Here is a 96,962-nt window from a genome sequence, read left to right on the forward strand (position 1 = left end):
TTAAATCGTTTTGAAGCTCTCTTAGGCTTTGTTCTGATTGCTCATCTATATCTGAATTTGATGCTGAAATTACAGCATCTATTATAGCATCTTGCTGCGTTGTAAAAGTGGATGCATCAACATTCTCTAACTTGGCAATAGGAAAGCTCTTGTGATATCCCCATATGATATAAGTCTTTGCGCCATCAGCCTTTGAGAATTCCGTAGGATTACCTTTACTATCATAATTGGTAAAAATGATTCTATCCTCTAGGGTTCCGCCACTTTTACTGGAGCGAATCTTCTCTGTAAGTACATGATCATTTCCAAAGTTCTTGTAAAGAGTCTTTGTTGTGTTTAATAATTGCTCATTCACATTAGGGTGTTGTATATAGTTATTGCTCTCTACAACCTTATTAATTTTATTCTGATTGATAAGTAACTGCTCATCTGGTGTTGGATTACTGAGTTCTGTTACATATATATTTTCTGTTTTACGAATTGTTCCATTACTTGCCGTAGTTTCTGTGACTTTTGGTTGAATCAAGGCATTGTAAGTAGTACTTACTGTATTAGAAACATTATCAGTATCTATATAATCTGTTGAAGTCTGCTCTGAAGCAAGAAAACGTGTATAAACCTCTCCATAAGTTTCAATATAGAAATAATCTGATAATTCATTTTGAGCAATGGAAATACTTCCTCCTTCAAAAGATATTTTTCGAGCTACTTTTAATCCCAATGGATATCCAAGAGTCAGTGAATATCCTGAACCACTTAATATATCTCTATACTGATTATACGTCGTTGAATTATCTTTTACTTTATCATAATTTGTAGTAACAATACCTTCTGGAGTGTCGTAGTTAAATACCTCAAATGCTCCTAATCGTCCAATTGTAATATCCTTTGATTGTGGAGTAAATGGATAGCTCAAGTTTGTATTGATAATGGGTGTTTCAAAAGTACTATATTCATATCCTCCTTTATAATGAGGATGATTAATCGTTATAAAACGTGATGGTCGATTCCCATTGGCTAATGTAACAATGTAACTACCATCATCATTATTATTAGTAGGTAAGTCATTTACATAGTCATAATTATTTTCAACTGATTCGGATACTAATTCTAATCCAATACCTTCTTTTACTTTTCCATAATAAACAGGAACACCACTATTGAAGTTTACACTGGTAAAGCTTTTGTAATTATAGATGATACGATCTAGATTATATACCGCATGTGTATTTCCAAAAGCACTACATACTTTTCTAACCTTGGTGTAATAGTAATAATTTCCTTGGTTAAAATCCTGAGCATCTTCATATTCGAATGTACGTTTGATACAGCCCTCAGCTGATCCATCATTAGGACATGTCACAATTTCTCTAACGCGAAGTCCTCCAATAGTCACATATTCAGCCTCACTGACATTTGGACTTCCAGCAGCATTAGTATCCTTGTAGAACTTTATCTCTAGTTTAATGGAAGAATTCCCATCAGGATTTGCGCCCCATGTTTTAAGCCTAAAATTATATGTACCTGCTTTTATCTTGATAACACCTCCTGTATCTCCTCTAAACCAAGAAAGATCAGTAGCATTATCTTGTCCATCTCCAATGTCTTCCATATAATAATTCGCATAATATGGAAAACTGGTAACATCTGCATTTGGATTAAGATCTGCTTGCTGACGTAGATAAGTAGCCTGATCAATATAATTTCTATCAGATGATCCTGGAGCTTGCATTTGCAACTCTACATACATACCTACATAAGTTTTGATATCATGAGAAATCTCAGCATAAGTATCCTCGGTAAAGGTATAACTGAAGGTTTCTTCTTTTGTTTGATTTTGATCTCCTTCCATCTCTAATAAAATACGTCTATTAAAAGCTGGTATTTGAGTAGTTCCTGTGTTGTTGCTTGCATTTTCTTTGAGTATCTCATTTTGCTCATAGTAAAACGAGGATGTACCTCCACTAGGGTAAGTTACCTTTGATAAAGCACCTGCAAGTGTGTAACGCATTATTGAGCTTTTATTTGGAGCATTAGGTCTACCTGGAACACTGGTAATAACGCTATTACTTATTTCGCCATTGTAATATCCCCACCAGTCCATAGCTGTTGGGATAGTTTGACTATCAACAACATAATCAGGCAAGGAATTGATATTATAATAATCAAAACTATACATACGCTCATTATTTTTCCTAATTTCAGTTAACAAATCTCGATTGGCATGGTCATAGTTTAATTCATAATCATGAATAAGGTTATTTTGCTTATCCTTGATCTCTACTTTCGTATAGAGCTCGTAAAAATCATGGTCAGTTTTAGTAAAATCAATACTCCCATTATCAAAGATGATCTTGCTTAAAATTTTTTGATCAGTAACGGTTTTACTGTAAGATTGACTACCGCCCCAATTACTATCAGAGCATGGAGCGCCTGGAGGAATTAAAGTAGTATTAGCATATGAAGTTCCCATAAAAGAATAACTCACTACTTGATCTTTATTGAGATAATTAAAAAATATGTCTGAAGTGTTAGAGATTTCAATTCTTGTAATAAACCAACTGGAGGTGTAGCTGTGACCATTGCCAAAATTTCCATTAACATCATCATACTCTCCCAAACTAGAACTAGTCTCCTTTGTTGAAAAATAGTATTTAATACCATTATCATCAGTTACAATAATTTCGTCTAAAGAAAAGTCTACTAAATAGTTATGTTTAGATAATAAATAGACGTTGCTATTTTCTCCTACTTTAAAAGAGAAACTAATACCTCCAACTGAAACATGATAAACATCTGGCTCGGTATCGTATAATCCATTGGCGATTGCCTCCATGTTACTAACACTAATTTCTGTCCCATTTGCAAAATAGGGCTGTAGTATAGTCTGACGAATATTATTTACTCCATAATAACCATATGGATTTTCATCAGGAATTCCTCGCACCTCTCTACTAATTGCACCTGCTGCTGCAAGTGTCCATCCCAATCCAGTGCGTGACGGCCCTTCCTCTAGAATCATCCCACCATAATTGTAGCGAAGATTAATAGGTAGATTAAATCCATTTTGTTCAACAGTGTATATAGGAACCACCAAATTGGCTTGTCCAGAGCTAAGATTCGTAGGAATCTTACTATGTTTATACAAACTTGCTGCGGTAGGCGATACAGGAAAGACTTCTGGTATCTGGAATGCATCACTTGATTCGTTCTGTGCTCCCATTTTTACTATAAAAAGCAATAGAAAAACCCATGTAAAAGTGTATTTCATAAAGTTTTGATTTTAATTATTTACTAGTTTTTATTTTTTGAAGATGTATGTTGTTACACTGCCATTTTAAAAGGCGTATTTGATTTTTGATTATGTATCATTTTAGAGATCGCGCGATTCTTGCGGTGACTTACAGGCAAGACTATATCTCCTTTTAGATGAACCAAACGATAGCGTGGCTCATACAGTTTTAAATGAGATAAATTGATAAGGTACGAACGATGGATACGTGAAAAATTCATATCCAAAAATAGCTCTTGGTAGTAGCCAATAGCTTTACAACTAATCACTTTTGATCCATCTATTAGATATATCCATGAGTAACATTCACTGGCTTCCATATAGAGAATTTGTGATTTTTTTAGATATTCTCCTTGATTTTTTGTGCCTACCAAAAGATAATTTTCATTGTTTTGGAGAGCTTTTTTTATATTCTTTTTGTCTTTTATCACAATCATTTAGTACGAGTTTTAAGAGATATGAATTCTTTGGGGTACAACTTGGTTGGTGGTTTTATTTACAAAGTAAATTCTATTTTCTTTATCAGTAGAAAAAAATATATAAGCGTAATAAGATGTGTTTTTTACTTTTTTACGTAGCTGATTAACGATATGATTTTTTGTATTTATTAAGGTTGTATTTATTATGTTTAATTCCTTTTTATGGTGCAAACATCATTAAATACATGTGCTTTTTGTAGATATTTTCATTATGAATCCTGTCTTTGCAGTAATTCATGGCATTTTACTGTTCAGAAATCAAGGGCAAATGTAATCGCTTCACTTTGCTTTTTAAAAAGAGGGCAGCAGGACAATTCCGTTTTTTTATAGGAATGTCTCAAAGAATGATACAGTATTATATGACAGATAAAAAAGATTTACATATGGATAATCTTAAATTGCTTTTCATCAACGCTCATAACTAGTTTTTCGAATTAAGTAATAACGCTTGGCTATAATTTGATAGTTCAGAAGAAATATCTGAAATATCTTTATAACCCACCTCATCTTCACAACATTGACTGGTATGGATATCAAAATAACCATCCGCAGTAAGTTTTTTTGATTCTACCTTGTGTACTTTTTTTAAAGTCTTACTCTAAAGCTGCATTACATGCCGCTAGTTTTACAGCTTTTGATGATTATTTAAATTCTGGTTTTCTTGTTTCTTTATGCTATGGATATTTACTTTTTGTTGCATATAAATTTTAGAACAATACCCATCAATACTTTAAATTTTATAGCTATAATTCATGAAAGTCAAAGCAAATTTAGAACAGGTTGTGGAAAAATACGCAATGAAGTATCAAGAATAAATAGAGGAAATCACTATAGAAATAAACAAAACGTTTTTTGAAAAGTCGAACCTCAATTCTTACATCGATAAAAGGTTAGAACTAGTTTGTAACATTCATAAAATGGTTATTCATAAAAGCAAAAACTACAAAATCTATTATTTTCAAGTAGAATCTAGTGTACTAAAGAAAATGATAAGTATCGAACCACAAGGGTTCATGGTGTGTTAGAATTAATGAATATATTATCAGTAATTTTTGAGACAAAAAAAGGAAATCAAAAAAGTAGACTTGTCCCATTCCTTGAGTACTAAGTAAGTCTTGTCATCCAAAAAATCCAATAAAAGACGATTCATCCTTAAAAAATTACAATTCGGTAGTTTCTTTTTTTCTAGACCTATAGTTTATTGGATATTTGAACCATCAATCAAAAACAATCAAATCAATCAAAAAATGATCAGTATCGCATTCATCATCATCGAATATGTTTTTTCAATCATTTGAGGATTCAAATTCAATCAAAAAAAGTCAAATCATCAAAAAACCAACACAATGAAAAAAGTCGTATTAATTTTAAGTTTAGTTTTCTTAGCAAACATTGCTACTGCGCAAACAAAGTATGAAAAAGGAATGGAAAAAGCCTTTTCATTATGGAAAGAAAATAAAAGTGTAGAAGCCGCTAATTTATTTGAGCGCATCGCTGAAGCAACACCTAATGAATGGTTGCCATCGTATTATGCTGCACAAATCAACATTATCAATGGGTTTGCAATCAAAGACAAAAGTACGTTAGCACAACAACTAGAAAAAGCACAAGCTCAAATTGATAAAGCTTCAAGTATTTCGCCAAAGAACCCAGAAATCATGATTCTACAAGCAATGTTATACACTGTTTGGGTTGCTTACGATGGTGCTACGTACGGAATGAAATATGCACCTAAAGTGAGTGAAATCTATGCAAAAGCATTGGCGATTGATAACAATAATCCTAGAGTAGTATTGAACAAGGCAGAATGGGATATGGGAAGTGCGCGTTATTTTGGACAGGATACAGCGCCGTTTTGCAAAGAAATTGAAAGAGCAAAAACATTGTTCGAAACTGAAAAGAAGAACGATGACTACAGTCCGCGTTGGGGAAAAGAACGCGCGATTCAAATGCTAGAAGAATGTAAAAAATAAAAAGACGTTCAAAAATCCTTAGTATATTTGAAAGTAGTCAACTAAAAGCACTGTAATGAAAGAGTTTATCAAAGTTGTAGTTATCGGACTTATTATCTCAATTGTATTAATGGGAATAGAACTTGTATTTAGATATATGGGTGGAAATTCGATAGGATTTAATAAAAAATTACTGATTGTCTTTGGCTATTATTGCCTGTATTCAATACCAATCAGTTTAGTAAACTCATACTTTTTTGATTACTTAAATACAAGTGTCGCATGGACTAAAAAATTAAAAAACTACCGTTTATTAATAGGAGTAGTTGGGTCGGTTGTCATTACCATTTTTACTGTTTTTCTAGCTCGAATGGTACAAGAAATATTGATTGAAGGAGAAACATATACTGTATTTATTCAAACAGAGAGCATTGAATTTTACTTTAGAGCGTTACTGATTACAGTTGTATTTTCCATCTTTTTTCACGCAATATACTTTTACAAAGAATTGCAAAAAAAGAAAGTTACCGAACAAAAAATCATTGCAGGAACGGCCTCTGCACAGTTTGATGCTTTAAAAAATCAGCTAGATCCGCATTTTTTGTTCAATAGCTTAAATGTACTCAGTTCTTTAATAGATGAAAATCCGCGTCAAGCGCAGAAGTTTACATCAGGACTCTCCAAAGTATATCGCTATGTACTAGAACAGAAAAACAAAGAATTGGTTACGGTTGATGAAGAATTGAAATTTGCCAAAACGTATATGAGTTTACTAAAAATGCGTTTTGAAGATAGTATTGTTTTTGAAGCTCCAGAAACAGCAAGCAATCCTGAAAGTAAAGTAGTGCCATTGTCATTACAATTACTATTAGAGAACGCTGTAAAACACAATATGGTAACGCCTTCAAAACCGTTACATATTAAAATTTATGAAGATCGTGGAAATTTAATCATTGAAAACAATCTTCAAGAAAAACAAATTGTAAAAAAGAGTAGTGCCGTAGGTTTGAATAATATCCGACAACGATATGATTTACTCACACAACGCCAAGTTTATATTAACAAAACAACATCGGACTTTCAAGTAGCAATTCCGATGCTAACAAAACAAAGAGAAGTCATGAAGAATAGAAGAGTAACACAGTCAGATCAAAGCTTGGACGATAAATATATTCAAGCCAGAAAACATGTAGAAAAGTTAAAAGATTTTTATTATAATTTATTATCATACTGTTTAGTAATTCCGTTTTTAATATTTATCAATTTAAGGTTCAGTCCACAATTCCACTGGTTTTGGTTTCCAATGTTCGGTTGGGGAATAGGATTAGCATTTCACGCCATGAGTGTTTACTTAGAAGGAGGACGTTTCGGTAGAAACTGGGAAGAACGTAAGATTCGAGAATTTATGGAACAAGAAGAACGTAAAAACTGGAACTAATGGATAGTAGAGATCAAGAGCAACAAGATAAATATGCACGGGCTCAAAAAAAAGTAGATAATATCAAAGGATTTTATACACACTTGCTCGTATATATTTGTGTAAATCTATTTATCAGTATCAAAAAAATAGTAAGAAATCTTGATAACGGAGAAACGTTTCAAGAAGCTTTTTTTGACTTTGGAACCTATGTCGTTTGGATAGCTTGGGGAATTGGAATCGCATTTCACGCATTCAATGTATTTGTAGATAACGGAATGTTAGGAAGAAACTGGGAAGAGCTTAAGATTAGAGAATATATGAAACAAGAAGAACGTAGAAAATGGAGCTAATAAAAACAAATAATCAAGATCAAGAAAAAGCGGAAAGATATCTACGTGCTCAAAAAAAAGTAGAAAGCATAAGAGATTTTTATATACACTTAATCGTCTATGTCGGCATAAATTTATTTATTAGCTACAAAGTAATAGCTGACAATGTAGAAGATGGAGAAACATTACAAGAAGCATTTGCTGATGAAGGAGTATACGCAGTTTGGTTATTTTGGGGAATTGGAATCGCATTTAATGCATTCAATGTATTTATAGATAAAGGAATGTTAGGGAGAAACTGGGAAGAGCGTAAAATCAGAGAATATATGAAGGGTGATGAAGGTAAAGAATACAACTAATGAGAAAAGATATGGCAAATAAAACGGAAGCCTATGCAATGGCGGAAATAAAAGTGAAATCGCTACGTAGTTTTTATATACATACTTGTATCTATGTAATAATAAATTTGCTTGTTTCGTCTCGAATAGTTTGGGAATCTATGGAACAAGGATTATCGTTTAAACAAGCACTTGTTAATGGAGATGTATATACCTTATGGATTATTTGGGGATTTGTATTTCTAATTCATGCAATGAATGTATTTTCCTTAATAAGCATTTTTGGATACCAATGGGAAAAGCGAAAAATAAAACAGTATATGGATGAGGAAACTCCTACATACAACTCATAAAAAATAAGTTATGGAAAGATTACCATCAAATACATATAACAAAGATTATACAAAGGAAGAAGCATACATGCGTGCTCGAAAAAAGGTTGAAAAACTAAAAGGATTTTATGGACACCTTGCTTCGTATGTCATCGTCAATGTTTTTATATTAGCGATGATTGGATTGAACCTAGATGAAGGAGAAACATTCTGGAAATTTGGACATTTTTCAACAGCATTTTTCTGGGGAATTGGAGTTGTATTTCATGCACTAGGCGTTTTTGGAAAAGATTTTCTATTAGGAAGACAATGGGAAGAACGTAAAATTCAAGAATACATGTCCGAAGACAGAAAAAAATGGGAGTAAATTTCTGAGTATGAACTGTGAAAAACAAATAAACCAACACTTTAACTTTGCTCAGTGTAATCGTTTAGGAGTTTACAACAGGAAATGATAGTTTCAAAATAAATTGACCAGCAACTAGTAATAAAAACAGACAACCAACCAATGAAAGTAATCATCATCGAAGACGAAAAGCCATCAGCAAGAAGACTCAATCGAATGTTAGAGCGAGAAGATATGAAGGTAGAAGTTATGTTGCACTCTGTAGCAGAATCTATCGAATGGTTTCAAAACAACGAACATCCTGATTTGATATTTTTAGATATTCAATTGTCTGACGGATTGTCCTTTGAAATTTTTGAAGTCATTGATATTACATCTGCTATCATATTTACAACGGCGTATGACGAATATGCACTACAAGCTTTTAAACTAAATAGTATCGATTACTTACTAAAGCCAATTGATGAAGACGAATTGGTGACTGCCGTAGAAAAATACAAAATGCGCGCACCAAAAACACAAAACGTACAACTCAACTTTGACGATATCAAGAAACTATTAGTCAATCCAATTGAACGTACCTATAAAAAACGCTATACGGTAAAAGTTGGACAACACTTAAAAATGATTCCTGTTGATGAAATAGAATGTTTTTACAGTGAAAACAAAGGAACGTATGCGCATACCTTAGAAGGGAGAAACTATCTATTAGAAACATCGTTAGAAAACTTAGAAGACGAATTGTCTCCAGAAATTTTCTATCGCGTAAGTAGAAAGTTTTATGTTAACATCAATGCAATCAAAGACATTGTAAGTTATACAAACTCTCGTTTACAAATAAAACTACACAACTACAATGAACAAGAAATCATTGTAAGTCGCGAACGTGTAAAAGACTTTAAAAATTGGCTTAATTAACTTTGGAAATTATAAATGTAAAATGCTAAATTTTAAATGTAAAAGTTAGCCATCAAAGAAAAGTACAAAACGTCACTTCAAGCGGTTTTCCGAAATGAAGTGAAGAAAATTTTACACAGAAGTACTCTGAAAAGTATAAATGTAAATGTATTTTCAAACAAACGAATTAACAAAAAACAAACAAACATTACAGAAGTTTAAAAGTTTATAAATTCAACAGTTTGTATTCTGATGTAGAAACCAGCGTAAACAATCCAAAACGCATCACATCAAATAAGAGAAGAAAAAGAGCGTTCTTACTAAACGAAATTGTAGTGAAGCGCTCTCTTTTTAGTTTATAAATTAAATGTAAATACAAAACCAAGCGTATTAATTCTAGAGATTCTCTGCGGGTCTGCAAAAATCTTTTTATTTGTGTCAATACTGAGTCGATTAAAATCTCCTTGAGAACTAAACATTATACCTAGACTCATTCTTGAATTGATATGATATGACATCCCAATAGCAAACTGTAAACCGATGCTCCAGCCACTATAAATATCATTTACGTTGCCGCCGTTATAAAAGATAAATTCATCTCTATGAATGACTTGTCCATAAGGACCAACATTCGCAAGCAAACGTACTTTAGGAACTACATTATAATTCACACTAAAAAGCAATGGAAATTTAAGATATGCACGTTCATGGTAAAAAGGTCCATGCGTATAATAAAAACCATTTCCTGTTAACTCAACAAGTCCAATTCCAGTTGAAATTCCGAAATGCTTTCCAATTCTATATTGTACTAAGAATTCACCAATATTAGCATCTAAATTATAATTTGGCTGCCATTTACCATCTGCAACGGCATACCCAATCCCGCCATATGCCATAAAGCTAAATCTAGAATTTGGTTCACGATTTTCATCTTGATCATGATCATTTTGTGCATTAAGCGTTGTAAAAGAAAAAATAAGGGTTAAAAGTGTAAGTAAACTGAGTTTTTTCATCTGATATATTTTGTGTTTGATGAGTCTAAACTAGATGCAAAAGTTGAAAAACAAAAGAATGCCCGCCCGTAATTGAACAATATAGGGCAGGCAATTCTTTAAAAAATCCGCGTTATAGTTCTATTTTGAACTCATAGCAGGAAAAGACTTTTTCAAACACAAAACATGGCTATAAATTAATTGTAAATAACAAACCGGCAGTGTTTATACTTTTAATCTTTTGATTATTGTTGAGATTCACATCAGATGCAGTATCAAATCGGTTAAAGTCTCCCTGTGTATTGAACATCAAACCAAGGCTAAATTTTTCATTGAAGTTATACGACATTCCAATGCCAGATTGTAACCCAAAATTCCAACCTTCATAAATATCGCCTACTGTTGTATTTCCTGCGAAACTAAAATCATCTTTAATGATAGTCTGTGCATAAAAACCTATGTTGGCAACCAAACGCACTTTAGGTGCTATATTATAATTCCCGCTCAATAACAACGGAATTTTAAGCGTTCCGCGTTCATGATAAAAGTTTTGTCCAGCATTATTGAAACCAGTTCCCGTAAGTTGGTTAAAACCAATTCCTGTGGCAATTCCGTAACGTTTACCAATGCGGTAATTCAATAAAATATCAAATGTACTAGCATCTAGGTTATAGTTTGGTTGATTGTCATTATCAACAACAGCATATCCAACACCTCCGTAACCAATGATACTAAATTTAGAATCAGATAGTTGATAATCGGTATAAGTATTGTCTTTTTGATCTTGAGCAGTCAAAAAATGAAACGAGAAAAGGAATGTAAACAGTAAAGTAATTTTCAATGTATTCATAAGTTAAAGTTTTAATTTTCAACTGAAAACTAATTAGAAAATGTAAAACTTTATAAAAATGATTCTCGTGATTTATAAATTTTAACGAAAGATTCACGAATTGCTTCTTTTTTTAGTTAAACTTTAACAAAACCTTCTATGTAATAAATTGAAAATACACTGAATTTGAATTACTAAGACATCTGGTTCATTCACTTAAATAATATGTATAACTACTCAATTATTTTCTTTTTGTTTTGATAATCAATCATTTTTGAGTTGTAATTGATCCGGAATAATACAAAAGGAGCATGCCGAAAAGCCTATAAGAGAGTAAGCATTTAATCAAATCAAATCAATTATGAATTTAGTAGGAATATACAAAAACGAAGATGTTGTTGCAGTACGAGTAATTACTACATAAATGATACAACAGGACAAGTTAGTGGTAACTTTACTTTGGGAAATGTTAGCATTCTAGTATCTCTTAGTTATTACTTTATTTTAAGTTCTAACGGTGGCGGAACAACAATTTTATTCCGTGGTGCTGAAAATGATCCGAATTACTATACAGTTGCATCCGGATTTGGAAACGATACTGTTTCCAGTATTGGAATTCGATTAGCAGTCGGAGTTACATTCGAAAACATAGTGTTTCCTTTTTCAGGATTATTTTTGAAGCAATAGTTGCTCAATATATACCAATGTTAAAAGCATTCTTTGCACTTATAAGGATGCTTTTTTACAGTAAATAGCGACATATTTATTAAATTTTATAAAACTATAAATACAACACATTACTTTCTTTACTAAAATGTATTAGATATAGAAAAGCGTTACAGATAAAGTGAATCTGTTATTTTCTTAGCTGATTCTTTAAATATTAACTCATTTTACCAAAATTTTTACTTAGTTTTGACTTGTGACTCAAAAAACGAACATACTTAGAATGCGTAGTTTACTACTGTTAGCTATCTTTATTTTACTAAAGATGGGCGTTTCGCATTCTATGTCTCATGCATTTTCACATGAAGATGTTGCCGATTGTGATGATTGTTTTTTGATATTAGAATCCAGTGAAAAGCATCATTTTGATGTTTCTACAGATACTTTTGAAGAAACTTCTTCTTTTGTATTGCCTTTTCATAAACCTGTGATACTGTTGTATCAAAATCCGATTGCTACAGTTTATCACTCTTCTCAATTCTTGAATAGACCACCACCAGTTGTGGTATAAATAGAATACTTTTTTATATCGTACATTAGAAATACGACATGCCATCTTGTAAGTACAATACAAGCATTTTTTGTATGTAGTTAGTACTAAATATTGTGATACATTACTTTTTCTTCTGTATATAATCATCAATCATAACAGGCTTTCTTGTATTGCAAAAGCATACGATAGAGACGAAATTACTCAATACCAAAATTTATGATACGTATCAACAATCTCACCAAAACATATGGTGATTTCACTGCGTTAGATGCACTTTCGTTACATGTAAACGAAGGTGAAATTTATTGTCTTTTAGGAGCAAATGGAGCAGGAAAAACAACCACTATCAATCTTCTTTTAGGCTTTATAAAGCCAACTTCAGGTAGCGCTTATATCAATGATATAAATGTGGTTGAACAACCAAAATTGACCAAACAACATCTTGCGTATATTCCAGAAAATTTGATGCTTTATCCTAGCTTAACTGCCATAGAAAACCTTGACTATTTTTCAGGAATTGCAAATAAAAAGTTTAAAAAAGGAGAGCTCGAAAGCTTTTTAGAGGAAGCAGGATTGCAAACTTCAGCATTTAATAAATCGGTAGCAAAATACTCCAAAGGAATGCGTCAAAAAGTAGGGATTGCCATTGCATTAGCCAAGGATGCCAAAGTACTGCTTTTGGATGAACCTACTTCTGGCTTAGATCCTAAAGCAAGTAATGAATTTGGACAATTATTGCAAAAACTAAGAGGAAAAGGAGTAGCAACTTTAATGGCTACACATGATTTATTTAGAGCAAAAGAAGTAGCAACTACTATTGGTGTCATGAAAGACGGACAATTAAAGCAACAATGGTCTGTTGATGAGCTTTCGCTTAAGGAATTAGAAGATAGTTATTTAGAAACGATGTCTTATAATACGCTACAATCATGATACTCCATACGTTTAAAAAGGAAACCAAAGAATTATGGCGAGATGGACGTGTTAGAATCGCTTTCTTCATAGTATTGCTTCTAACAACTATCGCAGTATTCATCAGTACTAATCATTACAAAAATGTAAACGAACAGTATGTAGAAGCAAGTGCGAATGAGCGTGAAGTTTGGGACAACCAAGGAGAAAAAAATCCGCATTCGGCAGCTCATTATGGAACGTATGCTTTTAAACCAAAATATCCCTTATCCTTAATTGATCAAGGAGTAGATAAGTACACAGGAACGTCTATTTTCTTAGAAGCACACAATAGAAATGAAGCACAATTCATTGCTGCTTCTGATCAAACAGGATTGGCGCGTTTTGGCGATTTAACACCAGATTTTATTCTATTATTCATGATTCCTCTATTGTTGATTTTAATCGCATACAATAGTATTACGAAAGAAAAAGAAAGAGGAACTTTGACACTTTTAAATAGTCAAGGAGCCATTGGTTGGAAGATTGTTTTAGGAAAATGGATTGCTATCTTTTTTCCAGTAAGTATCCTGCTATTCGTACTCTTCATAAGTACAGGTTTGTTATTATCTAATTTACCAGATTTTGGTGTGTTTAGTTGGTCATCACTATTTGCATTATTTGTTACGTACATGATTTATTATGCCATTTTTATCAATTTGGTATTGATCATTTCTGCATCTGTAAAAAAATCGGGAATAGCTTTAGTATTGTCACTAAGTGTTTGGATTTTAATCTGTTTGGTTCTGCCAAAAATGGCCAGTAATCTAGCGGAATATAAATATCCATATCCAACACGACAAGAATTTGCAGCCAATGTTGCCAAAGACAAAAAACTTGGTTTAGACGGACATAATCCTTGGAGCAAAGCTGCTAAAGAATTAGAAGAACAAACCTTAAAAGAATATGGAGTAGACAGTTTAAGTCAGTTGCCATTTAATTATGATGCTTATCGCATGCAAAAGGGAGAAGAACACGAAGCTGAAATCTTTTTCAAACATTACAATTATTTAAAAACGCAGTATTCTAATCAAAATGGAATTTATCAAACACTAGCAACAGTGTCTCCATATTTACCCACACGATTTTTAAGTATGGCAATTGCTAAAACAGATTACAATACGCACTGGGATTTTTCAGATGCCGCTGAAAACTATCGAATTGAAACTCAAAAATTCCTCAACGATCATTTTGCAAAAGAATCAAAATTAGGCGAATGGGGTTTTAAAGCAGACGCAGGTTTTTGGAAACAATTACCAAAATTTAACTATGAACCGCCATCATTATCAGAAATCATGAAAACCAATACTTCAAGTATTATAATCATGCTCGTTTGGTTTATAGGTTCTTTTACATTGTTGTTTTTCACTACTAAATCACTTTAAAATGTTACGATATAATTTTAAATATGAATGGCTTTTGTTAATCCGAAATCGATGGATTCAATTGCTTAGTATTCTTTTGTTTTTATTGTTTGGATTTGCTGTGTATAATGGAAATCAAAAAGTAGAAGCACGTCAAGCCAATATAGAAACCGCTGTAAACGAACTTAAAACTCAAGAAGCCGAAACGTTAAGTGTATTAGACTCTCTTGAAAAAGGACACAAAGTCAGCGTATCTAGATGGAGATTGCCTTCACGACCAGTTGTGATAGGTAATTCTTTATCAAGAGTTGTAAATATGCCTGCAAAATCTACTGCATTTATTGCTACAGGGCAATCAGATTTATTTTCACACTATGTAGAGCCAACTGTTACAGGTGATGATCTTTCATTGAGTTACACAGAAATGACAAGTCCAGTACAACTACTTTTTGGAAGTTTTGATTTGGCATTTGTAATTATATATCTATTACCATTATTGATCATTGCTTTTTCATTTAATGTATTGGCCTCCGAACGAGAAAGTGGTACTTTAAAACTACTAGCTTCTCAACCAATTCGCATTCGTACTTGGGTATTACAAAAATTAGGTTTGCGTTTTTTCTGGTTGGTATTATGTATATGTATTACGCTTATTATTGTATTTGCGATTTTCTCCTTTCATTTTGCGGCAAATTGGACCTCACTACTTGTGTTGCTTGCATACATTATTGTATATGCATTGTTTTGGTTTGTATTGGCATTTGCGACCAATATTTGGATTCACAGTTCTGCCAAAAACGCTATAGCATTGATAGGTTTTTGGGTATTGTTTGTATTATTATCACCATCTATATTGAATCAATTGAGTAATTCTTTATATCCAATGCCTTCACGTACTTTAATGCTTAATCAAGTACGTACGTTAAAAGCAGAAGCAACCAAGAAACAAGATGAAATTTTAGATAGTTATTTAAGAGATCATCCTGAATATGCTATTAACGATAGTACACAAACCAGAAACTTTTATCATAGATATATGGCAACACAGAATCTGATAAAAGAAGAATTGCGTCCCGTAGTAGAAAAATTTGAAACACAATTAGAAAGCCAACATCAATGGGCACACACTTTTAGTTGGTTGTCTCCTGCATTGACAGTGCAAAATGCGCTGAACGATTTGGCAGGGACCTCAGAAAAAGACTATCAAGAATTTAGACATCAGAGTTTGGCGTTTGCTCAAGAGTGGCGCAATTTTTTCCTGCCGTTTATGTTCAACAATCAGGAATTTAAAAAGAGCGATTATAAAAACCTTCCTGCTTTTGAATTCACATATAAAAAGGACGCAACTCATTTGCGTATTTTAGGATTGCTAGGGATGAGTTTATTAATTATACTCTTTGTTTTTGTTTTGAAACCAAAAAATAAGCAAGTAAATATTGTAGCGTGAAAGTAACATTTATTTACATAGTATGTATGCTATTGTTTGTGAGTTTTTTACAAGCACAAGAAGTTAGTGATACTAACTTTCCACCACCTGATATTCCTGTAGAAATTAAGGCTGCAAAAATTACAGGGAAAATCAGCTTAGATGGTCGATTGGATGAACTTGAATTAGTTGAAGATCAGTTTTTTAACAATTACTTAGAGGTTAAGCCTTTACAAAGAGAAGCATTTCAATATCCAAAGACGGTTTGTATGCTTTTTGATGAAAACAACGTGTGCGTAGGTGTATTTTCAAAAGATGCTAAAAGAAAAGATGGTACACGTAAACATGAGCTCAGGAAACATTTTAATACAATTAAAAATGATGTGTTTGGCATACAAATAGACGCTCTAAATACGAAGCAATACACAGTATTTTTTCAAACAACACCAAGTAAATATTTAGCTTTGGAAAGCTTCGATAATCGTATCTCTCATACCAATTGGAATGCTATTTGGGGAGTGTATGCCTACACAGAAGCACTCAAGGGTATTATGCAGAATTTGCTAATGAGTTGGGAGTATCCGCCATTATCATTCATATATTTTGCATTAATGACAAACAAAAAAATCAATTTAATCCTGTACAACAAACAAGACATTTTAGGAGTAAAATAACATTTTTGAAATAATTTTGAAAAGTAAGTATCGTTTGATTAGCCATTACACGATCAGTAGCCATTGTGCTTCCTCTTTTGGAAGTGCAATGGTTTACATTAAAGAATAGGCTAGTGGATAGTTACCTACATTCTTCGCATTTACCAATCAATAATATTTGAGAAAAATTAATGGTTCTATTCGGAACCTCAGGAATTTTCATTTCTACAGAAAGACAATCTACCTTTCCACATTCCTGACATTGAAAGTGCGGGTGTATATCTGAATGATGAGAAGAAGTACAACCACTTTTACATGTTGCATACCATTTAATTCCATCCTTGTCCATAAACGAATGTACAATGCCATCATTTTCCAAACGTTCAAGAATTCGGTAAACAGTGGTTTTATTCATCTGCTCTTTTAAGAACTCAACAAGCTGTACTACAGAAATAGCTTCTTCATTTTTTGCAAAGATATCAAGTAAGATCTGAACTGATTTTGTTTTTCGTATAACTCCCATGTCAACAAAATTACTGCAACTTTGTTGCATTCACAAAAAAACAATTACATTTGCCACTTAGTTGCGTTAATGATATGGTTTTATATAAAGAAAAATCCAATACTATAGGAATATTTGCTAGTAGTCTTTGTCTAGTACATTGCTTAACTACGCCATTACTTTTTATTGCACAATCGCAAATGATTTGTTGTGATGGCGCTAGTGTTCCACTTTGGTGGAAAGGAATAGATATATTTTTCTTGATAATTTCTTTTTTTGCGATTTATTGGTCGGCAGCATCAACAAGTAAGAAGTGGATGAAATACGCTTTGTGGGGCATGTGGTTGTTTTTGAGTTTTATTATTATAAATGAAAAAATGCAATGGTTTTCTATTCCAGAATATTTCATTTATTTTCCATCTTTAGGATTAGTATTTCTTCATTTTTATAATAGAAAATTCTGCCAGTGTAAAGAAGACAGTTGTTGCGTTAGTAGTAAGGCAGCGTAGTTTATAATTTCAATTATTTTTTAGAAATGATTAATTGTCGTCTAATTCCACTTACAAAAAATCTAATTCCATCAAAATATAAATTAGTGGAAGAAAATGTTTACTTGGATTTGAATGACGGCGATGGTTTTTTTATGTATAGAATTGGAATTTCGGTTGATCATACAGGTAAAAAAGTATCTATCCAAGAGTTAGAGCAATTGGTTGAACCTCATTTTTTATATATTGAAAAAGAACTACGACTTCATATTGATTCCATACAATACTACATTTTGGGTGGCGAATTAGAAGATATTCAAAAATTTAAGTCTATGATAAAATAGACCAAACGTACTTGTTGTTTTGAAAGAAACACAGCAGCCATTGAAAATAAAAAACATTCATAATTTTGATATTACTTAAGATTCTTCTAGTTTTAGATAAACCGTATTATCTCATTACATGAAACATTTTTTTACCTTACTATTCTTTACTGTAACTCTGACTTTAGTAGGACAAGAAAACAATTCTGATTTTAAAAATCTAGTACAACTTGGCGATATATACTCGAAAAATGTAAATGCTACAGGAGAAGATTTTAAAAATGCTGTTGATGCATTGCGAACGCCAGGTCTAAACCATATTATTGATGCACTTATTGCCGTTGGAGAAGCAGATGAAAAGTTATTGACCAAAAAATTTTTATCTAAACCTTCAGCACAAGAATTGAAGTATTGGTATGTAATACGCGAAATTCACTATAATAATCTACCAGAAAGTGCAGAGGACAAATCGAGCGAGCAAGTTGCAGAAGAAACGCTTCAAAAAGAAGTAGACAGTAGATGGTTGCTAGACAATTATTATTATCGAATTCAAAGTGGAATTGCTAAGTTATTTAACGAGAAAGATTTGAGCACGTATGACTTTAATCTGGATGATTATGGATTGGAAAATGATATTGAAAAAGCAATTTTGTACTTATCTGTTTCGAATGCATTGACACAGCGATTTATAGTGTTGAACATGATAGAAAATTATGATAAATTGTTAGAGTTTGCCGAAAAATTACCAACATTTAATGAAAAGCCATATTATGAGTATACAGCTTTTAATTTTGATGATTTTGAATGGATTGGTTATGACAAAAAAGAATCTTTTAAAAAATCACATTTAGAAACACACTATTCTGCATTATATGGACATTTTGTAGCATTTGCCAAAAAACAAAAAGGAGATGAATTGCGAAATTTATACTTCAATTCTATTTTTTCTATGCCAGATTATTTTAAATACGCTGGTGAACTAGAAGAAAGTTTACAGCAGTTGTACAGTCAATCTAAACAGTAGAAATTTACTATTCTTCGTCAAATTCCTGAGCTTCTTCTTCCTCTAAGCGATTATCGTCAAATCCAGAAGGTAGTATGTTTGGGATATATTTAATTACAATTGGTAACAGTAACATTCCGCCAGGCAACATAAAAATTGCCAAACTCGGAATACTTTTAAAAATATCCAATAATTGATCTTTGACACGTTTTTGTTCTTCGTCAGAGAGTGATCGTGTGGTAGATTGTGTTAGTAAAACCATCAACTCTTTACTTTCATACATTTCTGTAGCCAAACGCTTTTTGTTTCGGTTGATGAGTTTTTTTACCATATTACTTGAGTTCTCATAAAAACTCTGAATCATGTTGCGCGATTTCAACAAAGCAACTTCATCTTTATGTTCTTCGTAAAAATCAGCAATATCAGCCGCAGCTTTCATGAGTACATCATTTGTTACTTGCAAATCGTTCCCTAAACGGTTAAGAAACGCATGTTCTTCATCATCAATAATTTTATCGGTCCAAAAGGTCATACACACCAAATCAATGATATAGTATTTTGTGAGCAAATTGGAAACCTTTTTAATCACATCATCATACTGCAAACGCTCTCGGTGATCGTATCGAAAAGAAGATTCAAAAAGCTTGATCAAACTTTTATCGTATTTCGTTTTTTCTGTCTTTAAATCTAAGGCTGCAAAAATGATGGTTTCAATCGTAGCTTCTAAATCGCGTAAGTATTGATCTGTGACTTCGCCAGTTTGTAAATATTTTTCATACGCTAGAACATCAACAAAAAGTAATGTATTGGTAATTAAATAATTGAAGTTTTTGGTAATGACATTATCATCAATGGCAATTCGCTTATTAATCATACTCTCTAGCAGATCATACGATTTCTTTTTACCAAGGAATAATTCCTGAAAAAATGAACTTTTAAAATCATCTACGATATTATAAAAATCCGTGACAGTATCTACAAATTTACGTTCCGAATTGTAGCATTTATGAATATAATGAAAAGAAAGAATCATATTCACTTTGCACAATTCTTCATGTGTAAGATCGGTAGTTGGTACACTATTAAATATGGCTTTTAAGTTAGTTCCATAAATAAAACCAGAATCTTTGAGTTCATTATACAAAGCATCAAGTGAACAACTAACAGGCGTAGTATCGCTAGATTGATATTCGGCTAATAATTTTTTAATCCAGCCTTTTGCAGATGGGTTCATGATCTATTTAGGTTATATACAAAATAAAGCTACTTTGAAGGAAGTAGCTTTATTTTGTATATTATTTTATTTTATTACTTCTTACTTTATAATTCCTCCACAACTTACACGTGCACCAGCAGCACCAGATGGTTGTGATTTTCCATCATCTACACCAGCATGTACTATGATAGATTTTCCGATAATATTTTTTGTGTCATCATTACAGCCAATACACCATTCGTCTGTTGAGAATTCAATAGTCGCAGATCCGTTTTCTTCTGTTTCAAAGTTTCCAATATCTCCTTTGTGGTATCCAGTTTTAGCACCCCATCTTCCGTGTGGTTGCCCAGTAGGATTCCAATGTCCACCGGCAGATTTTCCATCGGCAGAAGAACAATCTGCTTTTTCATGAATATGAATTGCATGTACACCAGGAGTTAAACCATCCATAATAGCAACCATTTTTACTTTACCATCTTCAGTTTCAGTAAAACTTACTGTCCCAGAAACTTTACTATCATTTTTGGCTTGTAAATCAAATTTAACTTCTTTGCCTCCAGATGAACAACTTGCTGCAATAAACAACACTCCAGTCAGCATCATGAATATTCCTTTTCTCATTATTTTTGATTTTGTGTTAGTATTCAAAATTTCCACAACAAGGTAAGCAGTAATTAAAACAAAAACAAACGAAATAAATTTCTTAATCTTTAAACTCTTCCTTCTTTTTAAGATATTTATCTAAAAATGAGAGAATTTGACTGTTCGCTTTTATTTGATTTTCTTTTTTGACAAATCCGTGTCCTTCGTCTTCAAACAACACATATTCTACAGGAACACCGTTTTTCTTTACACCAGCTACAATCTCATCTGATTCTACTTGCAATACTCTTGGATCTTTTGCTCCTTGTAACACCATCAATGGTTTTGTTACTTTATCTGTATGGAAAAGAGGAGAGATTCGTTTCAATCGAACAGAGTCAGCTGTATGCGGATTTCCTAGTTCTAAATATAAGGCATCTTTAAAAGATTCCCACCAAGGCGGAATGCTTTTTAGTGTACGAAGCCAATTGGTAACTCCAAAAATATTTACGCCGACATTAAACTCTTCTGGCGTGTATGTTAATGCTGCCATAGTCATATAACCACCATACGAACCACCAATAATTCCAATTTTTTCACCATCAATTTCTGCTTGTTTGGTTAGCCAGTTTTTACCTTCTACACAATCTTGTAAATCACCTTCTCCATGATTTTGATCGTCCATTTTAAAGAAGGTTTTTCCATAACCGCTACTACCGCGATTATTCACAGCTAAAATTGCATATCCATGATTTACTAAGTATTGAATTAACGAACTAAATGATTGACGCGATTGTCCTCCTGGACCACCATGAACCCAAACTAATGCAGGAACTTTAGCATTTGCAGAAGCTTGTTTTGGTAAATAATAAATAGCAGGAATTTCAGTACCATCAAAAGATTTGTAGCGAATTACTTCTGCAGTAACCATGTCTTCTTTGTTTACCTCTTTGTTTAATGTATTGGTAAGTTGTATCAAGTTTTTAGATTCTAAATCATACACGAATAAGTTAGAAGGTGTGTTAGATCCGCCAACAAAAAGACGCATTTTGCTATCGTCTCTTGAAAACCCAACATTGGTAATGCTTTGATTTTTAAAATCAGGAAGTTCTAATTTTTTTCCTGTAGCAACTTCTGTTACTTCAATGGCATTTTTTGCATCTTCGTTGATGTAGGTTACTCTATATGTTCCTTTGTTGGTAATATAACTTCCGTTGATACTCCATGATTTTTCTGATACTTTTTCATGAGTTCCGTCAGTCATATTATATTTCATCAAATACGCAAATTCAGCATCGGCATCTGTTGTATAATACAATGAAGTATTATCACCTGAAAATTCTTGTGGAGAGTTTGCGCTTAGACTTGTATTGACTTTGGTCAATTTTTTTGAATCTATGTTGTAAATAAATAAGTCACTATCGTTTGTATTGATGGCTTTGATAAAGGCTAAATGTTTTTTATCCTCAGAAATACCACCAATAGAATATCCGTCATTGTTTTCATAGATAAGCTTTGAGGCAAAGTTAGCGGCATCCATTTCATATAAATCCATATAACGATTATCGCGTTCGTTCGATTGATAGAAGAAACTTTTTTTGTCTTTTGACCAACCAAAGAAAGAAGCTCTTGCACCTTTTTTTGGTGTTAATTCTTTGGAAGTTCCATCTGTATTTTTAACGAAAAGATGGAAAATTTCATCCCCATTGTTATCCATCCTATAAAGAATACGTTCATCTTCAGGGAAGAAGGAAATAGAAAATACAGAAGCACTATCAGATTGTGTAATTGTTGTGTATTCACCACCTTTTGCCGGAATTGTATACATATTAAAAATTCCTGAACGATTACTGGTAACTAATAGTTTTGATTTGTCTGGAGAAAAACTCCCGCCTAATACACTTTCATTATCCATAATTTGCTCAATAGTGTACTGTTTGACTGATTGAGCAGTGTCTTTTTTTTCTGTTGGCTTTGGGTCATCTTTACATGAAATAAAGAGAACGCAGAGTAAGCTGAGTAAACTTAGTTTTTTCATCTGTTTAAATTTTTTTGATTTCCGAATGTTCAAAAAAATTGAATACATTCAGGAACTCACATTAACTTTAATTATATATTTATAAGAATTTGGAAATAATAAAAATTAATGTTCGTTTCATAAGGTTAGTTGTTTTTTAATTGAAAAGATTTAGTTTCTTTAAATGGTTTGATATCTATTTGCTCCATTTTGTTTCTATATGCGTTCCATTCATCTGTAAAGAATGCATTTGTTTTATCTAATGCATCTTTTAGCGCGTCTTCTGCATGTTGTATTAATTGACGTTCCGTACTGGTCAATCCAGTTTTGCGAGTACCTGTGTACCAACCTGCAGTACCCATACGCTGCATGACATTTACTTCTGGGTTTCTTGTAATTCCTTGTCGTTTGTCTACTTTTCCAAGATACAAAGCAATTACCTCATCAATTCGTTTGATGACATTTTTAGATTCTTTGATAGCTTCTTTGTGCTTTTTCTTGTCTAATTTGCTCAATGTTTTTTGATAGGTTGTGGCGGCATTTTTACTTTCTACCAATTGCTTTACGGCATCGGCAGCAGTCTGTGTCATGCTTTCTAGTTTTTTCCCAGCAGCATAGGTTTCATCAATGTTTTTCTGTGAAATATTTAAACGGGGATCGCTTGCCACTTTAATTGTCGTTTCTGAAGCTTGATCACCATAGGTCATTTTTAACTGATAGGTTCCAGGTTTTACTCGCATTCCACCACGTTCACGTGTAGATTTACGAATGGTTCTTGAAGGTCTATCTGGACCTTTTTCGTTCATTCCCCAATACATTCTGTGAATTCCGTTTTCTTTCGGAGCTTTCGTTTTTAACGTACGAATTAATTTTCCATTATTAAAAACTTCTAGTTTGATAGAATCCCACTTTACTTTCTTTTCTTTCTTCATGCTATCCTCAACAGCATCTTTTTTGTCTTTCATATCTTTTTTATCCTTTTTCGGCATTTCTTTCTTTTTGATATAATATGAAATCATGGCGCCGCCTCTTTTGTTTTCTCCATTATACATAGCATCTGCACCAAATCGACTTCCTGTAGGTTGTTGGTATGCTGCTTGGTAGGCAGTTGGCGGTTCAAATAATTGTATGTTTTTAGATAAAATACTTTGATCACCGGCAATAGCTCGTAACGGACGAATATCATCTAAAACCCATGCAGCTCTACCAAATGTTCCAATCACTAAATCGTGTTCACGTTGTTGAATTACTAAGTCTTTTGTAGAAACTGTTGGGAATCCTGCTGTCCATTTTTGCCATTTTTTTCCAGCATCTAACGAAATGTATAATCCGTCATCTGTTCCTAAAAACAATAGATTTCTATTCACTGGATCTTCTACAATAGATAATGTATAGCTTTTTACATCGGAAGCATCGACAATACGCTCCCAAGTTTTACCGTAGTTGGTTGTTCTGTAGGCATAAGGCTCATAATTGAATCTTCTGTAATCATTAGCCACTAGTAGTGCTTCTCCTTGTTTTTTATTTGAAGCTTTTATTTGCACAATCCAGCTTCCTTGTGGCAATCCTTTGATGTTTTTGGTAACTTCTGTCCATTCTTGTCCGCCATTTCTAGTAATATGTACACGTCCATCATCAGTTGCTGCCCACAACATATTTCTCTCTAACGTAGAAGGTTCAATAACTAATACGGTACAATGATTTTCTGCACCTGTAGCATCCATGGTTAATCCACCACTTTCTGCTTGTTTTAATTTTTCAGGATTGTTTGTAGATAAATCTGGAGAAATTACTTCCCATGTCAAACCTTTGTCTGTGCTTTTATGAACAAACTGACTACCAAAATATAGTGTATTATTATCAAAAGGATCAATATTGATGGCTGCATTCCAATTGAAACGCAGTTTTACTTTTGCATCTGGATGTGTTGGTCGTACGGTGTAATTATTACCAGTCATCCAATCATAACGCGATACAAAACCTTGCTGACTCATAGACCAACCATAACGCGAATCGTCTTTATCAGGAACAACATCAAATCCGTCACCAAACGAAATCTCTTGCCAATACGAATTGCGGATTCCTTGTGCACGCCAAACATACGCAGGTCCACGCCATGAACCATTATCTTGCATTCCTCCATACACATTGTAAGGATATTCATTGTCGACATTAATATGATAAAACTGTGCTACTGGTAGATTTCCGATAAAGCGCCACGTTTGTCCACGATCTTTAGTAATATTCATTCCTCCATCATTTCCATCAATCATGAACTTTCCATTTGTTGGATGGATCCACCATGCATGATGATCTGGATGCACACCATTGCTTACACCATAAGCAGGCATCAATTGTTTGAAGCTTTTTCCTCCATCTTCAGAAACATTTACATAGGTGAAAATTGTGTATAATCTATTTTCGTTTTGTGGATCTACATATATTTCTGAATAGTAAAATGGACGATTTCCAATTCCAGATTTATCATTTACTTTTTTCCACTTTAACCCTCCATCTGTACTTTTATAAAGTGCGTTCTTTTTTGCTTCTACCAAAGCGTAAATAATATTTGGACTGCTTGGTGCAATGGCAATTCCTATTCGTCCCAAATCACCTTTTGGCAAACCATCTTTATCACTTAATTTTTTCCAGGTTTTTCCTCCGTCATGAGTAATGTGTAAGCCAGAGCCCTTACCTCCAGATTTAAAAAACCATGGATCACGCTTGTGTTCCCACATGGCAGCAATTAACTTATTTGGGTTTGTTGGGTCCATCACTAAATCAGCTGCTCCCGTTTTGTTATTAGCGAATAGAATTTGTTTCCAAGTTTCACCACCATCGGTTGTTTTGTAAATTCCTCGTTCTGGATGTTCTCCCCAAGGAGAACCAATCGCTGCAACATAGACAATATCCGGATTTGTAGGATCAATAATTACACGGTGAATATGACGTGTTTTTTCTAATCCCATAAGTTTCCAGTTTTTTCCACCGTCTAAGGATTTGTAGATTCCGTAGCCACCATTGAGACTATTTCTAGGATTTCCTTCTCCCGTTCCGACCCAAATCACACTTGGATTAGATTGTTGAATGGCAACTGCTCCGACTGAAGCTGTTACTTCTTTATCAAAAATTGGCTTCCATTTAATTCCACCAGATGTAGATTTCCAGAGTCCACCAGAAGCAGTTCCAATATACATTACATCGGGATTATTGGTGATAACATCAATAGCAGTGACACGACCGCTCATTCCGCCAGGGCCAATATTTCTGGGTTTCATATTTTTTACTGTTTCCATAGAAAATTCCTGAGCAGAAATATTCCAAACCGAAAAAGTAAGTAGGAGTAAGATTAGTTTTTTCATTTTAGGTTGTTTTTGGTTTTTGTTTGCTTTTTAGTTGATGGTTATTGTTTGTTTGTTTGTTTGTTTGTTTGTTGATTTGTTATTTGTCAATTAGCTCATTTGATGAAATGTCATTTTGAGTGTTCTAGACTTAATATTTTATTACGTAAAACCACTCGAAGTGACGTTTTTATATTCTTCTTTGATGGCTAACTTTTACATTTAAAATTTAGCGTTCAAAAAATTACTGATGTCCTAAATGGCAACCGCAACCAGGACGCATAAAACTATTTGTTTCCTCGTGCCAAGGAAATGCCGCATTATATTTAGTGTTTTCCCAATAGAATTTTGTGCGTTCTTTAGGTTCATTGCCTATTTCATTCATGGTTTCTGTATCGTATAAACGACCATTAATCATGGTATGGGTAATGCTTTCTGTATTTCGAATATTTTCTAACGGATTTTTATCCATAATGACCAAGTCTGCCAATTTTCCAACTTTTAGCGAACCAATATCCTTTCCTGCGCCAATGTATTCTGCCGGATTTATGGTTGCTGTTTTTAATGCTTCCATTGGAGACATGCCGCCTTGTTCCATCATCCACAATTCCCAATGTGCACCAATACCTTGTATTTGTCCATGAGCTCCAATGTTCACTTTTACACCTTTGTCCGCCAAAGATTTTACAGTTTTAGATACCAAAATATGTCCATTTTGATATTCTTCATCTGGTAACATAGTACGATGTCTGGAACGTGCATCTATAATTCCTCTGGGTGTATATTTTAAAAGCTTTTCATTTTCCCAAACATTTGTATGTTGATACCAATAGTATTCACCATTTACTCCTCCGTAATTTACAATTAGAGTTGGCGTATAGCCTGTTTTGCTAGTTCCCCATAATTCTAATACATCTTTGTAAACAGGGGCAATTGGAATATTGTGTTCTACACCTGTATGTCCATCCATAATCATGGTCATATTGTGATAAAATGTAGAACCTCCTTCTGGAACCACAAAAATTCCTTCTTCGCGTGCCGCTTGTAATACTTGCTGGCGTTGTTCACGACGTGGTTGATTGTAACTCTTTACCGATAACGCACCAAATGCTTTTGTTCTTCTAATGGAAGATCGGGCGTCTTCTAAGTTGTTGATGACTGCTTTGAAATCACCATCGGCTCCGTATAGGATAAATCCAGTAGAGTAGAGGCGTGGACCCACTAGCGAACCATTTTTCACCAATTCTGATAAAGCGAAAACAGTTTCTGTATTCGCAGAAGGATCGTGTGCAGTTGTTACACCAAAAGCCAAGTTTGCATAAAATTGCCAGTGTTTTTGAGTTGTTAAACCATAACGGAAAGCGCCAATATGCGCATGTGCATCTACCATTCCTGGCATGATTGTTTTTCCTTTCATATTGTATACTTTTGCACTATTTGGAATACGAATTTTTCCTGTTTCTCCTAGTGCATTGATACGATTTCCTTGAATAACAATTGTTCCGTTTTCAATAACTTTTTCATCTTCCATCGTGATGATACGCGCATTTTTGAATACAATTTGACCATCTGGTTTGTCTGTCTTTAAAAGTAAATTGATTTTAGTCCCTTTTGTAGTAATTTCAGGTGTTTTTTCAGGAGAACCTTTTAGAAAAGTGAATTTGTCTTTGATTTCATTTGAAAAGTATTCATCGCCTAACGTCCACATGACTTTTTTACTGTCTGGCGACCAATGTAAGTTTACACCAGCATCTTTGGCAATCTGTGCTACAGGAAATGCTTTCGTTTTGTTATCTAAGTTCACCTTTTGCCCCGTTGTAATCATTGGTGCAACGTAGGCTTTGTGCAACTGTGAAAATGCAACCCATTTATTGTCTGGACTTGGCACAATTCTGTTTGCATATTTTGAAGTGAAATGTGTACGTTTGTCTTGTCCTTGCAGATTTACACTGATTAATGACTTTGTCAAACTTCCAAAATAGGTTCCTCCAGTTTGTAAAAAGATGCGTTTCCCATCAGCTGAAAAGATAGGATATTCTCCTTGAGTAGTTACTAATTTCGCATCGCTACCATCTACTTTCATCGTGTAGATTCCAGCATTTTTAGAGAAGGTAAATCCTTGATCGTTGTTTCCACGTTCTTTTCGGTACACAATATGTTTTCCATCTGGAGAAAAAGTAGGTGTTCGGAAGCTTCCTTTTTTAGAAGATAATTGTGTAGAGTTTCCACCATTTACAGCAATTTTTCTTACTGAACCTAAGTTAGTATCATTCCAAGTTACATATACAATTTCTTTTCCATCAGGAGAAAAACTAGGTTCAGACTCAAAATCAGTTCCTTTTGTTAATCGTTTTGGTCTTCCGTTAGGTAATTTTTTCTTCCATAAGTATCCAACAGCATTAAATACTAAGGTTTTTCCATCTGGAGAAGTTACTGCTTGTCTGATGACTTTTGCATTAAAGCTATCTGGAGCTACACGTGTATTGAATGAAATAGCGTCTGCAATTTTGAGTGTAGCATTTACTGTAAAAGGAATGTTGGTCACTTTTAAAGTTGAGATGTCAATTTTGTTGATTTTCCCACCAGCCCAAAACACAATTTCTTGATTGTTTGGCACCCAGCTAAAGTTTGGATACACACCAAATATAGCCCACGCTTCTTGTTGATCTTTATCCAACGCATCATATAAAGGCCATTCTTCTCCTGTTTCTAAATCGTGTAAGTATAAAACAGATTTTGTACGAACTCTTTTTATAAAAGCTAATTTTTTTCCATCTCTTGAAATTTGTGGACGTGAAGCTCCTCCTGGTCCACCTGTTACTTGTGTTATTTTCCCTGTTTGGAAATCGTAACGTTTGACAACATAAATCTGCTTGTTTGGATCTTTATTGTATTGAAATGATCCGCCAGGATATACATCTTCACTGTAGTATAAGTAACGACCATCTGGTGATACTGAAGGTTCGTTGACATCTTGTTGTTCATTTTTCTTTTTGGTTAATTGTAACCCAGAACCACCTGTAATATGATATTGCCACATTTCTCCAGCACCAAGTGAACGTTGTGATGTAAAATGTTTACGTGCTATAAACGAATTACCATCAGGCATCCAAGTAGAATTGTTGAGCAAGCGAAAACTTTCTTTGGTAATCTGTTTGGCATCGGAACCATCGGCATTCATTATCCAAATATTATCGCCGCCACCAGCATCACTGGTAAATAAAATTTTAGAACCATCCGGGCTGAAATGTGGTTGTATTTCAAAAGGAATTCCAGTTCGTAAAGTTTTGGCAGTTCCACCAGAAATTGGGATTGAATAAATATCTCCCATCATATCAAATACAATGGTTTTCCCGTCGGGACTTACATCCAAGTTCATCCAAGTTCCTTCGTTGGTTGTGAATGAATGATCTTTATAATTGAAACCTCCTTTGGGATTAGAAACATCCCATCTATCAGTGTTTTTTTTGTCTTGTGCAAACAATGTGCACACAAAGAGAAGTCCGTAGAGGACTAAAAAATTGGTTCTCAACATTTGGCTATTAGTTTAAACTCCTAAATTAGCCAATATCATGATAATATTTCTTAAAAGAGTGTTAAGGTGTTTTCCTAAAGTCTTAAAAATAAAATATCGAGAAGGAAATGTTATATAACTTGTGTTTTCTTTTTTCGCAATTTCCAAAACCAGTAGTTCATATACGCTGTTCCAAATATACTTGGTACTAACCAACCTGCAACTCCTGGGATGAATTGATTCACAACTACAAACGCTGTTACTGCAGCAATATAACCGCCCATCATTTTTCCAATATGTAGCTTTAGCCAATGCTTGCGTAAGGTTTTAATGTTTCGCAATAGGAAAAGATCACGAATGGAGAATACAATACCAACACTCCCAAAAATAGTTAATACTGTATTGAGTTTTCCGGTGGTAAAAATGGGATACACAATCATGCTAATTCCTGTGAGTAACATAGCAATGGCAATTATTTTATCAGCTAAAACTTTTGGATTTGGTTTTTTGAATTGCAATGCACGATATCCTGAAATGATAAAGTATGAACTGAATATTCCGACGGTAAATAGAAATGCATTTTCATGTTTTGGAAGTACCGCAATAACTAGTGCAGATAATGCTGAACACAACATAGAATAGTAAAAGATAATTCCAGATTTTTTGTGAGCATTATTTCCCTTTTTAGTAAGAATAGCGATAAATCCAGCAATAAAAGCGATACTTCCTAAAATGGCATGTATGTAGATAAGATAAGTAGCAAAGGTTTCCATCGGGTTGTTTTTTGTCAAATCTACATAGTTTTTTGTGTCGTAAAAAAACTTTAAGACCGAACTGCTGAATTCTACTACTGAATTGTAGTTTTACGTATAAACATCAGTTATTTTAGGGTGTTTTTACCCTTAAAAACTTATCAGAAACGAACTACTTTTATACTTTACCAATTATAGCTAGTTATGAAAATTAAAAATAAAGCTTTTGTGAGATGGAGTATAGCAATCATAGTATGTTGTTTGTTTTCATCTTGTTATACTGTTCGGTTAAAGAATGTGTATGGAGATCCTGAACCAGATCCAATCAGTGACAGAACAGATTATTATAGAATGATGAAAGTCCGTGAAATTGATACTGTAATTACCGTTTCAGTGATCGATAAAGATTTTGCCATGTTACTTGATAAATGTGGATCAAGTGGAATTCATACTGTAGAATATCGAAATACATTTGGAGGAATCTTATTAAGTGCTGTGACTTTTGGTCGAAAACGAGAGTGCGTGTTAAATATGTATGTATGAAATCTAACAACTAAGAAGTTATGGCAAAAACAACACCGTATGCAAAAAGTACTTGGGATACCTTACATAATAATGGTCCTTTTCCGTTGAAAACTTTATATGTAACGGAACTAGCAGGTTCTGCACATATGTTTTCAAAATACGATCGCTATAACGATGCTGCTAAAGAAATTCAACGACTCATCCGTGAAGCTGCCGACAAAAATGAAGGGTTTCGCGCATATGGATCTAGTTGGTCATTATCGCATGTTGCACATCAAAAAGACAATATGCATTACAATGGGTTTATGAGCATTCATATTCTAATTTCACAAGAATTGACACATGAAAACTCCTCATACGTCAATAAAAATCTGTTCTTTTTTGAATGCAGAAATACCATCAAACGAATTTCAGAAGTATTAGGTTCACACGGAAAATCATTGAAAACGAGTGGTGCAAGTAATGGACAAACCATTGCTGGTTGTATTTCAACAGGCGTTCATGGTTCAGCCTTAAATGTTGGTTCTATTCAAGATTATGTGGTTGGATTAAATATTATTATTGGTGATAAATCTACAGATATTGTGTATTTGGAGCGACATACCAAGCCTGCACTGAATGATGATTTTGCAAAAAAAATAAATGCAAGAGTCATTCGAAATGATCATTTGTTTAATGCTGCATTAGTAGGTTTGGGCGCGTTCGGATTTATACATGGTGTCGTAATTGAAGCCGAAGATCGTTTTTTACCAAAGCGTTATGTAAAGAAAATCAAGAAAGAATTGGCGATGGAATTGGCCGATACGATTGATTTTAAAAACTCGACATTTAAAATCGATGGAGAAGTAGATGAAAATGATAAGCCATTACGACCGTATCACTACAAAGTATTCATCAATCCGTATACAAATGAAGATGATTATGTCGTAGAAGTGATGTATAAAAAACCGTATCAAATTCCGTATCCAGATCCGTTTCCAATCATAAAAAAATCATTGTATAAAGACTTGATTTATTTATTGATTAAAATGTCTGAAAAGTATCCAAAAGCAATTCCGTGGTTTATCAAACGATTGCAAAAAAGCATTTTACCAGAAGTGAATGAGGAAACTTTAGGAACATTATATGAAACCTTTTGGGATGCGCCGTATCAAGGACCTGCATTTGCTTGTTCAATAGCAATTGATCATACGAATTCTTCAAAAGCATATAAGGTTTTAGAAGAAATGACACAAAAAGAAGGCCCAATTCCAGGAGTTTTTGCCATGCGATTTGTAAAACAAACAGATACTACACTCGGATTTACCAAGTTTCCAACTACCTGTATGTTGGAAATTGATGAAGTATTATGGGAGAAGTCGCGGAAAATTATGAGTTTGACAGAATATTCAAAACGAATGATAGAAGTGTTGCAAAAAAATAACATTCCGTTTACCATTCATTGGGGAAAAAATTCTGATTGGAAGTTTCCGAATTTGGTAAAAATTATGTTTGGAGATAAGGTAAGAGAATGGAAAAGTTATCGTAGCGGATTGCTATCAACGGAAATGCAAAAAGTATTTTCAAATGGCTTTTTAGAAGATACAGATTTACACACACCAAACGTGACCAATGAAGAGGATTTGATTGTTTCACTGTAAAGACAGAAACTTTTTTTAATGGAGTTGTGTAGGCTGACAGAATTTAATAATTTAGAAACACATTAATACGACTGATTTTGAGTTACTCAGCTACCTTTTTCGAAACGCATTCAGTACAAGCACCAAGCATTGATGCTGAAGAGATTGCGAAGTTTTCAGCAGCTGGATTGAATGTGTCAGATTATTATTTGCCTTATCAAAATTACAGTGTGCTGCAGAATCCGTTTCGAAAATTCCCGTACTATTCGGCAGTAAATGTTGATGGAAAACGATTCCATAAGCTTAAAAGAGATAGTATTTTTGATGGAAGTGAACGTTGGGCAAAAGACGAACGCATTCCTGAAGAAGCACAATGGGGAAATGCTTTATATAGTGCCAAAAATTACGATTTTGATAGAGGTCATTTGGCAAAACGTGAATATGTACAATGGGGAATTGATGAAGAAGCTGCACGTATGGCTGCACGATCCACATTTTTTTATACCAATGCGGCTCCGCAAGTAAGCAAATTGAATAGAGGCGTTTGGAAACGTATTGAAAATTATATTTTACACCATGAAGTGATTAAAAACAGTATGAAAATCTGTTTGTTCAGTGGTCCAGTATTTCGTGAAGACGATCCTGAATTTTTGCAAAAAGTAAATGATCAAACGGTACGATTACCGTATTTATTTTGGAAAGTAGTGTATTATGTAAAAGATGGAGAATTGTATAGAGCAGGTTTTTTGACGAGTCAACGCAGGCAAATGCAAAAAAAACGCATCATTAAGCCTGTAAGTCGCTCTGAAGAAAGTGTGCGATCAACACATTTCAATACTTTTAAAGATGCAGAAACCTATCAGGTAAACGTGTCTTTTGTAGAGCAAATTGGTCAGTTGTCCTTTGAAGCTGCCACAGAAACGTTTCAAAGCGACGATCCTGAACGAATTATCCTTTCGCGTGTCAATGTTCGTAATGATAGTAACGAAAGTGCACAAATGGAAGAAATAGTCACAAATATGAATTTAAAATTATAATATCATTTCAAATACAGTTAACATATTATTCATTAAAGCCAATCCAATTGATAGTGATGCACTGCGATTAGATGTGGAAGAAAATGCTATACGCGATGTTTTAGCCAGTAGTGATGACAAAACTAAATTCGAATTCGAATCGAGAGGCGCTGTCACCAAAGATCTTTTGATTGATCATTTACTGAAGATAAAACCAAACATTTTACATATTTCTGGACATGGAAATACCGATGAACAATTACTTTTAGAAGATATTGAAGGTTACAAAGAAGAAGTTTCTATTCAACGCTTATCTGATGTATTATCAGGTTTTACAAATCATATCAATTGTGTGTTTTTAAACACTTGTCATAGTTTGGCTGGAATCAACGATTTCAATAAAAATATTGCATATATCATCGGAATGAAAAACGAAATCCCCGATGATGTTGCCATTAGTTTTTCTAGAAATTTTTACAATGCATTGTTTAATGGTAGAACAATTAAAGATGCGTTTAAAATTGCTTTATCGCGAATTGCTATGACCGATCAAGGCGATGAAAATATTCCAAAATTAATAGTCAATAAGGAAGCACTGATTGAAGATGAAAGACTTTTGGAAAAAGAAGAAGAAGCCGAAGATGCTTTAATCAATACGATAGTTTCTGAAGAAGAAATTGCAATTGCTAAAAACGGTTACAAAAAAAGCATCAGTTTTCATTATCGATTGATCATTCTAGCTGTTACTTTTGGAATAGGACTTTTTGTGTTTTTATATTTTAAAGGAAATAGCGATTTGACTTCTTCTCTTTTAGGACTCATTCCAAGTGCCCTTGGGAGTTATCCTTTTTTAGAAATTCAGAAGCGGAAAAATAGAATCACGCTGATTAAAGTATTTGAAATAAAACGAAAACGCTTGTTGAATGCCTTAGCACAACTTTCACCACATGAACGTAGAGAATTAAACGACGAATTTAAGCGATTAATAATTATTTAAAAAAGACTGAGAAGTATATGAAGACTTATAAATCAATAGAAGAAACTATTGCTGATGTTCGCAAAAAGGACAAGCGTTACAATTATATAATCTTAGTCATTACCTTGATTATGATTACTGTCATCGCTACGATTGTGATTATCAATTATGAAACTAAGGCAAAGAAAAGTGCGGCTCTAATTGCGCAAAATGAAGATACAATTGAGGAAAATAAAATCATGATTGCGAAGTTGAAAACCAAAGAGATTGAAAATAGACAATTACGTGAACAAGATTCAATTCGTACAGATTCTATCAAGCGTTTGGTAAAGACTTTACGTCAAGAATTATCAATCATCCGAAAAGAATTGGCAAAAGGGAATGGATTTAGCAGTAATCAAGCAGTTGTAATAGCAAATTTGAATGAAGCACAAGATAGATTGAATCAAATCACTAATAATATCAGCGATAATACGATTGTTCGTTATTACAAACGAAAAGCGGATGGTGATCGTATTGTAAATATGATTCAAAATATGAAAGACCCAAGTTTTCGATTGAATGTAAAGGATGTACCGAATGATAATGGTTACATCAAAATAAACACTTTATGGTTTGGTACAGATGTAAATAGAGTAGAAGTCGCAAAATTATTAGAAGCTTTAAAGAAGATTAATGTACGTATTAACAATGTAAAGGAGTTTGATAATCCCAAAACAAAAGAGTGGAAAAAGGCAGCGATAGAAATAGGTTATGAACCATTAAATACAGTAACAAATATCAAACTTACGGAGAGTCAAGTTGCCAATTTACGTGTGAATAATAATAATATCAAATACAATGTTCGGTTTTATTCCTATAAACCCAATCAAAGAATAAAAAGCCAATTGGCAACAATTATCAAAAAAGAAAATTACAACCTAAAAGTATATCCAGATTGGAAAAAACAATATAGTTTCTTTGCCAAGGTTCCTACCGTTTTTTATTATGATAGAAATACAAAAGACATTGCCGAAAAGTTAGCAGCAACATTGTCTAATTATGTGAAAGGTGTAAACTTTAAAGTCCAATTTGGAAGCGGTTACGGAATTAAACAAAGTGAAAAGAAGAATACGTTTATTATTCATTACACGCAGTAGTATTTAGTTCTATTTTAGGAGTTTCTGAATTTTTATATACCTCTTATCAGGTAGGTATTATATTTTTCTATTGCAGCATTTTTTTATAATATTCTGCAGAACTTTTTCCATATTTAGCTTCTATTTTATCCAACTCTTGTATTAATAATGCATCTAATTCCTCTATTTGAAAAGAATGCATCATTTTAAAAATGTCTTCATAAAACATTGGAATAATCTCTTTTCTTTTTAAATAATTTTTAAGTGCTGAGATAAGCTGTTTTTCATAATCTGTTTTGTGATGTTTAAAAATATAGTTGATCGCTTCTATGTTTTCTTTATGGAAAGCTTGTTTTTCAATTAAAGGCAAATATGCTGAATCAAAAATTCTGTTCTTAAAAACAGTCCTGATTAATAACCAATCTACATTATCGGTAGCAAGAACTAAACTATCTAACTTTAATAATTGTGCATCCTTTTGAAATGTAACTTTTTCATCTTCAGTAGAAAGGTGTAGTTCATTCCAATATTTAAAATAGATCTCAGAATAAACTAAATCAGAACCTATAATACATCCTTTCATTGTTTGTACCTTTTTATCGGTCTTTAAGAAATGTTCAAAGACATCAATAAATTTAGGACTTTCTTTATCAATCAATCCAAAAGTAGCATAGGTTGCTACAACATTGTTTGTATCTTTTGTTAGTTGATATAACTCTTTTATAGATGCTATTTGTACTAAGTTTTTATAATTTTTATATTGAGAACTTGGAGTTCCTGCATATGAAATGTGACTGCTTTGGACTTCATTGAAATTAGCAATACTATCTTTTAAGTCTAGCACACTTTTATTAGTAATGACAAATGATTTCTCTCCTTCCTGTTTGTTTTTGTTTGATTGACAAGAAAAAAAGATAAGTATACTGAGAAATAAGAAAGCTCTTGTAATATTCATGTTTTACTTAGATTTTAATATTCTATGAAAAGAAAGAATGTACTTAGTCTCTTAAATTTAGTTTAAAAGCTTCATTTTTATTTTTTTAATAGCTCTTTGTTTTGCTAGATGAAATTAGTGAATTACCTCTTCAAGGTAAAGTGATTGATAAATTCTTTTGCCGTTCCTTAGCCATAGGACGTGTCCAACCAGCAGTAGGAATAATTTCAAAATTCATTGTCTTAGATAGCAAAAAAATAACATCTGTATATTCAGGAAAACGCATTACACGTGGTTCCGATATGCTATCATCTCTTTTGAATCCTTCCAAAGCAGCTTCAAAACGATCGGGTGGAATTTCGGCTAAAATGATATCAGGTTGTATTTCTTGAATAAGCTTGGTTAATTTTTCAATAGAATATGTAGCTTTTGTCAAATGACTACTGTGAATAGTTCCTAAAACTAGAACTTCGTTTTTGTGATGCTTTTCTTTAGAACATGCTGTAATCAAGTAAAAGCAGAGTATTACAATTCCTATGTCAGTAGTTTTTTCATTGTAGCTTATCTAAAGGTTTTCGATGGAAAAACGATCAAACTTTCATGCCCATTTTTACCAACGGTAGCAATTCCGAAGTAGTAATTATCAATGACAATGCCTTTTAAAGTATATTCTGTAACATCACCAACAAAACGGGAATGTTGCCATTGTGGAGCTGTCGTATCTCTCCAGTAAATTTTATAACCGATTACATTCTCATCTTCTGTTTTTTTCCAACGAAATTTAGCACTAGGTTCTACAATTCCACCAATTTTCACCTCTTGTGGCGGTAATGGTGACCAAGCCAAACTTGCCAAATTAATGGCGTTTACGGCAGTTAATTTTTTTGCGTAATCAAAATTAACACCTTCAATAACATCGCCATATTTGATACCGTTTTCTTCACGAATATCTTGGTGTTGGCGATTATAATTTTCGTGTGCTTCCATAATTCGAATTCCAGCAAAACCTAGGTCGTTAAACGGTCTGTGATGCCCGCCGCGCCCAAATCTATCCAAGCGATAAATCATCATTGGATTCATTTCTGGCATGTATATTTTTGTTTGCTTGTGAACATATCGGGCTAATTGTCTTGAAATTCCATCTACTTCACCACCATAAAAACGGCGCGCTCTTCGTTGACGTTCTGTTTCATTGGCAGGAACTGGTTCTGAGAAAATTCGGAACGAACGATTATCAATTACACCATCAACACCTTCAATATTTCCGATCATATCATTATTGAGAACTCCGATAATATCCCAACCTTTTTCTTTTGCATATTTAGCCAAACCTTGTCCTCCAAACAAGCCTTGTTCTTCACCAGATAAGCCTACATAAACAATACTATTTTCAAATTTATATTTCGATAAAACACGAGCAGCTTCGATAGCTCCAGCCATACCAGAAGCGTTGTCATTTGCTCCAGGCGCATCTGTTGTATAATCCATGGTGTCACTAGCACGTGAGTCAATATCACCACTCATGATGATGTAACGATTTGGATATTTTGTTCCTTTTTGAACTGCAATCACATTTACAACCCATGCATCTTTTGGAACACGACGATTCCCTTCTTTTGTCACAAAATCTTTTTGATAAAAGACATCTAAGCAGTTATTGCAATTGTTTGAGATGTTGTCAAATTCTTTCTTTATCCAACGTCTGGCAGCACCAATTCCGCGGGTTTCAGAAATCGTGTCACTAAAAGTATTTCGTGTGCCAAAATTTGCCAGTGTTCTAATATCATTTTCGATGCGATCTGCAGAAACTGCATCAATGATATCATATAAACGTTGATCGGTTTGCGACATTAAAAATGTTACAGAAAAAAGGAGGATAGAGGAGATAATTTTTTTCATAGCTAGCATTATAAGTTTGCGTTTTTAATTTGTTGTTTTTGTATAATGAAAAGGAACCACTGTTGTGCTACCATCTTTTTGACCAATGGCAACATAAACAATCATTGTATTTTTATCGACAGATTCAAAAGTCATACCTTCAAAAATGGCTTTGTTTTTTGTGACTTTTATCAATGGGAAATCAACTGTTTCATCTTTCGTTTCCCAACCTTTCAATTCATTGCTAAAGTGCTTAAGACGTAATAGAAGGCTATTATTTACTTCTGAAATGGTTTCAATCTCGTAAAAATTGACTTTTCCATCTACAATTAATTTAAAAGTTGCCACCATAGAACCGCCAGAAGGCTCACTCCAGTTTTCTTCGGTAATTCCGCCAAAAGCTTCGCCTTTCCAATTCCCAGAAATCCAACGAATATTTTCCAAAGTTGGTTCAAGTTCAGTTTCTGGGATGGCCGCAATAGCCAATTTTGTATTAGAAGCATTTACCGTAACTCGTGTGATTTTATCAAAATTTTCCTTGTCGAATAGTTTAATAATTTTCCATTCAGTATCAGTTGAAGGGTTTAAGCGATATAATGCTTTTCCTTTTGCCATTAAGATAGAACCATTCGCAAGCCAACACATATCTTCAACTTTTGGAACTGTATTTGCAATTTTTTTAGTTTCATAAGTCTTTACATCTAGCGAACGAATTTCCCAAGCATCATTCTTTTTACTGATATAACTTACCAAATTTGTATTGGGAATGTTATGAAGAGATCGTCCAATATTGGTGTCGGCTGTATAATGAGTATTGTTTTTAAAGTTAGAGACAACAAGTCTATGAGGTTCACCTAAGACAAAAGAAACTAATACATTTCTAGCGTTCCACACATGATACCCAATTTTTAAGTTTTTTAGCAACGCTTTGCTTTTTCCTTTTCTGTAATAATATAAATATTGCAAACCAGTGGTGTCTAGTCTGATTGAAGAAATGTACTTGCTTTTAGGAACTTGTGTTGGCGAATATTCACTTCCTTGCTTCGTGTCACTCAACCATTTTTTTGCGCCTGTGATACTATTGTATTGTAGAATATCGGTTTGTTTGTTCCGCGTTGACGCGAATAGAATTGTATGATCATTTTGAAAGGAAGGTTGATTGTCATAGCCTTCATTATTCGAAATATTTTGTCCGTTAGTAAGCTGAATTTGATTGTTTTCTGTTGATAAATCGAAAAGGTATACTTCGGTATCTGGTTGACAAAAAACGGCAAGCGGAATCGTAATTACCAGCAAGTGTAGTAATTTTTTCATGGGAGGTTTGATTGATTAATTGATTTAAAGTTACACAATTTTAAAAAGAAGCTGTGTACGAGTGTCGTTTTTTAACAAAAAGGATGTCTTTTGGTATAAAAAGTTTAAGTAGTGTATTGAAAAGAATACGGAAGTATAAGATAGATACAATTTATCTATAAAACATACTAAAATACATTTCACTATGTACTGGGTATCCGTAACTCGTTGCTGCTTCCCATTTTTGATTGAGAACAAATTCTTTGAGTTGCTTTGTAAATAACTTTTTGTATTTGTTATTTGCTTCATCTTGAAATTCGGTATAAACCTCTAGATCTTTGATACTGCCATCTTTAAGGAGAATAAAATCGGCACTAGTAAATGAAAAATACTCACCACTTTTGAACTTATAATCTTCGGGATACACAAAAGAATCTTCGTATGCTTTATTCAGTGATATCAGCCTTTCTGATTGCTTAGTGTTACGATCACAATCAAAATAATCATATACTTTATCTGGATGTTTTAAAATATATAGTTTTTCAGCTTCTACTTTTATAGAATCAATAAAACAAACTCCAAATTTATCAATTATGAGCTCATTCATTTTTATTTCATAACAATACTCTTCAAACTGATCTGAAAATCCAATACAAGATGTTAAAACAGATTTAGTTTTGATATTAAAGGGTTTGAAAAGTGTAGCCCATTCGTCAAAGCCTTTATTTCGATTTCCAAGTCCTGAAAATTGATGATACGTATACTTTCCTTGTTTCACATCTTTTAAGGCACGTTGTGTTGCATTGATGCAAACAGTATCAATGATTTCTATTTCGTTTAGTTGGTATTTTTTTGCAAGAACATAATATTCACTATAATCATGAGCAATGATCTTATTTATTTTTGGTTGCTCTGAGCAGGCAACTAATAAAGAAAGAGAAAGTAAAGTGAAAATCAGTTTTCTAATTGCCAATATAGTTGAAGGTTAGTTTACAAACAAAACGCCAAAATTGAATATTTCGTATATCAATTTTGACGTTTTTGTTTGATGTATATAGTGTTATTTTCGTAACCCGAAACCTTTAGGAGCTTTTAAAGGACTGGAATCATGCATATTGATGTAAATAGAAACTGTGTCTTTTGATCCTTGCCAAGTTACACGATAATTGTCTAGCATAGCATGGTCCCCAAACATTGCATTTTCACTAGGTACAGGGCAGCAACTTCCAGCTCTAAAATAAGAGATCTCTTCTCCATTAGGACCTGTCAATGCATTCAAATAACGTTGTTCATTCAATGGACCTTCAGAGTCTTTTACTCCACCAACTTCTACAGCATTTTCTGGAGAATAACCATAGGTTTTATCACTAGAAATTTCAGTGATTACGAAAGTGTATTGATCTCGTAAAGTTTGTTTAAAGTTTTTACTTTTAGCTTTTTTGATGCTGGCTGTTTTTTTACTAGGAGTTAAAGCAGATTTCTTTGTTCCACAAGCTACAATTAGTGTAAAAGCTACAAATAAAAGTCCTAATTTTTTCATGTAAATCGGTTTTTAATAGTTAGTGTACGGTTTCCAAGCTACTAATTTTATAGCGGAAAACAAATTTTGACAGCTAGTATTGAGTGAATCTTGTGTTCCTTTTAGAGAACAACTATTATGAGTTAGAAAATTTTAACACATCAGTACATTGTAAATAATTAACTAACTTTAGTACATGTCTATTTTACAGCTTATTTCATTATATACGATGGCAGGTGTCTATATTTTTGCAGGAATTTGTCATTTTTGGAAACCGAAATTTTTTTTAAGCATTACTCCAAAATGGGTTCCAAAACCTGCCATGGTAAATATTGTGGTTGGTATTGTAGAAATTATTTTAGGAATCGGAGTATTGTTCGAAACTACACGAATCTATGCTGCTATTGGAATTATGATAATACTCATTCTCATATTTCCTGCAAATGTGTATCATTTTCAAAAAGCAAAACGTAAAGGAAAGTTCGTTATTTCAACACTGATTCGTTTACCAATACAGGCTTTATTATTGTATTGGGCATATACATTTGTATGATGTTTTTGTGTCCTAAAAGCATAAAAAAATAAATTTAATTAGGGTTTTGATCATTAGTGTAGAAAATGTTAAAATGGGTTATAGTTTTAGTTTAATTGTTTTAATTCTTCTTCAACAGAAGATAAAGATTACAATTAGAAAAAAGTTTCCACATTACAGGATAGTTTACTGGTTTACTTTAGATTGATTCTCTCTTTTTAGAACTTTATTTTAAAAAATTATTGATGATACACAAACCAAACTGCTACAAATTCTTCTAAGCAAAGTTCTCCATCAAAATTGAATAAGATATCTCCTCTAAAATTGAATCGCCCTTTGTATACTTTGCCATCTTCAATGGTTGCGATAATATCAAAAGAAGAAATAGAATTACCATTATAAATTACGCCATCACGAATATTGAATAGGATGTCACCTTGAAAAAAAGAATTCCCTCGGTACACTTTTCCATCTCTAACATTGGCAATGATGTCTTTGATAAAGGTGAAGTTTCCTTTGTATATCTTAGAATCTTTAACGTTTGCTATAATATCCAGCCTGAAGTTTGAATTACCATTATACACTTTTCCATCTTCTACCGTACAAATAATATCATTTGTAAAATTGGAGTTTCTATTGTACACAAAAGTTTGTGCGGTTGCTAAGAAGCATACAAAACATAGCAATATAGAGAGAATGTGTTTTTTCATGGAATGAAGATAGGGAATTATGTTATTCTTGAATAGGTTAGTACTAGTTTTTTATTGTATGAAACTATGAAAATGCTCACTTTTATTGCCTATTTGTTCGTTATTTATAAATGACGAGCATGGATACTTTTTCTTATTCTTAATACCGAATACTTTACAAACATTAATTTTAAAACTTTATATTATGAAACAGAAAAAAATGAAATTATCGCTTAACAAAAAAGTAATTTCAAGCATCAAAATACAAACCATAAACGGAGGTGGTTTTTTATGTTTTTGAAATACGCATCCGAATGGTTTGTCTTGTTATGCATGTCTTTCAGATGAACAAGATTGTCATTCAGAAAACCCTCTTTGCGATTGTGGGACATCCAGAAATTGCTAATATAGATAGTTTGCATTAGATTCAGAAATTAAGAGACTATCAAACATATAATAACTTTAACTAAAGTTATTATATGTTCTTAAAAGAACCTTCGTATACCTTATAATTGTCAACATATAAAATAAACCACTTTTTTACTATTGAATGCTAATGTATGTTATCATAAAACGCGCACATACATACACTTCAAATACGCGCCTTCTTTGAAACCAATGGGATGATCAATATCGTGCAATGTTTTTTCTAAAATGGTGAAGTTCGCATTGTTTCTATGAAGTGTTTCTTCCACCAAATCAAAAAACATATCAGAAGTAACACGTGAACTGCAAGAAGCTAAGATCAAAATTCCTTTTCGCTTGACTAGTTGTAAGCCTAATTGTGTGAGTTTTTTGTAACCTGCAATAGCTTTGTCCACTTCTGCGGCACTTTTGGCAAACGATGGTGGATCAATCACAACAATATCAAATTTCGTATTGACACGTGCTAGTTTGTTCAATTCATCAAATGCATCGCCTACAATTACTTTATGTGTTCCCGAATATGTATTAAGTTTTGCATTGCTTTTTGCAATTTCTAAGGCTGGTGCGCTAATATCCAAACTTGTCACTTCTTTGGCATCACCAACTAGCGCATGTACTGAAAATCCACCTGCATACGAGAATACATCTAAAACGGTTTTGTTTTTGGAAAGTTCTCCAACCTTTTTTCTATTGGCTCTATGATCTAAGAAATACCCGGTTTTGTGTCCGTGAATGACATTAGCAGAGAAGTTGACACCGTGTTCTTTAAAAACGATGACTTCATTGGTAAGTGTGCCATCTAAAACTTGTCCATCCGTTAAATCAAATTCATTTTTTTCTTTTGCTACATTTCGGCTCAGCCTCAATACCGTTGTTTCTGCTTTGCTGATTTTGATCAATTCAGGTAAAATATCTTTTAAATAGTAAAACCAATAGGAAGCATACAATTTAACTACCAAAACATTGTCATACACATCTGCAACTAAGGAAGGCAAACCATCATTCTCACCATAAATAAGACGATAACTATTCGTATCAGTTTGTAGTAACGGAATTCGTTTCTGATACGCTTCCTGAATCTTATTTGCAAACCATGTTGTATTGATGGTTGCAGGTTTGTTGGCTTGTAAAATTTTTATCCGAATAGGAGAGTTGGGATCGTAAAATCCACAGGCTAAAAACTTATTCTTTCGGTTGTCAAAAATAACTGCTAAATCTCCAGATTTCCCTTCTTTATTTTGCTTTACAATACTGTTTTCAAAAATCCATGGATGTCCTTTTTTAACCAAAGTTTCCGCAGAAGGTTTTAGTTTTATGGCAATTTTGTGTGTAGGTATGTCTGGAAATGTGATCAATGTTTCTTAATTAAGATTGATGGCAAAAATACGGTTTTTAAGAGTATTATAAGTTGTAAAAAAGAAGACTTTATCCTTGAGAATTATCTAAATGCACATTCATGATTATAATTTTTCAGACATCTTTATATTCTTCTTCTAAAGTAGTTAAGTATTTTGTTATTTCTTGATGATTGGTAAGATCTACTTTTAATTTTAAGTACCAGTCAACCAAAATCATTTGATATTTATGTCCAATAGCATGTAGTGCTTTACATATTTTAGTAATACTATGGTTTTCATATTCTAGTAACTCAACCCAAATATGTTCTATATACATATCTTTTATGGTAAAGAAAATAGCAAAATCATTAGCTCCATAACCAGCATATTCCGTAATTTTTTTTGCATAGTGCCTACCAAAAGTATCATCGATTTCAATAAGATCAAATTTTTATAAATCGTTTTGAAGTAATACTTGAGAAAATTGAGAAACAGGTATTAATAAGTCTGCTGAGTTGTAAGGTTTATCCCCAATAGGTCTTTTCGTAAAATGACGATGGGCAACAGCTTTCCAACCATTCATTTCTTGAATTTCTAAATCTGCCATGGCTTCAAATTCATTTAGTACAAATTGTTTGTTTTTATCAACCATCAATTCGGTTTCTAAAAACTCTGAAGCTGAAAAGAGTGAATGATTTTTTTGAAAACTGTTCTATTTATAGGCACTTTATTTACAAACAAATATCTGTTTATCTGAAGTATCTGAAAAGGCTTCTTCTTCAAAAGAACCAAATTTATGAAGAATCTTAAAATCATTCCATTGTAAATACGCGTCTAATTCTTGCGGAAAAAACATACGCATGTCTAAGTTTTGAATAGAATCAAATTTTCCATTGATAAAGTAGTGCCATTCTATACGATTGATCTGTGTTTTAGATTGATACTGCATAATTTCCTTTATCAAAATTTCTCTGTCATCGTCTGTTTTATAGTGAGCAATTTCTTTGAGCTCTTTGCCACTTTGTGCGATAAATTGAATGTTTGGATTGAAGCAATCGAATATAAAAACTCCATCTTTTTTAAGATGTTTTTTGACAGTTTGTAATGTTTGAAACAAATCGTCATTCGTATATAAATGATGTATGGAATTGAATGGAATAAAGATAAGGTCGTACTGTTGAGGTAAGTCTAGTGCACGCATATCAGCTTCTATAAACTCAATGTTTAAATTAGCTTCAGCTGCTTTTATAGTTGCTTTTTCCAACATAGAAGCGGTAATATCTACACCTGTAATATCAAAACCTTCTTTTGCTAGTGGAATGGTGAGTCTGCCTGTTCCACAACACAATTCTAAAATACGTGCGTCTTTATTTTTGGACAACCAACGTTTGTAAAATGGCAAATCGTTCATATTGGTGTTCATGCTATCATAGATACTTGCGTCATAGATGAGGTTGCCGACGTTATAGGTATTTTTCATATAAATTGAAACTTATTCGATAAGTTTTGCATAGTCTTCTTTTACGTCTGCATCAATTACAACACCAACTTGCCCTCCGTAGAGACGATCATTTCGATCTTTTTTAGGTCCAGAAATCCAAAACTCGTCTCCGCTTTCCACATCAAAAAAATTAGCTTTAAAGCCACTTCCTTTAAGGCTTCTAAATTTACGTCCTCTGTAATAGAGTGTTTTCCCTGATTTTGAAAAATATACTCTACCAATTCTAGCGCTTCCTTCAATATCTGTAGATTTATCTTCGATGTACATAATTCGAGATCGCTCTAGTTTGAATTCTTTTGGTAATTCTTCGTCCAAGGAGATTTCGGATATATTATATTCTGAGTTCATTTTGGTATTTTTAAGTCAATTCTATTTCATTGCGTATTGTCAATACGCGTTCATTCTTTCCAAAGGTAAATTATTTCGTATAATCTTACAATTTTATTTTAGAGTGAAGTTTCTTATTCCTCCTTTGTTTACAAAACAATACCATGCCAATATAATCAACACTTATGTGTTAATTTTTTACGCTTAGATTATTACGAAATTATATGGTTAGTTTCTTTTTCAACTTTGTTGAGTTATCAGAAATAAATAATTCGATTGAGTAGCTATATGTATTTATCTCTGATTATAAAGGCGGAAATCTGAAAAGTCTGTGTTAAACAGAGTAGGAAAACTAAAAAAATAATTAATGAAAGCAATACATCATGTTCAAACTGAAATTACAGAAGATTCTTTTCCTATTCCAGGGAATGGGGTAACATTTAGCAAAGTTGATAATAATATACCAGGTTATATTAAGGCTACATTTACTAGAGCTTTTAAAAGTATTCCTGCAACATTCGCAAATGGAATTGATTCAGGTAAAGTAGCCGGATTTAAAAATATAGTAATTACTTTTGGAGAAGTCTCTACTACTGAAGCTGTATTTTAGATATCACAAATAAATAATCAGAATACGTTGACTAGTTTTTCCTTTTTTGCAATTGGAACTGGTGTAACAGAACAATATATAACAAAATGCCATCTCATTGAGATGGCGTTTTAATTTTTTTTGATTGTTTCTTTTGTTATTGACTTCGTCGAATCTTTGCCTTCCTGCGAAGGCAAGAATCTGTTTTTAGTTTGTTTGTGAGCACGAGTTCGAAAACTTGTGCTAGCGTGGGGTTTTAAGAAGAAAAAGTAGTTGTTTATGAGCAAAAAATAAAAACTTTTACTTTGCACTTTATTTTTTACAACTATGTTAGTGGACAAGTTGTAGACGTTGTAACTGGTCTTACTAATCCTTATTCAATACTAACAAAACAAAACACGCTTTACATTGCAGAAAGTAATGGTAATAAAATTTCTAAAATTGATATTACCTTAAGTGTTGACGAAGTTCAAAAAGAAAAGGTAAAGTTATTTCCTAATTCATCATCTCGATATCTTAATGTTTCTGGGTTTGCTAAAAATGAAAAATTTAGAATAATAAGCCTTACTGGAAAATTAATTTTAGTAGGAACACTTTTAGAAGACAATAAAATCGATCTTACAGGAATAAATTCTGGTGTGTATTTTATCAAATTCAGTAACGGAACAGTAAAAAAGTTTGTGAAACAATAAGAATATAATGAAATATTTATAGTAAAGTTTAAGAACATTAAAAGTAATTATACAAAAAAGCCATCTCAGCGAGATGACTTTTAACAAACAACTAAATTCTAAAACCTAAATAGTGTGTTTAGAATTATCTTTAATATTTTAGAAACAATATGCGTTTTCTGCGTTCATTTTGTCTGCAATTGTGTTGCGTAAGGCAACTACATTTGGCAGGTTTGTATACTTTGTGAAACGCTTTAATCCCATTAACATCATACGTTGCTCATCACCTTCAGCGAAAGAAATAATTCCTTCTTTAGCTTTGGTTGTGATTTTTTCAATCGCGTTGAATAGATTTAAACGTGTCATAGCAATTTGAACTTCTTGAGAATCTTCACCGAAACGCTTTGCATTCTTCTCTGTACGTAAGATAGCTGATTCAACCATGTAGATTTCAATTAAGATATCAGCAGCAGCCATTAACAATTGTTGGTGCTCTTCTAATTGTGGACCAAACTTCTGAACAGCTGATCCAGCAACCATTAAGAATACTTTCTTCAATTTCGCTACCATTTCTTTTTCTTCTGAGAATAATTCAGAGTAATCTGGCGTATCGAATGAAGGAATTCCCATTAATTCATCCGCTACTTTCATAGCAGGCTCTAATAGGTTTACATGCCCTTTCATAGCTTTCTTAACCAACATTCCAACTGCTAACATTCTGTTGATTTCATTTGTACCTTCATAGATGCGAGAAATACGCGCATCTCTCCAAGCTGATTCCATTGGTGTATCTGCAGAGAATCCCATTCCTCCAAAGATTTGGATACCTTCGTCTGTTACATTTTGGATATCTTCTGAGATTTTTACTTTTAAGATAGAACACTCAATTGCGTATTCTTCTACACCTTTTAATTCAGCTTCTTGGTGTGTATTTCCTTCTGATTCACGAATTGCAATACGATCTTCAATGTTTTTGGCAGCACGGTAACATGCAGATTCACCAACGTAACAAGAAGTTGCCATTTCGGCTAATTTTGCTTTGATAGCTCCAAAGTTAGCAATAGGAGTTTTGAACTGAATACGTTCGTTTGCATATTTTGTAGCTTCTGTAATCACACGACGTTGTGCATCTAAACAAGCAGCAGCTAATTTGATACGTCCAACATTTAATGCATTCATTGCAATTTTGAAACCATTTCCTCTTTCAGAAAGCATGTTTTCTACAGGAACTTTTGTTTCGTTAAAGAATACCTGACGGGTAGAAGAGGAGTGAATACCTAATTTGTGTTCTTCTTCTCCTAAGGTCATTCCGTTAGGATTGTCTTTGTCATATTCTACAATAAATCCTGTGATATTTTTGTCATCTTCAATACGCGCGAATACAATAAATGTTTCAGCAAAACCTGCATTTGAAATCCACATTTTTTGTCCAGAAATCAAGTAGTGCGTTCCATCTTCAGATAAAACCGCTTTTGTTTTTCCAGAGTTTGCATCCGATCCAGCTCCTGGCTCTGTCAAACAGTAAGCTCCAAATTTTTCACCCATCGCTAGTGTAGGAACATATTTTTGCTTTTGCTCTTCCGTTCCGTATAAGGTAATTGGCATGGTTCCAATTCCTGTATGCGCTCCAAAAGCTGTGGCAATAGATCCAGTGGCACCAGAGATATAATCACATACTAACATCGTAGAAACAAATCCCATTCCCATTCCGTCATACTTTTCAGGAACTGCAATTCCTAAAAATCCAAGTTCACCTGCCTTACGCATCACTTCTTCTGTCAATGCATAATCTTTCTTTTCAAAACGTTCTTTATTTGGCCAAACTTCACGATCAACGAACTCTTTTACAGATTCTTTCATCATGATTTGCTCCTCAGAAAAATCTTCAGGAGTAAATACGTCTTCACATTTTGTTTCTTTTACTAGGAACTGTCCTCCGCGTAAGATGTCTTTGTTTATTGCTTCTGTGCTCATGTGTTTAATATTTTAAATGTTGGATGTTCAATTTTGAATTATTTTAAATTCTGTTGGCTTGTTTTAACAATCTTCGTGATAATGTTAATTAACTGTTCAACTTCTTTCAACGGTATGTCAACACTTATGTTTGTTATATTTGATTTATGTAATAATTGTAGCCAATATTTGGTTTCTCTTGCTTCTTTTGATGCGCTTGATATTTTGTGTGCGAAATCTTTTTTTTGAGAATGCAGCAGAAGATTTTTGAACATTTGCTCCGATACTTGTACCACTTCTCAGTAGTTGTTTCGAAATGAGAAATTCATTATCTGCCTGTAATTCTTTATAGAGTTGAATAATTTTTAATGCGAATTCAAAGCTTTTCTCAGCAATTTTGCTTTCTTTTTTGATAGCCACAATTCAACATTCAAAATTCAACATCTAACATTAGTTCAAAAACTCATAGATCCCCGCTGCACCTTGACCTGTACCTACGCACATGGTTACCATTCCGTATTTCCCTTGCATGTTTTGCTTGCGCATTTCGTCAAATAACTGCACTGATAATTTTCCTCCTGTACAGCCTAATGGATGTCCTAAAGCGATGGCACCACCATTTACATTGATGATGTCTGGGTTAAGACCTAATTCTCTGATTACAGCTATTGATTGTGATGCAAATGCTTCATTTAACTCAATTAAAGAGATTTGATCCTGTGTCAGTCCAGCTTGCTTTAATGCTTTTGGTATAGCAGCAACTGGTCCAATTCCCATGATACGTGGTGGAACTCCAGCAGCAGCATAACTTACCATACGTGCTACAGGCTCAAGATTTAATTCTTTTACCATATCTTCACTCATGACCATTACAAAAGCAGCACCGTCACTTGTTTGCGATGAGTTACCAGCTGTTACACTTCCGCCTTGAGCGAATACGGGACGAAGTTTAGCCAATGCAGCAATGCTTGTTCCTTTACGAGGTCCTTCATCTTTTGTAACAGTGTATTTTTTACTTGCTTTCTTACCGTTTTCGTTAATATATGTTTGTTCGACATCAATTGGTACAATTTGATCTTGGAAACGATCTTCAGCCAATGCTTTTAAAGCTTTCATATGAGATTTGTAGGCAAATTCATCTTGATCTTCACGAGAAACTTTAAATTGATCTGCCACAGCTTCTGCAGTATTTCCCATTCCCCAATAATAATCTTCATGACCTGCATTTACAATGTCATAGTTTAATTCGGTTTTGAATCCTGTCATTGGTACAGAACTCATGCTTTCTGTTCCTCCAGCAATGATACAATCGGCCATTCCTGATTGGATTTTAGCGACTGCCATTCCGATGGTTTCTAATCCTGATGAACAGAAACGGTTTACCGTTACTCCAGGAACATCTTCTACTTTTAATCCCATTAAAGAGATTAAACGTGCCATGTTTAATCCTTGTGAACCTTCTGGCATTGCATTTCCTACAATAACATCGTCAATTCGTTTTACGTCAAATTCAGGTAACTGCTTGATCATATACTGAATCGTTTCGGCAGCTAACTCGTCCGCTCTTTTGAATCGGAAAACCCCTTTTTTAGATTTCCCAACTGCGGTTCTATATCCTTTTACTATATATGCTGTTTTCATTTTGTCTTTGATTTTTAGAGTATTAGATTTTTAGATATGTTAGATTCCAAAATATTAATAAGTTATCTAACTGTCTAAGAATACTAGTTTCTCAACGGTTTCCCTGTTTTTAACATGTGTTGAATACGTTCTAAGGTTTTACGCTCAGTACATAAACTTAAGAATGCTTCACGCTCAAGATCTAATAAGTAATCTTCACTTACTAAAGAAGGTTCAGATAAATCACCACCAGCCATTACATAGGCAAGTTTGTTAGCAATTTTCTTATCGTGTTCAGAGATGTATCTACTTGCTTCCATGGCGTCTGTTCCTACTAAGAACATACCTAAAGCTTGTTTTCCAAGAACTTTTACATCTTTTCTGCGAGCTGGTTGTGTATATCCAGATTCCGCCATTAATTTCGCATGTGCTTTTGCCGTTGCGATTTGACGATCTTTGTTTACCACAACAATGTCTTTTCCTTTTTGTAAAACACCCATGTCAAATGCTTCATATGCAGAAGTAGCTACTTTTGCCATTCCAATAGTTAGGAAGTATTCTTGTAGTACGTTTAATTCTACATCACCTTTTCTAAACGTATCCGAAGCTCTCATCGCCATTTCTTTAGAACCTCCACCGCCAGGAATTACTCCGACACCAAATTCTACTAAACCAATATACGTTTCAGCAGCTGCAACCACTTTATCAGCATGCATTGAAAGCTCACATCCACCACCAAGTGTCATTCCGTGAGGCGCAACCACTACAGGAATAGAAGAGTAGCGTGCACGCATCATTGTGTTTTGGAACATCTTGATAGCCATATTTAACTCATCATATTCTTGCTCTACAGCCATCATGAAAATCATACCGATGTTTGCACCAACAGAGAAATTCGCCGCTTGGTTACCAATTACTAATCCTTGGAAATCTTTTTCAGCCAAATCAATAGCTTTGTTGATTCCTTGTAACACGCCACCACCAATTGTATTCATTTTAGATTGGAATTCTAAGTTGATGATTCCGTCTCCTAAGTCTTCAATAACTGCTTCACTGTTTTTCCAAACTTCATTTGACTTACGGATGTTATCTAAAATGATGAATGCATCTTGACCAGGTTTCTTTGTTTGTGCTTTTGCAGGAATGTCGTAGTAATACGTAGCGCCATCTTTTACGGTGTAGAAGCTCTTTTCTCCTGCAGCAACCATTTCTGTTACCCAAGAAGCAGGTTCTAAACCTTCCGCTTTCATCAATTCAATACCTTTTTCGATTCCTACAGCATCCCAAATTTCGAAAGGACCATTTTCCCATCCGAAACCTGCTTTCATAGCATCATCAATTCGGTATAATTCATCAGAGATTTCAGGAATTCTATTTTGTACATATGCAAACATTGCTGCAAAGTTTTTACGGTAGAATTCTCCTGCTTTATCTTTTCCGCCAACTAATACTTTAAAGCGATCAATTGGTTTGTCGATTGTTTTTGTTAATTCAAGAGTAGCAAATTTTGCTCTTTTCTTCTCACGATATTCCATCGTGTCTAAGTCTAATGAAAGGATTTCTTTTTTTCCTTCTGAATTGACTGTTTTTTTATAGAAACCTTGCTTTGTTTTGCTACCTAACCATTTGTTTTCCATCATTTTTTCGATGAAACCTGGCAACTTAAATAAGTCGTGTGCTTCGTCATCTGGACAGTTGTTGTAGATTCCGTTAGCAACGTGTACTAAAGTATCTAATCCTACCACATCAACTGTACGGAACGTAGCTGATTTTGGACGACCAATTACAGGACCAGTTAATTTATCTACTTCTTCTATGGTTAATCCAAGTTCTTTTACTTGGTGGAATAGACTTTGAATACCGAAGATTCCAATTCTGTTTCCAATAAAAGCTGGTGTATCTTTTGCTAATACAGACGTTTTTCCAAGGAATTTTTCTCCATACATCATTAAGAAGTCTGTTACTTCTTGCTTACAGTTTGGACCTGGAACAACTTCGAATAATTTTAAGTAACGAGGCGGATTGAAGAAGTGTGTTACCGCGAAGTGTTGTTGAAAATCTTCGCTACGTCCTTCGTTCATAAATTGAATAGGAATACCAGAGGTATTAGACGTAATTAACGTACCTGGTTTTCTGTGCTTTTCAACTTGCTCAAATACTTTTTGTTTGATGTCTAAACGTTCTACTACAACCTCAATAATCCAGTCGACATCTTTTATTTTATGAATATCATCTGTTAAATTTCCAGTAGAAATTCGGTTTGCAAATTTCTGTGAATAAATAGGAGATGGTTTTGATTTAAGAGACGCTTTCAGATTGTCGTTTACCAATCTATTACGTACAATTTTATCTTCAAGCGTTAAACCTTTCGCTTGTTCTTTTTCGTTAAGTTCAAAAGGCACTATGTCTAATAGTAAAACCTCGACTCCGATATTGGCAAAATGACAGGCAATTCCAGAACCCATAATTCCAGAACCGATTACTGCTATTTTGTTAATTGGTCGCTTCATCTTTTTTTCAATTTTTAAATTGTTAGGCAAAATTTACTTTGTAATGAATAAGTAGATTTTTAGTATGCTTTTTTGGTTATTATTTATTTTCTGTAGTTGCTTCTATTTCATCATCAGTATATATCTTCTTGTTACTGATGAGTTCTAGAATGACTTCTGAGACTTCATAGAAGTGTTTGAGTTTTTCTTCTTCAATATTAGCGCGAATTGCGTCGTTAAAGCGTAATACGGTGGTTCGAGAAACATCTCTCATTTCTTTTCCGAAATCAGTTAAACATATTAATACGCTCCGTCCATCTTTAGGATTCTTTTTTCTGTAGATAAGTCCTTTTTCTTCCATACCTTTTAGGGTACGTGATAGGCTAGTGGCTTCCATACCCATTTTTGGGCCTAGCGCAGTAGATGGTGTTCCTTCTTCTTGATCAATACTAAGTAATGTGAAACCTGTTGCCATTGTGCTGCCGTATTTTCCTGCCTCCTCATTGTACATTTTGGAGATGGCTTGCCATGTAGCTCGCATTACATGATCTATTGTTTTTTCTTTCATATAGTTGTTTGTGCTTCAAATATATGAAAAAAATACTATGCATGCATAGTAAAATGAAAAATAATTTTATGAATTTGTCAAAAAATTAATACTTGTAGTAATAGAATGATAGAAAATACCCGTAAAATCGAGAATTTTAGATATTTATTGATATACCATAAATTAAAAAACCGTCCAATTTTACTTGAACGGTTTAAGGTATTTATGCTCTGTCGTATATTTTATCGCAATAATCTTTATAGATTTCTTTGATGACTTTTCGTTTCATTTTCATTGTTGGTGTAAGTTCACCACCGTCTATAGACCATACTTTTGGTATGAGTTCAAAACGTTTGATTCGTTCCCACTTTCCAAAGTTACTATTTGCTTCATCTACTTCTTGTTGAATACGGGCAATGATTTCTTCTGAAGCGCAGATTTCTGCTTCTGTAGCTCCGATGCTTTTCTCTTTTCGTTCAATCCAATCTTTAATGAATTCGAAGTTTGGTTGAATTAAGGCAGCTGGCATTTTTTCTCCTTCACCAATAACCATAATTTGTTCTATGAAACGCGATTGTTTGAATCGGTTTTCTAATAAGGCAGGAATTACATACTTTCCACCAGAGGTTTTGAACATATCTTTTTTACGGTCAGTGATTTTTAAGAAACCATCTGCACTTACTTCTCCAATATCTCCTGTGTGGAAATATCCGTCTGAGATGACACTGGCAGTTTTTTCTGGATCTTTATAATATCCTTGCATTACGTTTGGACCTTTTACAAGGATTTCCCCATCTTCTGCAATTTTTACCTCTACATTATCAATAACACGTCCTACAGTTCCGACTCTAAATCCACCATTTCGTTGATCATTTACAGATACTACTGGTGAAGTTTCTGTTAAACCGTATCCTTCCATAATCGGAATTCCAGCAGCAGCAAATACACGTGTTAAACGTGCTTGTAGTGGAGCACTTCCAGAGACCATTAACTTTAAGTTTCCTCCCAAACCTGCTTGCCATTTGCTAAAGATCAATTTACGAGCAATCTTAAGTTTGAATTCATATAAAGCTCCATTTTTTCCGTATGGTTCATATTTTAATCCAAGCTCAATAGCCCAGAAGAATAATTTCTTTTTGATTCCTGTTAAATCAGCTCCTTTTGCATAGATTTTATCATATACTTTTTCATAGAGACGTGGTACAGCAGTCATTACATGAGGTTGTACTTCTTTTAAGTTGTCACTGATTTTTTCAATAGATTCTGCAAAAAAGATTTCAATTCCACAGTATTGATATAAGTAAAGGATCATACGCTCAAATACGTGACAAACTGGTAAGAAACTCAATGCTCTTGCTTGTCCGTTATGAAGCGGCACACGTTTTTGACTATCCAATACGTTAGACACAAGATTGCTATGTGCTAACATTACACCTTTAGGTCTTCCTGTAGTTCCAGAAGTATATATTAAGGTTGCTAAATCTTCAGGAGTTACTGCATCTTTTCGTGCTTGCAATTCATCATCGTTGCTAGTATCTTCTCCTAATTTTAAAACTTCTCCCCAATTGGTTTCACCATTGATTTTATCAAAAGTATAAACGCCTTTTAATTTGGTATTTCCTTTAATCGCATTTAGCTTCTCAAGAATTTCTTCATCGGAAACAAAACAATAAATGGCTTCAGAATGATTTAAAATATATTCATAATCTTCTTTAGAAATAGTTGGGTAAATTGGAACATTTTGTGCACCTATTTGCAAGATTCCAATGTCCATGACATTCCATTCGGTTCTATTATTTGTAGATATGACCGCTATTTTATCATTTGGCTTAACACCCAGACGCAACAAACCTCTACTAGTTGCATTGGCTTGATCTACGTATTCTTGTGTTGAAATAGAAACCCATTTTCCTTCGTAAAAGGTGGTAAGGGATTTTGCTAAGGGATAATTTGCTAACTGATAATAAGGGAAATCAAATAATCGGGTTACATTCGTCATTCTCTGATTTGGTTTTTTGTATGAATTTGCAAAATATGAAAATTGTTAACGAATTTCAAAGTGAATCATCAAAAAAGATAAAGTTTTTTTAACAGATTCGGATAAATAGTACTTAAAATAAGAATTTTTTAAACCATAATTTTATTGTAATAAATTGTGTTTTCATATTTTTCTGAATAATTTATCAATAATACAGATCAATCAATTTTTCGAAATTGAAGGATTTCTTTTCCACTGGAATCATATAAAAATAATCTTGACTGTTCTATTTTATATTTTTTAACTTTGTTAAGATTGTCATTAAATATATTTGCTAGAGACATATCTGGACACATTTTACGAGTCCCTAAAATATTTCCAAATGTAATATCTGTTTCAGAAACTTTTTCAATTATTGCTTTGATTCTATTGCAGCTATCTGTTCCTTGTAGGGACATTTTTGAAATTGATATTTCAATAGTAGGACGTTTTACAGTATCGTCAATTTGTTTTTTATTGACATGGCTAAGTACCCAAATATCGTGTAAGCGCAGTCTGCGGTCTTGCTCCTTAGTGTGAATCTTTACAAGATTGTATTTGAGAGCGGATGCATCAGCATGGATATCCTTTGTTGGAAGAGAATCTACGGTTACTTCAATAGTATATATAAAACCTGGTTCAAAAGTAAATCCTTCAATTTTTTGATAAAAATTTTCCCAGTTTCCCTCTTTACTGCGTTTTATTTGTAAACATTGCATTTGACTAACACCGGCACAATCAACTTTAGCACTGTTTACCCAAAAAGTTGTTGTTTTTTTTTCATATTGTTTTCACAGCCTATACATATGATGGCAATAAAAAACATACCGAAAATCTTTTTCATATTATTTGGTCGTACCTAAAAGTACATTATTTTGAATCATGTATTTAATTAAATTATCCGCATAGGAATTTACACCGCTTTCTATGGAATTTGGATTGGTGATAGATGAATGACCTTTCCAAACCATTGCTTCTTCTTCCTTCGTACTGACCGTTAAATCATATAAGTTAGCCTCAATTATATATTCCTTACTTTGTTCATAATACCCTGGTGTATATACCCTGTTATAGTTTGTATACACATGGCGTCCATACCTGTAATATCCAACTGGATACAAATATGATTGTCCAGGGACATAGTCCTTTCTATCTCTTGTATTTACCAAGCTAATACCAATGGCTCCATCGCAATCTATCTGTTTAAGTTTTTTTGCGATAGTTTCTGTTTCCCAGTCTGATTTGGATGCATTAACAGGTAAAAAACTGTTGATGCTTGCTATTGCGTTGATTCCATTTTTACGTAAATCTGCAACAACTCTATTTTCAACTTCTGATCTAATTGATTGGTCTTTGCTTACTACAACGACTGCTATTTTATTAAATTTTCTTACCAGATAAGAGTCTTTTGCCCAAGTAAAGTCCATTGTTGGAGCACAGCCCATGAGGAGTAATAGCCCAAAAAGTAACGTTATTTTTTTCATATTGATGTTATTTTAAGTAAAAATATTTTATTTAAGTTCAAATTTTGCTCGTGTACCGGATGTGCTTCATTTGATTTAATTTTTAAATTTAATCTAAAAAATTTTTAGAAAAAAAATAAAATAAGGTATTGGTAGAATGCTATTGAGTTCCAATGGACTCATTATTGTTGCATTATAATTAGTATCACCAAGTCATGCTAATGTTTTAAAGCGTTCTTTGTAATGGACTTTGACTTTTTTTCCCTCGAACGGTAGAACGTAATAAACTAAAGTGTTATTCAACATTATAAAGGCCATGTATTTCATTAGAGTTCATCCTTCAATCCAATTCCATCGTAATTTAAATCTACTTCAAAACTTTTAAAAACAACTCCTTTTTTGAAACTTTTATCAAATGTCCTGATCTAAATCCTTCTGAGTAGTTCCGAAAATAAACCTAAAGTAATATTGGAAAGCCCAATATAAAAATACTAAATGTCTTTAATTTGATACTTTTGATGTTACTTTTAAATGTTCTTGTTGTCATAAAAATAGTGTTAAACCTAAACGAAAGGTATGGATATCATTTGAAAATATAGGAAAATATCCTGCATTAACTTTAAATTTATTTGGAGTAACCATGTAATTAAAATTAAATTCTCCTGACCAAGTTGTATTTGATAAGAAAGTCACAATAGGATTCACAAATAAGAAGGCTCTTTGTGTAAAGCTGATACTCAGATTAGTTTGAAAGTTAATTCCATTTTGTGAAGTGCCATTAAAATTTGATGGCTTTGTGACATGTACATAACCAACTCCTGGAAACATCGCAATTTTTGGAGTTAATACGTACCCTAAAACTAAACCAGCTGACATCGACCAGACATCACCACTCAGTCCATTATTAAATGAACCTGTAGGGATCGTTATATCAGCATAAGGAGCTATGGCAATTAGTCGTTTACTAATGTTTCGTTTAGCTGCGTAGAAATAGCGCACGCGAATATCAGAAAGACCGAAGTTTTTAGTTCCTTCATTATATAAAAAAGGAACTTCTACTAGCAGGAGGTTATCAGGATTAAAAGCATATTGGACATTGAAACGTGTTCCATAAATATCAGGATTATTTTTTCTGGATTGGTATTCAAACTGGCCGTTCACTTGGGTATATAAATTCGTAGGTTTGGATGCGTCAACAGTTTGTTCCGTATTTCCTTCTTGTGCGTTTACTTCCAGAACACAAAAAATAAGTGTAAAAAAGAAATAATATTTATTTTTAGTTATTATTTTCATGATATTTTAGTTGTCTAGAAATTAATCCTAGTGTTTCAATCTTAGCTCTTTTTTAAGTAACACATTGGCTGTTGCCTCGTAAGTTAATTGTATCTTCTGTGTCTTTTTATTTTCATCGACAGAAAAGGTAAGTGAAATCGTCACTTTTGTCAAGATTTATGTTCCTATTAATTTTCTCATCAGTAGAACCACCTCTTTAAGATACAACAGTTTTTTTAAACTTTAGTGTTCTTTGTGTACATTTTAGTTTAAATTTTGTCAAATTACGTTGGTCTCTTCTTTAGAATATGTTGTCTTCTTCATGCTCATAAATAGTATTTTTTGCCATTACTTTTCATTCTCCAAATTGTGTCAATAGGAAAGTTGTGCTAACAAAAATGTCATTATGCGATTAAATATTTCGTTGTAATAATGTGATTACTGATTAAGTTTTTCAAATTTTATGATTTCTCGTTCTTTTTTGAGGTTTACATATACCTGTGCCATGTAGTGATCTCCATTCTCTAAGCTCATCTCAAACTTGTAATTTTTACCGCTGACAATTTGACTAGAAGCATTTGTAATTTTGGAAATAGGAACATCAATTTGTTTAGTTTCTAAAACATATGAAGCTAATTCTTTTACAGTATCATTAGCTTCCACTGCACTCCATCCGCCAACAAGTTCTTTTTTAGTCTTATTCACGCTAGTTTCATTTGTAGTAGGTTTGGATTCTTTGTTCGTGTTACATTGTATACTAATTATGCATACAATTGCAGCCAATAATAATTTTCTCATGATTCTTATTTTATTTATTATTTTAATTTTTCGAATGCGAAGTTATTGTTTATTCCAATATCATTCCAGTATACAATAGCATTTTCAAAAGAAACCTTTGTAAACAAATAGATACAGCATAGATCATGATATCCATAAATTGCAGTAATTAAGACCTCATTTTTTTCTTTAGGCAGCTCATTGATGAACTTAAAATCGATACCTATATCTTGTTTAAACATCGGAGTACCTCCTAATAGTTGAAAAAAATCCGTGAAACGCCCTTGTGAAAATTGTTTTTAACATTTTTTGTAATGAGGTATGATCAACAAAAAAATCATAGATTTCAATGGTATCAGTTGCATATTTTGTGCTTATATTTTGTATTGAAATGTTATTCATACCAAATCTATAATATTAAAATTTTAAAATAGGAGTGAGGTTCTCGTGTCACTCCTATTTTTGTTTCTTATTTTTTATAAATTGAAATTCCTTCTTTTATAGTTTCCAATACAACTATTTCTTTAATTTCTGATTCTGGAACTTTCAGTGGATTTTTATCTAATATTACAAAATCAGCTAGTTTACCTTTGCTAATAGTTCCTTTCTTATCATCTTCAAAATGCTGAAATGCAGACCAATCCGTTATTCCTTTCAACGCTTCATAAGGTGTTAATTTTTCACCTTCGCCAATTACTTTACCAGATCTAGATTTTCGTTCTACAGTTATTCCTACCATTCGCATGAGGTTCGGTAAGGCAACTGGCGCATCTGTATGCACAGTAATTCGTAAACCCCTATCAAGTGCTGTTCTTGTAGGACTGATTTTATTTCCTAGCTCTTTTCCTATGATTTGGCTATGCCAATCTCCCCAATAGAAGGTATGTAATGGAAATAATGAGGCGATGACATCTAGTTCTTTAAAATCATCAAGTTGATCTTCCCGAACATATTGTCCATGAATCAATACATTTCTACGATCTTTTTTATCATAATTTTCAGATACTTTCCCCATTGTTCTAATCATTTGATCCATAGCCGCGTCACCATTTGCATGGGTAATTACTTGCCAATCATTTTTGAAAGCTTTATGGTACAATGCTTCAACGTCACTATCTTTTGGAATTGCAGGATAGCCTAAATAGCCTTCTTCCGCACCATCAGGCGGAATGAGATAAGGAAGTGTTCTCCAGGCAGTTCTTCCTTGTGGAGAACCATCTAAAGTAATTTTCATTCCAGCAATTCGGTATCGATTTGTATAATTTTTAGAGTACCATTTTGTGTTCATTAGTGTGTCAACCACCATATAATCCACATAGCTTACTACATCTAGTTTTAGTTTATTTGCTGTAGCCGCATCAGAGAGAAATCCATGGTTTTCAAGAAAAGCTCTACCTTCGTGTGCGGTGGTATATCCATAAGACAGTGCCATGTCTTGCCCAGCATTAAAAAAACGTTCTGCGGCTTCTTTTGATTTAGGAGTGAGTGCTTTTCCATAATATGGAATGGCAGCAAGTTCTTCTAGGACGCCATTTGGTTCGTTTCCATTTTCTCTTCGAATTAGTCCCCCTTCTGGATTTTTTGTTTCTGAAGTTATATTTAACATTTCCAGTCCTTTGGAGTTTAATACTGCAAAATGACCAGAAATATGAATTATCATTATTGGATATTCTGTTGTCACTTTATCTAAGTCATGTTTGGTTGGGAAACGCTTTTCTTCCATTACACTATCGTCAAAACCAGCGCCAAAAATCCATCCTGTTAATGCTCTATTTTCAGGGGTATTCCACGCTTTCAATATTTCTATCAAGGCGGGAATATTATTTGCACCTGCATCTGGAGGTGGTAGAATTTGAGCTCCGACTGCTTGCGATGAAAAGTTTCCAAAATGTGCATGCCCATCAATAAACCCCGGTAACATAGTTTTTCCTTGTAAATCTACCATGTCAGCTTTTCCTTCAAAACGTTTTATTGCTTCGGCTTTACTGCCTGTATAAATGATTTGCCCTTCTCGTTGCACTACTGCCTCAACATATTCAGGAGAACTACCAGCCATTGTTATGATATCACCTCCAAAGTAAACCGTTTGTTGTAATCGGTAGGGTTCTGCTTTCGGTGTTTCTTTGGCCGTCTTTTTTGAGTCACTATTACAGGAAGTAAAAACACATGTTACTAGTAAAAGATATGCATATAAGTTTTTCATAATTTTATTTAGTTTTCAAATTATTAGATTTAATAATGTTAAAATTACCATTAAAAATGGTCGCTAGTACTTTAATATCTTTGATTTCCATTGGATTAATTTTAAAAGGACTTTTATCAAGTATTACAAAATTAGCTGTTTTTCCTTCCGCTATTGATCCAATTTGTTCTTCTAAGTTCAAGGTTCTTGCTGCATCAATCGTAATGGCACGCATGGCATCATAGACTGAAATTTTTTGATCTTGTGATAGTGCATTGTTTTCAGAAGTTACTCTATTTACGGCTGTCCATGCTAAGGTTAGTGGTTCCATAGGAGCCATGGAAAAGTCTGAATGAAATGAAACAGGTATTTTTCTTGAGACCAAACTATTAATACGCACTAGATTTTCACCTCGTTCTTTTCCCAGACCTGATTCACTATATTTGTCTGCTAATGCCCAAAGATAATATGGATTTACAGAAGCTTCTACACCTAATTGTTTAATTTCTTCTGCCATAGCGTCCGTAAAATACCCCATATGATGTAATGTAAGTCTGTGATTATTTCTTGGATTTCGTTTTTGGTCGATTGCTAAGTAGTCTAATACTTGTTGAATTCCTTTGTCTCCATTTGAATGCACATGAATTTTATAGTTGTTGTCCCAATATAGACTAATTTGTTCCTTGAATAAATCTAAAGGAGTCATCCATTCTCCATTGTGTCCATCATCATAGTTTTCTTTCATTTGCATGAGTTGAGAATAAATAGCACCATCAGAAAAGAGTTTTACCTGTTTAGGTAAAAAATGAATATTATCAGTACTATAAGTATTTTCTAGGGTTTCCATAAATGCCATTGCTTGTTCATTTCCTCCTTTCATACTAAATAGCTGAGTTCCACTTGGAATTAGATATACATCATACGGTGGATTTTTTTCCATTTCTTTTTTCAGAAGAGCCAATTCTCCATCAAAATCTGAACTTGGAAAGCCAGGTTCTGCCACAGTGGTAATTCCATTTTTTTGAATCAGTTGTGTCATCATTCCTAATCCTTCCATATAGCGAACTGGCTCAAGCATGATTGGAGCCATCTTTGGAACCAATGCCAGCCATCCACCTTCATAAAAGTGTCCTTTTTCCCATTCAACTTGAGGGTTTCCTTTAAAATCTTCTTCTTTGATTCCAAGTAATTCTAAAGCAGCGTCATTTAAATAAATTTCGTGAAAAGAACGATGAATAATACCTACCGGTTTATCTTTTGTGATGCTATTGATAATTGCTTTGGACAGTTCTCCATGCCATAATTGATGGTATCCCCATATGAAATACATTTCTCCTTCTTTTGCATTATTAGTAATTGAAGCAGTAATTTTATCAATATACTCTTTATGTCCCGTAACTCCTTTTTTTGTTCCGTTGGGTAGAACCCAATCGTATGGAGCTATAATCTCATTGGGAAGCATTGTTGCAGCTAAAGAAGGGTGCACGTGTGGTTCAACAAAACCAGGCATCATGGTCTTCCCTTTTAGATCATGTTTTTTTGCATTTGGAAATTTTTTATGCGCATCATCTAACGATCCTGTATATACAATCTCTTTATTCTGTGCTACAACTGCCTCTTCTGTTGCAAATGTTTCCCCATCCATAGTGATTATATCACCCCCAAAGTATAGTGTTATATTAGGATCTATTTTTTCGCTTGACGTTGACGTTCCGTTTTTTGATTCTTTCTCGTCACAACTTGTTAAAAAGAAGGTGATCAATACTATAATAGAAACTTTTTTTAAATAAAATATTTTCATAAGTAGTTATTTTTTTGTTTTGTTAAAGTCGTCCTCCGTTATAAAGATCCAAATCTACATGTGGACGAACTTTTGGTCCATTTGGCCCCCAAGTTACATTGAGTCCTACATCAGTTGCCCATCGCGGGTTACTACAACTATAAAATAAGCTTGATGATGTCAATATAAACAGTACAATATATATTTTTTTTGAGGTTTTTAAATTGAATTTTCTCATATAAAATTATCATGAATTTTTAAAATTAATTAAAATGTTGAACGGCAAATATAGCACCAGAAGGATCTTGAAAAATTGCAACCTTACCGTCTCTTATTTTTTGATTTGGAGCCAATAATGTGTAACCCTTTAATTCTTTTACTTTGGAAACTAAAGAATTGATTGCCGTAAATCGTATGTATGGAACCCATTGCGAACTTTGATTTGTTATAGGGTTTTTAAGCATGCCCGCAACTGTAGTTTCATTTAATATAAAACTCCAATACGGTTTATTGTCATATTCAGATTTAACAGTATTGACATCAAAAGCATTCTGGTAAAAATCAGAAGATTTTACAGGATCATCGGACCAGAGTTCAATGCCAATCCAATTCCCATCAATCTTAGAAGTGTCTTGCAATTCTGAAAAACTATTAGTGGACATTAAACAGAATTCCTCACCCATATTTCCTTCAAAGACAACTTGCTTACCTTTCCCAGGAATTTTAACAGGAGGTAACACTACTTTTGCTCCATTACTCATGACCGACTTTATTCTTTTATTCAGTTCTTCATTACTTAATGGCATAGCGGAAATCCATGTCGAGTTTTGTGCGCTTTTAATTTCTGTCATTCCTCCAATAACCTTATTTTGGTTATATATGATTGTGTATTTAAAACCTTTACTATTTGTGTCTACATACGTCCATCCAAATAAATTACTGTAAAAAGATTTAGAAGACGCTAAGTCTGGTGTGATTAATTCATGCCATATACTTTTTTGATCATTCGATACTTGTAAAGAATAGTTATCGATGGTTACACTCGATATGCATAAAACTAAAAGAGTTAGATATTTCATATTTTGTATTTACTAAATTTAATGTTTGTTAAATGATTTACTAATAGTGATTACAATTCCTCAAAAGTTATAATAAATCCGTTGATTATACATAAAAAGGCAAAACTTGATTCCTCTTTTTGGTGTAAGTTATAGTCATAAATGAGACCAACGCGAGTTGTTGTTAGCGTCTACTCATGTTTAAATTCAGCTCCCAGACCTATCAAGAATCTTGAGTCGCTTTTCAGGTTTTTACAACAACACTAGAATACCAAAGAATGGATAAGATCGTTCTAACAATTCTTTATTTCCATTTTATTTAAAAATATTTTCAATAATGTCATTTTACATACCTACAGCCCACTTATTATGAAACCAATAATCAAAATTTGCCGACAAGAAGGAAGTACTAGCTACTCTTTTTCAATTAACTTTGACTTTGGATAAATAGGTATAATCTAAACTCAAAGATAAACTTTTTAATTCCCTTACTTTGATATGAATCAAAATGCTTTGATTTCATGGGCTTTCGTTTGAAATGAATTTGAAAAAGGATAGACTTAAAATAAAAATTAATTTCGATAGTTAGTCTAATTTTCCGTTGCGTGCTTGATTTTTCATGTCGTCATTCGCATAGATGGCAAGCTCAACACGTCTATTTTTTGCTCTATTTGCCTCATCATTTGGGTATTTTGGATGGGTTTCTCCATACCACTTAACACTTAGTCTAGAAGCATCAATTCCTTGTGAGATAAAATAATTAGAGACTGCTTTGGCTCTTTTTTCAGATAAAGAATAGTTGTATTCAGCAGCTCCTGAATCGTCAGTATGTCCTTCTATAAGAATATTTGTATCAGGATAGCTTTTGAATACTTGGGCTGCAGCCGATAAATCACTTAAGTAGCTGCTACTAAGTTCGGAAGAATTAATTTTAAAAGCCAAACTAGAATCAAATGTCATATTAATACCTTCTCCAACTCTATTTACTTCAGCCGATGGGATTGCTTGCGAGAGTTCTCTAGCCTGTTTATCCATTTTTTTACCAATAAGGTTTCCAGCAATGCCTCCAATAGTTGCTCCTGCCAAGATACCCCATATATTACCTTTTGTTACGGTTGCTCCTAGAAGTGCTCCACCAGCAGTACCAGCAATAGTTCCTTTTTGTTGTTTGTTAAGTGTTCCGCAGCCTACCAGAAGTAGTGCAGATAACGATAGTACGATTATTTTCTTCATTTTGTATATGTTAGGTTAGTATATTCTAGTTGCATACAAGTGCTAAAAACATATCTTTATTCATATTATTAGCGCCAAGGCGTTTTGAAGTATTGAGATCTTCGCAGACCATTTCTTTTTCCGAAGGAGTCATTTTAGAGCGAAGTTCTTGTGCTCTTTTTGTTCCATATTTTGCTTCAAGCATACGCAACCTCGTATTTGCGCGAGCAATTGCCAATTCTTTATTATTTGGATCGAGTCTTTTGGCAACATCATAACTTTGGAATGCTTTGTCAAATTGTTTTAATGTGGAATACATCGTTCCTTCTTGTACTAAATATTTTACACTATTTGGATCCATCGCTTTGGCTTTATTAAGATATTCTTGTGCAGTCGTTATATCATTTAGTTGACGTTCATACAAAGCTGCCATTAATGCATAGTTGGAAGCACGCTCAGCAGTATTTTGATTTTTTTCTGTAAGTTCGATTACTTTTTCAATAGAAGCTTTATATCCAGCGATATTTCCAATTTTACTTTGTGCAACAGCCTTTTGAAAATGACCGTTTAGGCTTTTATTTTTGGTGATTTTCAGAGCTTTGTCTGCTTCTGTAATTGCCTCTTGATATCTTTCTAGACCGTTGTAAGCCTGTGCTTTTCCTACAGCAGCAGCTTCTTTTGCATCTTTGGTTCTGCATTTAGATGAAAAAGTTTCAAAAATAGCAAGTGCATCTTCATACATTCCAGACTTAAGAGTACTTTGAGCAGTTTCTAGGGAAGATCTACATTTTTTACCCATGGTAAAGGTTTGTGCATAATTTTGTGTTGATATTAAAAAGACTACTATAAAAAAGGTTAGTTTTAGTTTCATAATGATATTTTAATATGGAGTTAATAATTTTTATTCTCTTTCATTTTGGAAGTAATTTGTTCTTTGAGGATGTTTATGTTTAGCTTAAAATCTTCTTGAATCGAATCTAAAATCTGATGTACTTTTTTCATTTTTAAAGCGAAAAAAATATTTAAGACACCAAAAAGAATTAAAAGGACTGAAATCCAAAAAATGAGTGTCATGCCAGAAAATTCAGGATTTTGCATTATTAGAAATGCTAACAAAATACCACAAATTCCAAATATTAGTGAAATCCACCAATCTTTTACTTGGTATTTTTTTAGTTCAAATGCATAGGAAATTGCATCAACAGATCGTATGAAAATTAAAAAACATACGATTCCAGATAATAAAATGTGTGTAATTTTTGGGTTTAGGATAAAAAGTAAACCCATTCCAATTTGCGAGATTGATAAAATAGTAATATTGAAATACAAGGTCTTTTTGTCAGATTTTTGAGACATGGTAAAAAGATCGAAAATTCCAGAAACTAAAAGAGAAATTCCTATGCAAAATACAAATGTTTCAAGAGTCTCGGTGGTATTGAACATCCAATAACTGCCAATTAGTATAAATAAAATTCCAACAAGTAGAGGAACATACCATTTTTTGTTCAACTGTTTGAATATTCTTGATTCTTCAATCATAATTGCTAAGTGTTGGTTAGTTAATTTTTATTGAAAGAAAAAACATGCTTAACGCAAGGTAAATACATTAAATAAAAGTAAAAAAATAAATATTAATAAGAAAAGTTTTAATTTTTACTTTTGATAGATTGACTTTGTGTTTTGATTGTATCTTTTATTTAAAAAAATGGCCTTCATTTATTTTTTTATCATTTTTACATTATTAATTGTTACAACAAATATTTAATAATTAACAAGTTAAGTAATTTATTCGAAAAAATGATTACATGTATTACACTAAAATTTTATGTGTCAAAAATCGTGTAAATTTTTTATTTAAATTTAATCTAAATAAATTTTGATAATCAGATTATGTCAAATACATTTGTATTTTAATTAAGATTTAATCTAAATAATATCTAAATGAAAAAACTAGGAAGACTAGCCTTGCTAGCAATTGTAAGTTTTACACTATTTAATTGTGCTAGTGATGATGAAGGAACAACAACTCCAACTCCATCTACTTTGGTTACAAAACGACAAGTGATTGATCAGTATGCAAATGTTGTGTTACAAAATTACACTAAAGCATTACAAGATGCCCAAGCGATGAAAACAGCTATTACAACATTCACTACCACACCAACAGAAGCCAATTTTACAGCAGCAAAGAATGCATGGCTTTTTGCAAGAGACTCTTATGGTACAACAGAAGCATTTAGAGAGTGTAATGGTCCTGTAGATACAGATCAGTCTTCGTCTACTCCTTGGGGAATTGGAAATGAAGGTCAAATGAATGCTTGGCCAATTGACGAAAGTTATATTGATTATGTGTCAGCTGGAACTGAGCCATATGCGGGAACTTATGGAGCAGGAAGTATTATCAACGATACAAGCATTACAATAAGTATTGCAACGTTGACGGATCCAAATAATTTTGGAGGAAACGAATCTCAAAATGATAAATCAATTAGTACTGGATGGCATGCTATTGAGTTTTTATTATGGGGACAAGATAATACGAGTCCATCAGCTAATTTACCAGGACAACGTTCATTTACAGATTATACAACTGCAGCAAATGCTGATAGAAGAAGACAATATTTAGATGTTGTTACTCAGTTGTTAATTAATGATTTACAAGAGTTAGTGAATACTTGGAGTACAGGCGGAACATATGCAACTGTATTTGCAGGTTTAGACGAAGATGTGGCTTTACGTCAATTGATCAATGGAGCATTTTTTATTGCCGGAGATGAATTAAGTTCTGAGCGTATTATTGCACCAGTTGATTCTATTGATGGTATTGATGGTTCTGGACAAGAAGATGAGCATTCTTGTTTTTCAGACAATACAGATAAAGATATTGTAGCTAACACACAAGGTGTTTACAATGTTGTATTTGGTCGATATGGTTCAAGTACAGGACCTTCTTTCTATGATTTAGTGAAACAAGTTGACGAGGCGCAAGCTCAAAAACTTTTAGAAGCTGCAAATGAAGCATTAGCAAAAGTAAATGCAATTGATAATAATGCACAGCCATTTGATTACTTAATTACACAAGAAACTTCAATGGATTCAACATTAGGTATTGTAATGCAAAGTGTAAAAGCATTACAAGACTGGGCGGATGAAATTAGTGCTTCTGCAACGGTAATTGGAATCAACTTGCAATAAATTATGTAGTTTATAAACTAATATAAATGTATTTGACAAATCTTAAGTGTTTTTGCACTTAAGATTTGTTATTATTTTACGTATGATCGAACAAAAAGTAATAATACTATTTTTAGGAATCCTTTTTTTAGTTACAGGTTGCTCGAAAGATGAAGGAACTTATCAAGCTATTCCAATGTATGAAGAGGGAGAAGAATTTTCGTCTGGAAATTTAGGAGTCTTTTCCACAAGTAGCAATGCTTTTGGGTTTGAAATTCCAGGCTTGACTTTTCAGGAACAATCACAATTTGCAACAGGAAATTCTTTATTTAATCAATCATGGGTTTCCGCACCAGCATCTACAACAGCAAGAGATGGGCTAGGACCAACATTTAATGCGAGAGCTTGTGCAAGCTGTCATTTTAAGGATGGTAGAGGCCGTCCTTTGGTAACAGGACAAAATTCTGGAGGTTTTTTAATGCGTGTTAGTTTGCCTAATGCCTCTGAAATAGAAGCGCCCATTGCGGTTCCGGGTTATGGTACTCAAATTCAAGATAGGAGTAATCAGACAATTCCTTTTGAAGCTAAAGTAGAAGTAAGTTATCAAACCATTTTGGGCACGTATGCTGATGGAACTATGTATGAACTGCGCAAACCTAGGTATACTATTACCAACGAACAATTTGGATCGCTCTCTAATGTGCAAACTTCTCCGAGAATTGGACAGCAAACAATTGGTTTAGGATTGATTAGTGCTTTACCAAATAGTGAAATTTTAAAGTTTGAAGATGAATTTGATTCCAACAATGACGGGATTTCGGGTAGAGCAAATTATGTATTAAACGAAGAAACGCAACAGTTAGAAGTTGGTCGTTATGGTTGGAAAGCAAATGCTCCAACATTGAAACAGCAAATTGAATTAGCATTTCATGGTGATATGGGATTAACTACTTCAATGTTTCCAGAAAATGATTGTCCTTCACCACAATTGGACTGTCAAAATGCGCCTAATGGAGGTGAGCCAGAAGTGACCGATACGCAGTTGTCAAGAGTCTTGTTTTATCAAAGCACATTAGCAGTACCGAATCGAAGAAATGTACAAGAGGAATCAGTTTTACGAGGAAAACAACTGTTTAACACTATGAATTGTATTAGTTGTCATGCCATTAATCAAGTTACCGGAAGTTCAGAGATTTTACCAGCTTTAGAAAATGTTACGATCAGACCATATTCAGATTTTCTGTTGCATGATATGGGAGAGGATTTAGCAGATAACAGACCGGATTTTAAAGCAAATGGACGCGAATGGAGAACACAGCCTCTGTGGGGATTAGGTCTAATTTCTACCGTAAACAATCATACCTTTTTATTACATGATGGTAGAGCTCGAAATATTGAAGAAGCTATTTTATGGCATGGAGGAGAAGCAGAAAATAGCAAAGATCAATTCATAAATCTTTCCGCGGAAGAACGTCAACAAGTATTAGACTTTTTAAATTCATTATGATGAAAAATATGTATAGAATAGGATTGGCATGTATGAGTATCTTTCTTGTAGCATGTTCAAGTAATGATAACAATGGAACAACTGAACCAACAACAAATGAGTTTCAAGTTCAAAGCTTAGTAAGCGATGTCACAAATCAACATATTATTACGAATGTGACTTCATTTTTAAATCAGGCAACTACGTTTGAAACGCAAGTAAATAATTACCTTATAGATCTTAACGAAGCTGCGCTTGAAAGCGCTAGAACACAATGGAGGCAAACTGCAATTTCGTACGGAAAAGTATATACTTTTAATATCGGTTTGATACGTGATCAGTTTACACATCAGGCATTGTATAATTGGCCAACGATTACCAATGCAGTTGAAAATTTTATTTCGGATCCTTCAGAAATTACAGAAGTATATGTCCAAAATTTGAGTCCGCAAGCTAAAACATTATCTACATTAGAATATTTACTCTTTAAAACAGATATAGCTGCAACAAATACAGAATTTGTAAATTCTGAAAATAGAAGAAACTACCTAAAATATGTAGTAAAAGAGTTAAAAACTCGTGCGGCTAAATTGGTAAATACTTGGAGTGAATCAGGGGATAATTATAAGACTACCTTTATAGAGAATACTTCAACAGGAATTGATGCTTCATTTAGCTTGTTGTATAATGGTATTTATAATCTTATTGATACTGGAAAAGTTACTAAAATTGGAAAACCTGCAGGTTTAGAAAACTCACAAAACACCAATCCAGAAGCAACACAGGCACATTTTAGTAATACTTCCTTAGCAATTTTAAAAGAAAATATAGAAAGTGTAGAAGATGTTTATTTTAATACACAAGGTTTAGGGATTTCGGACTATGTAGCGCATGTGACAGATAATGAAGTATTGAATACAGCAATACGTACAAAAATTAACGAAGTATATGCTGCCATAGATGCAATTCCAGTACCATTATTTGATGCTATTACTTCCAATTCGACAACAGTAGGAACCTTGCATGAAAAATTAAATGAATTAGGTGTCTTGTTTAGTGTAGATGTTCGAAGTATTCTTTCGATTACAATTACGTCTACCGACAATGATGGTGATTAACTGAAAATCGATATTTTCAGTAGTTTAATTGTTAAAAAGTAAAAGACCTGCTTTATTTTGTATTGCAGGTCTTTTTTTTTGTTTCGTTACATAAATAAACATCTTTTGAATATCAATGTAAATATACTTTGTACTTTAACAATCCTTTATTTAGCATTTCAATAGCTCCCATGCTTGTGATGGTAGCACCAGAAATAGCATCAATTTTTGAATCTCCTTTAATTAATCTTTCATAATTTTTATAGAGTGAATAGCTAGCCTGATTTAAATTGAGTATGCTCCCAATAAATTGAGATTTAAACTCAGGTTCACTAATATTTGCTCCAAAACCAGGAGTTTCTCCTTTGTGATCAAATTCTATTTGCAGAACTTTAAATGTTTTTTTATATACTACAACTTTTGCCCAAATTTTATCCCAAAGTCCTTTTCCAAAAACTGGTAAAATGACTTTAGAACTATTTTTAATTTCAAATATTGGATAAACTAAAGGACTATTATTCTTAGTGTTTGAGTAATATAGTTTGATAGCTTTTTCCATACTAACAGGTTTAACAGTACCTTTTGTATCTATGATTTTAAAACTTAGTATTGAATTCAAGTCTTTAGAATCATTGAAAGTAGAATCTGCTATTTTTCCGAGCTCCAAAATTATAAACTGCATCCAATATGGAGTTTGTTCATTTGTGACTTCTATATCTTTTACAACAGCAGATGGTTTCTGATGACAGCAAATAAGGAAACTTCCAAAAAGTATGATGAGAAAAATTCGTTTTAGCAAAATATGTTATTTATTCTTAGCTTCAATCCATAATCTTGCATTCACGAAAGCTTCTAACCAGGGAGAAACTTCATCTTTACGACCTTCTGGATAGTTTGCCCAGTTCCATTGGAAGGTAGAACGCTCAATATGAGGCATAGTAACTAAGTGTCTTCCTGTTTTATCACACATCATAGCAGTGTTAAAGTCAGAACCATTTGGATTTGAAGGATAGCCTTCATACCCATATTTTGCAACAATTTCATACTTACTCTCTTCATATGGAAGTTTAAATTTCCCTTCTCCATGCGAAATCCAAACCCCTAAAGTTGTGCCTGCTAAGGTAGAAAGCATAACAGAGTTGTTCTCTTGAATTTTTACAGAAGTAAAAGCACTTTCGTGTTTTTGAGAATCGTTATAGGTCATTTTTCCATGTTCGTCATGATCTGGATTGATAACTTCCAATTCCATAAATAATTGACAACCATTACAGATTCCTACAGAAAGTGTATCTTCTCGTTTAAAGAATTTTTTCAATGCCGTATTAGCTTTTTCATTGTATAAAAATGCACCAGCCCAACCTTTAGCAGAACCTAAAACATCTGAATTCGAAAATCCTCCAACTGCACCAATAAACTGAATATCTTCTAAAGTTTCACGACCCGAAATTAAATCTGTCATGTGTACATCTTTTACATCAAATCCAGCTAAATACATAGCATTTGCCATTTCACGCTCACTATTACTTCCTTTTTCACGAATAATCGCTGCTTTTGGTCGTTTAACATCACTTCGAGCGGAGTCAAGAAGTCCTGTGAAATGTTTAGGGAATGTATAAGTTAATGGTTGATTCGCGTAGTTTTCATATCTCGCTTTTGCCAAACCATTTGCCGTTTGCTTTTGATCGAGTAGGAAAGAGGTTTTGTACCAAGTATCTCTGTATTCTGAGATACTCAAGCTAAATTTATCCTCTTGATTTTTTATGTTTAAACGATCACTTTCTGTAACAGTTCCTAAGTTATAGAAAGTAATTCCTGCCTTGTTCAATATATTTTCAACAGAATCATCACTCGCTTGGAAAACAATTCCGTTATTCTCAGAGAATAATAATTTGATTGAATCAGCTTCGTTTAGTGCATCAAAGTTCAAATTTGCTCCTACATTATTGTCAGCGAAGCAAAGTTCGAGCAATGTTGTTATTAATCCGCCAGAAGCGACATCGTGTCCAGCTACAATTTTATCTTGCTTGATCAATTTTTGTATGACATTAAATGTATTTTGGAATTGAGCAGCATCTACAATAGTTGGCGTTTCGTTTCCTATTTTATGTAGTACTTGAGCGAAAGAACTTCCTCCAAGTTTGAATGTATCTTGTGATAAATTGATATAGTAAATGTTTCCAGCATTAATACTAAATACAGGCTCTACTACTTTTGAAATGTCGTTACAATTTGCTGCTGCTGAAATCACAACTGTTCCTGGAGAAATTACTTCTTCATTTGGGTATTTTTGTTTCATTGATAAGGAATCTTTTCCCGTTGGAACATTGATTCCTAAATCGATTGCAAACTCTGAAATTGCAGAAACGGCTTCATATAAACGAGCGTCTTCACCTTCGTTTTTACATGGCCACATCCAGTTTGCCGATAAGGAAACACTTTGCAACCCATCTTTTAACGGTGCCCAAATAATATTACTCAAGGCTTCTGCAATAGCATTTCTACTTCCTGCAGCAGGACTAATTAATCCAGAAATTGGTGCATGCCCAACAGAAGTAGCAATTCCCTCTTTCCCAGCATAATCTAGCGCCATTACACCAACATTATTTAAAGGTAATTGTAATGGTCCAGCACACTGTTGTTTGGCAACTTTTCCACCAACACAACGGTCTACTTTATTCGTTAACCAATCTTTACAAGCAACTGCTTCTAGTTGTAATACTTGCGAAAGATAGGTTTCAAATTCACTTTTTGTGTAGTTTAAATCAGCATATTCACGTTTTACTGTGTTATCTGTCATGATGGTCTTAGGCGAACTTCCAAACATATCGCTCAAGGCTAAATCCATAGGTTTATCACCTTTAGTAGCAGATTCAAACGTAAAACGATCGTCTCCAGTAACATTTCCAACCGTGTACATTGGCGAACGTTCTCGTTCTGCAATTTTATTCAGTGTTTCTATATGCTCGTCCGCAATTACCAATCCCATACGTTCTTGCGATTCGTTTCCAATAATTTCTTTGGCAGATAAGGTTGGATCGCCCACAGGCAATTTATCTAAATCAATTTTTCCACCAGTTTCTTCTACCAATTCCGAAAGACAATTTAAATGTCCACCAGCACCGTGATCGTGAATAGAAACAATATGATTCTGATCACTTTCTACCATACCACGAATAGCATTTGCGGCACGTTTTTGCATTTCAGGGTTGGAACGTTGCACGGCATTCAATTCAATTCCAGTAGAAAATTCACCAGTATCTGCTGATGAAACGGCAGCTCCACCCATTCCGATACGGTAATTTTCGCCTCCTAAAATCACTACTTTATCTCCAGTTTTTGGTGTATGTTTGATGGCCTGATCTGCTTTTCCATAACCAATTCCTCCAGCTTGCATAATTACTTTATCGTAACCTAATTTTCTAGAAGTTACGTTTAAATTGTCTGACTGTTCATCGTGTTCAAATGTTAACACAGAACCACAAATAAGTGGTTGTCCAAATTTATTTCCAAAGTCAGAAGCTCCATTAGAGGCTTTGATTAAGATATCAATGGGTGTTTGGTATAGCCAATCGCGCGCAGGCATTGCTTTTTCCCAAGGCTTGCTGTCAGCGGAGTCGAAAGACTTGTCTTCTTCTAAACGAGAATAAGAAGTCATATACACAGCTGTTCCTGCTAATGGTAATGAACCAATTCCTCCAGCCAATCTATCTCTGATTTCTCCACCAGAACCTGTGGCAGCTCCGTTAAAAGGTTCTACCGTTGTTGGGAAATTATGTGTTTCTGCTTTTAGTGAGATCACAGAATCAAATTCTAGTATTTGGTAAAAGTCAGGTTTATCAGCCGTTTTTGGGGCAAACTGCTCTACTTTAGGGCCTTTGATAAAGGCTACATTGTCTTTATATGCGGAAACAATATCGTTTGGATGTTGTTTCGAAGTTTCTTTGATGAGTTTAAAAAGTGAAGTTGGTTTTTCTTCCCCATCAATAACAAATGTTCCGTTGAAAATTTTGTGACGGCAATGTTCTGAGTTTACTTGCGAAAATCCAAACACTTCTGAATCGGTTAGTTTTCTTCCGAGTTTCTCTGAAAGAGTATTTAAATATTCAATTTCTTCAACGCTTAAGGCCAAACCTTCTTGTTCGTTATAGGCAGCAATATCATCAATATCTAAAATTGCTTCAGGCTCAATATCGATCGTAAAAGTGTCTTGGTGTAAACCGTTGAACTTTTGAGAAATCATAGGATCAAAATCTGAAAAATCTTCTGCGACAGCTTTAAATTCTTCTATTCGAATGATGCCTTCAACGCCCATATTTTGCGTGATTTCTACAGCGTTTGTACTCCAAGGAGTAATCATGGCGGCTCTAGGACCAACAAAAAAAGCATCCAATGATGCTTGTTCGATTTTTGATACGTTGCCAAAAAGCCAGTTTAACTTTTCAACGTTTTCTGTTGATAATTCTTTTACTGTTTGAACAGCAAATACCTTGCTGTGTACGTTTCCAAAGAAATGAATCATTATGTAATTTTTGTGTGTTGTTTTTAAAACGCAAATTTAATGTATTTGTAGCTATTTTGACTTAAAAATGATATGATAATTTAAGAGTTATTCACGAGGTTTTGAACAAAGATGACAGATGGTTTATAATTATTGATTTTAGATCGTTTCGTTTAGGATTGTATTTCTTATCAAAGTCAATGAATATTGTATACTTGTATTTAAATAAATACGACTACTAATCTTTTTTTTCTGTTGGTTTTGAAAATTTCTTTCCGAAAACTTACATACAATACTTTTTGTCGAAACATATTGTATGCCTCATTGTAGCAGGTATATAGTTGTTTAGGTTTTTATATCTTTCTAAGACTTGTATAACCAATTTTATGTATGCAAGACGAATATTCCCTGTTAGAGGTGTTTTAAAATGGACACGTCGCCACATTTTCTTATTTCTTATTCTTGCCACAATTCCTGTTATCTTATTTGATATTTTGAGCATGAAATGGCTACGAGTTCCATGGTTGCCTTTAGGTGTTTTGGGTACGGCCGTAGCTTTTATTGTCAGTTTTAAAAACAATGCATCATATGATCGTCTATGGGAAGCTCGTAAAATTTGGGGAGGAATTGTAAATGCTTCCCGTTCATGGACCATTATGGTGAAAGACTACATTGCAGATGATTTTGCTTCAGAAAATGTGCCAGAAAGTGAACTGAAAACTATAAAAAGAGAGTTGGTGCATAGACATGTTGCGTGGTTGACGGCTTTGCGTTATCAATTAAGAAAAGATAAACCTTGGGAAATGCATTTAAAGAGCAAGCGCTCTAATAAAGAGTTTCGCTCCAAACAATATTTGGTATGTGAAGATAAAGAACCTGTAGCTGAGGTTATTCAAGCTTATATTTCTAAAGAAGAATATGATGAAGTATTTGCCAAAGGAAATCAAGCTTCCCAATTAATCGGAATTCAGTCTAAACGTTTAAAAGAATTAAAAACAAAAGGACTAATTGATGATTTTCGTCACATGGAAATGACCAATATGCTGGTGGAATTTTATACACTACAAGGAAAAAGTGAACGTATCAAAAACTTCCCGTATCCTAGACAGTTTGCCACGTTGAATTATATTTTTGTATGGGTTTTTATCATCTTACTTCCCTTTGGAATTATGGATGGCTTTGAAGATATTGGCGATCATATTTTAAAAGATTTATCAACGCATACCTCACGTTCTTCCACAATTCATCAGATTCGAGAATTTATTGCCGATCATTTTGAGTGGTTTTCCATTCCGTTTAGCGCACTACTAGCTTGGGTTTTTCATACCATGGAAGCTATTGGTGAAAATACAGAAAATCCTTTTGAAGGTGGTCCAAACGATGTTCCAATTACAGATATGAGTCGCGGAATTGAAATTGATATCCGACAATTAATTGATGACACAGACATTCCAGCACCGTACACAGGGAAAAATGATATTGTGATATAATTTTTGCTGGTTGCTAATCTGTACACTTGTTCTTTATTTTTCTTTACTCGTTCTCTAAATATATACGTTGATGATTTTTTTTAATTACAGATAAAGTTTATTAAACTATAAGAAAATGCAACTAATCAATAAAACTGTAATTATCAGTGGAGATAGTAAAAAATGTCAAGGAAACTTTAAGAATAGAATTGATTTTAAGGCAATTAAAAAACGTTTAAAAGATGGTAATAAGCGATATGTGAAAGATAAACCTCTTCAGCCGAATCAATCTAAAGAACGAAGAGAATGTACTGAGAAAAATAATCAAAAGCCATTTGCAATTGTACTTAGTTGCGCAGATAGCCGTGTGCCACCAGAATTGATTTTTGATACTGGAATTGGAGATTTATTTGTATGGCGTGTTGCAGGAAATATAGCCGATACTTATAATATTGTAAATATTGAGTTTACCATTAAAGTATTGAAATGCCAGTAAATTTTAGTTCTTGGTCACTCAGAGTGTTGTGCAGTTAAAGCAGCTATTAGTGGTGGAGATGCAGGAAGTGATAATCTGAATCAATTTGTAGGTCAGATTCTACCAGCAGTCAATACTTGTGTGTGCTCAGGTGAATCTGGCTTAGAAGAAGTAATCAAAGAAAATGCTATTCATGGTTAAAATGAACTTCAAAGATGTTCAACAATCATTAGAAATGCTGTTCATTCAGAATGTGATAATAAGAAAGTGAAAATTGAAACAACCTATTATTATTTAGCAACTGGAGAAGTAGAGTTTTTTAAAAAATCTTCTTGTTAAAAAGATGTAAATAGAAAGCAACAAAAAACCGCATCGATAAATTTCAATGCGGTTTTATATATTTTTAGTCAAAAACAATTATTTCATCGCTCCAACCATATCTTCAGGTTTTACCCATTCGTCATATTCTTCAGGAGTTACATATCCTAAGTTAATCGCTTCTTCACGTAAGGTTGTACCATTTTGGTGTGCTGTATTTGCAATTTCAGCCGCTTTGTAATATCCAATTTTAGTGTTTAATGCTGTCACTAGCATTAATGAATTGTTTACCAATTCAGTAATTCTTCCATGATTTGGTTCAATTCCAGCAGCACAGTTTACGTCAAAACTTATACATGCATCACCAATCAATTGTGCAGATTGTAATACATTCGCAATCATCATTGGTTTAAACACATTCAATTCGTAGTGACCTTGTGTTCCTCCAACAGTCACAGCAACATCGTTCCCCATAACTTGTGCACATACCATAGTAATGGCTTCACACTGTGTTGGGTTTACTTTTCCTGGCATAATAGAACTTCCTGGTTCGTTTGCAGGAATGATTAATTCACCAATTCCTGAACGTGGTCCAGACGCCATTAAACGAATGTCATTTGCAATTTTGTTTAAAGAAACCGCTAATTGTTTTAATGCTCCATGTGTTTCTACCATTGCATCATGTGCAGCCAAAGCTTCAAATTTATTTTCAGCAGTAATAAAAGGCAATTCTGTAAAACGTGCAATAAACTCAGAAACACGTTTTGCATATCCTTTAGGCGTATTTAATCCTGTCCCAACAGCAGTTCCACCTAAAGCCAATTCGCTTAAGTGAGGTAATGTGTTTTCCAGGGCTTTTAATCCGTGATCTAATTGAGAAACATATCCAGAGAATTCTTGACCCAATGTCAAAGGTGTCGCATCCATTAAGTGCGTCCTACCAATTTTTACAACATCTTTAAAATCTTCTGATTTCTTTTTTAAGGTATTACGTAATTGTGTCACACCTGGAATCGTAGTTTCTACAATTTTCTTGTAAGCAGCAATGTGCATTCCTGTTGGAAACGTATCATTTGAAGATTGTGATTTGTTAACGTCGTCGTTTGGTTGAATGGTTTTTTCGCCTTCACCAATCTTTTTTCCGGCCAATTGATGTGCTCTGTTGGCAATAACTTCATTAACGTTCATGTTTGATTGCGTTCCAGAACCTGTTTGCCAAACAACTAACGGAAATTGATCGTCGTGTTTTCCTTCCAAGATTTCATCACAAACAACCGCAATTAAATCTCTTTTTTCAATAGGTAATACGCCTAACTCACAGTTTGTAAAAGCAGCCGCTTTTTTCAAATAAGCAAAACCATATACAACTTCTAGTGGCATACTTGCTGGCGCACCGATTTTAAAATTATTTCTTGAGCGTTCTGTTTGTGCTCCCCAAATTTTATCTGCAGGAACTTTTACTTCGCCCATGGTATCTTTCTCTATTCTGTATTCCATGTGGATTCGTTTTTAGCAGTGCAAAATTACAACTTTTTGTTTGAAAAGGAATTAAAAAAGGTGAAAACACGCTTTCATTTGGGGATTTTCATGGCAAGTTTTCTTGTATTCATTTTTAATATTTACATGAGAAAAAATGTAACCTTAAAAAAAGTTAATCATGCAAGCAAAACTTCAACATCTATTAGGCTTCCACAATCTATCACATTACAGATAGAAACCAATACGCCAGCTAGTACAAATATGACTCGGATTTTAATTTTTGAAAATTATGAAGGTAGGCGAATTGAGTTACCTATTAAACTTATGAGAACCAATTCGCATGGATTAGAAGTTACAGAGTTTCCTGATACATTACATAATTTACAATTACTTGGAAGTTTGAATCACCGTTCGTTTTGGGATAAAATATATCTTAAAAATGGAGTATATGATACCAAAATTCATATCAAGAGAATGACGTTAATTGTGCATTATTATAAAGTAGTTGGCGGTGCGGTGAAAGATATTCCGTTGTTATCAAATACTTTAATTAACCGTGTTTTAGCAAATGCAGTAAGTGAGATGTATTTGACTCCGTTTATTGAACGTCAGACTTTACAATATGCAGGTTTAACGAGTCAAAATCACCCAGCAGCAGTGATGGCAGCAAAAGATGTAGGAAAAAGCGGAACCAGTGACCAAGGGTATGATCAATAAGGGATTAATTCAAAATATAGAGATGGATTAGTTATGAGTGTAGTGAGTATGCGTCTTGGTATTTACATGAAACAGAATGTTGGAAAGATTTTAGAAATAAGTCAAAAAATATCTTTAGAGATATTACATCAACAACGCAATTGAATGGAGTTTTTAAAAGTAAAAAGCGAACCTATTATCACCACAACGGAAAAAATAAGTTTCTAAACGAATCAACTCAAAAAGCTTATACACCAAAATCGAAGCTGTTGTTAAGCAAGAACAACCAAAATTTATGGTATACTTAGGTGACTTACCTACATATATTGATAGTGAACGTGCACAAAACTCACATACAATGCTAGAGAATCTCAGAGGTTTACAAATAGGAATTCCGATTTTGTATTTGCCAGGGAATAATGATTCTTTAGAAGGAGATTATCATTCTTTTACAAATGGTAGCGATGGTAGTGTGTTGAAACAAGATAAAGATGCAAGTAATCCTTGGCCAGTAATCAATGCAAACTCTTCTTCGGTAAAAGTATCAGGTCTAGATTTTGATTCAGAGTTTGGATTTCAATCCGTAAATATACAAGATGGAACAAATACATTGAAAGTAATTGCGTTGAATACGGTTATTTTTTCTGCTAAAAAGGAGAAATATGATCATGGAGAAAAGAACATATTGCTTAAAATAGTAAAAAGAATGCAGCAGGAGAATATGCCTTTGGAGATGATGGTATTTCGTAACAACAAGCCACAGAAAAACAAATGCATTGGTTTGAAAAGCAATTGCAACATTTAGGAGCAAATGATCTTATGATGATTATGATGCATATTCCTGTAGTACTGGATGGTTATGGAGGAACTTCAATGTGGAATACGAGTCTTACCTGTAAAGATTTGAGTGGAACTGTACAGCCATTACACAATGGATTTGTTAGTTTGTTGGAGAAATATCAACCTAATATCACAGGTCTATTAAATGGGTATACACGAACGGATGGATTGATACGTAATTACAAATCGACACCATCGCCTCCGAGAAAAGAAAATGATCCAAAAAATATGGTTTCGTTTCCTATATCCACACCAGGGATTGCAGTGAATCATGATAATAATCCAGCGTTTATAATATTTACCTATGATAGTGCAACATTTAGCTTGTTAGACTTTGAAATTTATTTTACTTCTCCTACCAACAGTTCTGCAACGGGAGATTTTACATGCATGAAAGATTCAAGTTATACATTTAGTGAAGTATACAAAGTCACCAAAGTAAATACACCTATTTTTAACACCTTAGCACATGAAACGGATGCTGAAGAAGTGCAACATGTAAATACAACTTTAGGTGCAATTAGCAATCAAGATGTGAAGTTGATACATAACAATGCGGTAGATGTTCACAAAAATTAAATTTGATTGTTAATAATTCTAAACGAATCAGTATGAATATTGAATATATTACAATATCTTTGCTGTAAATTCGATAAATTCCGGAAAATATGTTTGAATTTGATCAATATTTAGGCTTTTTGGCTTTCCTTACAATCTTAACCATTGGATTTTGGTTAATGATTCTTTTGTTAACGTTCATTGTACCTTATTGGGTAGGTGGAGCGTTGAAAGAACGTTTTGACGAGTGGAAAGAAGCAAAAAAAGACTCCTAAATACGAAAAGGACAAAGACAAAAGGGAACTTACACTACATAAGTTCCCTTTTTTTATTTACATATTGAAATCGAGGATAAACTATTTCAGAGCTTCTAATAACAATTCAGCTACTTTTTCTGATGAAGCAGGATTTTGACCTGTAATCAATAAGCCGTCTTTGACAGCATGCGGAGCCCAATCACTTACTTTAGAGTAAATTGCTCCATTTGTTTTCAGCATATCTTGAACCAAAAAAGGGACAACTTTAGTCAGTTGTACAGCTTCTTCTTCAGTATTAGAAAAACCAGTGACGTTTTTACCTTTTACTAAAGGAGTTCCGTCTGTGTTTTTTGTGTTTTTCAATACTGCAGGAGCATGACAAACAGCAGCTATAGGTTTGTTGTTATTATAAAAGGATTCTATAAGCATTATAGAAGTTGGGTCTTCTGATAAATCCCACAAAGGACCATGCCCACCAGGATAAAATACAGCATCATAATCAGCTTCATTAACTGTAGCTAATATTACTGTATTAGCTAATAGTTTTTGTGTTTCTTTATCTGTATTGAAGCGCTTGGTAGAAGGTGTTTGAAAATCTTCTCCCATACTTTTTGGATCAATAGGTGGCTGTCCGCCTTTTGGAGATGAGAGCGTAATAGATACTCCTTTGTCCTTTAAAACATAATAAGGTGTTGCAAATTCTTCAATCCAAAATCCAGTTTTTTCACCAGTGTTTCCTAATACATCATGACTAGTTAACACAAACAATACTTTCTTCATTTTTTGTTCGGGTTGAGGTTTTTTTTCTTTCATTGTACATGCAGCAACCACAACAATAATGGCCAATGCACTCATTATATACTTCATAGGGGAAAAGTTTAATACGCAAAGATAGGTGTAAGTATGTAGAAAAAAATTGATATATGTTAAGAATGCTCTTGTGCGATTTCTTTTCGAATACGACTCAAGCTTTCTGTAGTAATACCGAGATAGGAAGCAATATGATAATTTTTAACGTATTGCTCAATGTTTGGGTAGTCGTGTGTAAAGTTAATATAGCGTTCTTTAGCGGTTTGTGATAAATTGGCAAGAATTCGCTTTTGGAAACTTACAAAAGAACGCTGCAATTTTTTGCGAATAAATCGTTCCGTTTTAGGAACAGTATTAAAAATGGCCTCCACATCATCACTTGAAACTTTATAAAGCGTAGCATCTTCAATACATTCAATAAATAATGTAGCTTTGGTATTACTAAAAAAAGCAATATAATCACTAATCCACCAGCCTTTTATAGCAAATTGAATTGTGTGTTCTTTGCCTGGCTTTGAAATTAAATAGGTGCGTAAACAACCAGCAGCAACAAAATATTGGTGCTCTACTTTTTCACTGGCATGAAGCACAATATCTCCTTTACAAAAAGTAATCTTTTCATACTTCTGTTCAATAAAGTGAATTTCTTTTTCTGTAAAAGAAAGAGAATCACCATGGTATATTTCATGAACAATAGAAGTTGGTTTGAGCATGCTTTATGAATATCGTCTTGAGATTAATTAATCTGTTGTTAAAAATACGTAGAAATTAACGTTTTACATATGGAGAACCAAAAGATGCCTTTGAATTAAAGCTATTGATTCGCTTCTTTTTAAATTTTGAAATATGAGCTTTTACTTCATCACTTAAAGAAGAAACACTAATGACTTTTCCTGAAGTTGTAATGATTCTACCTTTACTATCTACAGCAATACCAGAAGAGACATGACTCTTACTTAACTTTTCTAGGATTGTACGACTCATTGGACTAGGAGAGCGACCACGTTTTCCTGTAGGTGTTCTTTTTCTAGTTCTACTTCTTCTAAAATTTAAGTGCATTGCAGCACTCACTGGCTGATTTACTCCAAAATGTGGACCGTAATCAGGAACATTGGCATGAAAACTATTGGCTTGTTTTAAAAAAGCAGTCAAATTGGTTTGTGTAGGATTTCCATTGTAATTATTTAATGCTGTCTCAAAACTATTATGAGAGCCTACAGCACGTTTTAATAATTTCTTAGTTAAATCAATAAGCCTTTTTGAATACCCTTCTTTTTTGTATTTATTTAAGCGTCTTTCTATTCTTGTAATTCTTTTTTTACCAGCACTAAGGAATGATTGTGTCATGCTATTAAACCCGCTAGAATCATTACCTTGATCATGTTTCTTGGTTAAGAGTGCAATATCTTTCCATGCTAAACGATGTGGTTGTGCGGCATTTGCTCCTTTTAAATTTGGTTTGTCTAAATTGAATTTAAAATTGTGTTTGCTAAATGTGTTATGAAATAGTATAGCACTCTTTTTAGAGTCAGCAGTAAATGAGGGTCTTGCAAACGGATCTTTTTTCTTCTTCTTCTTATTATTATTTTTGTGTCTTTTGTTAGGCCCTAATTGAATTACCTTATCAGAAGAAGAAGTGTTTTGTAGCTTTCGCTGGATAGCACTTTGAGATCGATTATCGATTAATTCTAAAGAAGAAGTTCTCTTTGGAAAAAATGACTCATGCCGTTTTTCAGCGGTGCTACTTTGATAACCATACATACTTTTCTCGTTTTAAATACTATTGAAATTGTGTTTAAAGGAAGAAACTACGATTCTAAAGGTAAGAAAAATACTTTAAATTTACTGCTTTCTTTTAAGAAACAAGCGTTTTTAAATAAAAAAATGGCAATATTTCTACATAGAATGCTTCTTGCAAAACTTATGTTCTTATAATGAATTGATGATTTTAACAACATTCTATAACTTTCTTTTCCAAATCAATTGGAACTGGTCCGTCTGTACAGCCGCCATATTCATCAACTTGTGCATCAGCTTCACAATCAGCAATAATACACTTGCCCGATTTATGTTTTATTAAAATTCCTTTTATGATGAGTTCTTCTCCAGTAAGGTTTGTTTAACCTTCTTTTTGTAACACCGTAATTGCAGTTCCTGAAATTTTTAAGATGCAAGGTCTATTTTTCATCCTTCCACTATGTTCACTAAAGTAAAGCTCATATTCAAAAGTTCCTTGCGGAATTCCATTGATAACATTTATGGACGTTTTAGCTGTAGAAGTTTTCTTTTCAACAACTTCAGATGCTTCTTTTTTAGTATTTGAAGTACAGTTGATAAACATCAAAAGAAGTAAATACAAAACAATTTTTTTCATAATCATGAGTTTAGTTTTAAAATTAATTCAAATACGAAGTCCTACAAAATTTAAAAAACAAAACTTATGTGTTTTGCTAGGTGCTTTTTCTTAATTTCGCAATCTTAAAATAGAGAACATGATTACTGTTGATAATATTGCCGTAGAATTTAGCGGAACGACTTTATTTAGTGATGTAAATTTTGTCATTAATGAAAATGATAAAATCGCCTTGATGGGAAAAAATGGTGCAGGAAAATCTACCATGATGAAGATTATTGCTGGCGAACAAAATGCAACACGCGGAAAAGTAAGTTGTCCAAAAGATACGGTAATTGCTTATTTACCACAGCATTTACTGACAGAGGATCATTGTACTGTATTTGATGAGGCTTCAAAAGCATTTCAACATATTTTTGAAATGCGCGATCGTATGCAAGAACTCAACAAGCAATTAGAAACACGTACCGACTACGAAAGTGAAGCGTACATGAAAATCATTGAAGAAGTATCGGAATTGGGCGAACGTTACTATGCTTTGGAAGAAATAAACTATGATGCAGAAGTAGAAAAAGCCTTGAAAGGATTGGGTTTTAAGCAAGATGATTTCCAACGCATGACAAGCGAATTTAGTGGAGGTTGGCGTATGCGAATTGAATTGGCAAAGATTTTATTGCAAAAACCAGATTTAATTCTGCTTGATGAGCCAACAAACCATATTGATATTGAATCGGTAATTTGGTTGGAAGATTTCTTGATCAACAAGGCGAATGCAGTCATGGTAATTTCGCATGATAGAGCATTTATTGACAATATTACCAATCGTACCATTGAAGTTACGATGGGACGTATTTACGATTACAAAGCCAACTATTCGCACTATTTAGAATTACGTGCTGATCGTAGATCACATCAAATAAAAGCCTATCAAGAGCAGCAAAAATTTATTGCAGACAATCAAGCATTTATAGAGCGTTTCAAAGGAACATATTCCAAAACTAATCAAGTGGCTTCACGTGTACGTATGTTAGAGAAGTTGCAAATCATTGAAATTGATGAGGTGGATAATTCTGCATTAAAACTAAAATTTCCACCAGCGCCACGTTCTGGAGACTATCCAGTCATCGTAGAAGAATTATCGAAAAGTTACGACGATCATGTAGTTTTTAAAGATGCGAGTTTCTCAATTGCACGCGGTGAAAAAGTATCGTTTGTCGGACGAAATGGAGAAGGGAAATCTACTATGATCAAATCCATTTTAGGCGAAATTGAACACGAAGGAAAATGCACATTAGGGCACAATGTAAAAGTGGGGTATTTTGCTCAAAATCAAGCCTCTTTACTCGATCCAAATTTGACAATTTTTCAAACCGTTGATGAAGTTGCTAAAGGAGACATTCGTACTCAAATCAAAAATATTTTAGGGCAATTCATGTTTAAAGGAGATGATATTGATAAAAAAGTAAGTGTGCTTTCTGGAGGAGAAAAAACACGTTTGGCAATGGTGAAACTTCTCTTAGAACCTGTAAACTTGCTGATTCTGGATGAGCCAACTAACCATTTGGACCTGCGTTCCAAAGATGTCTTAAAAGACGCGTTAAAAGCCTTTGATGGAACTTTAATTTTAGTTTCACATGATCGTGACTTCTTACAAGGATTATCACAAAAAGTATTTGAGTTTAAAGACAAACGTGTAATTGAGCATTTTGAAACTATTGATGCCTTCTTAGAACGCAATCGTATCAAAAACATCAAAGAAATTGATTTGAAAGCTTAGTCTTTCATTTCAAAAATAGGCTTGCTTGCGCGAGAATCTGAAATCAAAATGGCATAATCGACAAAATCAGTTGTAGACATTCCTTTTACAGCTTCACTATTTGATTTTGATTCTGTCATAATCACGTCAATCAAATCGGGCATATGACCAGAATATGGTGTGTTTTCAGCGTTCAAACGAAATAATGTTTGATCTGATATTTTGGTCTTTTTCAAATTATCAATACCTCTAAAATACTCTTTCTCATAATCACCAATTCCAAAGCCAGCCTCAGTGGTAAAGCCCTCGTATTCGCCTTGCTCGTCGTACAATTCATCCCAAAGAACTTCACTGTTTGTTAAATAACCAATGACAGCAATCACTTCTTCTTTTGGATAAATTTTATTTTCAATCAAGCGTGTAAAAAAGTAAGGATATCCTTTTTCACCTTCTCTTGATTTTTCTAGATGCGAAAAGCCCATGCGTAAATATTGTGCTTTATTCTTAAAATCATGACGTTCACTCAAATCCAAATAATTTTGATAAATCGTAGGTTCGCGCAAACGGCTAAAATCTGTAAACGTTACTTTGATATTTTTTATAATATGATCCCAACTAGCTTTATCTTTCACGGCTTTCTGATATGTTTCTGACTTGGTTTCTACATCGGCGACAAAACGTTTTAAAACACCTTTCGCATAACTGTTATACCGCGGAGAATAATCAGTGGTGTCTAACTTGACCATTTGCTGTAATTCTGTCAATGCTTCCGATTGAATTAGTTTTCTGTCTAACAAATCAATCAAATGTTTTGAAGGATATTTGTAGGTTGTCAAAATATCAATACCAACAACTTTCATCTTCTTATTTTTTGGCAATTCATCATTCATTTCTTTTAACCTTTTCCACTTTTTATACATAGAAATACTGCGTTCTTGCGGAACATTGGTGCCATAATGAATAATTAGAACTTTCAATAAAATGGTATCTCCAGTTTGTAAAAACTGATCAAAATAATGTCCAATGCTATAATCAGTTTCTGGTAAATAATAAGAAATCGTTTGTGATCGGTGTAACGATGATAACAAATTCAATTCGGTATCTTCTGTTTTTACACTTCCATGATATGCACCAAAACCAAGAATTTTAAAACCTTTTTGCGGAAATTGAAATGTTTTTTTGTGTAAATCGTGACGGTTTTTTTGTAAATATTCTTGTTTGGTTTGACCAATACTAAATATTGAGAATACTAAAGTGAATAAGAAGATGTATGTTTTCATTTTTTGATTTTTCTTAAGGAATGTAAAAATTGAAATCTGTTACAGTTTTTACAAAAAAAAAATCAAAAATCGTTATAACGATATAGAAATATGATTCAAGATTGTACATTTTTAAACATATTTTTTCAAAAAAGGATTCGTCACAAAAAATATGTTATTTTTAGTTTATGAAAATAATGATACCAACCTTACTCATCACTTTTTTACTTTTTATTAACTGCACTACAAACTCTCAAAACTCTTATGAATACGGAACACTTCCAAGCAATCTGGAAGCGCATCGCATATCAGATACCTAAGCTATTTGGAAACAAAAATATGTAACTTCCGATGGTTGTTCAGAAGGCGCAAAACGTATTTTATTTGACGATATGTCACATATAGTAAGTGAAGGAATTGGTTATGGATTGTTAATTTCTGCCATGGTGAAAGATAAAGTCACTTTTGATGCGTTTCGTAAATATTATAATGCGCATTTAGATGCAAATGGATTGATGAATTGGAAAATTGATGCTACAGGAAAAATGGCTGGAGAAAACGCTGCCACGGACGTGGATGTTGATGTAGCTTATAGTTTATTGCTAGCACACAAATTCATTGGAGATGATTCGTATCTGGCGGAAGCCAAAAAAAACGTAGGATTAATCAAAAAACACATGGTTGAGCCAGAAACGTATGTATTAAAAGCTGGAGACGCGTGTGGCGGAAGTATGACGACAAACCCTTCCTATTTTGCACCTGCGTATTTTAAAGTGTTTGGTGAAGTAACCAACGACGATTTCTGGAACAAGGTAAGTGACAAATGTTACGATATTTTATTCAAAAGTTGGAATGCAGAAACAGGTTTGGTGCCAGATTGGTGTAAAGCGGACGGATCCACGCCAGCAGATAATGTAAGTTGGGCAAAATTCGGTGGAAAAAACTATTACTATGATGCTGCCAGAACACCGTGGCGAATTGCCAAAGATTACGTTTGGTATGGAGACGAATGCGCCAAAAAATACTGTAAGACAGTCAATGGATTTATCCAAAAATTAGGAATTTCCAATGTAACGGATGGCTATACCTTAGGCGGGAAAACGTATAGAACTAAAAAAACAAGTGCGTTTGTAGGTTGTTTTGCCGTAGCGACACTTAGTTCAAACGATCAAGAATTTATTGATGCAGCATACTCTGAAAATATCAACACTTTTAACGATAGCTATTTCTATGATATTCTTCGCTTACTAACACTCCAAATGCAACACGGATTATTTGTAAAATATTAATGACTCGCCAACTAGTTTTATATAAAATCAAAAAATGGGAATTACTCTATTGATTTTTAGTGTTTTATATCTTTAAAAAATCTTGTTTCACAAGACCTTTGTGCTAATATATAACCAAAAAACTAACATTATGGCACGAAAACGAGTTACGCATTATCCAGTATTTCACAACATAGGAGGTGAAACGACTGTTGCAGTTTATTATCAAGGAGGTGGCGCAGGTTCTATCAGAAATCTAGGAATAGAAGAAGCTTCGTATGTGATTGATTTATTACGAAACGAAAAGCCAATATCGTATGATCATAGTAGAAAACGATTATCTACACTTAACGCTGAACCTGTTGGAGAAAATGAATAGTAATGGCGCGAAAAAAGATCAATAAATATGCTGTTTTCCAAAACACATATTGATCAACATCTATAAATGTATATTATGAGTCAGGTGGCGCAGATACTATTACAGATTTATCAGTAAAAGAAAGTACTTATATCACTAATTTATTGCGTAAAGAAACACCAATGTCTTACGATCACAGCAGAAAAAGACTTTCAACATGGGGTTTTGAACCTGTTGGGGAAGAAGAAGGAGGATATTTAGAACCAAGATTTACATTAGATCATTGGTTGAACAGACGTAGTTATATTCAAGATTTTATCAATTTTGAATTGCCAAATGGTGCACTTCATAAGTATCAAAATTGGTCTTCTACAGAAAAGAATGAACTTAAAAACTACTATTTCATTGTATTGCGCAATAGAAATACAGGTGTTTCTAAAATACCAGCATTAAGCTCTACACCAACAGGAAACAAAAATGCCTCTACAAATATGAGCAGAGTTACAGCTTGGAATTACTACTTGGCTTTTGTAGCACAATCCTTAGTAATAGAAGCTGATGAGCGAGTCAACTGGTCTGTAAGACGGTTAAATTCAGAAGAAAAAAGATTACTTTTTGATAGTCGTCATTTATTACGATGGAACAATAGTATAAATGCATATTATATTCCGTTTGAGTTGGGCTTTGTCTCTCCAGGAGATCCTTTTAAAGTGTATCAATTTCTCGAATCTAATGATTTAATAGGAAGTAATCATTTGCAAACAGTGTGTCGTTTGGTAGATTGGTGTCGACAATTAACACATTTTTCTGGTGGTTGGGATGCTGATAGTATATTCAATCAATGGCAATACCGTGGATTTCCTCCAATAGAAAAAGTTATCAATGGAACTATAGATATTACAAGACCTGCAGATGGAATTAAAAAACGAACTGGAGGATGTTGGGGAACTACAGGATTTTTAAGAATGTGTCTACGAACAGTCAATATTCCAGTAAAACTAGAAAGAAAAGCGGGACATGCGCTGGCGAATTTTATTTCTGCACAACGTTATATCACGCATGGTGATGATCTTTATAACCAAATGTTTAAAACAGAAACTCAAATTCCAGTGTTTAGATTATTGATAAACCAAGCTACTTAGAATTCTTGGTTTGGAGCAGGAGCAGATCATGCGAGTGATGTAGGTAGACAAGTACGCGAATTAGCTATAGAATACCTGGCTAATTATATTATGAAAGCACATTGTAGAGACAAGGTAGCAAACAAAAGTCACGCAGAAAGTGAAGTTTTTGACACCTCGGGAAGAGATTATTCCGTAGCTCAATTAGAAGCTAGAAATCTATGGGAACACTTAGAAACTAAAATAAATTCTTTAGGCGGTTGCAACATGCTTCCTAAAAGTTATTTTAGAATAAAATGAATAAATAAAAGTACTGGATTCCAGTGCTTTTTTTGTTGCTGAAAAATCAAATATTAATGATGTTTTTACATGTGTAAAAATAAAAAAAGGAGAATTATCATATTGATTTTGTGGTGTTTACGTTATTGTCTTCATATGTTTTGATGATAAATTTGCGGAAAATATATAATCTAAATAAAACCAACCATGAAAAAAAAGAGTTTGAAATCATTAGCACTTAACAAAAAATCAATTTCAAAACTGAACCGTTACTACGTATCTGGTGGAGCTGCAAATCAAGGAAACAATGTGACGGCAGATCCAGTAGGGGATGATATACCTTCAAGAATCAATTTATGTGGTAAATCTTGGGATGAATCTTGTCAATGGTCTGTAGATTTTTGTCCTAGTATTGATATTCCAACGATAGATATTCCAACAATCAATGATAGTTGTTTTTCTTTATGTAGTTATAAATGTAATGATTGGTAATTAATAAAGTAAAGATACAATGACTATTTAAAATAAAACGATACTTTATAATGGAATAACAGAAGCTAAGATCAAAGTTATTAGCTTTTTATATTGACATCTAAATGATTTTAAGAGTCTTTCAATTGAAGGTTGTATTTGTAGAATTACGACTATTAATCTATGTGTTTGTAAAGTTATTTGTAGTATTTTGAGGTGATTAATCATGAAAAATGACAAATATGAAAAAACAACATCTTAAAAGTTTACAGTTAAACAAACCATTACGGATTTACAACAGATCAATATGGTAACAGGCGGCGGCAAAAATATTGAAGAAAGTATTATTTGTGGTACAATAGGAATTACATGTTTTTTACTAACAAATCGAGCCGAGACCTGTACTTTATATTCAGGCAAGTGCGTTTCTAATAATAATAAAGTATCTTGTGACTGTAAGGTTGGATAAAAAATAGAGAGAACTTCGGTTCGCTTTTTTTATGGAATGCAATACTTTTTCTTTCCTGTATTTCGTATCTTTAAAGTATGTTATTTTTTATTTTATCACAGGTTGCAGGAATCATATTTGCAGTAATTGCAAATTACTATGACGACAAAGCTATGTATGACGAAAATGGTTAATATGCTTTAGGATGAATCAACTTCAAAGTTCACAATAAATCATTTAAAATAGACATCAAAAAACTAAGGGTATTCCCTGAATTATATGTATTCAGAGAATACCCTTATCAATTTTCTTGGAGCTGAATTTAACTTGCAAATATTTAATTTTTAAATGTTTAAGTTATGAAATCTATCCTTTCTACTAAGATTGTTGCACTACTATTATTTGTGAGTTTATGCAGTTTTAAATGTAAAACAGATGATGTTATAGAAATAAATCCAGAAGATCTTGCAGCTCCTGAAATTACAATTATTACACCCAATGAAAATGCTACTTTTTACACAGATGGAGGAATGGATTCTCCAGATTATCTCATTCTACAAGCAAATGCTACAGATGCTTCTACGATCATTAGAGGTTCGGTAACTGTAAAAAATAGCGCAGGAGCAGAAGTGTATTATTATGAAGAAACTGCTGCAACGCAAAACAATGCAACTATTACGACTATTTACACTTCATTTAGAACCTCAGAACCAGGAACATACTCATTAATATATGAGTTTGAAGATTCCAACGAAAATGTTTCTCAAGTAAGCATAGTGGCTACCTGCATATTTTCAGAAACTGATCCATATAGTGATGAACCAAGCTAAAATCTATTAGATATGAAAAGAATATTACTTATTGTATTGATTACGATTTGTAGTCAACAACATTCGTTTTCTCAATGTGAAACACCGCCATCAGGTATGGTAAGTTGGTGGACAGGAGATATGACCACTTTAGATAAAATAGATGACAACCATGCAATACCTTTCAATGGAGTTAGTTATACAACAGGCATGGTAGATGAAGCATTGTTTTTTGATGGAATAGATGACATAGCATTAGTTTTTGACAGTCCTGAATTAGATACTACAGGCGATATGACGGTAATGGCTTGGGTACGAAGAATTGGATATGCCAATCCACATCAAGTGGTGTTTTGTAAAGGAGCAGGCTATATCCCGAATGATGCACCAGCAGTATTTTTGATGCGCTTTGAATTTGATGTCACAGAATTTATTTTTGAAGATAGCAACGGCGACAATATCATTTTGAATGGTCCTGCTTTTGAAGATTCTTTCTATCATCACTATGTGTACGTACGACAAGGGAATACACATACACTTTATGTAGATGGTTTTTTATTTAATCAAAGTACATTTTCCAATCCGCCTGCAAGTTCAACAGGATTATCATTTACTATTGGCGCACAATATCACAATCCAACCAGTGGTCCAAATGATTTTGATTTTTATTTCCATGGAGAAGTAGATGAATTGATGTTGTACAACCGAGCGTTAACCAATACGGAGGTACAAGCCATTTATAATGCTGGAGCAGATGGTGTTTGCAAAGATGCTTTGAGTGTTGCAGAAAATGATTTGGAAATTGATTTTAAAGTATATCCAAATCCAGCTTCAAACTATATCCAATTTAAACTTGATGCAAAATATACGGAAATATATAAAAATGTGAAGCTTTCTATTTACGACATAAAAGGTGCTTTTATACAAGAAAAAAACATAGATTTTAATTCGAACATAGCTATTTCAAACTTGCAAAATGGAGTATATCTCTATACACTTCAAGATGAAAATCAAATTTTAAAATCTGGACAATTAATAAAGAAATAAGTAGCTGTTTTTTTAAAGAATCAATAAGATCGTTAACTTAGAACAAAAATCAGCTTTGTTTTGAAATTATATATAACATTTTTGGTATGTCTCGTTTGTCATGCTTTAACTAGTCAAAATCAGGTAATTGACAGTATGTATAGTGTTGTTAAAAACACTAAAAATGACACTATTGTAGCAAATACACATTATGAATTGGCTTGGGCTTTAAAATTGAGTGATTTGCAAAAAGCGATGACTCACATGGATACTGCAATGACTTCGTATCAGCGGTTGAAAATGCCTAGAAAAATTGCATTAAGTAATTTTCAGTACTCTGTACTTTTTAGAATTTCGGGTGAATATCAAAAAGCGATTCATAGCTTAAGTGCCTATCAAGAGTATGTTGAAAAAGTAAATGATACGGTTAACATTCTTTTTGCACACTATGAAAAAGGTGTCATTTACTCTCAAAAAGGTGATTTAGAAGAAAGTCTAAAGGAGTTTTACAAAGCAAATGCCATTGCTGAAACTGTCCATAATGATAACATGGTTGGAAATACTATAAACAGTATTGGACTGGTGTATAACGATCTTGAAAAGTATGATGAAGCTATAAAATCGTTTGAAAAAGCGCTTGCACTTTACAAAAGAATCAATGTTACTGATGAGCAATTGGGAGATGTGTATAACGGTTTAGGTTCCTCTTATAAGAATAAAGAAAACTATACTGAAGCAAAAGAAAATTATGAAAAAGCGCTAGAAGTATACAAAAGTTCAAATAGTGAATTTGGTGTCGCGATTGCAAATTTTCATTTAGGTGTGATTGCTATAGAACAAAAACAATTTAAAGAAGCCTTGCCTTTTTTAAACATCGCGTATGAAATCCAAAAAAAGAATGATTTTGAATCAGAATTTATTAAAACACTTTCTAGTTTAGGGGAAGCTTATTTTGAATTAGGAGAGTATGAAAAAAGTGAACTAATTCTGAATGAAGGGTTGCAATTTGATATAGAAAATAAGTTATCAGCAAAGGATTTATATTTTGAATTGTATCGTACCAATGTAAAACAGAATAACACGAAAGAAGCGCTTAAATTTCACGAAAAATATACTTCATATAAAGACAGTATATACATTCAAGAAAATATTAAATCTATTAATTTACTTCAAGAACAGTTTGAAACTGCAAAAAAAGAGCGAGAGATTTTTGAACAGAATCTTCAGCTTCAAAAGCAAGGAACACGAATGAATTATCTTATCGGTATTAGTGCTTTTCTATTATTAGTTTGTCTCTTATTATGGTTCATATATAGGCAGCGCCAAAAACGAAAGAATCAAGAAATCATTGCATTAAAACGTGAGTATCAAATAAAATCTTTGGAAGCACTGATTGAAGGAGAAGAAAAAGAACGTTTCCGAATTGCAAAAGAGTTGCATGATGGTGTAAATGGTGACTTATCAACCATAAAATACAAGTTATCATCCTTGTTAGAGATGAATAATAAGGTCATTAAAGAAGCCATCACTATGATTGATGATTCTTGCAAACAGGTAAGAGCCATTTCTCATAATTTAGTGCCGCCATCCTTAGAAAATTTTAGTCTGACGGAAGCTATAGAAAACTATTGTACTGATATGGATACTGTGAATACTACAAATATTAATTTTCAAGTCTTAGGAAATGAACTTTCGTTGCCTCAAAAAGCAGAAATTAATATCTTTAGAATTGTTCAAGAATTAATTACCAATAGCTTAAAACATGCGGAAGCTACAGAAATTGATGTACAGATAAGTTTTCAAAACGATTCGTTGCAAGTTACTGTCGAAGATGACGGAAAAGGCTTTGATAAGAACGAAGTTTCAACAAAAGGAATTGGCTTGAGCAATATTGAATCGAGAATTCAATACTTACATGCATCTGTAGATTTTATTTCTAATGACAGAGGAACTTCGTATACATTTGAAATTGATACTAAAAAACTAAATGATAACTAAAATTTCCATAACAGACGATCATGTATTGGTACTGCAAGGCATCAAAAGCATGCTCTGTAATACGAAAGAAATAAAAATAATAGCAACGTATAAAAACGCTCAAGAAACGCTAGATGGCTTATCTAAACAGTTACCAGATGTATTATTATTAGATATTAATTTACCAGATATTAACGGAATCGATTTAAGTAAAAAACTCCTAAAAATATATCCAGAGTTAAAAATTATCGCGTTAACAAATTTTGAAGATATATCTTATGTAAAACGCATGCTGAAAATAGGTGTTTCAGGATATTTATTGAAAAATACAGACAAAATAGAACTGTTGCAAGCTTTAAAAAAAGTATTGTCTGGAGAACTCTATCTTCAAAAAGATATTAAAGAACGGCTTATTAATCAAAAAGAAAGACCTAGAACTAACAATGGACTTAACATCAAATTGACACGTAGAGAGCATGACGTTTTGGTGGCGATTTCTGAAGAATTGACTACGCAGCAAATTTCAGAAAAACTCTTCATTAGTCCTAAAACAGTAGAAACCCATCGTATGAACATTATGAGCAAGCTTGGTGCAAAAAATAGTGTTGGTATTATAAAAATAGCGATTGACAGAGAGTTGATTTAATTTTCGGTACTGTAAGTCTTTAAACGAAAGTGGACTTATTTAGGACAAAAATAAGAGATTAATTCAATATAGATTTTGAGTGATTTTTTCTTCTAAGTTTCATTGTTTTTGTTTTGATTTTTGCTCTTTGTTTTAATAGTTGTTGATCTCTTCCAAA

General features: G+C 33.3%; 92 protein-coding genes and 1 pseudogene. 43 read left to right on the forward strand and 50 right to left on the reverse strand.

Annotated features, from left to right (window positions below; translation table 11 throughout):
* Both MK119_RS12760 and MK119_RS12765 read right to left on the reverse strand, forming a co-directional pair.
* Positions 1-3,271: hypothetical protein (locus MK119_RS12760; protein WP_290679369.1), on the reverse strand; the 3,271-nt coding region annotated here is incomplete at its 3' end.
* 53 nt (positions 3,272-3,324) lie between these two features.
* Positions 3,325-3,729, reverse strand: a complete 405-nt coding sequence (locus MK119_RS12765; RefSeq protein ID WP_290679372.1) for a LytTR family DNA-binding domain-containing protein — start codon at positions 3,727-3,729, stop codon at positions 3,325-3,327.
* Between the two features lie 1,388 nt (positions 3,730-5,117).
* On the opposite strand from MK119_RS12765, the gene MK119_RS12770 reads away from it, so the two are divergent.
* From MK119_RS12770 to MK119_RS12800, 7 genes are all read left to right on the forward strand, one after another.
* Positions 5,118-5,744, forward strand: coding sequence for a hypothetical protein (locus MK119_RS12770; RefSeq protein ID WP_290679375.1), 627 nt, complete (start codon positions 5,118-5,120; stop codon positions 5,742-5,744).
* A 55-nt stretch (positions 5,745-5,799) separates the two neighbouring features.
* Entirely contained in the window at positions 5,800-7,161 is a 1,362-nt protein-coding gene (locus MK119_RS12775) for a 2TM domain-containing protein (RefSeq protein ID WP_290679378.1), read from the forward strand.
* A complete protein-coding gene (locus MK119_RS12780; protein WP_290679381.1) occupies positions 7,161-7,493 on the forward strand; it encodes a 2TM domain-containing protein in 333 nt (110 codons plus the stop codon). Before MK119_RS12775 ends, MK119_RS12780 begins: the two co-directional genes overlap by 1 nt.
* A complete protein-coding gene (locus MK119_RS12785) occupies positions 7,484-7,831 on the forward strand; it encodes a 2TM domain-containing protein (protein ID WP_290679384.1) in 348 nt (115 codons plus the stop codon). Before MK119_RS12780 ends, MK119_RS12785 begins: the two co-directional genes overlap by 10 nt.
* An 11-nt stretch (positions 7,832-7,842) precedes the next feature.
* Entirely contained in the window at positions 7,843-8,163 is a 321-nt protein-coding gene (locus MK119_RS12790; RefSeq protein WP_290679386.1) for a 2TM domain-containing protein, read from the forward strand.
* Positions 8,164-8,173: 10 nt separating this feature from the next.
* Entirely contained in the window at positions 8,174-8,509 is a 336-nt protein-coding gene (locus tag MK119_RS12795) for a 2TM domain-containing protein (protein WP_290679389.1), read from the forward strand.
* 141 nt (positions 8,510-8,650) lie between these two features.
* Positions 8,651-9,406, forward strand: coding sequence for a LytTR family DNA-binding domain-containing protein (locus tag MK119_RS12800; RefSeq protein ID WP_290679392.1), 756 nt, complete (start codon positions 8,651-8,653; stop codon positions 9,404-9,406).
* A gap of 335 nt (positions 9,407-9,741) precedes the next feature.
* On the opposite strand, the gene MK119_RS12805 is transcribed toward MK119_RS12800, so the two are convergent.
* Together MK119_RS12805 and MK119_RS12810 are read right to left on the reverse strand one after the other, a co-directional pair.
* Entirely contained in the window at positions 9,742-10,398 is a 657-nt protein-coding gene (locus tag MK119_RS12805) for a hypothetical protein (protein WP_290679395.1), read from the reverse strand.
* 169 nt (positions 10,399-10,567) lie between these two features.
* Positions 10,568-11,227 carry an outer membrane beta-barrel protein gene (locus tag MK119_RS12810; RefSeq protein ID WP_290679398.1) on the reverse strand — a complete coding sequence of 220 codons (660 nt, stop codon included), beginning with the start codon at positions 11,225-11,227 and terminating at the stop codon, positions 10,568-10,570.
* A 438-nt stretch (positions 11,228-11,665) separates the two neighbouring features.
* Between MK119_RS12810 and MK119_RS12815 the strand changes: the two genes are divergently transcribed.
* From MK119_RS12815 to MK119_RS12840, 6 genes are all read left to right on the forward strand, one after another.
* A complete protein-coding gene (locus tag MK119_RS12815) occupies positions 11,666-11,893 on the forward strand; it encodes a hypothetical protein (protein WP_290679401.1) in 228 nt (75 codons plus the stop codon).
* A 262-nt stretch (positions 11,894-12,155) separates the two neighbouring features.
* Entirely contained in the window at positions 12,156-12,443 is a 288-nt protein-coding gene (locus MK119_RS12820) for a hypothetical protein (RefSeq protein WP_290679404.1), read from the forward strand.
* A 198-nt stretch (positions 12,444-12,641) separates the two neighbouring features.
* Entirely contained in the window at positions 12,642-13,358 is a 717-nt protein-coding gene (locus tag MK119_RS12825) for an ABC transporter ATP-binding protein (protein WP_290679407.1), read from the forward strand.
* Entirely contained in the window at positions 13,355-14,761 is a 1,407-nt protein-coding gene (locus MK119_RS12830; RefSeq protein WP_290679409.1) for a DUF3526 domain-containing protein, read from the forward strand. The genes MK119_RS12825 and MK119_RS12830 overlap by 4 nt, the downstream gene beginning before the upstream one ends.
* A gap of 1 nt (position 14,762) precedes the next feature.
* Positions 14,763-16,187, forward strand: a complete 1,425-nt coding sequence (locus MK119_RS12835) for a DUF3526 domain-containing protein (protein WP_290679412.1) — start codon at positions 14,763-14,765, stop codon at positions 16,185-16,187.
* Positions 16,184-16,840 (forward strand): hypothetical protein, encoded by a 657-nt coding sequence (locus tag MK119_RS12840; RefSeq protein WP_290679414.1) that lies wholly within the window; start codon positions 16,184-16,186, stop codon positions 16,838-16,840. Before MK119_RS12835 ends, MK119_RS12840 begins: the two co-directional genes overlap by 4 nt.
* Positions 16,841-16,961: 121 nt before the next feature.
* On the opposite strand, the gene MK119_RS12845 is transcribed toward MK119_RS12840, so the two are convergent.
* Positions 16,962-17,342 carry a transcriptional repressor gene (locus MK119_RS12845; RefSeq protein ID WP_290679417.1) on the reverse strand — a complete coding sequence of 127 codons (381 nt, stop codon included), beginning with the start codon at positions 17,340-17,342 and terminating at the stop codon, positions 16,962-16,964.
* 50 nt (positions 17,343-17,392) lie between these two features.
* Between MK119_RS12845 and MK119_RS12850 the strand changes: the two genes are divergently transcribed.
* The 3 genes from MK119_RS12850 to MK119_RS12860 all read left to right on the forward strand — a co-directional run bounded on the left by MK119_RS12850 (position 17,393) and on the right by MK119_RS12860 (position 19,156).
* Complete coding sequence (locus tag MK119_RS12850; RefSeq protein WP_290679420.1) at positions 17,393-17,830, forward strand: MerC domain-containing protein; 438 nt, start codon at positions 17,393-17,395, stop codon at positions 17,828-17,830.
* Positions 17,831-17,916: 86 nt separating this feature from the next.
* Positions 17,917-18,153, forward strand: a complete 237-nt coding sequence (locus MK119_RS12855; RefSeq protein WP_290679423.1) for a hypothetical protein — start codon at positions 17,917-17,919, stop codon at positions 18,151-18,153.
* A gap of 118 nt (positions 18,154-18,271) precedes the next feature.
* Positions 18,272-19,156, forward strand: a complete 885-nt coding sequence (locus MK119_RS12860) for a hypothetical protein (protein WP_290679426.1) — start codon at positions 18,272-18,274, stop codon at positions 19,154-19,156.
* A gap of 7 nt (positions 19,157-19,163) precedes the next feature.
* Here the strand turns inward: MK119_RS12860 and MK119_RS12865 are convergent, their stop codons facing one another.
* The 6 genes from MK119_RS12865 to MK119_RS12890 all read right to left on the reverse strand — a co-directional run bounded on the left by MK119_RS12865 (position 19,164) and on the right by MK119_RS12890 (position 30,596).
* Entirely contained in the window at positions 19,164-20,369 is a 1,206-nt protein-coding gene (locus MK119_RS12865) for an LETM1-related biofilm-associated protein (RefSeq protein ID WP_290679429.1), read from the reverse strand.
* A gap of 81 nt (positions 20,370-20,450) precedes the next feature.
* Positions 20,451-20,972 carry a superoxide dismutase family protein gene (locus MK119_RS12870; RefSeq protein WP_290679431.1) on the reverse strand — a complete coding sequence of 174 codons (522 nt, stop codon included), beginning with the start codon at positions 20,970-20,972 and terminating at the stop codon, positions 20,451-20,453.
* Between the two features lie 82 nt (positions 20,973-21,054).
* Positions 21,055-22,971 (reverse strand): alpha/beta fold hydrolase, encoded by a 1,917-nt coding sequence (locus MK119_RS12875; RefSeq protein WP_290679434.1) that lies wholly within the window; start codon positions 22,969-22,971, stop codon positions 21,055-21,057.
* A gap of 125 nt (positions 22,972-23,096) precedes the next feature.
* On the reverse strand, positions 23,097-26,312 hold the full coding sequence (locus tag MK119_RS12880) for a hypothetical protein (protein ID WP_290679437.1): 3,216 nt from the start codon (positions 26,310-26,312) through the stop codon (positions 23,097-23,099).
* A 223-nt stretch (positions 26,313-26,535) separates the two neighbouring features.
* Complete coding sequence (locus tag MK119_RS12885) at positions 26,536-29,826, reverse strand: amidohydrolase family protein (RefSeq protein WP_290679440.1); 3,291 nt, start codon at positions 29,824-29,826, stop codon at positions 26,536-26,538.
* Positions 29,827-29,936: 110 nt separating this feature from the next.
* A complete protein-coding gene (locus MK119_RS12890; RefSeq protein WP_290679443.1) occupies positions 29,937-30,596 on the reverse strand; it encodes a DUF2306 domain-containing protein in 660 nt (219 codons plus the stop codon).
* 165 nt (positions 30,597-30,761) lie between these two features.
* Here MK119_RS12890 and MK119_RS12895 point away from each other — a divergent pair, with 165 nt between their 5' ends.
* The 5 genes from MK119_RS12895 (at position 30,762) to MK119_RS12915 (ending at position 35,832) form a co-directional block, all read left to right on the forward strand.
* Entirely contained in the window at positions 30,762-31,100 is a 339-nt protein-coding gene (locus tag MK119_RS12895) for a hypothetical protein (RefSeq protein ID WP_290679445.1), read from the forward strand.
* A 20-nt stretch (positions 31,101-31,120) separates the two neighbouring features.
* Positions 31,121-32,722 (forward strand): FAD-linked oxidase, encoded by a 1,602-nt coding sequence (locus tag MK119_RS12900; RefSeq protein ID WP_290679448.1) that lies wholly within the window; start codon positions 31,121-31,123, stop codon positions 32,720-32,722.
* A gap of 77 nt (positions 32,723-32,799) precedes the next feature.
* Positions 32,800-33,738, forward strand: coding sequence for a DNA/RNA non-specific endonuclease (locus MK119_RS12905; RefSeq protein WP_290679451.1), 939 nt, complete (start codon positions 32,800-32,802; stop codon positions 33,736-33,738).
* 73 nt (positions 33,739-33,811) lie between these two features.
* Entirely contained in the window at positions 33,812-34,714 is a 903-nt protein-coding gene (locus MK119_RS12910; protein ID WP_290679454.1) for a CHAT domain-containing protein, read from the forward strand.
* A gap of 17 nt (positions 34,715-34,731) precedes the next feature.
* The gene (locus tag MK119_RS12915; protein WP_290679457.1) at positions 34,732-35,832 is read left to right on the forward strand and encodes a hypothetical protein; all 1,101 of its coding nucleotides are present in this window, start codon (positions 34,732-34,734) and stop codon (positions 35,830-35,832) included.
* Between the two features lie 67 nt (positions 35,833-35,899).
* Here MK119_RS12915 and MK119_RS12920 read toward each other — a convergent pair whose 3' ends face one another.
* The 6 genes from MK119_RS12920 to MK119_RS12945 form a co-directional block, all read right to left on the reverse strand.
* Positions 35,900-36,766: a hypothetical protein gene (locus MK119_RS12920; protein ID WP_290679460.1), complete on the reverse strand. Its 867-nt coding sequence runs from the start codon at positions 36,764-36,766 to the stop codon at positions 35,900-35,902.
* Positions 36,767-36,896: 130 nt separating this feature from the next.
* Positions 36,897-37,256, reverse strand: a complete 360-nt coding sequence (locus MK119_RS12925; protein ID WP_290679463.1) for a hypothetical protein — start codon at positions 37,254-37,256, stop codon at positions 36,897-36,899.
* Positions 37,257-37,306: 50 nt separating this feature from the next.
* Entirely contained in the window at positions 37,307-38,644 is a 1,338-nt protein-coding gene (locus MK119_RS12930) for a M28 family peptidase (protein WP_290679466.1), read from the reverse strand.
* Positions 38,645-38,668: 24 nt separating this feature from the next.
* Positions 38,669-39,937, reverse strand: a complete 1,269-nt coding sequence (locus tag MK119_RS12935; protein WP_290679469.1) for a DUF6265 family protein — start codon at positions 39,935-39,937, stop codon at positions 38,669-38,671.
* A gap of 151 nt (positions 39,938-40,088) precedes the next feature.
* Positions 40,089-40,889 carry a hypothetical protein gene (locus MK119_RS12940; RefSeq protein ID WP_290679472.1) on the reverse strand — a complete coding sequence of 267 codons (801 nt, stop codon included), beginning with the start codon at positions 40,887-40,889 and terminating at the stop codon, positions 40,089-40,091.
* Between the two features lie 87 nt (positions 40,890-40,976).
* Positions 40,977-41,456, reverse strand: a complete 480-nt coding sequence (locus MK119_RS12945; protein WP_290679475.1) for a 2-dehydro-3-deoxyphosphooctonate aldolase — start codon at positions 41,454-41,456, stop codon at positions 40,977-40,979.
* A 175-nt stretch (positions 41,457-41,631) separates the two neighbouring features.
* On the opposite strand from MK119_RS12945, the gene MK119_RS12950 reads away from it, so the two are divergent.
* The gene (locus tag MK119_RS12950; RefSeq protein WP_290679478.1) at positions 41,632-41,988 is read left to right on the forward strand and encodes a DoxX family protein; all 357 of its coding nucleotides are present in this window, start codon (positions 41,632-41,634) and stop codon (positions 41,986-41,988) included.
* 218 nt (positions 41,989-42,206) lie between these two features.
* Here MK119_RS12950 and MK119_RS12955 read toward each other — a convergent pair whose 3' ends face one another.
* The 6 genes from MK119_RS12955 to MK119_RS12980 all read right to left on the reverse strand — a co-directional run bounded on the left by MK119_RS12955 (position 42,207) and on the right by MK119_RS12980 (position 46,268).
* The gene (locus MK119_RS12955; protein ID WP_290679481.1) at positions 42,207-42,677 is read right to left on the reverse strand and encodes a hypothetical protein; all 471 of its coding nucleotides are present in this window, start codon (positions 42,675-42,677) and stop codon (positions 42,207-42,209) included.
* A 545-nt stretch (positions 42,678-43,222) separates the two neighbouring features.
* Positions 43,223-44,437, reverse strand: a complete 1,215-nt coding sequence (locus MK119_RS12960; protein ID WP_290679485.1) for a class I SAM-dependent rRNA methyltransferase — start codon at positions 44,435-44,437, stop codon at positions 43,223-43,225.
* A 115-nt stretch (positions 44,438-44,552) separates the two neighbouring features.
* A complete protein-coding gene (locus MK119_RS12965; RefSeq protein ID WP_290679488.1) occupies positions 44,553-44,756 on the reverse strand; it encodes a hypothetical protein in 204 nt (67 codons plus the stop codon).
* 114 nt (positions 44,757-44,870) lie between these two features.
* The gene (locus MK119_RS12970; protein WP_290679491.1) at positions 44,871-45,071 is read right to left on the reverse strand and encodes a hypothetical protein; all 201 of its coding nucleotides are present in this window, start codon (positions 45,069-45,071) and stop codon (positions 44,871-44,873) included.
* Positions 45,072-45,146: 75 nt separating this feature from the next.
* Entirely contained in the window at positions 45,147-45,899 is a 753-nt protein-coding gene (locus MK119_RS12975) for a class I SAM-dependent methyltransferase (RefSeq protein ID WP_290679494.1), read from the reverse strand.
* Positions 45,900-45,911: 12 nt separating this feature from the next.
* Positions 45,912-46,268, reverse strand: a complete 357-nt coding sequence (locus MK119_RS12980) for a hypothetical protein (RefSeq protein WP_290679497.1) — start codon at positions 46,266-46,268, stop codon at positions 45,912-45,914.
* Positions 46,269-46,614: 346 nt separating this feature from the next.
* On the opposite strand from MK119_RS12980, the gene MK119_RS12985 reads away from it, so the two are divergent.
* A complete protein-coding gene (locus MK119_RS12985; RefSeq protein WP_290679499.1) occupies positions 46,615-46,857 on the forward strand; it encodes a hypothetical protein in 243 nt (80 codons plus the stop codon).
* Between the two features lie 284 nt (positions 46,858-47,141).
* Positions 47,142-47,528, forward strand: a complete 387-nt coding sequence (locus MK119_RS12990; RefSeq protein WP_290679502.1) for a T9SS type A sorting domain-containing protein — start codon at positions 47,142-47,144, stop codon at positions 47,526-47,528.
* Between the two features lie 138 nt (positions 47,529-47,666).
* On the opposite strand, the gene MK119_RS12995 is transcribed toward MK119_RS12990, so the two are convergent.
* The 19 genes and pseudogenes from MK119_RS12995 to MK119_RS13080 all read right to left on the reverse strand — a co-directional run bounded on the left by MK119_RS12995 (position 47,667) and on the right by MK119_RS13080 (position 67,416).
* Positions 47,667-49,481: an acyl-CoA dehydrogenase family protein gene (locus MK119_RS12995; protein WP_290679505.1), complete on the reverse strand. Its 1,815-nt coding sequence runs from the start codon at positions 49,479-49,481 to the stop codon at positions 47,667-47,669.
* Between the two features lie 38 nt (positions 49,482-49,519).
* Positions 49,520-49,720, reverse strand: a complete 201-nt coding sequence (locus tag MK119_RS24305) for a four helix bundle protein (RefSeq protein ID WP_366512813.1) — start codon at positions 49,718-49,720, stop codon at positions 49,520-49,522.
* Positions 49,626-49,880: a four helix bundle protein gene (locus MK119_RS24310; RefSeq protein ID WP_366512810.1), complete on the reverse strand. Its 255-nt coding sequence runs from the start codon at positions 49,878-49,880 to the stop codon at positions 49,626-49,628. Before MK119_RS24310 ends, MK119_RS24305 begins: the two co-directional genes overlap by 95 nt.
* 30 nt (positions 49,881-49,910) lie before the next feature.
* Positions 49,911-51,101 (reverse strand): acetyl-CoA C-acyltransferase, encoded by a 1,191-nt coding sequence (locus MK119_RS13005; protein WP_290679509.1) that lies wholly within the window; start codon positions 51,099-51,101, stop codon positions 49,911-49,913.
* Between the two features lie 83 nt (positions 51,102-51,184).
* On the reverse strand, positions 51,185-53,590 hold the full coding sequence (locus tag MK119_RS13010) for a 3-hydroxyacyl-CoA dehydrogenase/enoyl-CoA hydratase family protein (RefSeq protein WP_290679512.1): 2,406 nt from the start codon (positions 53,588-53,590) through the stop codon (positions 51,185-51,187).
* Between the two features lie 79 nt (positions 53,591-53,669).
* On the reverse strand, positions 53,670-54,137 hold the full coding sequence (locus tag MK119_RS13015) for a MarR family transcriptional regulator (protein ID WP_290679516.1): 468 nt from the start codon (positions 54,135-54,137) through the stop codon (positions 53,670-53,672).
* Between the two features lie 202 nt (positions 54,138-54,339).
* Positions 54,340-56,115, reverse strand: a complete 1,776-nt coding sequence (locus MK119_RS13020) for a long-chain fatty acid--CoA ligase (RefSeq protein ID WP_290679519.1) — start codon at positions 56,113-56,115, stop codon at positions 54,340-54,342.
* A gap of 197 nt (positions 56,116-56,312) precedes the next feature.
* Positions 56,313-56,675, reverse strand: a complete 363-nt coding sequence (locus MK119_RS13025) for an META domain-containing protein (protein ID WP_290679618.1) — start codon at positions 56,673-56,675, stop codon at positions 56,313-56,315.
* Positions 56,676-56,684: 9 nt separating this feature from the next.
* Positions 56,685-56,882: pseudogene (locus MK119_RS13030) on the reverse strand (DUF4377 domain-containing protein); the annotation flags it as partial.
* Between the two features lie 96 nt (positions 56,883-56,978).
* Positions 56,979-57,617 (reverse strand): hypothetical protein, encoded by a 639-nt coding sequence (locus MK119_RS13035; protein ID WP_290679522.1) that lies wholly within the window; start codon positions 57,615-57,617, stop codon positions 56,979-56,981.
* Between the two features lie 522 nt (positions 57,618-58,139).
* Positions 58,140-58,889, reverse strand: a complete 750-nt coding sequence (locus MK119_RS13040) for a hypothetical protein (RefSeq protein WP_290679526.1) — start codon at positions 58,887-58,889, stop codon at positions 58,140-58,142.
* Between the two features lie 417 nt (positions 58,890-59,306).
* Positions 59,307-59,666 (reverse strand): hypothetical protein, encoded by a 360-nt coding sequence (locus tag MK119_RS13045; protein WP_290679530.1) that lies wholly within the window; start codon positions 59,664-59,666, stop codon positions 59,307-59,309.
* A gap of 448 nt (positions 59,667-60,114) precedes the next feature.
* Positions 60,115-61,848: an amidohydrolase gene (locus MK119_RS13050; protein ID WP_290679532.1), complete on the reverse strand. Its 1,734-nt coding sequence runs from the start codon at positions 61,846-61,848 to the stop codon at positions 60,115-60,117.
* Positions 61,849-61,852: 4 nt separating this feature from the next.
* On the reverse strand, positions 61,853-63,628 hold the full coding sequence (locus tag MK119_RS13055) for an amidohydrolase (RefSeq protein ID WP_290679535.1): 1,776 nt from the start codon (positions 63,626-63,628) through the stop codon (positions 61,853-61,855).
* A 22-nt stretch (positions 63,629-63,650) separates the two neighbouring features.
* A complete protein-coding gene (locus tag MK119_RS13060; RefSeq protein WP_290679538.1) occupies positions 63,651-63,845 on the reverse strand; it encodes a hypothetical protein in 195 nt (64 codons plus the stop codon).
* Between the two features lie 25 nt (positions 63,846-63,870).
* Entirely contained in the window at positions 63,871-64,686 is an 816-nt protein-coding gene (locus MK119_RS13065) for a hypothetical protein (protein WP_290679541.1), read from the reverse strand.
* A gap of 564 nt (positions 64,687-65,250) precedes the next feature.
* Entirely contained in the window at positions 65,251-65,898 is a 648-nt protein-coding gene (locus MK119_RS13070; protein ID WP_290679543.1) for an OmpA family protein, read from the reverse strand.
* 25 nt (positions 65,899-65,923) lie between these two features.
* Positions 65,924-66,748, reverse strand: a complete 825-nt coding sequence (locus MK119_RS13075; RefSeq protein ID WP_290679545.1) for a tetratricopeptide repeat protein — start codon at positions 66,746-66,748, stop codon at positions 65,924-65,926.
* 20 nt (positions 66,749-66,768) lie between these two features.
* Complete coding sequence (locus MK119_RS13080; protein ID WP_290679548.1) at positions 66,769-67,416, reverse strand: DUF308 domain-containing protein; 648 nt, start codon at positions 67,414-67,416, stop codon at positions 66,769-66,771.
* Between the two features lie 402 nt (positions 67,417-67,818).
* Here MK119_RS13080 and MK119_RS13085 point away from each other — a divergent pair, with 402 nt between their 5' ends.
* From MK119_RS13085 to MK119_RS13095, 3 genes are all read left to right on the forward strand, one after another.
* Positions 67,819-69,072, forward strand: coding sequence for an imelysin family protein (locus MK119_RS13085; RefSeq protein ID WP_290679551.1), 1,254 nt, complete (start codon positions 67,819-67,821; stop codon positions 69,070-69,072).
* Between the two features lie 82 nt (positions 69,073-69,154).
* Positions 69,155-70,558: a di-heme oxidoredictase family protein gene (locus MK119_RS13090; RefSeq protein ID WP_290679554.1), complete on the forward strand. Its 1,404-nt coding sequence runs from the start codon at positions 69,155-69,157 to the stop codon at positions 70,556-70,558.
* A gap of 8 nt (positions 70,559-70,566) precedes the next feature.
* Positions 70,567-71,655: an imelysin family protein gene (locus MK119_RS13095; protein WP_290679557.1), complete on the forward strand. Its 1,089-nt coding sequence runs from the start codon at positions 70,567-70,569 to the stop codon at positions 71,653-71,655.
* Between the two features lie 112 nt (positions 71,656-71,767).
* Here MK119_RS13095 and MK119_RS13100 read toward each other — a convergent pair whose 3' ends face one another.
* Both MK119_RS13100 and purL read right to left on the reverse strand, forming a co-directional pair.
* Entirely contained in the window at positions 71,768-72,433 is a 666-nt protein-coding gene (locus MK119_RS13100; protein ID WP_290679560.1) for an FMN-binding protein, read from the reverse strand.
* Between the two features lie 6 nt (positions 72,434-72,439).
* Positions 72,440-76,153 carry a phosphoribosylformylglycinamidine synthase gene (gene purL, locus MK119_RS13105; protein WP_290679563.1) on the reverse strand — a complete coding sequence of 1,238 codons (3,714 nt, stop codon included), beginning with the start codon at positions 76,151-76,153 and terminating at the stop codon, positions 72,440-72,442.
* 365 nt (positions 76,154-76,518) lie between these two features.
* On the opposite strand from purL, the gene MK119_RS13110 reads away from it, so the two are divergent.
* Positions 76,519-77,622, forward strand: a complete 1,104-nt coding sequence (locus MK119_RS13110) for a bestrophin family ion channel (RefSeq protein WP_290679567.1) — start codon at positions 76,519-76,521, stop codon at positions 77,620-77,622.
* 115 nt (positions 77,623-77,737) lie between these two features.
* Positions 77,738-78,097, forward strand: coding sequence for a carbonic anhydrase (locus tag MK119_RS13115; RefSeq protein ID WP_290679570.1), 360 nt, complete (start codon positions 77,738-77,740; stop codon positions 78,095-78,097).
* Between the two features lie 396 nt (positions 78,098-78,493).
* On the opposite strand, the gene fumC is transcribed toward MK119_RS13115, so the two are convergent.
* Positions 78,494-79,891, reverse strand: a complete 1,398-nt coding sequence (gene fumC / locus MK119_RS13120; RefSeq protein ID WP_290679572.1) for a class II fumarate hydratase — start codon at positions 79,889-79,891, stop codon at positions 78,494-78,496.
* Positions 79,892-80,017: 126 nt separating this feature from the next.
* On the opposite strand from fumC, the gene MK119_RS13125 reads away from it, so the two are divergent.
* The 4 genes from MK119_RS13125 to MK119_RS13140 all read left to right on the forward strand — a co-directional run bounded on the left by MK119_RS13125 (position 80,018) and on the right by MK119_RS13140 (position 82,242).
* Positions 80,018-80,590 (forward strand): hypothetical protein, encoded by a 573-nt coding sequence (locus tag MK119_RS13125; protein ID WP_290679575.1) that lies wholly within the window; start codon positions 80,018-80,020, stop codon positions 80,588-80,590.
* A gap of 211 nt (positions 80,591-80,801) precedes the next feature.
* The gene (locus tag MK119_RS13130) at positions 80,802-81,374 is read left to right on the forward strand and encodes a metallophosphoesterase (protein WP_366512814.1); all 573 of its coding nucleotides are present in this window, start codon (positions 80,802-80,804) and stop codon (positions 81,372-81,374) included.
* Positions 81,341-81,988, forward strand: coding sequence for a hypothetical protein (locus MK119_RS13135; RefSeq protein ID WP_290679578.1), 648 nt, complete (start codon positions 81,341-81,343; stop codon positions 81,986-81,988). The genes MK119_RS13130 and MK119_RS13135 overlap by 34 nt, the downstream gene beginning before the upstream one ends.
* A gap of 89 nt (positions 81,989-82,077) precedes the next feature.
* Positions 82,078-82,242, forward strand: coding sequence for a hypothetical protein (locus MK119_RS13140; protein ID WP_170110073.1), 165 nt, complete (start codon positions 82,078-82,080; stop codon positions 82,240-82,242).
* 81 nt (positions 82,243-82,323) lie between these two features.
* Here MK119_RS13140 and MK119_RS13145 read toward each other — a convergent pair whose 3' ends face one another.
* The 4 genes from MK119_RS13145 to MK119_RS13160 all read right to left on the reverse strand — a co-directional run bounded on the left by MK119_RS13145 (position 82,324) and on the right by MK119_RS13160 (position 85,408).
* The gene (locus tag MK119_RS13145; protein WP_290679621.1) at positions 82,324-83,004 is read right to left on the reverse strand and encodes a type 1 glutamine amidotransferase domain-containing protein; all 681 of its coding nucleotides are present in this window, start codon (positions 83,002-83,004) and stop codon (positions 82,324-82,326) included.
* 146 nt (positions 83,005-83,150) lie between these two features.
* A complete protein-coding gene (locus MK119_RS13150; RefSeq protein WP_290679586.1) occupies positions 83,151-83,747 on the reverse strand; it encodes a Crp/Fnr family transcriptional regulator in 597 nt (198 codons plus the stop codon).
* A 55-nt stretch (positions 83,748-83,802) separates the two neighbouring features.
* Positions 83,803-84,795, reverse strand: a complete 993-nt coding sequence (locus MK119_RS13155; RefSeq protein ID WP_290679588.1) for a hypothetical protein — start codon at positions 84,793-84,795, stop codon at positions 83,803-83,805.
* A 358-nt stretch (positions 84,796-85,153) separates the two neighbouring features.
* Positions 85,154-85,408 carry a hypothetical protein gene (locus MK119_RS13160; RefSeq protein ID WP_290679591.1) on the reverse strand — a complete coding sequence of 85 codons (255 nt, stop codon included), beginning with the start codon at positions 85,406-85,408 and terminating at the stop codon, positions 85,154-85,156.
* A gap of 118 nt (positions 85,409-85,526) precedes the next feature.
* Between MK119_RS13160 and MK119_RS13165 the strand changes: the two genes are divergently transcribed.
* Entirely contained in the window at positions 85,527-87,164 is a 1,638-nt protein-coding gene (locus MK119_RS13165; protein ID WP_290679594.1) for an ABC-F family ATP-binding cassette domain-containing protein, read from the forward strand.
* Here the strand turns inward: MK119_RS13165 and MK119_RS13170 are convergent.
* On the reverse strand, positions 87,161-88,423 hold the full coding sequence (locus tag MK119_RS13170; protein WP_290679597.1) for a hypothetical protein: 1,263 nt from the start codon (positions 88,421-88,423) through the stop codon (positions 87,161-87,163). The two genes, MK119_RS13165 and MK119_RS13170, sit on opposite strands and share 4 nt — an antisense overlap.
* A 302-nt stretch (positions 88,424-88,725) precedes the next feature.
* Between MK119_RS13170 and MK119_RS13175 the strand changes: the two genes are divergently transcribed.
* The 9 genes from MK119_RS13175 (at position 88,726) to MK119_RS13215 (ending at position 96,805) form a co-directional block, all read left to right on the forward strand.
* Complete coding sequence (locus tag MK119_RS13175) at positions 88,726-89,691, forward strand: glycosyl hydrolase family 8 (RefSeq protein ID WP_290679623.1); 966 nt, start codon at positions 88,726-88,728, stop codon at positions 89,689-89,691.
* 130 nt (positions 89,692-89,821) lie between these two features.
* Positions 89,822-90,049: a hypothetical protein gene (locus MK119_RS13180; RefSeq protein ID WP_290679601.1), complete on the forward strand. Its 228-nt coding sequence runs from the start codon at positions 89,822-89,824 to the stop codon at positions 90,047-90,049.
* 161 nt (positions 90,050-90,210) lie between these two features.
* Positions 90,211-91,170, forward strand: coding sequence for a hypothetical protein (locus MK119_RS13185; RefSeq protein ID WP_290679603.1), 960 nt, complete (start codon positions 90,211-90,213; stop codon positions 91,168-91,170).
* A 90-nt stretch (positions 91,171-91,260) separates the two neighbouring features.
* A complete protein-coding gene (locus MK119_RS13190; RefSeq protein ID WP_290679605.1) occupies positions 91,261-91,449 on the forward strand; it encodes a hypothetical protein in 189 nt (62 codons plus the stop codon).
* Positions 91,450-91,635: 186 nt separating this feature from the next.
* Positions 91,636-91,920, forward strand: a complete 285-nt coding sequence (locus MK119_RS13195) for a hypothetical protein (protein WP_290679607.1) — start codon at positions 91,636-91,638, stop codon at positions 91,918-91,920.
* 786 nt (positions 91,921-92,706) lie between these two features.
* Positions 92,707-93,177, forward strand: coding sequence for a hypothetical protein (locus tag MK119_RS13200; protein ID WP_290679610.1), 471 nt, complete (start codon positions 92,707-92,709; stop codon positions 93,175-93,177).
* Between the two features lie 12 nt (positions 93,178-93,189).
* Positions 93,190-94,203: a LamG-like jellyroll fold domain-containing protein gene (locus MK119_RS13205; protein WP_290679612.1), complete on the forward strand. Its 1,014-nt coding sequence runs from the start codon at positions 93,190-93,192 to the stop codon at positions 94,201-94,203.
* A 60-nt stretch (positions 94,204-94,263) separates the two neighbouring features.
* Positions 94,264-96,180: a sensor histidine kinase gene (locus MK119_RS13210; RefSeq protein ID WP_290679614.1), complete on the forward strand. Its 1,917-nt coding sequence runs from the start codon at positions 94,264-94,266 to the stop codon at positions 96,178-96,180.
* Complete coding sequence (locus MK119_RS13215) at positions 96,170-96,805, forward strand: response regulator transcription factor (protein WP_290679616.1); 636 nt, start codon at positions 96,170-96,172, stop codon at positions 96,803-96,805. Before MK119_RS13210 ends, MK119_RS13215 begins: the two co-directional genes overlap by 11 nt.
* Positions 96,806-96,962 lie beyond the last annotated feature (157 nt).

Source organism: Kordia sp. (assembly GCF_022447245.1).
Classification (GTDB): Bacteria; Bacteroidota; Bacteroidia; order Flavobacteriales; family Flavobacteriaceae; genus Kordia.

Bases quoted from the DNA above. Each gene is read 5' to 3' on its own strand.
- MK119_RS12915 (WP_290679457.1), top strand. From the start codon at position 34,732: ATGAAGACTTATAAATCAATAGAAGAAACTATTGCTGATGTTCGCAAA.
- MK119_RS12820 (WP_290679404.1), top strand. From the start codon at position 12,156: ATGCGTAGTTTACTACTGTTAGCTATCTTTATTTTACTAAAGATGGGC.
- MK119_RS12825 (WP_290679407.1), top strand. From the start codon at position 12,642: ATGATACGTATCAACAATCTCACCAAAACATATGGTGATTTCACTGCG.
- MK119_RS13155 (WP_290679588.1), bottom strand. From the start codon at position 84,795: ATGTATGGTTATCAAAGTAGCACCGCTGAAAAACGGCATGAGTCATTT.
- MK119_RS13200 (WP_290679610.1), top strand. From the start codon at position 92,707: ATGAAATCTATCCTTTCTACTAAGATTGTTGCACTACTATTATTTGTG.
- MK119_RS13005 (WP_290679509.1), bottom strand. From the start codon at position 51,101: ATGAAAACAGCATATATAGTAAAAGGATATAGAACCGCAGTTGGGAAA.
- MK119_RS12780 (WP_290679381.1), top strand. From the start codon at position 7,161: ATGGATAGTAGAGATCAAGAGCAACAAGATAAATATGCACGGGCTCAA.
- MK119_RS12860 (WP_290679426.1), top strand. From the start codon at position 18,272: ATGAAACATTTTTTTACCTTACTATTCTTTACTGTAACTCTGACTTTA.
- fumC (WP_290679572.1), bottom strand. From the start codon at position 79,891: ATGGAATACAGAATAGAGAAAGATACCATGGGCGAAGTAAAAGTTCCT.
- MK119_RS13085 (WP_290679551.1), top strand. From the start codon at position 67,819: ATGAAAAAACTAGGAAGACTAGCCTTGCTAGCAATTGTAAGTTTTACA.
- MK119_RS13065 (WP_290679541.1), bottom strand. From the start codon at position 64,686: ATGAAATATCTAACTCTTTTAGTTTTATGCATATCGAGTGTAACCATC.
- MK119_RS13150 (WP_290679586.1), bottom strand. From the start codon at position 83,747: ATGCTCAAACCAACTTCTATTGTTCATGAAATATACCATGGTGATTCT.
- MK119_RS12955 (WP_290679481.1), bottom strand. From the start codon at position 42,677: ATGAAAAAACACATTCTCTCTATATTGCTATGTTTTGTATGCTTCTTA.
- MK119_RS13055 (WP_290679535.1), bottom strand. From the start codon at position 63,628: ATGAAAATATTTTATTTAAAAAAAGTTTCTATTATAGTATTGATCACC.
- MK119_RS13035 (WP_290679522.1), bottom strand. From the start codon at position 57,617: ATGAAAAAAATAACGTTACTTTTTGGGCTATTACTCCTCATGGGCTGT.
- MK119_RS13010 (WP_290679512.1), bottom strand. From the start codon at position 53,590: ATGAAGCGACCAATTAACAAAATAGCAGTAATCGGTTCTGGAATTATG.
- MK119_RS13040 (WP_290679526.1), bottom strand. From the start codon at position 58,889: ATGAAAATAATAACTAAAAATAAATATTATTTCTTTTTTACACTTATT.
- MK119_RS12935 (WP_290679469.1), bottom strand. From the start codon at position 39,937: ATGAAAAAATTACTACACTTGCTGGTAATTACGATTCCGCTTGCCGTT.
- MK119_RS13070 (WP_290679543.1), bottom strand. From the start codon at position 65,898: ATGAAGAAAATAATCGTACTATCGTTATCTGCACTACTTCTGGTAGGC.
- MK119_RS13045 (WP_290679530.1), bottom strand. From the start codon at position 59,666: ATGAGAAAATTATTATTGGCTGCAATTGTATGCATAATTAGTATACAA.
- MK119_RS12795 (WP_290679389.1), top strand. From the start codon at position 8,174: ATGGAAAGATTACCATCAAATACATATAACAAAGATTATACAAAGGAA.
- MK119_RS13165 (WP_290679594.1), top strand. From the start codon at position 85,527: ATGATTACTGTTGATAATATTGCCGTAGAATTTAGCGGAACGACTTTA.
- MK119_RS13060 (WP_290679538.1), bottom strand. From the start codon at position 63,845: ATGAGAAAATTCAATTTAAAAACCTCAAAAAAAATATATATTGTACTG.
- MK119_RS13020 (WP_290679519.1), bottom strand. From the start codon at position 56,115: ATGACGAATGTAACCCGATTATTTGATTTCCCTTATTATCAGTTAGCA.
- MK119_RS12950 (WP_290679478.1), top strand. From the start codon at position 41,632: ATGTCTATTTTACAGCTTATTTCATTATATACGATGGCAGGTGTCTAT.
- MK119_RS12965 (WP_290679488.1), bottom strand. From the start codon at position 44,756: ATGTATATAGAACATATTTGGGTTGAGTTACTAGAATATGAAAACCAT.
- purL (WP_290679563.1), bottom strand. From the start codon at position 76,153: ATGATTCATTTCTTTGGAAACGTACACAGCAAGGTATTTGCTGTTCAA.
- MK119_RS13135 (WP_290679578.1), top strand. From the start codon at position 81,341: ATGCATTGGTTTGAAAAGCAATTGCAACATTTAGGAGCAAATGATCTT.
- MK119_RS13095 (WP_290679557.1), top strand. From the start codon at position 70,567: ATGTATAGAATAGGATTGGCATGTATGAGTATCTTTCTTGTAGCATGT.
- MK119_RS13110 (WP_290679567.1), top strand. From the start codon at position 76,519: ATGTATGCAAGACGAATATTCCCTGTTAGAGGTGTTTTAAAATGGACA.
- MK119_RS12930 (WP_290679466.1), bottom strand. From the start codon at position 38,644: ATGAAAAAAATTATCTCCTCTATCCTCCTTTTTTCTGTAACATTTTTA.
- MK119_RS13140 (WP_170110073.1), top strand. From the start codon at position 82,078: ATGTTTGAATTTGATCAATATTTAGGCTTTTTGGCTTTCCTTACAATC.
- MK119_RS12995 (WP_290679505.1), bottom strand. From the start codon at position 49,481: ATGAGCACAGAAGCAATAAACAAAGACATCTTACGCGGAGGACAGTTC.
- MK119_RS13185 (WP_290679603.1), top strand. From the start codon at position 90,211: ATGTCTTACGATCACAGCAGAAAAAGACTTTCAACATGGGGTTTTGAA.
- MK119_RS12920 (WP_290679460.1), bottom strand. From the start codon at position 36,766: ATGAATATTACAAGAGCTTTCTTATTTCTCAGTATACTTATCTTTTTT.
- MK119_RS12810 (WP_290679398.1), bottom strand. From the start codon at position 11,227: ATGAATACATTGAAAATTACTTTACTGTTTACATTCCTTTTCTCGTTT.
- MK119_RS12980 (WP_290679497.1), bottom strand. From the start codon at position 46,268: ATGAACTCAGAATATAATATATCCGAAATCTCCTTGGACGAAGAATTA.
- MK119_RS12830 (WP_290679409.1), top strand. From the start codon at position 13,355: ATGATACTCCATACGTTTAAAAAGGAAACCAAAGAATTATGGCGAGAT.
- MK119_RS13075 (WP_290679545.1), bottom strand. From the start codon at position 66,748: ATGAAACTAAAACTAACCTTTTTTATAGTAGTCTTTTTAATATCAACA.
- MK119_RS12865 (WP_290679429.1), bottom strand. From the start codon at position 20,369: ATGAACCCATCTGCAAAAGGCTGGATTAAAAAATTATTAGCCGAATAT.
- MK119_RS13180 (WP_290679601.1), top strand. From the start codon at position 89,822: ATGGCACGAAAACGAGTTACGCATTATCCAGTATTTCACAACATAGGA.
- MK119_RS13115 (WP_290679570.1), top strand. From the start codon at position 77,738: ATGCAACTAATCAATAAAACTGTAATTATCAGTGGAGATAGTAAAAAA.
- MK119_RS13050 (WP_290679532.1), bottom strand. From the start codon at position 61,848: ATGAAAAACTTATATGCATATCTTTTACTAGTAACATGTGTTTTTACT.
- MK119_RS12945 (WP_290679475.1), bottom strand. From the start codon at position 41,456: ATGAAAAAATTAGGACTTTTATTTGTAGCTTTTACACTAATTGTAGCT.
- MK119_RS13170 (WP_290679597.1), bottom strand. From the start codon at position 88,423: ATGAAAACATACATCTTCTTATTCACTTTAGTATTCTCAATATTTAGT.
- MK119_RS13160 (WP_290679591.1), bottom strand. From the start codon at position 85,408: ATGAAAAAAATTGTTTTGTATTTACTTCTTTTGATGTTTATCAACTGT.
- MK119_RS12985 (WP_290679499.1), top strand. From the start codon at position 46,615: ATGAAAGCAATACATCATGTTCAAACTGAAATTACAGAAGATTCTTTT.
- MK119_RS12870 (WP_290679431.1), bottom strand. From the start codon at position 20,972: ATGAGAAAAGGAATATTCATGATGCTGACTGGAGTGTTGTTTATTGCA.
- MK119_RS12765 (WP_290679372.1), bottom strand. From the start codon at position 3,729: ATGATTGTGATAAAAGACAAAAAGAATATAAAAAAAGCTCTCCAAAAC.
- MK119_RS13205 (WP_290679612.1), top strand. From the start codon at position 93,190: ATGAAAAGAATATTACTTATTGTATTGATTACGATTTGTAGTCAACAA.
- MK119_RS13015 (WP_290679516.1), bottom strand. From the start codon at position 54,137: ATGAAAGAAAAAACAATAGATCATGTAATGCGAGCTACATGGCAAGCC.
- MK119_RS12975 (WP_290679494.1), bottom strand. From the start codon at position 45,899: ATGAAAAATACCTATAACGTCGGCAACCTCATCTATGACGCAAGTATC.
- MK119_RS12775 (WP_290679378.1), top strand. From the start codon at position 5,800: ATGAAAGAGTTTATCAAAGTTGTAGTTATCGGACTTATTATCTCAATT.
- MK119_RS12805 (WP_290679395.1), bottom strand. From the start codon at position 10,398: ATGAAAAAACTCAGTTTACTTACACTTTTAACCCTTATTTTTTCTTTT.
- MK119_RS12785 (WP_290679384.1), top strand. From the start codon at position 7,484: ATGGAGCTAATAAAAACAAATAATCAAGATCAAGAAAAAGCGGAAAGA.
- MK119_RS13195 (WP_290679607.1), top strand. From the start codon at position 91,636: ATGAAAAAAAAGAGTTTGAAATCATTAGCACTTAACAAAAAATCAATT.
- MK119_RS12880 (WP_290679437.1), bottom strand. From the start codon at position 26,312: ATGAAAAAACTAATCTTACTCCTACTTACTTTTTCGGTTTGGAATATT.
- MK119_RS13215 (WP_290679616.1), top strand. From the start codon at position 96,170: ATGATAACTAAAATTTCCATAACAGACGATCATGTATTGGTACTGCAA.
- MK119_RS12885 (WP_290679440.1), bottom strand. From the start codon at position 29,826: ATGTTGAGAACCAATTTTTTAGTCCTCTACGGACTTCTCTTTGTGTGC.
- MK119_RS13190 (WP_290679605.1), top strand. From the start codon at position 91,261: ATGAAAGCACATTGTAGAGACAAGGTAGCAAACAAAAGTCACGCAGAA.
- MK119_RS13145 (WP_290679621.1), bottom strand. From the start codon at position 83,004: ATGAAGAAAGTATTGTTTGTGTTAACTAGTCATGATGTATTAGGAAAC.
- MK119_RS13125 (WP_290679575.1), top strand. From the start codon at position 80,018: ATGAGAAAAAATGTAACCTTAAAAAAAGTTAATCATGCAAGCAAAACT.
- MK119_RS12835 (WP_290679412.1), top strand. From the start codon at position 14,763: ATGTTACGATATAATTTTAAATATGAATGGCTTTTGTTAATCCGAAAT.
- MK119_RS12900 (WP_290679448.1), top strand. From the start codon at position 31,121: ATGGCAAAAACAACACCGTATGCAAAAAGTACTTGGGATACCTTACAT.
- MK119_RS12895 (WP_290679445.1), top strand. From the start codon at position 30,762: ATGAAAATTAAAAATAAAGCTTTTGTGAGATGGAGTATAGCAATCATA.
- MK119_RS12770 (WP_290679375.1), top strand. From the start codon at position 5,118: ATGAAAAAAGTCGTATTAATTTTAAGTTTAGTTTTCTTAGCAAACATT.
- MK119_RS12790 (WP_290679386.1), top strand. From the start codon at position 7,843: ATGGCAAATAAAACGGAAGCCTATGCAATGGCGGAAATAAAAGTGAAA.
- MK119_RS13080 (WP_290679548.1), bottom strand. From the start codon at position 67,416: ATGATTGAAGAATCAAGAATATTCAAACAGTTGAACAAAAAATGGTAT.
- MK119_RS12875 (WP_290679434.1), bottom strand. From the start codon at position 22,971: ATGAAAAAACTAAGTTTACTCAGCTTACTCTGCGTTCTCTTTATTTCA.
- MK119_RS12970 (WP_290679491.1), bottom strand. From the start codon at position 45,071: ATGGTTGATAAAAACAAACAATTTGTACTAAATGAATTTGAAGCCATG.
- MK119_RS13090 (WP_290679554.1), top strand. From the start codon at position 69,155: ATGATCGAACAAAAAGTAATAATACTATTTTTAGGAATCCTTTTTTTA.
- MK119_RS12800 (WP_290679392.1), top strand. From the start codon at position 8,651: ATGAAAGTAATCATCATCGAAGACGAAAAGCCATCAGCAAGAAGACTC.
- MK119_RS12845 (WP_290679417.1), bottom strand. From the start codon at position 17,342: ATGGGAGTTATACGAAAAACAAAATCAGTTCAGATCTTACTTGATATC.